The 115343-nt window shown below is 65.7% G+C and carries 98 protein-coding genes and 1 pseudogene (2 of these 99 running past the window's edge); 48 read left to right on the top strand and 51 right to left on the bottom strand.

Going from position 1 to position 115343, the window contains the following annotated elements:
• A protein-coding gene (locus B3349_RS11040) for a M20 aminoacylase family protein (RefSeq protein WP_291588621.1) crosses the window boundary here: on the top strand, positions 1–510 show its end. 684 nt of this gene lie to the left of the window's left edge; only the last 510 of its 1194 coding nucleotides appear in the window; its start codon lies off the left edge, out of view; its stop codon occupies positions 508–510.
• A gap of 49 nt (positions 511–559) precedes the next feature.
• Positions 560–1501 carry a Bug family tripartite tricarboxylate transporter substrate binding protein gene (locus B3349_RS11035; RefSeq protein WP_291588620.1) on the top strand — a complete coding sequence of 314 codons (942 nt, stop codon included), beginning with the start codon at positions 560–562 and terminating at the stop codon, positions 1499–1501.
• 67 nt (positions 1502–1568) lie between these two features.
• Here the strand turns inward: B3349_RS11035 and B3349_RS11030 are convergent, their stop codons facing one another.
• Positions 1569–3893: a putative bifunctional diguanylate cyclase/phosphodiesterase gene (locus tag B3349_RS11030; RefSeq protein WP_291588619.1), complete on the bottom strand. Its 2325-nt coding sequence runs from the start codon at positions 3891–3893 to the stop codon at positions 1569–1571.
• A 108-nt stretch (positions 3894–4001) separates the two neighbouring features.
• Complete coding sequence (ylqF, locus tag B3349_RS11025; protein WP_291588618.1) at positions 4002–4940, bottom strand: ribosome biogenesis GTPase YlqF; 939 nt, start codon at positions 4938–4940, stop codon at positions 4002–4004.
• An 83-nt stretch (positions 4941–5023) separates the two neighbouring features.
• Here ylqF and B3349_RS11020 point away from each other — a divergent pair, with 83 nt between their 5' ends.
• Complete coding sequence (locus B3349_RS11020; protein WP_291588617.1) at positions 5024–5254, top strand: SPW repeat protein; 231 nt, start codon at positions 5024–5026, stop codon at positions 5252–5254.
• Between the two features lie 122 nt (positions 5255–5376).
• On the opposite strand, the gene B3349_RS11015 is transcribed toward B3349_RS11020, so the two are convergent.
• The 3 genes from B3349_RS11015 to B3349_RS11005 form a co-directional block, all read right to left on the bottom strand.
• Positions 5377–7029: a methyl-accepting chemotaxis protein gene (locus tag B3349_RS11015; protein WP_291588616.1), complete on the bottom strand. Its 1653-nt coding sequence runs from the start codon at positions 7027–7029 to the stop codon at positions 5377–5379.
• A 171-nt stretch (positions 7030–7200) separates the two neighbouring features.
• Positions 7201–8733, bottom strand: coding sequence for a glutamate--cysteine ligase (gshA, locus tag B3349_RS11010; protein WP_291588615.1), 1533 nt, complete (start codon positions 8731–8733; stop codon positions 7201–7203).
• A 164-nt stretch (positions 8734–8897) separates the two neighbouring features.
• Complete coding sequence (locus B3349_RS11005) at positions 8898–9821, bottom strand: SDR family NAD(P)-dependent oxidoreductase (protein ID WP_291588614.1); 924 nt, start codon at positions 9819–9821, stop codon at positions 8898–8900.
• Positions 9822–10311: 490 nt separating this feature from the next.
• Between B3349_RS11005 and B3349_RS11000 the strand changes: the two genes are divergently transcribed.
• From B3349_RS11000 to tolA, 9 genes are all read left to right on the top strand, one after another.
• Positions 10312–10608, top strand: coding sequence for a 2Fe-2S iron-sulfur cluster-binding protein (locus B3349_RS11000; protein WP_066539487.1), 297 nt, complete (start codon positions 10312–10314; stop codon positions 10606–10608).
• A 198-nt stretch (positions 10609–10806) separates the two neighbouring features.
• Positions 10807–11928, top strand: coding sequence for a bifunctional 3,4-dihydroxy-2-butanone-4-phosphate synthase/GTP cyclohydrolase II (gene ribBA, locus B3349_RS10995; protein WP_291588613.1), 1122 nt, complete (start codon positions 10807–10809; stop codon positions 11926–11928).
• 6 nt (positions 11929–11934) lie between these two features.
• Positions 11935–12399: a 6,7-dimethyl-8-ribityllumazine synthase gene (gene ribH / locus B3349_RS10990; protein ID WP_218334277.1), complete on the top strand. Its 465-nt coding sequence runs from the start codon at positions 11935–11937 to the stop codon at positions 12397–12399.
• 3 nt (positions 12400–12402) lie between these two features.
• Entirely contained in the window at positions 12403–13011 is a 609-nt protein-coding gene (gene nusB, locus B3349_RS10985; protein WP_291588612.1) for a transcription antitermination factor NusB, read from the top strand.
• A gap of 81 nt (positions 13012–13092) precedes the next feature.
• A complete protein-coding gene (locus B3349_RS10980; RefSeq protein WP_291588611.1) occupies positions 13093–14289 on the top strand; it encodes a pyridoxal phosphate-dependent aminotransferase in 1197 nt (398 codons plus the stop codon).
• Between the two features lie 8 nt (positions 14290–14297).
• Positions 14298–14717, top strand: a complete 420-nt coding sequence (locus B3349_RS10975) for a YbgC/FadM family acyl-CoA thioesterase (protein WP_218334275.1) — start codon at positions 14298–14300, stop codon at positions 14715–14717.
• Complete coding sequence (tolQ, locus tag B3349_RS10970; RefSeq protein ID WP_218334274.1) at positions 14714–15418, top strand: protein TolQ; 705 nt, start codon at positions 14714–14716, stop codon at positions 15416–15418. Before B3349_RS10975 ends, tolQ begins: the two co-directional genes overlap by 4 nt.
• Positions 15419–15431: 13 nt before the next feature.
• The gene (locus B3349_RS10965; protein ID WP_291588610.1) at positions 15432–15863 is read left to right on the top strand and encodes an ExbD/TolR family protein; all 432 of its coding nucleotides are present in this window, start codon (positions 15432–15434) and stop codon (positions 15861–15863) included.
• Between the two features lie 63 nt (positions 15864–15926).
• On the top strand, positions 15927–17081 hold the full coding sequence (tolA, locus tag B3349_RS10960; protein WP_291588609.1) for a cell envelope integrity protein TolA: 1155 nt from the start codon (positions 15927–15929) through the stop codon (positions 17079–17081).
• A 133-nt stretch (positions 17082–17214) separates the two neighbouring features.
• On the opposite strand, the gene B3349_RS10955 is transcribed toward tolA, so the two are convergent.
• Entirely contained in the window at positions 17215–17979 is a 765-nt protein-coding gene (locus B3349_RS10955) for a sulfite exporter TauE/SafE family protein (protein ID WP_291588608.1), read from the bottom strand.
• A 217-nt stretch (positions 17980–18196) separates the two neighbouring features.
• On the opposite strand from B3349_RS10955, the gene B3349_RS10950 reads away from it, so the two are divergent.
• From B3349_RS10950 to B3349_RS10940, 3 genes are all read left to right on the top strand, one after another.
• The gene (locus tag B3349_RS10950) at positions 18197–19090 is read left to right on the top strand and encodes a LysR family transcriptional regulator (RefSeq protein WP_291588667.1); all 894 of its coding nucleotides are present in this window, start codon (positions 18197–18199) and stop codon (positions 19088–19090) included.
• Positions 19091–19311: 221 nt separating this feature from the next.
• The gene (gene trhP / locus B3349_RS10945) at positions 19312–20694 is read left to right on the top strand and encodes a prephenate-dependent tRNA uridine(34) hydroxylase TrhP (RefSeq protein ID WP_280011818.1); all 1383 of its coding nucleotides are present in this window, start codon (positions 19312–19314) and stop codon (positions 20692–20694) included.
• 154 nt (positions 20695–20848) lie between these two features.
• Complete coding sequence (locus B3349_RS10940; protein WP_291588607.1) at positions 20849–21721, top strand: plasmid replication/partition related protein; 873 nt, start codon at positions 20849–20851, stop codon at positions 21719–21721.
• Between the two features lie 151 nt (positions 21722–21872).
• Here the strand turns inward: B3349_RS10940 and B3349_RS10935 are convergent, their stop codons facing one another.
• The 5 genes from B3349_RS10935 to B3349_RS10915 all read right to left on the bottom strand — a co-directional run bounded on the left by B3349_RS10935 (position 21873) and on the right by B3349_RS10915 (position 37054).
• Entirely contained in the window at positions 21873–23996 is a 2124-nt protein-coding gene (locus B3349_RS10935) for a site-2 protease family protein (RefSeq protein WP_291588606.1), read from the bottom strand.
• On the bottom strand, positions 23993–25372 hold the full coding sequence (locus B3349_RS10930; protein ID WP_291588605.1) for an efflux RND transporter periplasmic adaptor subunit: 1380 nt from the start codon (positions 25370–25372) through the stop codon (positions 23993–23995). Before B3349_RS10930 ends, B3349_RS10935 begins: the two co-directional genes overlap by 4 nt.
• 238 nt (positions 25373–25610) lie before the next feature.
• Entirely contained in the window at positions 25611–34460 is an 8850-nt protein-coding gene (locus B3349_RS10925) for a DUF4347 domain-containing protein (protein ID WP_291588604.1), read from the bottom strand.
• Between the two features lie 240 nt (positions 34461–34700).
• Positions 34701–35522, bottom strand: a complete 822-nt coding sequence (locus B3349_RS10920) for an efflux RND transporter periplasmic adaptor subunit (RefSeq protein ID WP_291588603.1) — start codon at positions 35520–35522, stop codon at positions 34701–34703.
• On the bottom strand, positions 35519–37054 hold the full coding sequence (locus tag B3349_RS10915; RefSeq protein WP_291588602.1) for a TolC family protein: 1536 nt from the start codon (positions 37052–37054) through the stop codon (positions 35519–35521). The genes B3349_RS10920 and B3349_RS10915 overlap by 4 nt, the downstream gene beginning before the upstream one ends.
• Positions 37055–37420: 366 nt before the next feature.
• On the opposite strand from B3349_RS10915, the gene B3349_RS10910 reads away from it, so the two are divergent.
• Entirely contained in the window at positions 37421–38527 is a 1107-nt protein-coding gene (locus tag B3349_RS10910; protein ID WP_291588601.1) for an NADH:flavin oxidoreductase/NADH oxidase, read from the top strand.
• 70 nt (positions 38528–38597) lie between these two features.
• Here B3349_RS10910 and B3349_RS10905 read toward each other — a convergent pair whose 3' ends face one another.
• The 4 genes from B3349_RS10905 to B3349_RS10890 all read right to left on the bottom strand — a co-directional run bounded on the left by B3349_RS10905 (position 38598) and on the right by B3349_RS10890 (position 43669).
• Positions 38598–39731: a CaiB/BaiF CoA transferase family protein gene (locus B3349_RS10905; RefSeq protein WP_291588600.1), complete on the bottom strand. Its 1134-nt coding sequence runs from the start codon at positions 39729–39731 to the stop codon at positions 38598–38600.
• 31 nt (positions 39732–39762) lie between these two features.
• Positions 39763–40728 (bottom strand): Bug family tripartite tricarboxylate transporter substrate binding protein, encoded by a 966-nt coding sequence (locus B3349_RS10900; RefSeq protein WP_291588666.1) that lies wholly within the window; start codon positions 40726–40728, stop codon positions 39763–39765.
• A 171-nt stretch (positions 40729–40899) separates the two neighbouring features.
• Positions 40900–41874 carry a tripartite tricarboxylate transporter substrate binding protein gene (locus B3349_RS10895; protein ID WP_291588599.1) on the bottom strand — a complete coding sequence of 325 codons (975 nt, stop codon included), beginning with the start codon at positions 41872–41874 and terminating at the stop codon, positions 40900–40902.
• Between the two features lie 100 nt (positions 41875–41974).
• Entirely contained in the window at positions 41975–43669 is a 1695-nt protein-coding gene (locus tag B3349_RS10890) for an acyl-CoA dehydrogenase family protein (RefSeq protein ID WP_291588598.1), read from the bottom strand.
• A 175-nt stretch (positions 43670–43844) separates the two neighbouring features.
• On the opposite strand from B3349_RS10890, the gene B3349_RS10885 reads away from it, so the two are divergent.
• Both B3349_RS10885 and B3349_RS10880 read left to right on the top strand, forming a co-directional pair.
• Positions 43845–44768, top strand: a complete 924-nt coding sequence (locus B3349_RS10885) for a LysR family transcriptional regulator (RefSeq protein ID WP_291588597.1) — start codon at positions 43845–43847, stop codon at positions 44766–44768.
• Positions 44769–44913: 145 nt separating this feature from the next.
• Entirely contained in the window at positions 44914–45258 is a 345-nt protein-coding gene (locus tag B3349_RS10880; protein ID WP_291588596.1) for a VOC family protein, read from the top strand.
• A gap of 176 nt (positions 45259–45434) precedes the next feature.
• Here B3349_RS10880 and gcvA read toward each other — a convergent pair whose 3' ends face one another.
• The gene (gene gcvA / locus B3349_RS10875) at positions 45435–46322 is read right to left on the bottom strand and encodes a transcriptional regulator GcvA (protein WP_291588595.1); all 888 of its coding nucleotides are present in this window, start codon (positions 46320–46322) and stop codon (positions 45435–45437) included.
• A gap of 132 nt (positions 46323–46454) precedes the next feature.
• Between gcvA and B3349_RS10870 the strand changes: the two genes are divergently transcribed.
• Complete coding sequence (locus B3349_RS10870; protein WP_291588594.1) at positions 46455–47390, top strand: DMT family transporter; 936 nt, start codon at positions 46455–46457, stop codon at positions 47388–47390.
• Positions 47391–47553: 163 nt separating this feature from the next.
• The gene (locus tag B3349_RS10865) at positions 47554–48993 is read left to right on the top strand and encodes an aminotransferase-like domain-containing protein (protein ID WP_291588665.1); all 1440 of its coding nucleotides are present in this window, start codon (positions 47554–47556) and stop codon (positions 48991–48993) included.
• A gap of 221 nt (positions 48994–49214) precedes the next feature.
• Here the strand turns inward: B3349_RS10865 and ccoG are convergent, their stop codons facing one another.
• Positions 49215–50693, bottom strand: coding sequence for a cytochrome c oxidase accessory protein CcoG (ccoG, locus tag B3349_RS10860; protein ID WP_291588593.1), 1479 nt, complete (start codon positions 50691–50693; stop codon positions 49215–49217).
• Between the two features lie 331 nt (positions 50694–51024).
• On the opposite strand from ccoG, the gene B3349_RS10855 reads away from it, so the two are divergent.
• Positions 51025–51624 (top strand): DUF5610 domain-containing protein, encoded by a 600-nt coding sequence (locus tag B3349_RS10855; RefSeq protein ID WP_291588592.1) that lies wholly within the window; start codon positions 51025–51027, stop codon positions 51622–51624.
• Positions 51625–51855: 231 nt separating this feature from the next.
• On the opposite strand, the gene B3349_RS10850 is transcribed toward B3349_RS10855, so the two are convergent.
• Positions 51856–52983 carry a cupin domain-containing protein gene (locus tag B3349_RS10850; protein WP_066539066.1) on the bottom strand — a complete coding sequence of 376 codons (1128 nt, stop codon included), beginning with the start codon at positions 52981–52983 and terminating at the stop codon, positions 51856–51858.
• 305 nt (positions 52984–53288) lie between these two features.
• Between B3349_RS10850 and B3349_RS10845 the strand changes: the two genes are divergently transcribed.
• Positions 53289–53813 carry an FKBP-type peptidyl-prolyl cis-trans isomerase gene (locus B3349_RS10845; RefSeq protein ID WP_066539497.1) on the top strand — a complete coding sequence of 175 codons (525 nt, stop codon included), beginning with the start codon at positions 53289–53291 and terminating at the stop codon, positions 53811–53813.
• A 108-nt stretch (positions 53814–53921) separates the two neighbouring features.
• Here the strand turns inward: B3349_RS10845 and B3349_RS10840 are convergent, their stop codons facing one another.
• Both B3349_RS10840 and B3349_RS10835 read right to left on the bottom strand, forming a co-directional pair.
• Positions 53922–55346 carry a ferredoxin reductase family protein gene (locus B3349_RS10840; RefSeq protein ID WP_291588591.1) on the bottom strand — a complete coding sequence of 475 codons (1425 nt, stop codon included), beginning with the start codon at positions 55344–55346 and terminating at the stop codon, positions 53922–53924.
• 73 nt (positions 55347–55419) lie between these two features.
• The gene (locus B3349_RS10835) at positions 55420–55776 is read right to left on the bottom strand and encodes a PepSY domain-containing protein (RefSeq protein WP_349682186.1); all 357 of its coding nucleotides are present in this window, start codon (positions 55774–55776) and stop codon (positions 55420–55422) included.
• Between the two features lie 153 nt (positions 55777–55929).
• On the opposite strand from B3349_RS10835, the gene B3349_RS10830 reads away from it, so the two are divergent.
• From B3349_RS10830 to B3349_RS10820, 3 genes are read left to right on the top strand one after another with little or no spacing between them, the layout of a single operon-like run.
• Positions 55930–56298 (top strand): PepSY domain-containing protein, encoded by a 369-nt coding sequence (locus tag B3349_RS10830; protein ID WP_291588590.1) that lies wholly within the window; start codon positions 55930–55932, stop codon positions 56296–56298.
• On the top strand, positions 56298–56975 hold the full coding sequence (locus tag B3349_RS10825) for a response regulator transcription factor (protein ID WP_291588589.1): 678 nt from the start codon (positions 56298–56300) through the stop codon (positions 56973–56975). Before B3349_RS10830 ends, B3349_RS10825 begins: the two co-directional genes overlap by 1 nt.
• A complete protein-coding gene (locus B3349_RS10820; protein ID WP_291588588.1) occupies positions 56972–58411 on the top strand; it encodes a sensor histidine kinase in 1440 nt (479 codons plus the stop codon). The genes B3349_RS10825 and B3349_RS10820 overlap by 4 nt, the downstream gene beginning before the upstream one ends.
• A gap of 216 nt (positions 58412–58627) precedes the next feature.
• Here B3349_RS10820 and B3349_RS10815 read toward each other — a convergent pair whose 3' ends face one another.
• Entirely contained in the window at positions 58628–59209 is a 582-nt protein-coding gene (locus B3349_RS10815; RefSeq protein ID WP_291588587.1) for an outer membrane lipoprotein, read from the bottom strand.
• Positions 59210–59693: 484 nt separating this feature from the next.
• Here B3349_RS10815 and B3349_RS10810 point away from each other — a divergent pair, with 484 nt between their 5' ends.
• Positions 59694–60365, top strand: coding sequence for a DsbA family oxidoreductase (locus B3349_RS10810; RefSeq protein WP_291588586.1), 672 nt, complete (start codon positions 59694–59696; stop codon positions 60363–60365).
• A 72-nt stretch (positions 60366–60437) separates the two neighbouring features.
• Here B3349_RS10810 and dut read toward each other — a convergent pair whose 3' ends face one another.
• The 3 genes from dut to coaBC all read right to left on the bottom strand — a co-directional run bounded on the left by dut (position 60438) and on the right by coaBC (position 62793).
• Positions 60438–60887, bottom strand: coding sequence for a dUTP diphosphatase (gene dut / locus B3349_RS10805; protein WP_066539080.1), 450 nt, complete (start codon positions 60885–60887; stop codon positions 60438–60440).
• A gap of 128 nt (positions 60888–61015) precedes the next feature.
• On the bottom strand, positions 61016–61522 hold the full coding sequence (locus B3349_RS10800; protein ID WP_291588585.1) for a hypothetical protein: 507 nt from the start codon (positions 61520–61522) through the stop codon (positions 61016–61018).
• Positions 61523–61566: 44 nt separating this feature from the next.
• Entirely contained in the window at positions 61567–62793 is a 1227-nt protein-coding gene (gene coaBC, locus B3349_RS10795; protein WP_291588584.1) for a bifunctional phosphopantothenoylcysteine decarboxylase/phosphopantothenate--cysteine ligase CoaBC, read from the bottom strand.
• Positions 62794–62898: 105 nt separating this feature from the next.
• Between coaBC and pyrG the strand changes: the two genes are divergently transcribed.
• From pyrG to B3349_RS10770, 5 genes are all read left to right on the top strand, one after another.
• Positions 62899–64557, top strand: coding sequence for a CTP synthase (gene pyrG / locus B3349_RS10790; RefSeq protein ID WP_291588583.1), 1659 nt, complete (start codon positions 62899–62901; stop codon positions 64555–64557).
• Positions 64558–64593: 36 nt separating this feature from the next.
• A complete protein-coding gene (gene kdsA / locus B3349_RS10785) occupies positions 64594–65451 on the top strand; it encodes a 3-deoxy-8-phosphooctulonate synthase (protein WP_283339510.1) in 858 nt (285 codons plus the stop codon).
• A 172-nt stretch (positions 65452–65623) separates the two neighbouring features.
• A complete protein-coding gene (gene eno, locus B3349_RS10780) occupies positions 65624–66910 on the top strand; it encodes a phosphopyruvate hydratase (protein ID WP_066539088.1) in 1287 nt (428 codons plus the stop codon).
• Positions 66911–66950: 40 nt separating this feature from the next.
• Positions 66951–67229 (top strand): FtsB family cell division protein, encoded by a 279-nt coding sequence (locus B3349_RS10775; RefSeq protein WP_291588582.1) that lies wholly within the window; start codon positions 66951–66953, stop codon positions 67227–67229.
• Positions 67230–67465: 236 nt separating this feature from the next.
• A complete protein-coding gene (locus B3349_RS10770; protein ID WP_291588581.1) occupies positions 67466–68038 on the top strand; it encodes a hypothetical protein in 573 nt (190 codons plus the stop codon).
• 230 nt (positions 68039–68268) lie between these two features.
• Here B3349_RS10770 and hslO read toward each other — a convergent pair whose 3' ends face one another.
• The gene (hslO, locus tag B3349_RS10765) at positions 68269–69264 is read right to left on the bottom strand and encodes an Hsp33 family molecular chaperone HslO (protein WP_291588580.1); all 996 of its coding nucleotides are present in this window, start codon (positions 69262–69264) and stop codon (positions 68269–68271) included.
• A 31-nt stretch (positions 69265–69295) separates the two neighbouring features.
• The gene (locus tag B3349_RS10760) at positions 69296–69823 is read right to left on the bottom strand and encodes a gamma carbonic anhydrase family protein (RefSeq protein WP_066539098.1); all 528 of its coding nucleotides are present in this window, start codon (positions 69821–69823) and stop codon (positions 69296–69298) included.
• Between the two features lie 47 nt (positions 69824–69870).
• On the opposite strand from B3349_RS10760, the gene B3349_RS10755 reads away from it, so the two are divergent.
• Together B3349_RS10755 and B3349_RS10750 are read left to right on the top strand one after the other, a co-directional pair.
• Positions 69871–70680 carry a ferritin-like domain-containing protein gene (locus B3349_RS10755; protein ID WP_291588579.1) on the top strand — a complete coding sequence of 270 codons (810 nt, stop codon included), beginning with the start codon at positions 69871–69873 and terminating at the stop codon, positions 70678–70680.
• 87 nt (positions 70681–70767) lie between these two features.
• A complete protein-coding gene (locus tag B3349_RS10750; protein WP_291588578.1) occupies positions 70768–72033 on the top strand; it encodes an EAL and HDOD domain-containing protein in 1266 nt (421 codons plus the stop codon).
• Between the two features lie 224 nt (positions 72034–72257).
• Here the strand turns inward: B3349_RS10750 and B3349_RS10745 are convergent, their stop codons facing one another.
• The 3 genes from B3349_RS10745 to B3349_RS10735 all read right to left on the bottom strand — a co-directional run bounded on the left by B3349_RS10745 (position 72258) and on the right by B3349_RS10735 (position 75593).
• Positions 72258–73238, bottom strand: a complete 981-nt coding sequence (locus B3349_RS10745) for a Bug family tripartite tricarboxylate transporter substrate binding protein (RefSeq protein ID WP_291588577.1) — start codon at positions 73236–73238, stop codon at positions 72258–72260.
• Positions 73239–73353: 115 nt separating this feature from the next.
• Positions 73354–74310 carry a site-specific tyrosine recombinase XerD gene (gene xerD, locus B3349_RS10740; protein WP_414646879.1) on the bottom strand — a complete coding sequence of 319 codons (957 nt, stop codon included), beginning with the start codon at positions 74308–74310 and terminating at the stop codon, positions 73354–73356.
• A 47-nt stretch (positions 74311–74357) separates the two neighbouring features.
• A complete protein-coding gene (locus tag B3349_RS10735; RefSeq protein WP_291588576.1) occupies positions 74358–75593 on the bottom strand; it encodes a CaiB/BaiF CoA transferase family protein in 1236 nt (411 codons plus the stop codon).
• A gap of 430 nt (positions 75594–76023) precedes the next feature.
• Between B3349_RS10735 and B3349_RS10730 the strand changes: the two genes are divergently transcribed.
• The 3 genes and pseudogenes from B3349_RS10730 to B3349_RS10720 all read left to right on the top strand — a co-directional run bounded on the left by B3349_RS10730 (position 76024) and on the right by B3349_RS10720 (position 77133).
• Positions 76024–76329: a winged helix-turn-helix transcriptional regulator gene (locus tag B3349_RS10730; RefSeq protein WP_066539105.1), complete on the top strand. Its 306-nt coding sequence runs from the start codon at positions 76024–76026 to the stop codon at positions 76327–76329.
• A gap of 111 nt (positions 76330–76440) precedes the next feature.
• Positions 76441–76788: pseudogene (locus tag B3349_RS10725) on the top strand (FKBP-type peptidyl-prolyl cis-trans isomerase); the annotation flags it as partial.
• Positions 76780–77133: an FKBP-type peptidyl-prolyl cis-trans isomerase gene (locus tag B3349_RS10720; protein WP_225608792.1), complete on the top strand. Its 354-nt coding sequence runs from the start codon at positions 76780–76782 to the stop codon at positions 77131–77133. The pseudogene B3349_RS10725 and the gene B3349_RS10720, both read left to right, overlap by 9 nt.
• Positions 77134–77214: 81 nt before the next feature.
• Here the strand turns inward: B3349_RS10720 and B3349_RS10715 are convergent, their stop codons facing one another.
• The 4 genes from B3349_RS10715 to ppsA all read right to left on the bottom strand — a co-directional run bounded on the left by B3349_RS10715 (position 77215) and on the right by ppsA (position 82718).
• A complete protein-coding gene (locus B3349_RS10715) occupies positions 77215–77706 on the bottom strand; it encodes a hypothetical protein (protein ID WP_291588575.1) in 492 nt (163 codons plus the stop codon).
• Positions 77707–77888: 182 nt separating this feature from the next.
• Complete coding sequence (locus B3349_RS10710) at positions 77889–79997, bottom strand: VC_2705 family sodium/solute symporter (protein ID WP_066539504.1); 2109 nt, start codon at positions 79995–79997, stop codon at positions 77889–77891.
• Complete coding sequence (locus B3349_RS10705) at positions 79981–80304, bottom strand: DUF4212 domain-containing protein (protein WP_066539111.1); 324 nt, start codon at positions 80302–80304, stop codon at positions 79981–79983. Before B3349_RS10705 ends, B3349_RS10710 begins: the two co-directional genes overlap by 17 nt.
• Positions 80305–80327: 23 nt before the next feature.
• Positions 80328–82718 (bottom strand): phosphoenolpyruvate synthase, encoded by a 2391-nt coding sequence (ppsA, locus tag B3349_RS10700; RefSeq protein WP_291588574.1) that lies wholly within the window; start codon positions 82716–82718, stop codon positions 80328–80330.
• Between the two features lie 217 nt (positions 82719–82935).
• Here ppsA and ppsR point away from each other — a divergent pair, with 217 nt between their 5' ends.
• Positions 82936–83760, top strand: coding sequence for a phosphoenolpyruvate synthetase regulatory kinase/phosphorylase PpsR (ppsR, locus tag B3349_RS10695; protein WP_066539119.1), 825 nt, complete (start codon positions 82936–82938; stop codon positions 83758–83760).
• Position 83761: 1 nt separating this feature from the next.
• On the opposite strand, the gene B3349_RS10690 is transcribed toward ppsR, so the two are convergent.
• The gene (locus B3349_RS10690; RefSeq protein WP_291588573.1) at positions 83762–84718 is read right to left on the bottom strand and encodes a LysR family transcriptional regulator; all 957 of its coding nucleotides are present in this window, start codon (positions 84716–84718) and stop codon (positions 83762–83764) included.
• A 159-nt stretch (positions 84719–84877) separates the two neighbouring features.
• Between B3349_RS10690 and B3349_RS10685 the strand changes: the two genes are divergently transcribed.
• Complete coding sequence (locus B3349_RS10685) at positions 84878–85144, top strand: DUF2798 domain-containing protein (RefSeq protein WP_291588572.1); 267 nt, start codon at positions 84878–84880, stop codon at positions 85142–85144.
• Between the two features lie 257 nt (positions 85145–85401).
• Here B3349_RS10685 and B3349_RS10680 read toward each other — a convergent pair whose 3' ends face one another.
• The 9 genes from B3349_RS10680 to ahpC all read right to left on the bottom strand — a co-directional run bounded on the left by B3349_RS10680 (position 85402) and on the right by ahpC (position 95780).
• Complete coding sequence (locus B3349_RS10680; protein WP_291588571.1) at positions 85402–86313, bottom strand: heme ABC transporter ATP-binding protein; 912 nt, start codon at positions 86311–86313, stop codon at positions 85402–85404.
• Positions 86310–87413 carry a FecCD family ABC transporter permease gene (locus B3349_RS10675; protein ID WP_414646878.1) on the bottom strand — a complete coding sequence of 368 codons (1104 nt, stop codon included), beginning with the start codon at positions 87411–87413 and terminating at the stop codon, positions 86310–86312. The genes B3349_RS10680 and B3349_RS10675 overlap by 4 nt, the downstream gene beginning before the upstream one ends.
• Before the next feature lie 12 nt (positions 87414–87425).
• A complete protein-coding gene (locus B3349_RS10670) occupies positions 87426–88322 on the bottom strand; it encodes a heme/hemin ABC transporter substrate-binding protein (protein WP_414646877.1) in 897 nt (298 codons plus the stop codon).
• A complete protein-coding gene (locus tag B3349_RS10665; RefSeq protein WP_291588570.1) occupies positions 88322–89422 on the bottom strand; it encodes a hemin-degrading factor in 1101 nt (366 codons plus the stop codon). Before B3349_RS10665 ends, B3349_RS10670 begins: the two co-directional genes overlap by 1 nt.
• Complete coding sequence (locus B3349_RS10660; RefSeq protein WP_218332674.1) at positions 89419–89850, bottom strand: hypothetical protein; 432 nt, start codon at positions 89848–89850, stop codon at positions 89419–89421. Before B3349_RS10660 ends, B3349_RS10665 begins: the two co-directional genes overlap by 4 nt.
• Positions 89851–89922: 72 nt before the next feature.
• A complete protein-coding gene (locus B3349_RS10655) occupies positions 89923–92121 on the bottom strand; it encodes a TonB-dependent hemoglobin/transferrin/lactoferrin family receptor (protein ID WP_291588569.1) in 2199 nt (732 codons plus the stop codon).
• 310 nt (positions 92122–92431) lie between these two features.
• Positions 92432–93313, bottom strand: a complete 882-nt coding sequence (locus tag B3349_RS10650; RefSeq protein WP_291588568.1) for an alpha/beta hydrolase — start codon at positions 93311–93313, stop codon at positions 92432–92434.
• A 248-nt stretch (positions 93314–93561) separates the two neighbouring features.
• On the bottom strand, positions 93562–95118 hold the full coding sequence (gene ahpF, locus B3349_RS10645) for an alkyl hydroperoxide reductase subunit F (protein WP_066539130.1): 1557 nt from the start codon (positions 95116–95118) through the stop codon (positions 93562–93564).
• Between the two features lie 98 nt (positions 95119–95216).
• The gene (gene ahpC, locus B3349_RS10640) at positions 95217–95780 is read right to left on the bottom strand and encodes an alkyl hydroperoxide reductase subunit C (RefSeq protein WP_066539131.1); all 564 of its coding nucleotides are present in this window, start codon (positions 95778–95780) and stop codon (positions 95217–95219) included.
• A 286-nt stretch (positions 95781–96066) separates the two neighbouring features.
• On the opposite strand from ahpC, the gene bfr reads away from it, so the two are divergent.
• Entirely contained in the window at positions 96067–96543 is a 477-nt protein-coding gene (gene bfr / locus B3349_RS10635; RefSeq protein WP_291588567.1) for a bacterioferritin, read from the top strand.
• Positions 96544–96606: 63 nt separating this feature from the next.
• On the opposite strand, the gene B3349_RS10630 is transcribed toward bfr, so the two are convergent.
• On the bottom strand, positions 96607–98349 hold the full coding sequence (locus tag B3349_RS10630; RefSeq protein ID WP_291588566.1) for a thiamine pyrophosphate-binding protein: 1743 nt from the start codon (positions 98347–98349) through the stop codon (positions 96607–96609).
• Between the two features lie 364 nt (positions 98350–98713).
• On the opposite strand from B3349_RS10630, the gene B3349_RS10625 reads away from it, so the two are divergent.
• Positions 98714–99088: a hypothetical protein gene (locus B3349_RS10625; RefSeq protein WP_291588565.1), complete on the top strand. Its 375-nt coding sequence runs from the start codon at positions 98714–98716 to the stop codon at positions 99086–99088.
• Positions 99089–99126: 38 nt separating this feature from the next.
• Here B3349_RS10625 and B3349_RS10620 read toward each other — a convergent pair whose 3' ends face one another.
• The 3 genes from B3349_RS10620 to B3349_RS10610 all read right to left on the bottom strand — a co-directional run bounded on the left by B3349_RS10620 (position 99127) and on the right by B3349_RS10610 (position 104235).
• Entirely contained in the window at positions 99127–100092 is a 966-nt protein-coding gene (locus B3349_RS10620) for an alpha-E domain-containing protein (protein ID WP_291588564.1), read from the bottom strand.
• Positions 100093–100138: 46 nt separating this feature from the next.
• The gene (locus B3349_RS10615; RefSeq protein WP_291588563.1) at positions 100139–101665 is read right to left on the bottom strand and encodes a circularly permuted type 2 ATP-grasp protein; all 1527 of its coding nucleotides are present in this window, start codon (positions 101663–101665) and stop codon (positions 100139–100141) included.
• Positions 101666–101772: 107 nt separating this feature from the next.
• The gene (locus B3349_RS10610) at positions 101773–104235 is read right to left on the bottom strand and encodes a DNA internalization-related competence protein ComEC/Rec2 (RefSeq protein WP_414646876.1); all 2463 of its coding nucleotides are present in this window, start codon (positions 104233–104235) and stop codon (positions 101773–101775) included.
• A gap of 120 nt (positions 104236–104355) precedes the next feature.
• Here B3349_RS10610 and B3349_RS10605 point away from each other — a divergent pair, with 120 nt between their 5' ends.
• Positions 104356–104814 carry a RidA family protein gene (locus tag B3349_RS10605; protein ID WP_066539147.1) on the top strand — a complete coding sequence of 153 codons (459 nt, stop codon included), beginning with the start codon at positions 104356–104358 and terminating at the stop codon, positions 104812–104814.
• Positions 104815–105004: 190 nt separating this feature from the next.
• On the opposite strand, the gene B3349_RS10600 is transcribed toward B3349_RS10605, so the two are convergent.
• Positions 105005–106633 (bottom strand): methyl-accepting chemotaxis protein, encoded by a 1629-nt coding sequence (locus B3349_RS10600; protein WP_291588561.1) that lies wholly within the window; start codon positions 106631–106633, stop codon positions 105005–105007.
• Between the two features lie 578 nt (positions 106634–107211).
• Entirely contained in the window at positions 107212–108930 is a 1719-nt protein-coding gene (locus tag B3349_RS10595) for a methyl-accepting chemotaxis protein (RefSeq protein WP_291588560.1), read from the bottom strand.
• 117 nt (positions 108931–109047) lie between these two features.
• Between B3349_RS10595 and B3349_RS10590 the strand changes: the two genes are divergently transcribed.
• The 4 genes from B3349_RS10590 (at position 109048) to trhA (ending at position 111205) form a co-directional block, all read left to right on the top strand.
• The gene (locus tag B3349_RS10590) at positions 109048–109311 is read left to right on the top strand and encodes a hypothetical protein (protein ID WP_291588559.1); all 264 of its coding nucleotides are present in this window, start codon (positions 109048–109050) and stop codon (positions 109309–109311) included.
• A gap of 261 nt (positions 109312–109572) precedes the next feature.
• Positions 109573–109743 carry a hypothetical protein gene (locus B3349_RS10585; RefSeq protein WP_172591865.1) on the top strand — a complete coding sequence of 57 codons (171 nt, stop codon included), beginning with the start codon at positions 109573–109575 and terminating at the stop codon, positions 109741–109743.
• 279 nt (positions 109744–110022) lie between these two features.
• Entirely contained in the window at positions 110023–110415 is a 393-nt protein-coding gene (locus B3349_RS10580) for a nuclear transport factor 2 family protein (protein ID WP_291588558.1), read from the top strand.
• Between the two features lie 154 nt (positions 110416–110569).
• The gene (gene trhA / locus B3349_RS10575; protein WP_291588557.1) at positions 110570–111205 is read left to right on the top strand and encodes a PAQR family membrane homeostasis protein TrhA; all 636 of its coding nucleotides are present in this window, start codon (positions 110570–110572) and stop codon (positions 111203–111205) included.
• 127 nt (positions 111206–111332) lie between these two features.
• On the opposite strand, the gene B3349_RS10570 is transcribed toward trhA, so the two are convergent.
• Positions 111333–111722 (bottom strand): COG4315 family predicted lipoprotein, encoded by a 390-nt coding sequence (locus B3349_RS10570; protein ID WP_066539152.1) that lies wholly within the window; start codon positions 111720–111722, stop codon positions 111333–111335.
• Between the two features lie 506 nt (positions 111723–112228).
• On the opposite strand from B3349_RS10570, the gene B3349_RS10565 reads away from it, so the two are divergent.
• Both B3349_RS10565 and B3349_RS10560 read left to right on the top strand, forming a co-directional pair.
• Positions 112229–112588: a hypothetical protein gene (locus tag B3349_RS10565; RefSeq protein WP_291588556.1), complete on the top strand. Its 360-nt coding sequence runs from the start codon at positions 112229–112231 to the stop codon at positions 112586–112588.
• A 317-nt stretch (positions 112589–112905) separates the two neighbouring features.
• Positions 112906–113583: a YiaD family glycine zipper/OmpA-like lipoprotein gene (locus B3349_RS10560; RefSeq protein ID WP_066539154.1), complete on the top strand. Its 678-nt coding sequence runs from the start codon at positions 112906–112908 to the stop codon at positions 113581–113583.
• Positions 113584–113673: 90 nt separating this feature from the next.
• Here the strand turns inward: B3349_RS10560 and B3349_RS10555 are convergent, their stop codons facing one another.
• Positions 113674–114618, bottom strand: a complete 945-nt coding sequence (locus tag B3349_RS10555) for a LysR family transcriptional regulator (protein WP_291588555.1) — start codon at positions 114616–114618, stop codon at positions 113674–113676.
• 195 nt (positions 114619–114813) lie between these two features.
• Between B3349_RS10555 and B3349_RS10550 the strand changes: the two genes are divergently transcribed.
• On the top strand, positions 114814–115343 hold the beginning of the coding sequence (locus B3349_RS10550; RefSeq protein WP_291588554.1) for an NAD(P)-dependent alcohol dehydrogenase. It continues 532 nt past the right edge of the window; 530 of the gene's 1062 nt are visible here — the first part of the coding sequence; the start codon lies at positions 114814–114816; its stop codon lies beyond the right edge, outside the window.

Below are 115343 nucleotides of genomic sequence, written 5' to 3'. Positions count from 1 at the left end.
GGCGTGGACCCCATCGACAGCGCAGTGCTGACCATCGGCAAGATCGACGGCGGCACGGTCGAGAACATCATCCCGGATGAATGCTGCATCTACGGCACGGTGCGTACGCTGAGCAAAGAGACGCAGGATTACATGACCGAGGGCCTCAAGCGCATCTCCCAGCATGTGGCCGAAGCCCATCTGTGTGAAGCTACCTACATCCACAAGCCCGGCTACCCCAACACCACCAACAGCGAGCGCGAAGCCCGCTTCATGGGCGAGGTGATGCAGGAGATGGTGGGCAACACCAACGCCTTCCCCGACATCGCTCCCGCCATGACGGCCGAGGATTTCGGCTTCATGCTGGAAGAAATCCCTGGTGCCTATGGTTGGATCGGCAACGGCAAGGGCGGCCAGCCCGGCGTGGGGCTGCACAATCCAGGCTATGACTTCAACGACGACAACATCGAACTCGGCGCCCGTTTCTGGGACCGACTCGCTCGCCGCTGGTTCACCCAGCCCCGCGACTGAACGGGCAGGCCCCTCGCGGCGCCAGCTGCTGGCAGCCGCCCTGGGCGGCATGGCCGTCGGCAGCGGGCTGCCGGCCTGGGCTGCGCAGTCCGGCTGGCCCCACCACCCGGTGCGCGTGATCGTGCCTTACCCGGCCGGCGGTGTGAACGACGTGATTGCCCGCCAGTTCGGCGAGCGCATGGCCACTACGCTGGGCCAGTCCTTCGTTGTTGAAAACCGTGGCGGCGCGGGCGGCACCATCGGCATTGCCGAAATGGCCCGCAGCGCCGGCGACGGCTACACCTTTGCCTTTGGCGCCATCAGCCCGCTGACGCTGAACCCGCACATCATGAAAGTGGGCTATGACCCGCTGCGCGACATCGCGCCCGTGGCCTCGGTCATGTACGCCCCGGTCTATGTGCTGGCCACCACGGCCTTCAAGGGCAATGACTTTGCGGCCGTGCTGGACGCCGCCAAACACCACCCGAAGGGCGTGAGCGTGGCCACATCCGGCTACGGCACGCTGGCCCATATCATGGTGGAGCAGCTGCGCCGCAAATCCGGCGCCAACCTGGTGCATGTGCCCTACAAGGGCGGCTCCCAGTTGATCACCGATGCCGCCGGCGCCCAGTTCGACCTGCTGCTGGCCAACCCCTACGCCCCCATCAACGCCCTGATTGCCGAGGGCAAGCTGCGCGTGCTGGCCGTGACGGGTCCGCGCCGCATGCCGGCGCTGGCACAGATCCCCACCTTGGGCGAGCTGGGTTTCACCGCCGCCAACCTGACTTCCACCTTTGGCTTCTATGCCCCGGCCAGCACCCCCGCAGACATTCAGCAGCGCTTCCATGCCGAAGTGAACCGCCTGCTGCAATCTGCCGAGATGCAGGAACGCCTGCGCAAGCTGGACAACATGGCCTACCCCATGAGCCAGCAGGCCTTTGCCGCCCTGGTGCGCCAGGACTATGTGGCCAATGCCAAGGTGATCAGCGAAGCCGGCATCCAGGCGCAGTAAGCCTGCGCGACCGCCACCATGACCGCGGCAGTGCGGCGCCAGCACCTGCACGACCACACCGCAACCATCACGCCTCCGTACCGGTGTCCGTGACCGGCGGCTGCAGCTGCTGCTGCACGTAGCGCGCCACCCAGGCCTGCCAGGGTATGGGTTGGTCATGCAGAAAACCCTGACACAGGATCTTCGGCTCCCAGGCATGCAGCAGCGCGGCCTGTGCCGGGGTCTCCACCCCTTCAGCCACCACCCGCAAACCAAAGCGGTGGGCCACCCACAAGATGGCCTCCACCAGCGCTTCGGTCTGCTGGCTCCGGTTCATGTCCCGTACAAAGCTCTGGTCGATCTTGAGTTCCTGGATCGGCAGGCGCTTCAGATAGGCCATGGACGAATAGCCGGTGCCAAAATCATCCAGCGCAAACTGGATGCCCATTTCGCGTAGCTGCAGCATCCGGTGCGCAGCCTCATCGAAATCCCCCAGCACCAGGCCTTCCGTCACCTCCAGCGTCAGCCGGGAAGGGTCGGCCTCCGTGAAAGCCAGCAGCGCCTGCAGCTTGGCCACGAAATCGGTCTGCAGAAACTGCCGCGCACTGACATTCACCGACAGCTGCAAACGCCTTTCCACCAGTTCCGGTCGCACCAACAGACGGCAGGCCTCCTCCAGCATCCAGTCGCCCAGCAACACGATCAGGTCGGACTCTTCCGCCACAGGGATGAAGGCCCCCGGGCTCAGCAGGCCCCGCTCCGGGTTTTCCCAGCGCACCAGCGCCTCGACCCCCATCGCCACCCCTTCCGCGTTGTACTGGCCTTGCAGGAACAGGCGCAGCTCGCCCTCGCCAACCGCACGGCGCAGGCCTTTTTCAATGCGGTAGCGGCGGCTGGCATTCTCGGCCATCACCTCCTGGAAGATCACCGCATGCCCGGGCCCACGGCTCTTGGCCTCATGCAGCGCGGTATTGGCACGGCGCAGGGCTTCAATCTCCGAATCGTTGGGCAGCTCCGGAAACACGCACATGCCGATGCAGCAGGTCACACGCACGCCATCGTGCAAGCCGTCCAGCCACAGCGGGTCGGCTGACAGTGCCTCCAGCAGCCGCTGCGCAAAAGCCTTGGTCAGTAGTTCCGCATTGCTGACATCGACCGCCAGGTTCTCCAGCACGATGGCGAACTCGTCGCCCGAGTTGCGCACCAGCACCCCGTTAGCGGGCACCAGCCCGCTGAGGCAGGCGGCAACGGCACGCAGCAGCTGGTCCCCCTGCACCGGGCCATGCACATCATTGAAGTTGGTGAAACGGTCCACATCCAGCACCAGCAGCCCGTGGCGCGGGCAGGGGCTGATGTCGCAGCGCCTGCCCTTGCTGTGCTCCTTGAGTTCCATCAGCAGCTTGAGAAAGGCAAAGCGATTGGGCAGGCCGGTGATGCGGTCGTAGTGCGACAGCTGGTGTATGGTGGCCTCGGCCTTGACCCGGTCGGTGATGTCCTGCTTGAGCTCCACGTAGTGCGTGGGCACACCGGATGCATCACGCAATGGCGCCACGCGCACATCCTCCACCACCACCCGCCCATCCTTGCGGCGGTTGCGCAAATCCCCTTGCCAGGTCTGCCCCTTCGCCAGTTGCTCCAGTGCCTGCAGACGCAGCGCTTCGTCCATGCCTGTGGTGGACACCTCTCCCGTGGGGCGCCCCAGCACTTCCTGCAGCGTATAGCCGGAGCGCTGCAGAAACGCCTGGTTGGCATACACCACATGCGTCTGCATATCAGTGATCACAATGCTGGCCGGGCATTGCTCCACCGCCAGGGACAGCTTGCGCAGCTCATGTTCGCTGGCACGCAGCTGTTCTTGCGCGGCTTCCGCCGTAGCGGCACGGCTCATGAAATGCTGGCGCGCCAGCAAGGTGGCGACCACCGTCAGCACCAGCATGCCACAGATGTAGATCACGGAGGTCCAGGTCGTGGCCAGCCCCGGCATCAGCCCCCACCACGCTGCCAGCTTGAACCCCATGATCGCGCCCAGCGACGCCGCCAGCAGCCACAGCGCAGGCTTTTTCCCCAGCACCCAGCCACAGAACAGCAAGATGATGGGAAGACCCAGCTGGTTGTGGCTGCGCGCCCCTCCGGTGGCCAGGGCCGCCAGCACGATCACCCCCCACAGCCCCCAGACCAGCACACAGGCGGCGCCACGCCAGTGCCCCTTGCGCTCCAGCGCCCAGGTGGCGATGCCAATGGAGCAGGCAATGGCATTGGCCAGCAGGCGCCACTGCCAGCCGGGCGTAGCTTCCAGCCAGTAGGCCGCCGCCAGCACGACCGATTGCACGGCCACATAGATGCCTCCCAATCGCACCAGACTGCGACTGAAAGTCTCATCCTGCGGAGAAAGCGAACGCTGCAGCGCTGGCATGAAGGCCCGTCATGAAGGTGATGGTGTGGCGCATGATAGCGTCAGCACTCACTCATGGTGACAAGCTTCGGGGTCATTGTCCATGCCGGCAATGCCCCCGGCACCGTGTCAGCGCCGTGCCGCCTTGCGCTGCTTTTTCTTGGCTTCGGCCAGTGCCTGGCGCTGCTGCTCGGCCGCTTCGCCCGCGGCCACCCATTGCGCAAACTCCGCCGGGGTTTCCAGCGTGATGCGACCCAGGATGTGGGTACGGAAGTCGGTGATCACCAGCTCGGCCGCCTTCTGCGTGTTCACGCGCCCGCCGCTCATCACGGCGCCACGTTTGCGGCCAATGGCCTCCAGCAGCTCATCGTCGTGGGCGGCCGCAATCTTCTGCGCCCCCCAGCCCAGCTTGTAGCGGTCTTCCAGGTTCTGGGCGTAGTGCTTTTGCAGATACAGCAGCAGCTCCAGCGCCACCAGCTCTTCGTCGTAGGCATTGCGCCCCACCGACCCGGCAGCCGCCAGATTGAAGCCGCTTTGCTCGACGATGATCCGCGGCCACAGCATGCCGGGCGTGTCCCACAGGTAGAAGTCATCGTCCAGCACAATGCGCTGCTCGTCCTTGGTCACACCGGCTTCGTCGGCGGCCTTGGCCTGGCGCTTGTTGCTCATGGAATTGATCAGCGTGGACTTGCCCACATTCGGCACGCCGCAAATCAGCACGCGCAGCGGCTTGGCCAGACCACCCCGGTTGGGCGCCAGCTCGCGGCAAGCCTGCGCCAGGCGCCGGGCGGGAGCAGCTTCTTCCGCATCCATGGGGATGGCCCGGGTCTCGGGCTGGGCGTTGTACCACTCCAGCCAGGCCTGGGTCTGCACCGGATCGGCCACATCCTGCTTGTTGAGCAGCTTGACGCGGGGTTTGTGGCCCGTCAGTTCCTGCAGCAGCGGATTGAAGCTGGAGCCTGGCAAACGCGCATCCAGCACTTCGATCACCACATCGATTTCTTTGATGCGCTCGGCAATCAGCTTGCGCGTCAGGTTCATGTGACCGGGAAACCACTGGATGGCCATGGAGTGTCTTTCTACGGGAATGTCAGGTGTCTTCGGGGGCGCAAGGATAATCGCAACCCTGTTCTCCCGTCATCTACTGCGCCATGGCCCTTTTCTCTCCCTCCCGCAAACCCACTGCCAATGACACCCTGGTCAAAGGGGTGATCCTGGCCCTGATCGGACTGGTGCTGTTGATCGCACCCCATTTCATGGGCGCCACGCCGCTGCGCGACATGTTTGCCCAGGCCCAGGTGGTGGGCTGGTTCGCCCTGGTGCTGGGCCTGGCCTTCATGGGCAAGGAAGGTCTGCACCGCCTGCGCCAGCGGCGCGGCTGACGGATTCGGCTTTCGGGCTACCGAAACGGTCGGTGCGCATCCAGCGCACCCCGCCACGGCGCCAGTCCCTGGCTCCCCAGGCACCGCACCCGACTGAGTGGGGCCCCCCGGCCACTGCGCGCTCAGGACGCCAGCAACACCGGCTGCTGTGCAGCAGCCACGGCAGCCCCAGGCAAGGCCCGCGGCTCCAGGCGGAACACCCCCACTTCGCGCACCAGTTGCCCCACTTCCTGCTGCATGGCATCGGTGGCCTGGCTGCAGGCCTGCACCATGGCCGCGTTCTGGCGCGTCATGCCATCGAGCTCCAGCACCGCACTGTGGATGTGGGCAATGCCGTCGCGCTGGGCGGTGGATGCCTGGGCCATCTCGGCAATCAGCTGCCCGACTTGGGCCACATCGCCCACAATGCCCTGCATGCGCCCGCCGGCCTGGCGCGCCAGCAGCACGCCGCCATCCACCTGGCGCAGCGAATCACCGATCAGCGCCTTGATCTGCTTGGCCGCTTCCGCGCTGCGCTGGGCCAGCGCGCGCACCTCGGTGGCCACCACGGCAAAACCCCGGCCCTGGCTGCCGGCGCGCGCCGCCTCCACCGCGGCATTGAGCGCCAGGATATTGGTCTGGAAAGCGATGCCATCGATCACGCCGGTGATGGCCGCAATCTCGCGGCTGCGCTCGGCAATGCCCTGCATGCTGTCCACCACATCGCGCACCGCCTCCCCCCCTTGCCGGGCCGAAGCGGCGGCGGCGGCGGCCAGGCGGTCAGCCTGCAAGGCGGTTTCAGCGGTCTGCATCAGGGTCAGCGTGACTTCCTCGATGCGCTCCACACTGCGGTGCAGGTGGTCGGCCGTCTGGGCCGTGCGCTCGGCCAGCTCACCATTGCCGGCGGCAATCTGGCCCGAAGCCTCGGTCACCGCCTCCACACCGTCGTGCACCTGTGCCACCACCGTCTGCAACTGGCGCGCCATGCGGCCCAGATCCTGCAGCAACACCCCCACTTCGTCGGTGCGCTGGCTGTCCACGCGCACGCGCAAATCCCCCTGCGCTATGGTGCGGGCCACGGCCACCGCTTCGTGCAACGGGCGGGTCAGCGAGCGCACCAGCGCCCCCGAGACCAGCACGCCCAGCACCAGCAGGCTGCCGTAGATGGCCACGGCCCACCACAGCGCTGCCTGGCGCTGGCGGGCACCGGCTTCCAGCACCTCGCCGCGGTGGGTTTCCTGCAGGGCGATCAGGCGCTCGAACACCGCGATCTGTGCCTTGGCGGCCGGCAGCAATGCCTGGTCCACCAGCTTCTGTACTTCCCAGGCCTGTCCCAGATCGCGCGCCTTGAACGCTGCGTCATAGTGCGTCAGCAACTGGGTCTGGCCGGCCTGGGCTTCGTCCATCAGCGCGCGGTCCTCGCCATCGCTGACCCGCTGGGCCATGGCTTCGCGCGCCTGTTCAGCCGCCTTCCACAAGGTGCGGGCCTTGTCGTTGGCACTGGCGATCAGCGCCTCTTCCGCGGACTGCACCCCGGCCAGCGCCACTTCCAGCGCCTGGTTGGTCAGGGCCTGCCAGCGCACGGCCCAGAGCATGCGCTGTTCGCTGTCGGCCGTGGCCTGGGCCACTTCCTGGTTCACACGCTGCAACTGCCACAGCAGGGCAACGGCAACCAGTGCACTGGACAGCAGCAATCCCAGGAACACCATGCCGATCTTGCGTGCGACCGACAGATTCTGGAGGTGCGCCCAAATGGAGCGGCGGGGCGGATGCAAACGCAATGTGGCAGTGGACATGGCTGGCGGGAGTCACCCTGTGCCACCCACCGGGGCGGCTTCTATCCGGCAATGTAGTGACAGCGTGTTACAAACGCATGTCATGCGCCCACGCTGCCGTCATCGCAGATTCATCCAGACGGCTTAGGCGCCCCGGATCGTCCCCTGGCTGCGCGTGCTGCCGCGCCGGACTCAGCCCAGCTGCTGGGGCGCCATGTAGTTCTGGCGCCAGTCCTCGAAACTGCCCACGCTGGCCGCCTCGATGGCCTGCTGGGCCTGCACCGATTCGGCCGCCCAGGCCGCAAACTGCTCCTCATCCGCCGCACTCCAGGGACGGTGCAGCAACTGGTCGCGCGCCCATTGGGAGCGGGCTAGGCCAAAGGCGTTGAAGTTGTTGCCGTAGTGCTGTGCCATATCGGCCAGCACGCGGGCGGACGGCGTGAGGCTGCTGTCCTGCACACGTGCCAGTGCCAGCTCCAGGGCTTCGGTGTAGCCCTGCGTGCCATGCACCTTGTCCAGCGCCTGGGCGATGGGCCGGCAGGCCTGCAGCACCTCGTCGGCCCAGGCCGTCATCTCCACCTCCCGGCCGGCACGCACCAGGCGTAGGCCGGGCTCACGGCCGCGCTCGGCGGTCAGGTGCTGGTTGTGCTTGAGGTCCGCAATTTCCAGGGGCGAATCCGGCGGACTGTCGCTGAGCAGGCAGTGCAGCAGGAACACGTCCAGCATCCGCATGGTGCTGGCGTGGATGCCCACATCCTCGTAGGGATCGATGTCCATCAAACGCACTTCCACATACTCCACGCCGCGCTCGCGCAGCGCATGCAGCGGACGCTCTCCGCTCTTCACGGTGCGCTTGGGGCGGATGGTGCCGTAGAACTCGTTCTCGATCTGCAGCAGGCTGGTGCCCAACTGGTTGTAGTCGCCCCCCGGGTTGCGCACGCCCACCAGCTGGTAGGCGGGGTACGGCCGGGTCAGCGCGTCGTACAGCGAGTTGGCATAGCCTTCCAGGCCGTTGTAGCTGACGCTGATGCTGGACTGGGCATCGCTCTGGTAGCCCAGGCGCCCCATGCGCAACGAAGTGGCATAAGGCAGGTAGAACGCCCTGCCCTCGCTGCCCATGGGCTGCAGCTGGTGCGAGCGGCCTTCGACAAAGCAGGGGGACAGCGCCGGCGATGCCCCGTAGAGGTACAGCAGCACAAACGCGTGGCGGCGGAAATTGCGGATCAGCGCAAAGTATTCGTCACTGGACACCCCTGGCAACGACCAGTTGTAGTGGATGCCCGAGATGGTCTGCATGCGGCGGCCATAGCGGTGGCCCAGGCCCATGCGGTAGACGCTTTTGGAGCGCCCGACATGCGAGCTGCCATAGCGTCCCAGCGGAATGGTTTCATCGATGGGCAGCCCACTGGGCATGCTGGAGGCCCACATCAGCTCGCCGTCGCATTGGGCGTCCAGCGTGCGGTGCACAAACTGGTGCACGCGCTGCAACTCCTGCACGCACTCCTCCACCCCCAGGCGGGCACCGGTGATCAGCTCCAGCTGCGATTCGCTGAAGTCCGTGGTGATGTGAGGGTGGGTCAGTGCCGAACCCAGCGCGGCAGGGTGCGGCGTCAGTGCCAGCCCCCCGTTGGACAGCGCACGCAAGCCTTCTTTCTCAATGCCACGGCGGATTCCCGCCAGGCGTTGGGCATCGGGAAGCGGGGAGAAGGCTGCGGTATGGTTCATGCTGGCTGGTGTCGGTGCACAGTACTGCGGGGCCCGAACTTAGCATGCCGGGCCATGGGTCGCCGATGATAGGCAAATGTAACCAGCGGCGTGGCCCCTCCGGTTTTAACCACACCCGGACTGTGCCGGGCCGAGCCGCTGGCACCGCCCGGCGCGGCTTGTGCTTAGGCCAGCGCCTGGGCCTGCAAGGCCTTGCCCACCTCCAGACGGCTTTGCGCCTGACCGCTTTGCGGCACCTGCTCCTGCGTGCGGTCCAGCACCTGGGGCAAGGCTTGGGCCAACTGCTCGGGCACGGTCTCGCCCTGCCCCAGGTGCACGCCCTGGGTCAAGGTGATGTGGGCCGCCTCGAACGATCCCGCACCGGCACACAGAATGGTGCGCGTGGGCGCCGATGCGTGCGCCAGCACCAACATGGCTGGCACCACCGATTCGGGGGTGAGCGCCTGCGATGCCTCTTCCCCCAGCAGACCTTCGGTCATGCGCGTGGCCGCCGTGGGCGCCAGCGCATTGACATGGATGCCGTATTTGGCACCTTCGATGGCCAGGGTCTGCATCAGCCCCACCTGGGCCAGCTTGGCCGCACCATAGTTGCTCTGGCCGAAATTGCCATACAGCCCGGAGGACGAGGTCGTCATCACGATGCGGCCATAGTTCTGTGCCTGCATCTGGGCCCACACGGCCTTGCAGCAGTTGGCCGCGCCCATCAGGTGGACTTCGATCACCAGGCGGAAATCGCTCATGTCCATCTTGGCAAAGCTCTTGTCGCGCAGGATGCCGGCGTTGTTGACCAGAATGTCCACCCGCCCCCAGGCATCCACCGCCTGTTGCACCATGGCCTGCACGGCGTCGAAATCGGTCACCGAAGCGCCATTGGCCAGCGCTTCGCCACCGGCGGCACGGATTTCATTGACCACGGCCTGGGCCGCGCCGACCGAGCCACCGCTGCCATCCAGCGCGCCGCCCAGGTCGTTGACCAGCACCTTGGCACCGCGTCGCGCCAGTGCCAGCGCATGCTGACGGCCCAGGCCGCCCCCGGCGCCGGTCACGATGGCCACGCGGCCCTGAAAGTCCAGTTCATCTGCTTGCATGGTGTTTGTCTCCTGTTGGATCTGCGTGCTTTTTGCCACCCGCTGCGGGTGTCTACGCCGCGCACTCTACGCGGCGGCGGGCAGCGCCGCAGTAGCCCAAGCGACTGTGCGCCCCCGCGCGCAGCCACCGCAGACTCCAGCGCCGATTTATCCCCATCTCTGCGGCAAAGGCCTGTGGATAAGCATGGGACACTGTTACAACAAAATCCCAAGTCATTGATTTTGAAAGATTTTATTTTTATGCCTATTTTTTAGGCAGCGCACTGTCTGACAAAGTTGTCACCAACCGCGTTGGAAAACTGTGTGGACAACTTTCGCAACCGCGGATTCCTGGACGCTAAGTGCTTGATTTTTCACACTTCCATTTGCTGCGCCCATTTTTTAGGCATACACGGGTTAACACCAGGTCAAATCCCGCCCACCTCCCACCGAATCCAGGCTCGGCCACAATGCAGGGTTTGCGCCATGGAGCGCTCCTTTTTTTGCTGTCATGTCTTCCGAATTCGCTCCACCCTTTTTCATCGCCCGCCTCAGTCCCAGCGACCAGCAGTGCGATGCCTGGGCCGACCAGTCCCTGCTCGACTCCATGGAGCAAGGTGGGCTGGATTGGCCCAGCTCCTGCCGCAACGGCACCTGCCGCACCTGCATCGGCCAGCTGGTGTCCGGCAGCGTGCATTACGCCGTGGAATGGCCCGGCCTGAGCGCCGAGGAAAAAGCCGAAGGCTGCGTGCTGCCCTGCGTGGCCATTCCGGATGGCGATGTGGTGCTGCAGGACCCCTCCCGCTAAACCTTCTGCGGCGCACAGCTGCTGCGCTGCACTAGAATGGCAGGATTCCGAGGCGGGCACCATCCGGCGCCCTCTCTCGTACGGTAGTGGCCGTGCGCATTGCGTTCTTTGGGGGTGTCCTTGGGCACCATGTGTCAGTGCCCTGGACGCCATACGCCTTCTGTTGCCACAGCACCAGGCCCCAAGGAAACAGCTCTCATGAATACCCCCCTGAACCCCGTCGCCATCTCGCCGGTGGAAGAGATCGTTGCCGACATGCGCGCAGGCCGCATGGTCATCCTGGTGGATGAGGAAGACCGCGAAAACGAAGGCGACCTGGTGCTGGCCTCCGACCACGTCACCCCCGAAGCCATCAACTTCATGGCCCGGTTCGGCCGGGGCCTGATCTGCCTGACGCTCACCCGCGAACGCTGCGAATACCTGAAGCTGCCGCCCATGGCCGCACGCAATGGCACGGTCTACAGCACCGCCTTCACCGTCTCCATTGAAGCCGCCGAAGGCGTGACCACCGGCATTTCCGCCGCCGACCGCGCCCGTACCGTGCAGACGGCTGTGGCCAAGAACGCCGTGCCCACCGACCTGGTGCAACCGGGCCACATCTTCCCGCTGCAGGCCGTGGACGGCGGCGTGCTGATCCGCGCCGGCCACACGGAAGCCGGTTGCGACCTGGCCGGCATGGCAGGCTGCGCCCCCTCGGCCGTGATCTGCGAGATCATGAAGGACGACGGCACCATGGCCCGCCTGCCCGATCTGCAGCTGTTTGCCGCGGAACACGGTCTGAAGATTGGCACCATTGCCGACCTGATCCAGTACCGCAGCCGCACCGAATCGCTGCTGGAAAAAGTGGGCAGCCGTGTCATCCAGACGCCCTACGGCGAATTCACCTGCCACGCCTTCCGCGACAAACCCAGCCACGCCGTGCACCTGGCCCTGGTCAAGGGCAGCTGGAGCGAAGCCGACGAAGTTCCCGTGCGTGTGCATGAGCCGCTGTCCGTGCTGGATGCACTGGAAGTCAACCGCTCCATGCACTCCTGGGGTCTGGACACCAGCCTGCAGTATCTGGACAGGCAAGGCCAGGGCGTGGCCGTGCTGCTGAACTGCGGCGAAAGCGCCGCCCAGCTGCTGGAGCAGTTCGACGGCAAGGCCCGCTCGGCCCAGGCGCCCGAACGCGGCCGCATGGACCTGCGCACCTACGGCGTGGGCGCGCAGATCCTGCGCGAATGCGGCGTGCACAAAATGAAGCTGCTGGGCCAGCCCCGCCGCATGCCCAGCATGGCCGGCTACGGCCTGGAAATCACCGGATACATCACCAAGGAATAAAGCGACATGCTGCACGCTGAAAAAGGCAATGCCTCCGCACTGAACGGCCAAGGTCTGCGCATTGGCATCGTCCAGGCCCGCTGGAACGAAAGCATCACCAACACCCTGGCCCAGGCCTGCACCCAGACCCTGCTGGAAGCCGGTGTGGCCGCCGACGCCATTGACCATGTGCTGGTACCCGGTGCGCTGGAAGTGCCCGTGGCGCTGCAGGCCCTGGCGGAACGCGGCGGCTATGACGCCCTGGTGGCCCTGGGCTGCATCATCCGCGGCGAAACCTACCACTTTGAGCTGGTGGCCAATGAATCCGGCGCCGGCGTGACCCGCCTGAGCCTGGACTACCGTCTTCCGATTGCCAACGCGATCATCACCACCGAGAACCTGGAGCAGGCCATCGCCCGCCAGACCGAAAAAGGCGCCGATGCCGCCCGCGTGGCCATCGAAATGGCCTGTCTGCTCCGCACCCTGAAATAAGCCATGAGCGACGACACCCAATCCACATCGGCCAAAAGCCGCCCCCCCCGCCAGCCCCGCAAGGGCGTGACCAGCACCGGCGTGCGCAAGGCGGCCTCCAAGTCCACCCGCAGCCGCTCGCGTGAATTCGCGCTGCAGGCGCTGTACCAGCACATCGTGGGGGGCAACGATGCCACGTCTATCGATATGTTCACGCGCGATCTGGCAGGCTTTCACAAGTGCGACACTGCCCACTACGACGCGCTGCTGCACGGCTGCATCGAAACCGCTGCCGATCTGGATGCGCTGATCGCTCCCAAGCTGGACCGCCGCATGGAAGATATCTCGCCCATCGAACATGCCTGCATGTGGATTGGCGTCTATGAATTCCTGCACTGCCCCGATGTGCCCTGGCGCGTGGTGCTCAACGAGAGCATCGAGCTGGCCAAGGAATTTGGCGGCACCGACGGCCACAAGTACGTGAACGGTGTTCTCCACGCCCTGGCCCCCACGCTGCGCCCCACCGAAGTGGCTGCCGACAAGGGGCAGAACGGCGCCGGCAAGCCGGAACAGGCCCCCAAGGCCGAAGCCGAGCCCGCAGCCGACCAGCCCGGCCAGGACAGCCAGGCCTGATCTCCTGCCAGGCAGCCTTCCCACCGGAACGCTGCCTTTTTTCTTTTTTGTTCTGCGGCACAGCCGCCCCTTGAAAAGCCCATGCAGTTTTCCACCCGCGCGCAACGCATTGAACCGTTTTACGTGATGGAGGTGGCCAAGGCCGCCCAGGCGCTGGCCCGAGAAGTGGCCCACACCGACCAGCCGGTGATCTTTCTGAACATTGGCGAGCCCGACTTCACAGCACCGGCACTGGTGCAAGAAGCGGCCGCCCGCGCCATCGGCAGCGGCGCCACGCAATACACCAACGCGCTGGGCCTGGAGCCGCTGCGCGAAGCCATCAGCGGCTGGTATGCCAGCCGCTTCGGTGTGGAGGTCCCAGCCCGCCGCATCGTGGTCACCGCCGGCGCCAGCGCCGCGCTGCAACTGGCCTGCCTGGCACTGATCGAAGCCGGCGATGAAATCCTGATGCCGGACCCCAGCTACCCCTGCAACCGCCACTTCGTCAGCGCGGCCGAAGGCTCGGCCAAACTGATTCCTTCGGGCGCAGCAGAACGTTTCCAGCTCAGCGCAGCCCAGGTGCAGGCCCATTGGGGTGACAAGACACGCGGCGTGCTGCTGGCATCGCCCTCCAATCCCACGGGCACATCCATTGACCCGGCCGAACTGCGCCGCATCCATGAGGTGGTGAAGTCCAAGGGCGGCATCACCATCGTCGACGAGATCTACCTGGGTCTGTCGTATGACGACGCCTTCGGCCAGACCGCCCTGGCCATAGACGACGACATCATCAGCATCAACAGCTTCAGCAAATACTTCAACATGACCGGCTGGCGCCTGGGCTGGATGGTGGTGCCCGAGGCCATGGTTCCGGTGGTGGAGCGCCTGGCACAGAACCTGTTCATCTGCGCCTCCACCATCTCGCAGCACGCCGCCTTGGCCTGCTTTGCGCCCGAAAGCATTGCCGAGTTCGAACGCCGCCGCGCCGAATTCAAGGCCCGCCGCGACTACTTCCTGCCCCAGCTCAACCGCCTGGGCCTGTCCGTGCCGGTCATGCCCGACGGCGCGTTCTACGCCTGGGCCGACTGCTCCCAGGTGGCACACAAGCTGGGCGTGGCGCCGGGTGCCAACTGCAGCTGGGACTTTGCCCATGCCTTGCTGCAGCAAGCCCATATTGCCGCCACCCCGGGCCGTGACTTCGGCACGGCCGACACCGCACGTCACATCCGCTTTTCCACGGCCAATTCCATGGCCCAGCTGCAGGAAGCCGTGGCCCGCATGGAACGCCTGCTGGCCTGAGCATCCCCATGACGGCTTTTCGCTTTCCCCTGCGCATCTACTGGGAAGACACCGATGCCCGCGGCACGGTCTACCCTTCCCGGATGCTGCATTTCTTCGAGCGCGGCCGCACCGAATGGCTGCGCGCGCTGGGTATCGAACAGCAAAAGCTGCGGGAACAAACCGGCGGCTTCTTTGTCGTAACCCATGCTGCGGTGGACTATGTCGCCCCGGCACGGCTGGACGATCAGCTCTGGGTCACCGCCCGGCTGCAATCGGCAGGCCGCGCCTCCATCACCATTGCCCAACAGGCTTTGTTACAACACACCATGTCATCCGATGGCCAGCCTCAGCTGTTAAGTGAAGGCACCATCCGTATTGGCTGGGTGGATGCGGCCAGCATGCGCCCTGCCCGTATTCCTGCCAGCATCCTGGAACAACTCTCATGAACAACCAAGACATGTCCATCCTCCACCTGGTGCTGCAAGCCAGCTGGGTGGTCCAACTCGTCATGCTGATTCTGGTGGCCGCCTCGGTCGCCAGCTGGGCCATGATCTTCCGCAAGATGCAGACGCTCAACAAGGTGCGCGCGCAGAACGACAGCTTCGAGCAGGACTTCTGGTCCGGCACCAGCCTGAACGATCTGTACATCAGCGCCATGAAAAACGCCAAGAGCGGCGGCCCGATGGAACGCGTCTTCGCCAGCGGCATGCGCGAATACCAGAAACTGCGCGAACGCCGCATCACCAGCGCCGACACGCTGATGGACGGTACCCGCCGCGCCATGCGCGCCAGCTTCCAGCGGGAGATGGACGAGGTCGAATCCGGCCTGCCCTTCCTCGGTACCGTGGGCTCCGTGGCCCCCTACGTCGGCCTGTTCGGCACGGTCTGGGGCGTGATGCACGCCTTCACCGGTTTTGCCAACATGGAGCAGATCACGCTGGCCACCGTGGCCCCCGGCATTGCCGAAGCCCTGGTCGCCACCGCCATGGGCCTGTTTGCCGCCATCCCCGCCGTGACCGCCTACAACCGCTACGCCCACAAGATTGACCGCGTTGCCAGCCAGCAGGAAACCTTCATCGAAGAGTTTTCCAACATCCTGCAACGCAATGTGAGCGGCGTGGGCCAGAGCACGGCGTCGGGCCACTGATCGGAGCCGCCCCATGCCCGCAGTCAGCTCCCGCGGCAAAGGCCGCCGCACCGTCAATGAAATCAATATGGTGCCGTTCATCGACGTGATGTTGGTGCTGCTGATCATCTTCATGGTCACGGCCCCCATGCTCACGCCGGGCGCCATCAACGTGCCCAGCGCCGGCAAGTCCACCAAGCCCCCGGTTCAGAACGTGGCCCACGTGCTGATCGACAAGGATGGCTCCGTACGCCTGAAAACCCCGAATGGCGAACAGACCGTCACGCTGCAGGAACTGGGCCTGGCGGCCTCCAGCTGGCAATCCGGCCAGCCCGAGGACAGCGCCATCATGATCCAGGCAGACAAAGCCCTGCCCTACGAAACCGTGGTCAACGCCATGGGCGAGCTCCAGAAAGCCGGCGTCAAGCGCGTGGCCCTGGGCGTCAAGTCCGCCGCCGGCAAGTGACCTTCGGGCCGGCAGCGGCTTTTGACCCGCCGGCCCGCAACTATTAGCACCGCACCCGATTCCATGTCATCCCGCTACGAAAACGACCCCTTTGCCCCACCCCGCCGCAGCAAGTACCTGCGCGCCTGGCTGATGGCACTGGCGGCGCACATCCTGCTGATCGTGGCGCTCGTCTGGAACGTGCGCCCGCCCAAAGCGGTGGGCGAAGCCGCTGTGGAAGCCGAGCTGTGGTCGGAAATGCCCACGGCAGCAGCCCCGCGCGCGCCCACGCCCCCCCCGGAACCCGAACCGGAGCCGGAACCCGTCAAGCCCCCGCCCCCACCGGAGCCCGAGCCCGTGGTGGTGCCGCCCAAGCCCACGCCGCAACAGCTGCAAGCCGAACAGCAGGCCCATGAGGCCGAGCTGGCGCTGGAGAAAAAGCGCCAGCAGGAGCTGAAGGACAAGCGCGAGCTGGAAGAACGCCAGGCCAAGGACAAGGCCGAGAAGGCGGAAAAAGCCCGCCTGCAAAAGGAAAAAGAGAAGAAGGAACAGGCCGAGGAAGAGCGCAAGGAACGCCTGGAAAAGGAAAAAGCGGACAAGGCCGAAAAGGACAAGCAGAAGAAAGAGCAGGAAAAGAAGGACCGCCTGGAAAAAGAGAAGGCAGACAAGGCCGAGAAGGACAAGCTGCAAAAGGAAAAAGAGAAAAAGGACAAGGCCGAAAAAGAGAAGGCCGACAAGGAAAAGGCCGAGAAGAAGGCCGCCGACGACAAGCGCAAGAAGGAACAGGCGGCCAAGGACGCCAAGGATGCCGCCGCCGCAGAAAAGATGCGCCAGGAAAACATCGCTCGCATGGCCGGTCTGGCCGGCTCGGGCGGCAGTGGTTCGGCCGAACGCAGCAGCGGCCCCAACGCTGGCAAGGGCGGTGGCAACGGTTCCGGCGCAGGCACCGGTGCCGGTGGCGGCCATGGCCCGTCGGCCGGCTATGGCGCCAAGGTCGCGGCCAAGGTCAAGCCCAACATCGTCTACCCGGATGCGATCAGCGGCAACCCGCGTGCCGAAGTCGAGGTGCGCACCGCGCCCGGCGGCGACATCATCAGCGCCCGACTGATCAAGTCCAGCGGCAACAAGGCCTGGGACGACGCCGTGGTGCGCGCCGTGCAAAAGACCGATTCGCTGCCCAAGGACGTGGACGGCAAGGTGCCGCCCACCCTGGTGATCGGATTCCGTCCGCAAGACTGAGCACGCACACGGCCACGCCGCAGCAGCGCACGCCAGAAGGGCTTGAAGGTGTTTCCACCTTCAAGCCCTTTGCTTTTGCCCACCCGCAGGAAAACCATGCTGTGCGACGGCACAGCGGTTGTGCTGCTGGCGGCTAATTGAACAGCATGTAAGCCCCCAACGCCAGCAAGCTGCCCATCAGCACCCGCTTGAAAGCGGTGGCCGAAAGACGCGATCGCAACCGCTCCCCCGCAGCCATGCCCAGCAACGCGGGCAACAGCATCGCGGCCGAAGCCCACAGCGCCACCCCATCCAGCGGGCCGCTGCCACCGGCCAGGCCACTCAGCCCGACTCCCAGGGCCAGGGTAGAAACCGTAAAACTCAGCCCCATGGCCTGCATCAGGGCCTGGCGCGGCAGCTGCAGTGCCTGCAGATAGGCCACCGCCGGCACCACAAACACACCGGTCAGCGCCGTGATGCCTCCGGTTACCAAACCGACCACGGCCCCCAGCCATCCTTGGTGGCCCGGCGACAGCGTGACCGCCCGCCCCCACAGGCCCCACAGCGCATACAGCGCGAGGGCAGCGCCCAGCAACTGGCGGGCACCGGCCGCCTGGCCCAGCGGCCCCCACCACCACACTCCGCCCAGCGTGCCCACCACCACACCCAGCTGCATGGGCCACAGCCGATGCAGCACCGGCCCCAGCGATGCCGCAGGCCGCATCTGCAGCACATTGGTCACCAGCGAAGGCAGCAGCAGCCAGGCGGCGGCCTGCCCTGTCGGCATGAACAAGGCCAGCAGCGCCATGGACACCGTGGGCAGGCCCAGGCCCACCACGCCCTTGACCAGGCCGGCCAGCGCAAACACCAGCACAGCCCCCAGCAACAGCCCTGGCTGGGCCAGCAGATCGGCGGTCATGCGCCCACCTCCTGTACCACCATGGCTGCCATGGCGGCTCCAGCAGCCTTCGTTTCAAACTGAACCTTTTGCATCACAACATGTCCTAACCAAACACTTTTCCTGCGCCATTCTTCTGCGCCTACACTGACACCACAATGCGGAAGTGCTACAGCCAGACTCAGGCCCACCCTGAGCCTTGCACCGACCCTCTTCGTCCATGCCCACCTTGCCATCCATGCGCTTTGACCTCACCGATCTGCAACTGTTTGTCCACATCCTGGACAGCGGCACGCTCACGGCGGCAGCGGGCCTGTCGCACATGACGCTGGCCTCGGCCAGCGAGCGCGTGCGCGGCATGGAAGCCCAGCTGGGCGCGCCGCTGCTCGAGCGCGGCGCACGCGGGGTGCGCCCCACGGCTGCCGGCCATACCCTGGGACAGCACGCGCGCCAGGTGCTGCAGCAAATGGAGCATCTGCGCGGTGATCTGGCGGACTTCGGCAACGGTCTGGCCGGCCAGGCGCGGGTGCGCGGCAACACCTCGGCCGTGGCCGAGCACCTGCCGCAGGCCGTGGCCGGCTTTCTGCAAGCCCAGCCGCGCGTGGCGCTGGAGCTGCAGGAATGCCGCAGCGAAGCCGTGCTGGACGGCCTGCGCCAGGGCCTGTGCGACATCGGCATTGCCAGCGATGCGGTGGACACCAGCGGCATACAGGCCGAGCCCTGGCGCCCCGATCCGCTGGTGGCGGTGCTGCCGGTGGAACACCCGCTGGCGCGCCGCATGTCGCTGCGGCTTACCGAGCTGCTGACCCAGGACTGGATTGGCCTGCCCCGTGGCTCTGCCCTGCAGGCCCTGGTGCAGCACCAGGCCACGCAGCTGGGCCAGCCGCTGCGCTGGCGCGTGCAGCTGCAGCAGTTCGACAGCATCTGCCAACTGGTCGGCCAGGGCGCCGGCGTGGCCGTGCTGCCGGCTTCCGCCGCACGCCGCCATGCGGGCCGCAGCGGCGCGCGGGCGATTGCGCTGCAGGACCCCTGGGCCCAACGCCAACTGCTGCTGTGCACCCGACCCGGCGTGCCGTTGCCGACACATGCCCAGCTGCTGCTGGAACACCTGCAGCAGCACAGCATCCGCTGACCCCACGACCCTCCTGCACCGGCCTTCACAGACAGGGCAGTACACACCCGCAGCAGGCAAGTCCTTGCTTGCCCGCCCTGGCTCCTGCCTGCACCGGATTGGTGTGCCGAAGACCGCGGAAGCTGGCGTTGGAAGCAGGTGTAACAGCCCCTGAAGCCCCTGCGGGCACCCTGCCCGCCCTGACACACGGGAGGGCGGATTGCAGGACAATACGCCCCATCATGACCCTCAAAGCCCCCGAACTCCTGTTGCCCGCCGGCTCGCTCGACAAAATGCGCGCCGCCTATGACTTTGGCGCCGATGCCGTGTACGCCGGCCAGCCGCGCTACAGTCTGCGCGCCCGCAACAACGAGTTCCGCATGGAACAGATCGCCCAGGGCATCCAGGAAGCGCACGCACGCGGTAAGAAATTCTTCCTGACCAGCAACGTGATTGCGCACAACGACAAGATCCGCACCTATCTGCGCGACATCGAGCCCATCATCGCCATGAAGCCCGACGCGCTGATCATGGCCGACCCGGGCCTGATCATGATGGTCAAGGAGAAGTGGCCCGAGGCGGTGATCCACCTGTCCGTGCAGGCCAACACCACCAACTACGCCACCGTCAAGTTCTGGCAGAAGATGGGCGTGGAGCGCATCATCCTCTCGCGCGAGCTGTCCCTGGACGAGATCGAAAAGATCCGCCAGGAGTGCCCGGACATGGAGATCGAAGTCTTTGTGCACGGCGCGCTGTGCATTGCCTACTCGGGCCGTTGCCTGCTGAGCGGCTACTTCAACCGTCGCGACCCCAATCAGGGCACCTGCACCAACGCCTGCCGCTGGGACTACAAGACGCACGATGCCCAGGTCGACCCCAACACCGGTGAAGCCCTGGCCCAGGCCATGGACAAGGGCTTCAACTTCGAAGACGCCAAGAACGACGCCGACAACCAGTTCACCAGCACCTGCGGGGACGGCAACCGCCACCCCAAGGCCGACGCCATCTACCTGCTGGAAGAAAAAGGCCGTCCCGGCGAAATGATGCCCATCATGGAAGATGAGCATGGCACCTACATCATGAACTCCAAGGACCTGCGCGCCGTGGAGCATGTGGAGCGACTGACCAAGATCGGTGTCGATTCGCTGAAGATCGAAGGCCGCACCAAGAGCCTGTACTACGTGGCCCGTACCGCACAGACCTACCGCCGCGCCATCGACGACGCCGTGGCCGGCCGCCCCTTCAACCCGCACCTGATCACCGAGCTGGAAAGCCTGGCCAACCGCGGCTACACCGGCGGCCTGCTGGAACGCCGCCCCGCCAACGACTACCAGAATTACGAAACCGGCACCTCGGTGCTGCAGCGCAGCCACTTTGTGGGCCAGGTGCGCGATTACGTGAATGGCATGGTCGAGATTGAAACCATGAACCGTTTTGCCGTGGGCGATACCATTGAGGTCGTGCACCCCACAGGCAACCGCCGCGTCCAGCTGACCCAGATGTTCAATCTGGAAGGCGAGCCGGTGCAGGTGGCCCAGGGCAACCCCATCCGTGTGCGCGTGCCGATGGAAGGCCCGTGGGAAGGTGCACTGATCGCCCGCTTGCTGCACCCCGAGCAAGCATAAGACCACGGCTTCTTGTGCCCAGGCACGGAGAACTTCAGCACGACTGAGCGCTGAAGCCCGCGCTCCCTGCGCGCAAGCAGCCCCTGATTCTGCAAGGCCCCTCGGGGCCTTTGCCTCTTTTTGCCCCTGATTGCCTGAAGACAAGGAACGACAAGTGAATCCAGAAGAAATCCAGGTTCTGCCCGAACTCAAGGCCTATATCGACCCCCTGACCCCCGACGAACACGAATCGCTGGAGCGCAGCATCCTCGACGAAGGCTGCCGCGACGCGCTGGTGCTGTGGGGCAATATCCTGGTGGACGGCCACAACCGCTTTGGCATCTGCCAGAAGCACGGCCTGCCGTTCAAGACCATCCAGAACGAGCGCTTCCAGAACATGGAAGACATCCACCTGTGGATGATCGACCAGCACCTGGGCCGCCGCAGCGTTTCGGACTTCCAGCGCGGCGTGCTGGCCCTGCGCAAACGCGAAATCATCGCCGAACGCCGCGCTGCGGCCGCTGCGGCCGTGAATGCCGCCAAGGCCCAGGCCGGAGAATCCACCGCAGAAGCACCCTGGGAAGGTGATACCGACCCGGTGGTCGCACAGACGCTGGCCAAGATGCCCAAGGTACCCGACCAGGCCCTGGACACCCGTGAAGCCCTGGCCCGCGCTGCCCGCCTGTCGGCCGGCCAGGTCAAGATGATCGAAACCATCCAGGAAAAAGCCGCCCCCGAAGTGGTGGCCGCCGTGCGCGCCGGGGAGTTGACGCTGAACGCGGCGGCCGTGGTCGCCACCCTGCCGATGGAAGAGCAACAGGCTGTGGCCGCCGAAGGCGCCGACGGCCTGAAGCAGGCCGCCAAGCGCGTGCGCGACGCCAAGAAAAAGCCCAAGGCCGAAAAGCCGGAAGCCGAAGAAGGTGCCGAAGCCGCTCCGCAGGCATCGGCCGAAGAACTGCAGGCCCGCGTGGCCGAGCTGGAAGCCGAGAACGAGCGCCTGAAGCTCCAGGTCAAGACCCTTCAGGAACTGCTGGCCGAACAGGCCTGAGCATTGTGGAACGCTGCATACAGCATTCTGGCGTTCCAGCATGCTGTTGCGGTCTACGGCCTGCAACAGGCAGGAAGGCAGCAAGCCCTGGACCCTCAGGTCCGCAGGTCTTCGGCAGGCGCGCCACGGCACACCGTGGCCCTGCCCTGCGCTAGAACCCCGCTTCGCGCCAGAACACGCTGGCAGCCGTGCGCACAAACTGCGCCCCAGGGGCCTCCCAGGCCCCCCGGATGCTGACCCGGCCACGCCAGCGGTGCTGGGCCGCCCAGGCGGGCATGGCGTCCGTGTTCACCACATCCAGCACCACCCGGTAGATCGGCTGCTCGGGGTACAGCACCCCTTGCTGGCTGCGCACCGCCACATTGCCGCCCGCCTGTGCGGCCAGCGCCCCTTCGTTCAGGCTGCGGCTGGCGTCCTGGTCAATGCTGCGCACGCGCACCGGCAGCGCGGTGCCTCCGGCGCCTTCGGTGATGAACAGGCCGCTGTCGCCCGGCCGGATCCTGTGCAGCTCCTGCTCCGCCACATAACTCACCACCTCCAGCTTCTGCAGGTCCACCACACGGCCCAGCAGCTCCCTGCGGGCCACCCATTCGCCGGCCTGCAGGTCCGGATCCACATCGCGCAGCACGCCGCTGCCGCCCGGCTGCAGCTGGTAGCGCGCGGCATCGGTGTCCAAGGCCGCCCGCTGTGCCACCGCCTCGGCCTGGCGGTCCTGCCACACCTGCCAATCGCGGCGCAGCTCCCCGTCCATGCCGGCGGCCGCAGACTGCTGCACCACCTGTTGCAAACGCGCCTGGTTCTGCTGTGCTGCGGCCTGCAAGGCGGGTGAACTCAGCGCGAACACGGTTGTATCGGCCGCCACCGCACTGCCTTCTGCCAAGGGTGCCTGCGCCAGTTGCGCCGCTTCGGGCGCATGCAGCTGCCATTGGGCACTGGACTGCAGCATGCCGCTGCTGAGCACCGGCACCGGCCAGGGCACCACCAACAGCACCAGCAGGCCCACGGCCAGCGCCGCACTCCAGCGCGCACGGCGGCTGTGCGCAATCTGCACCTTGCGCTCACGCCAGGCTTTCACTTCCGACCACACCGGTTTGGCAACGAACCACACAATTTCCACCGCAAACAACAAAATCCCGACCGCCTTGATGAAGAAGTGATACACCAGGGCCGCAATTCCCAGAAACAGGACCAGACGGTATATCCAGGTGGCCCAGGCAAAGGCAATCAGCATGCGCTGGCGCGTGGGGCCAAAGTGCTCGGGCGGCGCCTCGCCCAGCGCAAACAACCGCTCGCGCAGATGCCAGCGTGCCAGGGCAAAGGCACGGCTGTGCAAATTGGGCATCTGCAGATAGTCCGACAGCAGGAAATAGCCGTCAAAGCGCATGAAGGGGCTGGCATTGATCAGTACCGTGCTCACCCAGGTGGTGGTGGCCAGCAGAAACGCCATCGCCTTGGGCCAACCATCGGGCAGCCACAGCCAGGCCAGCAAGGCCCACACGGCAATCACCAGCTCGGTGGTGATGCCCGCGGCCGCCACCTTCAGCCGCTGGTCGCGGCGCGTCAGCTTCCAGACCTCGTTGGTGTCGGTATAGGCCACAGGCCACAGCACCAGAAACGCCACGCCCATGGTGGGCACCCGGCAGCCATAGCGCCTGGCGGTGATGCCATGGCCCAGCTCATGCAGGCACTTCACCCCCAGCAGGGTGACGCCGTAGGCAAGCAACCCCTGCAGACTCCACATGTCCACCAGGGTGGCGCAGAACACCTCCCAGGAGCGCGCCACACCCCACAACCCCCACAGGAAGGCGGCCAGCGTCAACCACCAGAAGCCGGGCCGGAACAGAAAATCCAGCCGGGGCGCCCAGCGCGCCAGCCAACGGTCCGGGCGCAGCAGCGGTACCCGGAAGAACAGGTAGTTGTGCAGCAGCCATTGCGACCAGCCGCCACGGCGACTTTGCCATTTTTCGGCCAGCGCAGGCGCGCCATGGGGCGCCGGCTGCAGCAGCTCGTTGCCCAGCAGAAACTGCTGCAACACCTGCACGTCCGCCGCAGTCACCTGCAACGTGGTGTGCGCTGCAATATCGCGCGCCATGGCCTGGGGATCGGCCATGTCCCAGCGGCGCAGCACTTCAAAACTGGCCCAGTCCAGCTGAAAGAACAGATTGCGCACCGGGTCATGCAGGGTCCAGCTGGGCTGGCCGTCGGGCAAGACCGGTCCGGGCAGCAGATCCAGCTCCTCACGCAAAGGCAGCCAGGGGGCTGGTGCACCAATCACAGGGCCACCCACTGGCGGATGCTGGCCCAGGGCTTGCGCACCATCCAATAGGCCAGGCTGACCCGTTCTCCTTGCAGCTTGGCCGTGCCTTTGAGGCCGATGCGTTGCGTACCCGCTTTCACCAGCTGCGCACGCACACGGTAGGCATACTGGCCGTCCGGGCGGGCCACGGCGTCATAGGCCACATAACGCACCTGCGCCTGCACGGCCGCCAGCGGGTCGGCCGCCAGGTACAGCTGCACCGGGGCACCGGGCTGCAGCGCAATGGCATCTCCAATCGGCAGCCAGGCTTCCACCTCCACCGCATCGGGCTGGGCAATGCGCATCACGCGCTCGCCGGTCTGCACCGGCTTGCCCATCCATTCCGACGGGGCATCGAACAGCACCATGCCATCGTGCGGCGCCAGCACCTGGGCGCGCTGACGCTGCTCGGTCAGAAACGCCTGTTCGGCGCGGCGCTCGCCAATCTTGCCGGCCAAGGCTGCCAGCTGGGATTTGGAGCGCACATCGCCCAGCGCCAGCTGGGCAAACTGGCGGTACTCCGCCTCGGCCGTCTGCAGGGCCTGCTCCGACACTTCCAGCCGGCTGGCAAGCTGCGCCTCGTCCAGGCTGAACAGCAGCTGGCCCTGCTTCACCATCTCGTTGGGCTGCACATGGATCTGCTCCACCACCCCATCCATGGGTGCGCGCAGCACGGCCGGCTGCGCCGCCACCAGCTCGCCCGGCGCCAGCACGGTCAGGTGCACAGGCCACACTGCCAATGCGGCCACTGCCGCCACGGCCCACACCGCAGGCCGTCGCCACCAGGCCGCTTGCGCCTGCTGCTGGCGCAGGCGCGCCCACCACTGCCGTGGCGATACCATGCGCCGGCGCTGCAAGGCCTGCCAGGCATGGCCCCACATGCTGCCCCATTCGCCCAGCACCGGCAGGCGGTCTGCGGGAAACGGCTCCGCTCCCGCCAGCAGCAAGCCGGCAGATACCCCTTCGCCCTGCGCGGCGCCCGGGGTGGCGAGCGACACGGGCAGCCACACCGCATGGGCGGGCCACCACTGCGACCACTGCGCCGCCAGATCGGGGGGCACATCGGACGCGGTGAAAGCACCAAGCTTGGGGTGGTGCTGCGCCAGGTGGCGGCACAGCTGCGCCGCCCACTGGGCATAGGGCGCATTGGCATCTGGCTGCACCACCCCGGACAAGGTGTGCACACCGTCCTCCTGGGTCCACCAGACGGCCTGGCGGTAAGGCAGCAGCAGGCGGGTGTCATTGACCAGCAGAAACGCCAGCTCCTGCACCGTCTTTGCCTGCCGGGCACGGTGGCCCAGCTCCAGCAGCAGCACCGCAGGGTGCACGCTGCCCGTCGTCATCGGGGCATTCACTGCGACATCCTCGCTCTGTCCTCGTTGCTTGCTTTTTGCCGGATCGGCCTGGGCGTTTGCAGTTCTTTTTTCACCATCACATTGTCCACGTAGCACGGTGATGCCGATTCCGGCGCAATCAACACCTGAATGCGAGACCTGCCGCGCGCTCACCCACCGGCAACGGTCCCACCGGGTACATATTGCCGGTCGTGATCGAGGGGATGCAGCACGCCATCCCCACACCCACCAGGCCTCATCACAGATGCAGGCGCTGGGCCGCCATCTGGCCGGCACGCAACTGGGCATGCCGTTGCAATTGCTCCGCCATGCCCGTGCGGGCCGCAGGACCGGCATCACCCGCCTTGATCTTGATGGTGGTGCTCACCGCGTGGCCCTGGCTGTCGCGCGCCGTCAGGCGCAGCGTCAGCTCCCCCTGGAATCCCGGCGGCATGGTCCCGCTGACCTGGCCCGTGCGCGCATCAAACTTCAGCCAGGCAGGCAGCGGCCGGCCATCGGCCTGCGTCATCGCAAACTGCACGCTGGCCAGCGGATCGCTGTGGCCGAACATGGTGGGCGGCACCTTCCAGTCCACCTGGCGGCCGGTATCGGCCACCACCGCATCCACCGGGTGCAGCAGCACCAGGCGATCGGCGCCAGCCCCCGAACCCGCGTCTGTGCCCAGCGGTGCGGATGCGCCGGGCACCTCACCACTGCGGGAGGGGGCAAAGCCCAGGAAGCCCAGCGAAAGCTCGCTGCGGTCCGTCGCCACATCGGCGTTGAAGAACGGTGAAGTGGCCAATGCGCCCGATGAAGCGCCATCGTTCCCCAAAAATGCGCCGCTGGTGCGGGGTGCCACAGGCTCTGTAGCCACAGAACCGAAGGGCACCGCCCCTGCCGAAGGCAAGGCAATTTCCCAGACTCCGGCATTGCCAAAAATGCCTGCCACCGGCCATTCCACGGTGGGTGGCACCACCAGCGGGGCCACGTCCACGGTCAGCGCTGCCACTTCGGAGCGATTGCCCACCGCATTGGTCTGCCGCACCTGCAGCAGGTACTGGCCGGGGCTGGCGATGGCCACCACATTGCCTTGACCGGTTTGCCAGGTCTGGCCCGCGTCCAGGGAATACTCCCACTGTGCGCCGGCTTCCAGCGCATCCACGCGCACCGTGGCGTTGCCCGCTGCGTTGCTCTCGACCTCCAGCACAGGCTGCGCAGGCAACACGGTGTCGATGGCATAGCTGTCGGACAGGCTGTCGCTGGCGGCCGCATTGCCCGCCAGATCGGTGTAGCCGGTGTGATTCAGCACCACCTGCAGATGGGACTGCACCTTACCCGCCGCAGGCGTCAGGGTGGCGGTCCAGGTGATGCCCCCATCGGTACTGACCAGATCGCTCAGCGTCCCATCGGTCACCGTGAAATCGCCCACATCCAGACCGGTGACCGCTTCGCTGAAGCGGATAGTCAACTGCGCCGTCTCCTGCGCGTTCAACGTGGTCCTGTCCAGCGACAGGCTGGCCGTCGGCGCCACGTTGTCCACCAGCACGCCGGAGGTGCTGCCCACCCCGTTCAGTGCCGGATTCAGGTCATTGCCGGCAAGGTCGGTCAGTTGCTCGCCGCGCAGGTCCAGGCTGCTGACAGCAATGCCATTGGCGTCGTTGTCGCCGGGCTGCACCACGTACTGGAACACCAGCGTGTCGCTGCCGCTGCCGGAGATATAGGTGGCGTAACGGGTCACGCCGCCCACATCCAGCGCCAGGCGCGGCGCCAGGCTGCCGATCTGCACGGCTTCGCTGGCGTTGACGGTAAAGGTCAGCACGTCGCCGGCTTTGTAGCTGCCACCAGCCGGAACACTCACCGAACTGACGACTGGGACCACCGCATCAATCCGTATTTGGCTGGTGTCGCCCACACTATTGAGGGCGATATTGGCATCGTTGCCGATGCTGTCGCGCAGGGTCGCACCATGGAGTTGGAGGCTACTGCCAAGAGTGATGCCATTTGTGTCCAGCTGGCCATTGGCAACAGTCAGCCGGAACACGAGAGCATTGGACCCAGCACCAGACAGGTAGGTGGCATACGCAGTGGCGCCATTGTCCAGGGTCACTTCGATGCGTGGTGTGCCACCCGCCGCATCCAGGTGCACCACTTCATCCAGGTGCACGGTGAAGTCCAGGTTCTGTCCGGCAAGATAAGTACCATGGCTTGGCACATCAACGCTGGTCACACTGGGGGCGACCCGGTCGATGCTATAGGCGGCTCCAGTCAAACCACCGCTGATGACATTGCCTGCACCGTCTACGATCCCGGTGCCGCTGTTGTTCAGGTCAAGGCGCAGGCTGCCGGTGCCGGTCAGGCCGCCGACCACCACCGTGTAGGTACGTCCGTCTACTGCGGTAACGCTGCTGATGCTGCCCGCGGCGCTGCCGCCGAAGAACAGATTGAAGTCGCTGGCGTCGACGCCGCTGACATCCTCGCTGAAGGTCACGGTGAAGCTGACAGAACCGCTGTTGCTCGGGTTGGCATCGACGCGCACGATAGTGGCTGCACTTGGTGCAGTTGTGTCGACTACGACGCCAGCGGTCCCCCCCATTCCATTGAGAGTCAGGTTCAGGCCATTACCAGCTAGGTCGGTGAGCGGCTCACCACGCAGGTCGATACCGTTGACCTCAATGCCGTTGCCGTCGTTGTGACCGGCCAGCACGGTGTACTGGAACACCAGCGCATTGCTACCGCTGCCGGACACATAGGTGGCGTACCGGGTCACCCCGCCCACATCCAGCACTAGCCGTGGCGGCAATCCGCCAATCTGCAGTGCTTCGCTGGCATTGACCGTAAAGGTCAGTACGTCGCCGGCCTTGTAGTTGCCGTCGAGCGGCGTGGTGACGCTGGTCACGGTAGGCACCACACCGTCGACGTTGACGTGGGCAGTGCTGGCGACGCCGTTCAAGGTCACCACGGTATCGTTGCCGGCGGTGTCGCGGATGCTCCCGCCATTGAGCTGCACCGTGCTGCCCAGGATCACGCCGTTGCTGTCCAGCTGGCCGCTGGCGACGATCAGACGGAACACCAGGGCGCTGCCGCCGGAGCCGGAAACGTACTCGGCGTAAACCGTACCGCCGGTGTCCAGGGTCACGGCGATGCGCGGTACGCCGCCGGTGGTATCGACCAACATGTTTTCGCTGAAGTTGACCGTAAAGTCTAGATTCTGTCCAACGATGTAAGTGCCATCGAACGGTACGCTGACGCTAGCCACCACCGGCACCACGCCGTCGACCACGACATTGCTGCGCCCGCCCAGGGAATCGGCGCCGCCCACGGTTGGCAGGGTCAGCACCGCCAGGTCGCTGGTGTTGTTGGTGATCAACGCGCCGTTCATTTGCAGCGCGGAGGTACTCTGGAAGTCCAGGTCGGCACTGATATCGCCGGCCTGCACGGTGTACTTGAAGACCAGGGTGTTGGTGCCGGTACCGCTCACATACACGGCATTGCGATCCACCAGGCCGGTTTCCAGGAGCAAGGTCGGCGAACCACTGCTGAGGTCGACGTTGACCACCTGATCCCAGGTCATGCTGATAAGTACTTCGTCACCGATCATTACGGTGCGGTCCAGGCCCTGGGCCGAGACGTTAGTGACCTTCGGGTTCACCGGCACGACGGTGATTGAGAGGATGTCGACATCGGTCTTCGCCCCGCCGGTACCGGAGTTGCCGTTGTCGCTGGTCTCGATGGTGATGCTGGCAGCGCCGAGGTAGTTGTTCGACGGCCTGAAGGTGAGGGTCTGCAACGCGGCGTTGATGTTGGTCCGGTTGCCCTCGAAGGTCATGGCGACACCGGTGTTGCTGACCATGTTGATGCCACTGAGGCTGCCCAGGCTGAGCAAGCCATTGGTGGCGGTCAAGGTCACGGTCATCAGGCCGTTGCCGGAATCCACATCGCTGATGGAGATGGCGTTGCCATTGGCGGTGTTGAAGGCATGGTCAAGGTTCTGCGAGGCCGTCTGCGCGGCCGGCAGGTTATTGACCGGCACATCGTTCACCGCAGTGACGTTGAGGGTCACGGTCTTGGTGTCGGTCTGCTCGCCACCGCTGCCGTTGAAGCCCTTGTCGTTGATCTTCACCGTCAGGATCACGCTGGCGGTGGCGTCCTGGGCGGTCTTGAAGGTGAGGCCGTTGGCCGCGATGAAGAAGTTGATATCGGCCAGGCTGCCGGTCAGGGTCAGCTCGCCGGTACCGGAGCCGCCCACGGTGACACCCATGCCGGTGGTGGCGCTCAAGGTGCCGCTCGGCACCGAGAAGGTTGCGGTCACGCTGTTGATGCCGGCATCGATGTCGGTGAAGCTGATGCCGGTGATCACGCTGGACACGTCTTCGGTCACGGTGATGGACAGCGGTACGGTGGCCACCGGCGCATCGTTCACCGCCTGGACCTGTAGGGTCATGGTGGTGGTGGCGTCGGATACGCTCGTGGTGTTGACGTTGATGGTCAGGGTGACGTTGCTGGTGGCGTTGGCCGCCGTGGTGAAGGTCACGCGGCTTTCGGAGATGAAGGTATTGATGTCGGTCAGGGTGCCGGTCAGGACCAGCGCCGTGGGCGTACCGCTCACGGTCACGCCGCTGGAGCTGGTAGCGCTGAGGGTGCCGCTGCCGACCGACAGGGTGACGGTACCGGTGTTCGAATCGACATCGCTGAAGCTGATCACGTTGATCGGCGTCACCACGTCTTCGCTGACCGGGAAGGTTACCGGCGCGGTGATGGTCGGCGAATCGTTCACCGCACTGATGGTGATGTCACGGGTGACCGCGATGGAGGACAGACCGCCACCGTCGGTAACCTGAAACTGTATGGTACGGCTGGTGGTGTTCGGGCTGTCCGAGGAGTTGCCGTAGGTCACGGCGCGCATTGCGGCCTGGAACTCCGCGGTGGTCGCCGTGTTGCCAGCCGACGTCAGGGTCAGAATGCCGGTGCCTGCGCTCCAACTGCCGACGATATTGCCCATGCTCAGGCCGTCGTTAACAAAGGCCAGGCTGTCCTGGGCACTGTAATAGGTCAGTAGGCGCACCGTGGCGCTAGTCGGGTTAGGACCATCGGGGTCGGACAGCGTCACGCCCGGATCCACCACCACCGGGTTGGAGGTCACGTTATTGCCTTCGTTCCAGGACGCTGCAGTGCCTGTCAACGTCACCACCGGGAGGTCGTTGATGGCAGTGACCACCACGGCGGCCGTGTCAGTCTGAGTGGAATAGGCCGTTGTACTGCCGGACGTGCTGGTATTAGTCTTGGTGCCCTGGAGACCGAGAGTGCTATTGGTCTGGTCCCAGGCCTTGTAGCTGATGGTCGCGGTTTCACCGTGGATGCCATCCGGCACGAAGCGCAGTCGGTCGGCTGGACGCAGGAGCAGCGCGCTACTATCGGAGACGGCGCCAACATCATTCCAGGTGGTGCCGTTGTTAGTGCTGTACTGCCATTTGCCGTAGGTCGCGGTCAGGCCAGTGATCGCCATGCCTCTTGGCGCGCCGGTGTCGAGATCGGCGACGCCTCCGAGCAGCGTGCTGACGGCGTCACCGCTGTTGCTGGTGGAGCCATCAGTCAGGCCTGTCAGGGTCGGGTTGACCGGGATCATCACCGGCGCGTCGTTGACCGAGCTGACTATCAATGTGGCCATGGCGTTGCCAACGGAGTAAGCGGTGGAGCCACCGTTGGTGGTGGTGTCACCAGTGCTGCGAGAGCCGTTGACCGACGCCATGCCGCTGGTGCAATCCCAAGCGCGGAAGGTAAAGCTGACGTTCTCGCCGTTGGCACCGTCCGGAACGTAGCGCACCTGGGTGTCCGCCGTAAGCAACAGGGCTTTGCTGGCCGAGACGGTGCCGAAGTCGGTCCAGGTCACGCCATCGGTGGAATACTGCCAAGTGCCGCGACCCACGGTGCCGGTGACGGCAATCCCGGAAGCAGCGCCCGCGTCGGCGTCCGAGGAGGTGGTGCTAGCCAGCACCGTGGAGACGGAGAGAGCGGCACTAGTGGTGTCTTCGTTGGTGGTGGGGATCGCGTAGGGACCGCCGCTCAAGGTCGGCGCGTCGTTGACCGCGACCAGGGTGACGATGCTGGCCAGGTTCGGCGAGATGGTGTTCAGGCCGCCGTTGGCGGTGCCGCCGCTGTCGCGCACATTGGTCAGGGTGACGGTGCGCGAGGTCCCGCTTGGTGCATTGCTTTCGTTGCGATAGGTGATGTTGTTGACAATGGTCTGCGCGGTCGCTGTGGACAGCCCTGCGTGCGCCAGAGTCAGGGTCGCGGTGCCGGAGCTGACCGAGACCGAGACGTTCATGCCATTGTTAGAGGTGATGAGGTTGGTGCCGTTGGTAAGGGTCACCTCGGAGCCATCGATCACCAGCTTTTCCGAGGCGCCGTTGACCAGGTTGGTGACGTTGACAGTCATCAGGATGATGCTCTGCCCGGCTTCCACGTTGTTGATGCTGGTACCGCTGAACACTGCCACGGCCGAACCGTCCTCGGTGAAGGTCGGGTTGGTGCCGGTGGTGCTAACCACGGGTGCATCGTTCACTGCAAGGACATTGACAGTGACCGCTGCCGAGGCGCTGCTGGTGCCGGTCCCGTCGGTCACCGTGACGCTCAGGGTGCGCGCGCCGGTATTCGGCGAGATGGTGTTGCTGTTGCTGTTGCTGTATTGCAGGCTCTGCACCAGCGCGCTGACCGCAGCGGCATCGGCAGAGGCATTAAGCGTGATCACCAGGGCGCTGCCGCCGCTGCCGCCGGTGAAGGCGCCGATCAGGACGCCGCCGTACAGCACGTCACTGCCGGACACGGAGATCTGCCCGGCGGCCATGCCGAGGCTGAGAATTGACAGCACGTCTTCGCTGGTCACGGCACCGCCGGTGACCGAAACGCGCACGCTACCGCCGTTGAAGTTGGCAGAGTCGGCATCGGTGACTGCGGCGTTGTTGCTCTGGTCGATGAGGACGCCGCCGCTCTTTTCGGTGTAGTTGACCGCGTCGCCGTTGAGATTGGCAATTACCGGCGGCGCCTGGTTGGCTACGGTGAAGTTCAGCGTAGTGTTGCCGTTGATGCCCTGGTACACGATGCCTGCGCTGTCGACGAAGGTCCGCGAGTCTATGCGTACCGCATAGGCGACGCCGTTGACTAGGGTGATCGATGGATCTATGGTCCAGGTGGTACCAGAGCCAGTGATCTGGCCACCGTTGACCGAGATGGTCTCGACGATCTGGTTGTCCGAGGTGCGGACAATGTAGATGTTGCCGACGCCCTTGCTTACCGCTTCGCTGAACGTCAGCACGATGTTGGCGCCCGGGCTGACACCGGTGGCGTTATCACCAGGTGTAGAGCTGATCAGAGCAGGCGGGCGATCGCTCTGCAGGTAGAGATTGCCCGAACTGCCATTGGTGGCGGAGATAATATCCTGATCGCCGTCGCCGTCGAAGTCGCCGACCCGGTAGCTGGTGCCGGTATGGTCGACCAGGGTCAAGCCGGCGAAGGGCGACGCGCTCTGGGGCAGGATGGTGAAGGTGCCATCGCCATTGCTGCGGGCGTACTGAAACGCGCTGCCGTTAGTACCTGTCTGGTAGAGGATGTCGGCATCGCCGTCGCCATCGAAGTCCCCCACCAGCATGCGGCCGTTGGCGGCTGGTTGCGGAAAGGTGCTGGTGGACTGGCTGCTGAAGGTGGCTCCGTCGTTGCGCAGGTAGGTACCGGTACCGTTGTTGACTGCGGCGAGGATGTCGAGGTCGCCGTCGCCATCGAAGTCGGCCACGTAGTAGTTGTTGCCGCCATGGTCAGGCAACGTCAGGCCGGCGAACGGCGAACTGCCGAAACTCAGGTTGGTGAAGGTGCCGTCGCCGTTGCTGCGGGCATAGGCCCAGGCGCTGCCGTTGGTGCCGGTCTGATAGAGGATGTCGCTGTCGCCGTCACCATCGAAGTCGGCGACGACCATGCGCGATCCAACCGTTGGCGCGGGGAAATTCGCACTGGACTGGCTGGAGAGAGTCCCGCCATCGTTGCGGAAATACTGTCCGGAGCTGCCGTTGACCCCGACCAGGATGTCTACGTCACCGTCGCCGTCAAAGTCGCCGACGAAATAGTTGGTCCCCGTGATATCGGGCAGGCTCAGACCGGCGAACGGCGAGCTGGCGAAACTCAGGTTGGTGAAGGTGCCGTCCCCGTTGCTGCGGGCATAGGCGAAGGCAGTGCCGTTGCCACCGGTCTGGTAGAGGATGTCGGTATCGCCGTCGCCGTCGAAGTCGCCGACGACGGTACGCCCAGCGTTGCCGATGCTCGTTCCCAGCGGAACGCTGCCGGTGGTCCAGGAGCTGGCCAGGACGCCATCGTAGCCCGCCACCACCTGGGCGGATGTCTCGATCTGCCCGCTGCTGCGCTCCAGGCTCCAGTTGCCGCCCAAGGCAGCAGCGCCAGTATCGTCTGCCGATGCAGCCACATCGGCGCCGGTGATGACCGCCAGCTGGTCCAGAAACGCCTGGCCCTTGTCGCCCTGGCCCACATCGCAGCCGTACAGCATCAGGTCGCCATCGGCCTTCAGCGCCGCACCAATGCCCTGCAAGGCAGCGCTGTGTTCGCCCAGGTTGGCACTGCTGAGCCACACATTGCCCATCTGTACCGTGCCGTCCGCGCCGTGGGACAGCAGGTGGATGGCGTCCAGCCCATTGCGCCCCTGCAGATAGTCCGCCATCTGCTGCAGGCCGTCCTTGCCGGCGTCCAGAATCACCACTTCGGCGCTGCTGGACAGGCCTGCCAGCAATTCAGCCAGGTTGGGCACCTGGCTGTCCACAAACACCACTTCCTGGCGTTGGCTGGTGGCAGGAGCCGCCTCGGCCATCAGCGCATGGCGCAGCGCGCTGGCCGTGTCTGCCCCCGCGTCGCTGCCCGTGGCTCCGTCCGCCACCGCATGGGCGGCGTCGGCCGCACCCGCACCGTCGAACATGAAGCGCTGCTCCAGCGCCAGGGGGCGCATGGCGCTGCCTGCCCCTGCGGGGGCGGTGTTCTGCACCGCGGATGCAGATGTCTTGGAAGCGGCAGCAGCTTGCGCCAGGCGGCGCCAGAAGGGGCGGTTGTGGGCGGTCATCGAATCATCCTTCCTTTGGCCTGGGCGGCCCTTTCACGGGCACACGGACGGCACTTGCAGGGACACTGGCACGGAATACGGGGTGGCCAGGCCTGCTGTACACCGATCGCTTCGGTTGCAGCAGGCCTGGCCCGGATCTTTGGGAGGCAAACTACCTGTGCGCTTGCAGCGGGACTTTCCGCAAGCAACAACCTGGACATCCATACGCTCTGGGCACAGGCAGCTCCTCCAACGGTGGGGTTATTTTTGCTCTGACGGTGCCAACAGCACCTGCCCGCTCATGCCGGCAATCAGCTCGGGGAACTTGCCGTGGATGGCGGCGTTGACCTTGATCGACTGGCTCACCGGGTCCACCCGCGCCGCCAGGCGCTGCACCTTGGCCGGGTAGGTCTTGCCGGTTTCGTCAATCCGCACCTCGAAGGCCGTGCCCTGGTGCAGCCAGCTCAGCCAGCGCGAGGGCACCAGAAACTCCAGCTCCAGCACGCTGTCGTCGATGATCTCCAGCAGCGGCTGCCCCGCCTGGGCGTACTGCTGCTCGCGGATCTTCTGCTCGGCAATGCGCCCGGCATACGGCGCGCTGATCTGGCATTTGCCCAGCACGCTGCGGTTGGCCGCCAGCTCGGCACGCGCCTTGTTCCATTCGGCCTGCGAGGTGTCCAGCTCGATCTTGCCCACCGAGTTCAGCTCGGCCAGGCGCTGGTTGGCACGCCAGGTCTTCTCGGTCGCGTCCACGCCCGCCTGGGCCTTGTTCAGCTGCGCCTGCTGCAGGCTGCAGTCAAACTGCACCAGCAGCTGGCCCTGGCGGAAGCTGCCGCCTTCGGCCACCGGCAGGCGCTGCACCTTGGCACCGATTTCGGCACCCAGGGTGGTGTAGCGGCGTGGCGCCAGCTGGGCGCGGATGTCGCGCTGCTCCAGCGCACTGGTGACCGGGCTGGCACTGTGCGCGGGCACAGCTGGCTTCTTGGCGCCCGGCGCTGGCGCGGTTTGCGCCGATGCCGCCAACGCCAGCACCATGGGGGCTGCGGCACACAGGCCCGCCCGCATCATTGCCGTGAACCTCATTGCACCTGCCCCGCTTCCCAGCGTTGCAGGGCCTGGCCGACGGCACTGGTCAGCTCGGGCAGCGGCAGGCGGTCAGAGCCTTCGATCACCGGCTCCAGCCCCAGCGTGGCCTGCAGGCGCGAGCCTGCCGACTGCAGCGCCGCCTGTGCCTGGTAGCGCCGCAGCGTGGACAGGATGGACGCGGTCTGCTGCGCCACACTCTCCTGGCGGGTCTGCTTGTCCACCTTGACCTGGTTGTCCACATGCTCGGCCAAGCGCTGGTCCACCGCCGCAATCGCGTCGGCACGTTCGTACTGGTGGGCCGCGTTGGCAAACTGCAGGCGGGCGATGTGCAGCTGGCTGAGCACGGCCATCTGCGTGGCCATGCGTTTCTGGTCGGCCAGCGCCACACCGGCATCGGCCAGGCGCTTTTGCGCCGGCACCGACAACAGGCCCAGCAGGTTGAACGAGATCTGCAGCCCGGCTTCGCGCCAGCTGTCGTTGATCAGATAGCTGTCGGTGCTGTGGTTGGCGGCGTAGTTGAAGGACAGGCCGGGGAACATGCGCAGCATCACGCGCTTGGTTTCTTCGCGGGCAATGCGGGCACCGTACTGGCTTTCACGCAGGTCGGGGTTGCGCACCAGGGCCAGGGCTTCCATGTCTTCCACCGGACGCTGCAACCAGGTGGACGATGTGCCTTGTGCAGGCTCCGCCACCCGCCAGGCCGTGGCCGCCTGGCCGGGTGCCATGCCCATCAGCGCCGCCAGCTCCAGGCGGGCGGGCGAGAGTTCCTGCTCGATCACTTCCAGCAGGCGCAGGTTCTCCAGCAACTGGCGCTGGTAGCGCAGCGGCTCCACCGGGGAGCGGAGTTTTTCGGCTTCGACCTTGCGCACATCGGTCAGGGCCAGATCGGCCGACTGGGTGGCGCTGCGCAGCGGCGCCTGCAGGGCCTGGTGGGCGGCCACGCGCCAGTAGGCGGTGCGCACTTCCTGCACCAGGTTGTGCAGGGCCTTGCGGCGGCGTTCTTCGGCAATCAGCGCGCGGTCGGCGTTCTGGCGTGCGGCGTAGTAGCTTTGGCCGAAGTCCAGCAGGCTCCAGGAAAAGCCCAGCGAGTACAGGGCCGCTTCGCGGTCCGTGGAGATATAGGGATTGGCCAGCGAGGGGCGGCCGGTGACCGAATCCTGGCTGCGGGTGATCAGCTCCTGGTCGCGGTAGCGGTAGCCTGCCGAGGCCACCAGCTTGGGCAGCATGTCGAACTGCGACACCTGGAACGTGCCCTGGGCCACGGCCTCTTCCATGGCGCGCAGACGCTGCACGGCGTTGTACTTGATGGCACGGGCAATCGCCTCTTCCAGCGTGACGGTGGCGGGCAGCGGTGCCACATCCTGCGCCAGTTGCTGGCGGTCGGCCTGCACCTGGGTGCGCAACTCCTCATCGGTCAGCGGCTGGGCGTTGAAACTGGCGCAACCGGTCAGCACGGCGCCGGTACCCAGAACCAGGGCGGTACGGCGCGCCAAAGGCAGCCAGGAAAAGGAGAAGGAGTGGTCTTGCATGGATGGTGGCTGGTGGATAAGAGATCGAAACACCGAAGCAGCCACTGGCAGGAGGCGGGCACAGACGGCCCACGGCACACCCTACACAGACCGCATTTCTCCTCGATTGAAGGCTCCCTCAGCGGCTGATAATTTTGTAAATATTTGTCATGGTAACGACGGGCGGTGTCGCAATCAATCACTGAATCTAGGTATATCGATTTTCTTAATTGAATTTTTATTTCATAAATCAGTCATAAATTCCCATTCATTTCATACCTGCAATCACCACACCCGTGCCGCGACCTGTCGTGCAACGGACGCGCGACATCTCCTGTCTGTGTCATGCTGCAGTGCACTGTTGTTGATACACATCCCCCTCTTTTCATGTCTGCCCTGTTCTCCCCCATCGCCTTCGGCCCGTTGCAGCTGGCCAACCGCATCGTCATTCCCCCCATGTGCATGTATTCCGCGCAGGACGGGCTGGCCAACGACTTCCATGTGATGCACTACGGCAACCTGTCCCAGTCGGGCGCGGGCCTGCTGGTGCTGGAGGCCACGGCAGTGGAGGCACGCGGGCGCATCAGCGCCCATGACCTGGGGCTGTGGAGCGATGCCCACACCGAAGCGCTGCGCCCGGTGGTACAGCACCTGCGCCGTTTCAGCCCCATGCCGGTGTGCATCCAGCTGGCCCATGCCGGACGCAAGGCCAGCTGCCGCCGCCCCTGGGAAGGCGGTGGAGCACTGCCGGCGGACGATGCCCAGGCCTGGCCCACGGTCAGCGCCAGCGCGCTGCCTTTTGCACCCACCGATCCCGAACCCCAGGCCGCATCGCTGCAGGACATTGCCGAGATCACCCAGGCCTTTGTGGATGCCGCGCTGCGCGCCCGGCAACTGGGGCTGGACGCCATCGAGATCCATGCCGCCCACGGTTATCTGCTGCACCAGTTCCTGTCGCCGCTGTCCAACCAGCGCACCGACCAGTACGGAGGCAGCCTGGGCAACCGCATGCGCCTGACGCTGGAAGTGTTCGAGGCCGTGCGCACCGCCGTGGATGCGGCCATGGCCGTGGGCGTACGCATCAGCGCCACCGACTGGATGGAGCCGGCCGGCTGGGACCTTGCGCAAAGCCAGCACCTGGCCCAGGAACTGGCCGCACGTAGCTGCGATTTTCTGCATGTCTCCAGTGCCGCGCTGCACCCGGACCAGAAGATTCCGGTGGGCCCCGGTTACCAGGTTCCGCTGGCCGAAGCGCTGAAGGACCGGCTGGAAGGCCGCATGCCGGTGATTGCCGTGGGCCTGATCACCGACCCGCAGCAGGCCGAAAGCATTGTGCAGACCGGCCAGGCCGACGCCGTAGGAATTGCCCGCGCCATGCTCTACCAGCCGCGCTGGCCCTGGGAGGCCGCGCGCCAGCTGGGCGCCAGCGTACATGCAGCGCCGCAGTACCTGCGCTGCCAGCCGCATGGCGCCAAAGAACTGTTCCAAGCATAGTGACTGAACTTGAATGGCTCATCAAAAAGGAGTCCTTCGACTCCTTTGGGTTTGCCATGGCGGCACTGCGTCACACCACAAAGTCCTCTCCGGGCGTGAGCGGAGCCAGCCGATAAGTTGCCGGGGTGCGGCTGAGCTTGACCGGCGCGCCAATCCCCCGGTAGCCCGGCAGGTCCACCACCATCCCGCGGTGCAGCGTGTGCGGATGCTGCAAAGCCGCATCCACCGACTGCACGGGCGCTGCCGGCACGCCAATGGCCATCAGGTCCGTGGCCAGTTGCTCGCCCTCGAAGGCGGCCAACTGCTGCTCCAGCAGCGGCTTGAGCACGGCGCGGTGCACCGAGCGCTGGCCCGCCGTGGCAAAGCGCGGGTCTTCGGCCAGTTGCGCGCAGCCGATGTGGCCGCACAGCAGACCGAACTGGCGGTCATTGCCCACCGCAAAGAACACCGGGATGGAACCTGTCTGCAGCGTGTCGTAGGGGTAGATATTGGGGTGGGCATTGCCGGTGCGCTGGGGCGGCTTGCCATCCATGAACCAGTTGGCGCCATGCGGGTGCAGCAGCGAGATGCCGCTGTCATACAGCGCCGCATCCACCAGCTGGCCCAGGCCGCTGCGCTGGCGTTCCTGCAGCGCCAGCAGCACGCCGATGACCGCATTCATGCCGGTGACCATGTCCACCACGGGCAGTCCCACGCGCAGCGGCTCGCCGCCCTGCTCGCCGTTGACGCTCATGATGCCGCTCATGGCCTGGATGGCCGCGTCATAGCCCGGCCAGGCGCCCAGCGGGCCATCGGCGCCGAAGCCGCTGACCCGGCACCAGATCAAGCCCGGAAAGCGCGCTTGCACTTGTTCCCAGCCAATGCCCCATTTCTCCATGGTGCCGATCTTGAAGTTCTCCACCACCACATCGGCCTGGGCCATCAGCTCCAGCACGCGGGCCTGGCCGGCGGGCTGGCTCAGGTCCAGGCACTGGGTGCGTTTGTTGCGGTTCAGCCCCCGGTAGTACGAAGCCACACTGTCCTGGAACGGCGGTCCCCAGGCACGGGTGTCGTCGCCCTGGGGCGGCTCCACCTTCAGCACATCGGCGCCGTGGTCTCCCAGTATCTGGCCGCACAGCGGCCCGCCCAGGATGCGGGAGAGGTCGAGCACGCGCAGGCCTTGCAGGGCGCCAGCCCCCATGCCCGTTGCAGTGGTTGCGTTCATAGCGTCTTTCACAGGTCGTCGGTGGTACGCATCAGTCCAGCTTGGCACCCGAGGCATCGACCACGGTTTTCCACTTGCCGACCTCTTCGCTGATGAAGCTGCCCAGCGCCTGGGGGCTGTGGTCGGATGCTGGCTCCAGTCCTTGCGCGGCAAACACCGAGCGCACCTTGTCGCTGGCCAGTGCCTTGCGGAAGGCCTGGTTCAGCGTGGCAATGCGATCGGCCGGGGTGCCCTTGGGTGCCACCACGCCAAAGAACACGCTCACGTCGTAGCCGGGCAGACCTTGCTCGGCAATCGTGGGAATCTGCGGCATGGCCTGCGAGCGCTTGTCCGTGGTCACGCCAATGGCCTTGAGCTTGCCGCTCTGGATGTAGGGCATGGCCGTGAGGATGTCGGTGAACGTCATGTGCACCTGCCCGGCCAGCAGGTCGTTGAGCGCGGGGCCTGTGCCCTTGTAAGGCACATGCTGCAACTGGGTACCAGCCTTCTGGTTGAACAACACGCCGGCCAGGTGCGAGGACGCGCCATTGCCCGACGAGGCGTAGTTCAGGCTGGCCGGCTTGGCCTTGTCCTGCGCAATCAGCTGCTGCACGGTGCTGGCCTGGAGCTTGGGGTTCACTACCAGGATGTTGGGCAGGTGGCCCACACGGATGATGGGGGCAAAGCTGGTGGCCGGGTCGTAGCTGATCTTGGTGTAGAGGCTTTGGTTGATGGCCAGCGGGCCCGAGGTGCCGAACATGATGGTGTAGCCATCGGGCTTGGCGCGGGCCACCATGTCCGCGCCAATGTTGCCACCTGCACCGGCCTTGTTCTCCACGATCACGCTCTGGCCCAGGGCCTCGGTCAGCGCCACGGCCAGCGTGCGTGCCATGGCATCGGTGGGGCCGCCCGGCGGGAACGGCACCACAAAGTTCACGGGTTTGGAGGGAAAGGTCTCGGCCTGCGCGGCCAGCGGTGCGGCCACCAGCAAGGTGGCGGCCGTCAGCCCGCACAGCATGCGCACGGGGTGCTGCCATGGAATGGGGTTCATAGTGGTGTCTCCTGTCATGACCGCCGCAGCCTGGTGTGGGCGGGGCAGTCTTTTGCTATTAAATTGAAAGCGCATCATGCCCCTGTAAAGGGCTTGCACGGCTTGCTTGGCGGTTCTTTCGCTGCCGGGCGCCGTGTCTTACAGCAGGCCTTGGTCCCGCAGCCAGGCCACCCGCTGCTTTTCGCGGGCAAAGGCTTCCTGTGCGTAGCGCTGGTACTGCGCGGGGTCCTTGTAGTTGGGCTGCTGGTTGAGCAGCTCCATGGCCTTCATGCCCGCCGGCGACAGCAAGGCCTTCTGGAACACCGCTGTCAGCTGGGCCACGCGCGCTGCGTCCATGCCCTTGGGACCGGCCACGCCGTAAGGGGAGTCGATGAAGTGGTCCAGCCCCGACTCCTTGAGCGTGGGCAGCGTGGGAAAGCGCGGCACACGCTGCGCCGTCAGCATCACCAGATAGCGCATCTTGTGGGCATCGATGTACGGCACGGCCACCCCCGACAGCGGCGCCGCGTCGATGTGGCCACCCAGAATGGCGGTGGCCACATCGGCATCGCCCTTGTAGGTCACCACATTGGCCTTCACGCCCGCCGCTGCCAGCGCCTCTTCCATCACGATGCGTGGGGTGCCCATGGCGCCGGTGGCGCCAATGTTGAGGACGCCGGGGCGCTTCCTGGCATCGGCCACCAGATCGGCCCAGGTCTTCCACGGTGCATCCTGGCGCACGGCCAGACCAAAGCTGTAGTCCGACAGCAGCGCGATGTAGCTGAAGCTGGTGGTGGGATCGAACGGCACTTTGTTGATGTAAGGCTCGCGGTAGACCGATGCCGGCAGCACGCCCAGCGTGTAGCCATCGGCGGCCGCGCGGGTCAGCGCAGCGGCGGCGGTCACACCGTTGGCACCGGGGCGGCTGTCCAGCACGATGGGCTGTCCCAGGATCTTGCCGACCTCTTCGGCCACCACCCGCAGGTGCTGGTCGGTGGGACCGCCCGGGGCATAGGGCAGGATCAGCGTGATCGGTTTGTTCGGAAAGCCCGTGCCACTGGACTGTGCCCGGCTGGCGGCCCAAGGGGCGGCAGCCAGCAGGCCCAGCCCCTGTACAAAGTGGCGCTTGTTCATGGTGTTGTCTCCAGGAGGATGGCCCCTGCCCCTGTATCGGGGCTTGCGGGGAAAGATGTCCGGAGCAGCCGGCATGGCCGCTGCCCGGCGCCGGTGCGGCTTACTGCAGCCAGTCGGCGGGGATGCCGCCGTCTTGCAGTGGATCGCGCGGCAGCACACGGTGCAGCAGCACCAGCTGGGCCCAGCGCATGCGCTCGCTGCTGTGCGTGCGCGAGGCTTCCCAGGCCATGGCGATGGCCGAGAAGCAGTGGTAGAGGCCCGAGGCGGCCTGGCGCGCCAGGCGCTCGCCGGCGGCATCGGCATCCACAGCCGATTGGGCAAAGGCTGCAGCCCGCTCCAGCGCACTGCGCAATGCAGTGAGGAAGGCTGGGGCAGCATGGGTCTGCGCCAGCAGCTGTGCGGCATGGGCCTGCAGCACCGGGAGCGAGCCTTCGCGGCGGATGGCGCGTAGCACATCCAGCGCGACGATGTTGCTGGTGCCTTCCCAGATGCTGCCCAGGTGGGCGTCGCGCACCAGGCGCGGGTCGCTCCACTCTTCGATGTAGCCGCAGCCACCGCGCACTTCCATGGCGTCCCCGGTGACCTTGCGGGCATCGCGGCAGGCGCGGAACTTGATCAGCGGCGTCAGGATGCGCAGCAGCGCGTAGCCGCCCTCTTCCCCGGCGTCCGAGCGCTGCAGCGCCTGGGCGGTTTGCAGCACCATGGTGCGGGACTGTTCGGAGTAGATGCGCAGCTTGTCGAGCTGGCGCTGCATCAGCGGCATGTCCTGCAAGGCCTTGCCAAAGGCATGGCGCTCGCTGGCAATGAACTCGGCCTCGGCCACGGCGCGGCGCATCATGCCGGCTGCGCGCACCCCGTTGGACAGGCGCGAGTTGTTGACCATATCGGCCATCTGCACAAAGCCCCGGCCTTGCTCGCCCACCAAATAGGCCACGGCACCTTCCATGTGGATCTCGCCGCTGGCCATGGAGCGCGTGCCCAGCTTTTCCTTCAGGCGGATGATGCGGTAGTGGTTGGTGCTGCCATCGTCCAACTGGCGCGGCAGCAGGAACAGCGAGATGCCCTTCATGCCGGCCGGCCCGCCATCGACCCGCGCCAGCACCATGGCAAACGCCGCGTCGGGGTTGGAGCAGAACCACTTGTCGCCCACCAGGCGCCAGCTGCCATCGGCCTGCGGATAGGCCATGGTCTGGGTGTTGGCGATGTCGGAGCCGGCAGCCTGCTCGGTCATGAACATGGCGCCCTGGGCCATGTCATCAAAGTCGGTGGCGGTGAGCTGGCTCCAGTATTTCTCGACCAGCTCCGGCGCACCGAACTTGCGCAGCGTGCGCGCCAGCGAATCGGTCATGGACAGCGGGCAGCACAGGCCAAACTCGGCCTGCACCAACAGATAGGTCAGCGCGTACTTTGCCAGCGGGGGCAGCTTGCCTTCCCAGCCCAGCACGCCGGTGCGGTGCGACATGGTGGCCAGCGCGAATTCGCCATAGGCCACGCGCTCCATCTCCACATAGGCCGGGTGCTTGACGATGCGCTGCGCATCCTGACCGGTGCGGGTGCGGTGCTCCAGCGTGGGCGGGTTCTTGTCGGCAATCAGCGCTAGCTCGTCCAGACGACCACCGGCCAAATGGCCCATGCGGGTCAGATAGGGCTGCAGGTGGGCGTACACATCGGCCGGCAGGTACTGCTGCAGCAACGGGGCCCATTGCGTGTCGGTGGTGTAGAGGTTGCTGCCCGCACGGTCGGGTACTGGGTGGGCGGAATCGCTGGGACGGGAGACTTCCAATGGGGCACGCATGTTCATGCTCTCTCCTTCAACAAGGCGGGCGAGGTGGATCTGACTTGGGTCAAATTCTGGGAACATGCTCCATTCATGTCGAATATTATTGAAATATTCATCCATATCTAAATCGAATAGATAAACCACCCTGTACATTGCTGCATAGCAGCATCTTCTCCACCAAAGGCTCCCCATGGAACTGCGCCAACTGCAGTACTTCACCGTACTGGCCGAAGAGCTGCACTTCAGCCGCGCCGCGCAGCGGCTGCACATCTCCCAGCCGCCGCTGAGCGTGGCCATCAAGCAGCTGGAGGCCCAGCTGGACGCCCAGCTGTTCGAGCGCAGCAGCAAGGAGGTGCGCCTGACCCCGGCCGGCACCCACCTGCTGGCCCAGGCCCGCGACATTCTGGAACGCGCACGGCGTGCGGCCCTGGACACGCGGGCCGTGGCCCATGGCATGGCCGGCTGCCTGCGGCTGGGGTTTGTGGGCTCCAGCATGTACCGTGGCCTGCCCGAGGCGCTGGCCCAGTTGCAGCTGCAGCACCCCCAGGTGCGGGTGGACCTGCACGAGCTCAACAGTGCCGAGCAGGTCAGCGCCCTGCAGCAAGGCAAGCTGGACCTGGCCCTGCTGCACACCATGGTGGTGCCCGATGGCCTGCGCGCCCGCACACTGCTGCGCGAGCCCTTCATGGCCTGCCTGCCCACCCACCACGCCCTGGCGCGGCAAGCACGCGTGGCCGTGTCCGATCTGGCCCAGGAGCGCATGGTGCTGTTTGCCGAGTCGGTCTCCCCCGAGTATTTCCGCAGCATCCGCACCCTGTGCCAGCGCGCCGGCTTTGACCCGGAGCTGCGCCATGAGGTGCGCCACTGGCTGTCGGTGCTGTCGCTGGTCAGCGGCGGCCAAGGGGTGTCGATCGTGCCCGCCTGCCTGCAGCGCGTGGGCATGCCGGGGCTGGCCTTTCGCCCGCTGCGCCAGAGTGCAGCCCACTCCGAGCTGCAGGCCATATGGCGCCCCGTGCCCGCCCACCCGCTGATCGACACCCTGCTGCAACTGCTGCAAGAACGCATTGCCGCCGTGGCGGCCGCCGATGCCGCACCGCCCCCCGCCAGCGACTGATCGACCCCATTGGCGCGATACCCCTTGGCGCAGTGCAGCCGCAGCGTGCACCGCCGCGCGCAGCTTTGCACAATGGTTGGCAGCGGATGCCATGCCCTGCCAGGGCCTGGCACCCATTCCCGCCACCGCAACAGGAGGTACGACCATGCAACACAACGCCGTGGGTTGGTTTGAGATCTATGTGCAGGACATGCCGCGCGCCCGGCGGTTTTACGAGCAGCTGCTGGGCCGGCCACTGGAGTCGCTGACGCCCCCGGGCGGCGCCGATTCGGACCTGGAGATGTGGGCTTTCCCCATGGAAAAGGAAGGCATGGGCGCCAGCGGCGCACTGGTGAAGATGCCCGACTACCTGTCCGGCCCCGGCGGCACCCTGGTCTACTTTGTCTGCGATGACTGCGCCGAGCAGGTTCGCCGTGCCGATGCCCATGGAGGGCAGATCATCAAGGAGAAATTCTCCATCGCTCCCTATGGCTTTATTGCCATGGTGTAGGACAGCGAAGGCAATCTGATCGGCCTGCATTCCATGCAATGACACCGCAGGGCAGGCATGCAGGTGCACGGCCTGCCCCATCGTTGCAGCGGTGTGGATGCCATGCATCCGTACCGCATTGCACCTGTGCCACGGCACAGGCGGCGGCAAAACCGGCTGCGCCACGGTGGCTGGGTTCAGCCATCCACCGTGCGCGCCAATGCGGCCTGGGCCAGCAGCCAATCGTGAAAACGGCGTGCAGCCGGCTGGGCCAGCGTGGGCTCCCGGAACACCAGGTAATAGGCCAGGGGCGTCACCAGCGGCGGCACCTGCAGGGCCAGCAGGCGGCCCTGCTCCAGTTCATTCACCACCATGGAGCGGCGCGCCAGGGCCACGCCCCGCCCGGCCAGCGCGGCTTCGATGGCGGCATTGGAATCCACAAACACAATGCCTTGCGAGGTATCCAACTGGGGACGCCCGGCCGCCCGCGCCCACAGCTGCCAGTCGTCGCGCTGGCCATCGTGCAGCAGCCCGGCTGCGGTGATATCGGCAGCCTGTGCGGTGGGCCGGTGGGCCACCCACAAGGGGCTACAGACCGGCTGCAGGTCGTCGTCCAGCAGCCGCCGGGCCTGCAGGCCGGCGTAACGCCCCAGGCCGTGGCGCACGGCAAAGTGCACGCCCTCGGCCGCCAGGTCCACCAGACGTGCCGTGGTGCTGACATGCACATCCACCTCCGGGGAGGACTGCAGAAAGTCCTGCAGCCGGGGCACCAGCCATTGCGCGGCAAACACCGGTGTGCAACTGACCAACAACACCTGGCGCTGGTGGCGCAGCTGGGCGGTGGCACGCTGCAGTGCCGCCAAGGCTTCCTGGCAGCCGGCCAGCAGCACGCGCCCGGCGTCCGTCAGCACCAGACCGCGTGCCTGACGTTCAAACAGGCGTTGCCCCACAAAATCCTCCAGCTTGCGCAGCTGCTGCGAGATGGCACCAGGCGTGACATGCAGCTCCTCGGCCGCGCGCGCGGCGCTGCCGTGGCGGGCCGTGGCTTCAAAACTGCGGACAGTGGACAGCGGAGGCAGGTGCATGGTGAAGATTTAGTTTGGCTAAACAATCCAGTAGAAAAAATCGCTGGTACAGCCCGCACTCTGGGCACAGAATGCAGACCGCACTGACGCTTTGTCTTTAGTTGTACTGAATTTTTCCCTGAAACACCAGACATGCCCCTGCCCAGCCTGATCCGCCTGCTGCTGCTCGCCGCCCTGTGGGGCGGCAGCTACCTGTCCATGCGCATTGCGGTGCCGGTGCTGGGCGCCCTGCCCACGGCCGGCGGACGCGTGCTGCTGGGGGCGCTGGGCCTGGGCCTGCTGGTGCTGCTGCAGCGCGTGCCGCTGCGCTTTGACGGCAAGGGCCGCGCCGCACTGGCACTGGGCGTGGTCAATTCCGGCGTTCCGTTTGCGATGTACGCGCTGGCTGCCCAGGTGCTGCCGGCCGGTTACAGCGCCATATTGAACGCACTGACCCCGCTGATGGGCGTGCTGCTGGGCACCGTGTTCTTTGGCGAACGCATCACCGTCCACAAGCTGGCCGGCGTCTGCGTGGGCCTGGCCGGTGTGGCCGTGCTGGTACGCACCGGCCCGCTGCCGGTGGATGCCGCGGCACTGTGGGGCGTGGCCGCCTGCCTGGTGGCCACGCTGTGTTATGGCCTGGCCGGCTACCTGACCCAGCGCTGGATTGGCCAGCGCGGCGGACTGGACAGCCGCCTGGTGGCCCTGGGCAGCCAGTGCGCCGCCGTGCTGCTGCTGGTGCCGCTGGCCGCCGGTTCGCTGTGGCTGCACCCGGTGCCGCTGGCCAGCGTGACGCCCACCGTGGCCATTGCCCTGCTGGCCCTGGGCTTGCTGTGCACGGCCTGGGCCTATGTGCTGTATTTCCGCCTGATTGCCGATGTGGGCGCGCTCAAGGCGCTGACCGTCACGTTCCTGATACCTTTGTTCGGCGTGCTGTGGGGCTGGCTGCTGCTGGGCGAGACCGTTGGATGGGCCCACGCCGCCGGCGGTGCGCTGATTGCACTGGCACTGTGGCTGGTGCTGCGCCCGGCCCCCAAGCCCACCCCGGCGGGTCCTGCTGTTGCTGCCGCCCAAGCGGCCAAACCCTGAGCGGTCGCAACGACCGAGGCTCGGCCTTCCGTTACAGTTTGCACCATGGGCTGCCACGGCAGCCTGCACCGCGTCTGTCGCGCCGTGCCCTCGCCCCAGCCCTGCGCTCGCTCCACCCTCCACTGTTCCCGTGCCCCCTGCCACCTCTGCCCCCGCTGCGTCCCTGAACCGCTACCAGTTGCTGGCAGCGGACATCGAGGCGTCGATCCGCGCCGGGGTGCTGCAGCCGGGCGACCGCCTGCCTTCGGTGCGCCAGGCCTGCGCCAGCCGCCAGGTCAGCCCGTCCACGGTGTTCCAGGCGTACTACCTGCTGGAAGCACGTGGCCTGATCCGGGCGCGTGAACGTTCCGGCTACTTTGTGGCCCATGGCGGAGGCATGGCCCCGCCAGAGCCCGAATCGCTGTCGCGCCCCGACAGTGCCTCGGTCCAGGTGGATGTCACCGAACGCATTTTTTCCGTGCTGCAGGCCAGCCTGCAGCAGGGCACGGTCCCCCTGGGCAGCGCCTTTCCGGGCCCGCAGTGGTTTGCCCTGCCCAAGCTGGCCCAGGCCCTGGCCGCCAGCGCCAGGCAGGCGACCGCCCAGCGCACGGCACTGGATGACCTGACCCCCGGGCACAGCGGCCTGCGCCGCCAGATTGCGCGCCGCTACCTGGCCGACGGCATGCCGTTGGCCATGGACGATCTGGTCATCACCAATGGCGCACTGGAGGCGCTGAACCTGTGCCTGGCCGCCGTCACCCGCCCCGGCGGCGCCGTGGTGGTGGAGTCCCCCTGTTTCTACGGTGCGCTGCAGGCGCTGGAACGCCTGGGTCTGCAGGCCATCGAGGTGCCCACCCACCCGCGCGACGGCGTGGATCTGCAGGCGCTGGAAGCAGCCCTCCTCCAGCACCGTCCCCAGGCCGTGTGGTTGATGACCAGTTTCCAGAACCCTCTGGGCAGCCTGATGCCACCGGCACGTAAGCAGGCACTGGTGGAACTGGTCACCCGCCTGCAGGTACCGCTGATCGAGGACGATGTCTACGGCGAGCTGTACTTTGCCCCGCACCGGCCGCTACCCGCCAAGGCGTTCGACCGCGAAGGCTGGGTGCTGCACTGCAGCTCGTTTTCCAAATGCCTGGCGCCGGGCTGGCGCATCGGCTGGACGGCGGCCGGGCGCTTTACCCAGGCCGTGGCACGGCAAAAGCTGACCACCTCCATCGCCACCAATGGCCCGGCCCAGGCGGCGCTGGCCCAGTACCTGGAAGGGGTAGGCTACGACAAGCACCTGCGCCACCTGCGCCACGCCCTGGCGGTGCAGCGTGACCGCATGGCCGAGGCCATTGCCCGCCACTTCCCTTCCGGCACGCGCGCCACGCGGCCCGAAGGCGGCTACTTTCTGTGGCTGGAGCTGCCTACCGGTTGCGACGCCTGGGCGCTGTACCAGCGCGCACTGCAGCACGGCATCAGCCTGGCGCCCGGCCCGCTGTTCAGCCCCAGCCCGGCGTTTGCCCACTGCCTGCGGCTGAACTACGGCATGACCTGGGATGCGGCCACCGAGACAGCACTGGCCCAACTGGGCCGCTGGTGCACGGCCATGGCGGACGGCAGCCCACAGGCTTCCTGAACCACCACGGCCCAGGCACGCCAGCACGCTCGACTGGCAACAGCAACAGCAACAGCGACAGCGACAGCGACATGGCCAGGAGCTAGGGGCCGGCCATCCAGACAGAAAAAAGGCGGTCTGCTTGGGGCAGACCGCCTGAAATGGCAGCACACCTGTGCCGCCAGCAACAACCGCAGAGCGGTCAAACAACTGTCAATCCATTCAGTTCATCCAATGCGTCTTCACCGGGGCACCAGGAACGTGGTCTTGGCAGCCACGTGCAGCGCCGCATCGCCTTCGGCCTGCACATGGATGGTCACCGGGTGCGATCCGGCCTCAGCAGCCCCATAGGGAGCCTGCAGGCGCACCACCACCCAGCGGTCTTGTGCGCCTTCCAGCCACACCTCGGGATCGGATGCCACATGCACGCCGCCCAGCCCGCTGGCGCTCAGACGCAGACGCTGTGGCTGCTCGGTCGCGTTGGCAATCTGCACGCGGTAAATATTCTCGATCTGGCCGCCAGACACGATGCGCGAGAGCGTGCCCCGGTCGCGCACCACGTCCACCTGCAGCGGCGTGCGCAGCGAAAGGCTCACCACCATGGCCACGGTGATACCCACCAGCCCAGCCGCATACAGCAGCACGCGCGGGCGGGCAATGCGACGCCAGGTCTGGGCCAGGCTCCAGCGCCCGGCCAGGGCGTTCTGCGTGCTCAGGCGGATCAGGCCACGGGTGTAGTGCATCTTGTCCATCACACCGTTGCAGGCGTCGATGCACAGGCCGCAGCCTATGCACTCGTACTGCAGGCCGTCACGGATGTCGATGCCTGCCGGGCACACCTGCACGCACAGGGCACAGTCAATGCAGTCGCCCAGGCCCTGGGCGCGGCGGTCCGCTCCCTTGGCGCGCGGGCTGCGGCCTTTCTCGCCTTCGCCCCGGCCGCTGTCGTAGCTGACCACCAGGGTGTCGCGGTCCATCATGGCGCTCTGGAAGCGTGCATAGGGGCACATGTATTTGCAGACCTGTTCGCGCAGAAAACCGGCATTGCCATAGGTGGCAGTGGCGTAGAACAGGGTCCAGAACATTTGCCAGGGACCGGTGAAGCTGGCCAGGTCCACCACCAGGGCGCGGATGGGCACAAAGTAGCCGACGAAGGTAACCCCCGTCCACAGCGCCACCAGCAGCCACAGCCCGTGCTTGGCGCCGCGCTTGGCGATTTTTTCGGCAGTCCAGCCGCTGCCGTCCAGCCGCAGGCGGGCGCTGCGGTCACCTTCGGTGCGCCGCTCAATCCACATGAACAGCTCGGTATACACCGTCTGCGGGCAGCTGAAGCCGCACCACAACCGCCCGGCCACGGCGGTGAACAGGAACAGCGCCAGCGCGCTGATGATCAGCAGCACCGCCAGGTAGATGAAATCCTGAGGCACCAGCAGCCAGCCGAAGATGTAAAAGCGCCGCTGCTCCAGATCAAACAGCAGTGCCTGGCGGCCATGGATCTGCAGCCAGGGCACACCGTAGAAGAACAGCTGCGTCAGCCACACCAGCGCCCAGCGCCAGGCGGCAAAGCGCCCGGCGATGGAGCGCGGCTGGATCTTCTGGCGCTTTTCGTAAAAGGAACGGCCGGCCTCGGGTGGCTCGGCATGGATGGGAATGGTCTTGCGCGCAGTGCCCGTGCCAGCGGCTGCGGGCACGGTGGGGGCGGAGTCGTGAAGCGGGTTCATGTGTGCGTGGGGGCGGCGCGGCAGTGCATCTGCCATGTGTTGGCGCCGACTATGCGGCGGCGCCCCGTGCTTGCACAGCATCAGTTTTCAGGCAAAAAGACCGTATCAGATGCGCATTTGATCTACGTCACCAGATCAGTTCTTCAAAAACTGAGCAGCCTGCGCCCATGCAACGGAGGTTTGGCATGCATTGGCCGCTGCAATGCATGCCGTATGTACATGGATTGCTATGTTTTTTCAAAACACGCAAACATCGCTCAAGTCCTCAAAAAAGCCGCCGAAATAGACGCAACGTCGCAGCACACCCGCAAGCGACCACGAGGAGAAGACCATGGTTGCCACCACCGGCGTTTCCGCCACCAGCACCCCGAGCAGCGCACTGGAAGATGCCCAGCGCACGGCCGCCACCAGCCGCGAAGGCCAGCGTGCGCAGCAGAATGCGCAAATCCTGCAGGCCTCGATGGATGTCTCCATCTCTGCCGGCAATCACAGCCTGACGCTGCTGTACCGTGCTGCGGTGGACAAGCTCAACGAGGTGCTGGCCCCCGAGCTGGGACCAGACGCCATCGCCCAGGCGCAGCAGCAGGACCAGAGCAGCGAGGCGGTGGCCGGCCGCATCGTGTCGCTCTCGACCGCGATGTTCGAGCGCTATGCCGCCAAATACCCGGACAAGGACCCCGAAACCCTGTTGCAGGACTTTGTGGCCACCATCCGCAGCGGCTTTGAGCAAGGCTATGGCGAGGCCACCGACATCCTGCAAGGCCTGGGCGTCTGGGGCGAGACCGACAGCCCCGTGCGCAGCGCCATCGAGCGCACCTACAGCTTGGTGCAACAGGGCTTTGATGACTTCCTGCAGCAAAAGCTGGCCGCACTGAAGGCGCCGCAGGACGGCAGCGCCACACCGGCGGGCACGGAAGCGGCGACGGCCTGATTCACCTGGCACCTGTTCCGCTCCGAAGCGCGTGACCTGGCAACAAAAAAGGCTCCCGAGGGAGCCTTTCTTTCCATCACCAGCTGCACTGCCTTGCCGTGAAGTACAGGACATTCCCCCCATCCACGACATCCTGGCCGCCGGGATAGCTTGCGCATCCGCAGGCCTCACCCCTGCGCACCCCGCACGCTCCACACCACCAGGGTGTACCGAGCGGTGCGGGGGCCGTGTTCACGCCGGTACGCTCTGCGCCCAGCCGGCATCGACCCAGCTGGACAGCAGCTCCAGCGCATCGTCGCTGAACTGCTGCACCTCGCGCACCGACAGGCGGCGGTTATCGGCCAGTTGCTGCATCAGCTTGGCATCCTTGCCACCGGCGAGGTAGCTTTCGCCGTTGATGAAGATGTGCTTGGCGTCGTACAGCATGCGGGTGCGGCGGTTCAGTTCCACGCCTTCGATCATGCCGAAGTCCTCGGCCGGCTCGAACCACACGCCCGGTTTGGGGTCGCTCATGTACTCCCCCAGGGCGCGTTCCAGCGCCAGCGGCTCGGCCAGGGCTTTTTTCAGCGCTTCCCGGGCAAAGTCGTACAGGTCGGCGGGAATCTCGCCGGGCTTGGCCACGGCGGGCTGCTTGGGGTCCTTGTAGACCACGTCCTTGGGCGCTTCGTCCGGGGCATCGGACATGCGCAGAAAGAGTTCGCGCGCCATCTCGTCCTGCTTGGGCGAGCGGAACCCCACCGAATACGTCATGCACTCGCCTTCGGCAATGCCGTCGTGCGCCCACTTCGGCGGCAGGTACAGCATGTCGCCGGGCTCCAGCACCCATTCCTCTTCGGGCTCGAAGTTGGTCAGGATCTTCAGCGGCACGCCTTCCTGCAGCGTGAAGTCCTTCTGGCGGCCGATGCGCCAGCGGCGCTTGCCATGGGCCTGCAGCAGGAACACGTCGTAGTTGTCGAAATGCGGGCCCACGCCGCCCTGGTCGGTGGCAAAGCTGATCATCAGATCGTCCATGCGCGCATCGGGCACAAAGCGGAATTGCTGCAGCAGCTGGTGCGCCGCTTCGTTGTGCAGGTCCACGCCTTGCACCAGCGCCGTCCAGCCGGGCTTGGCCAGCGACGGCAGCTTGCGCCGAGGGAAAGGGCCATGCGACAGCTTCCACTGGCCTTCACCCAGTTGCTCTATCAGACGCGCCTCCACGCCCTCTTCACCGGCCAGCGCCAGCAACTGCGCACGGTTGAGCAGCGGCTTGAAGCCGGGGATCGCCTGGCGAATCAGCAGCGGCTTCTTGTGCCAGTAGGTGCGCATGAATTTCTCGGGCGAGATGCCGCCGAGCAGCTGGAGCGGGGATTGGATGTCCATGGCGATGCAGATAGCGGCGCCACCAGGGGCCGCATCGGTAGAAAAAGGGAAGGTGTTTGCGGGCCGCGCGCAGCATGCGCAGGCGGTCCACCGTGGGGCGCATTGTCCCATGGGCCCCGATGCCAGGCTTTGCTGCGGCGCAAAACCGCGCGCATGGCGCTGCCGCACCGACCCGGCATGGGGCCATGCCCCAGCGGCAGCCACACGCCCTCGCAGGAAAGCCGCTGGCCGGTACAATTTCTGCCTTCCCGCGCTGGGCCGGCCCCTGTGGCCCGGCCTGCGCCCCTTGCCAAGAAAGCTTCGATATGGAAATCACCGAACAATGCGTGGTCGCGCTGACCTGGGTGCTCAAAGACACCTTGGGCGATGAGCTGGATGTGCTGGACGAGCCGGTGGAATTTCTGCTGGGTGGCGACGACCTGCTCAAGCGCATCGAAGAAGCCCTGCAAGGCCACCAGGTGGGTGCCACGCTGGACCTGCACCTGGAGCCCGAAGACGCGTTTGGCGACTACATCGACAAACTGATCTTCCTGGAGCCGCGCACCCTGTTCCCCGCCGAACTGGAAGAAGGCATGACCTTTGAAGGCAGCGCCCTGCCCGAAGGCTGCAACCCCACGGCCCCCAAGGACGCGCTCTACACCGTGACCGACATTTACCCCGAGCATGTGGTGCTGGACGGCAACCACCCGCTGGCCGGTATTGCGCTGCGCATCCATCTGAAAGTGGAAGCCGTGCGCGAAGCCACGGAAGAGGAAATCGGCCGCGGCAGCGCCGGCACCGGCTTTTTCCGCGTGCAGCCCCAGGCGCCAGGCAACGACCTGCTGCACTGAGACCGGCCTGCGCCCCTCTCCCTGCAAAAAGGCAGCCTGCGGGCTGCCTTTTTGTTGGATGGCACAGGACGCAAAGCAAGCACTCTTTACCGAGCGCCGGGGCCCGGACTACCGCATCCTGAATGCCTCGCGGTGCAGCCGCCAGCGCCCGCCCTGGGCCCGCACCGCCTGGGCGCCTTGCTCCAAGGCATCGCCCAGGCTTTGGGGGCCGCAGACCCACAGGTCCAGCTGCGCCCCATGGCGTTCCAGATCCTGGGGGCGCAGCCACTGGCCCTGGGCGGCGTCGTGCACGCTCAGGCCCACCGGCGGACAGGCTTCAGCACACAGGGTCTGGACACGGAGCAGCAGTCCATCGCTTGCGGCATCGCGGGTGCAGTAGTGCAGATGGGCAGCAGACAGGCTGTCGCCCTGGACCTCGGCACAGGGCGTGGCGCCCGGCTGCCGCGCCTCCAGCCACGCCAGAAACGGGGTGATGCCCACGCCTGCGGCCACCCAGATTTGCACGGGGCCGGCCTGGCCTCCGGGCTGCGGCGCATGGCCATCGAACCGCCCATACGGTCCTTCGATCTGCATGGCCTGCCCAGCGTGCAGCGTGCGGTGCAACTGGGCGGTGTAGTCTCCCAGCGGCTTGATCACCAGCCGCAACAACGTCCGCCCATCGGCCGTCTGCCCGCATGCCCCCGGCGCACTGGCCACAGTGAAAGGGTGGGCCCCTTCCCACGCATCCCAGCGCACAAAGACAAATTGCCCGGCGCGGTGCCCTGGCCAATGGGCAGGCAGTGCACACAGCACCTCCAGCGGATCCTGTGCTGGCCGCGCCCCCAGCAGTTGCACCGCATGCACCTGCGCCGCATAGCGGCGGGCTCCTCCGATCCGGCCAGCCAGCGCCCACAGCGCGGCCGCACTGCCCAGCACCATCAGCGCCCCCATCAGCCACCCCACGGGCTGCTGCCAGTACGCCTGCGGCAGCAGCACCAGGCTGTGAACGACCAGCGCCACATACAACACCGGCATCACGCGGTGCAGCCAGCGCCAGGGTTGGTAGGGCAGCAGGCGACGCCACAACGTGAGCACCACCAGCAGCAGCAAGGCGTAAAAGGCCCATTGACCCAGGTCCTTGGCCCAGCTGCGTCCATCGGCCAGCCAGGGCAGCATGGCGTCGCGCGCAGGGCGTCCGGCCGTGCCCCAGGCTGCCTTGATCCAGGCGCTCGATTCCTTGGTACCCCAGTGCAGCAACGCGGCCACGGCGGCCGTGGTGCCCAGCCATTTGTGCAAGCGGTACACCTGGTCCATGCCACCCACGGGGCGCTCCATCCACGGCTGGCGCAATGCCAGCCACATGGCCAGCGAGAGCATGCCCATGCCCCACACCCCGGTCAGCAACAACAGATCCCGCCGCAACAGCCAGACCCATTGCACACCCTCGCCGTTCGCACCCGCCACCAGCCCCTGGCCTTGCTCAGCCCACAGTGCCAGCATCCAGGCCCCGGTCAACACCGCCGCCCAGGCAGCCCATATGCCGCGTACACGCATACCACGTCCTTTTTATGATCTACACCCTCGGTTCGGCGGGCGGGAGCCACAGCCCCCGCGCGCGCTCAGTCGCTCAGTGCTTGATGCGGCTGCGCAGCACGGCGCCCGTCTGCCCATCCACCTCCAGCTTCACACGCGCGCCTTGGGCGTTGAGACCTTTGACGTCGTAGTGGTAGTCGTCCCATTCGATTTCGCGCAGATCGCGGTAGCCCGCAGCCTCCAGGCGGTCATAGACCTGGCGGATAGTTAGAACCGGGATGGGGCCTGCGGGTGCTGCAGCAGTTGACTGCCCGGCGGCACCCGTCGGTGTGGCCGCAGGAGCGCCTTGCGCCAGGGCCGTGCCACCCAGCACGGCGGCCAGCGCCAGGGCCGATACGGGTACCGCCGCCTTGCGCAGCAGGGACAGAGAAGAACGGGTGATAGCCATCATGTGCAAACTCCTGAAAGAAGAAACTGCCAGCACCGTGCTGGCATGGCTGCAGTGTTTTCCAGCGCCCGTGAACCAAAGCTGAAGGCGCTGTTCATCTGCGGTTCATTGGCATTTCGGTATAAGGAAAGGCCTTGCCGTTCTGGAACCCCTGCCATGCCACTGCCCCGTCCCCGTTTTCACCTGCCCCGCTGGCGCGCGCTGCCTGTGCTGGGTGCGGCCGCATGTGTGGCGGTGCTGTGGGGGGCCATCGCTTTGCAGGCGCCCTCCGCACGGTCGGATGAAAGCGACCACGAACTGGCCCGCCAGGCGCTGCAGCAAGGCAAGGTGCTGCCGCTGCGCACCGTTCTGGACCAGGTGGAACGCGAGTACAAGGGCCAGGTCATCAAGGTGGAGTTCGAGCACGACGATGGCCGCTTCCTTTACGAACTGCGCGTGCTGCAGGCCGACGGCCGGGTGCTCAAGGTCAAGATCAACGCCGTGAACGGCAAGGTACTGAGCGTGCGCCAGAAAGGACGTGACTGATGCGCATCCTGGTGGTGGAAGACGAACCCACTTTGCAGACCCAGTTGCGCGACGCCATTGCCGCTGCCGGCCACACCGTGGAAACCGCCGCCGACGGCAGCACCGCCCAGTACCTGGGCCAGGAAGAGGCATTTGATGCGGTGGTTCTGGACCTGGGCCTGCCCGTGGTGGATGGACTGACCGTGCTACGCCACTGGCGCGCCGGTGGGCGCAGCATGCCGGTGCTGATCCTGACCGCACGCAGTGCCTGGCATGAAAAGGTGATGGGCATGGACGCCGGGGCCGACGATTACCTGGCCAAGCCCTTCCACATGGAAGAGCTGCTGGCCCGCCTGCGCGCCCTGCTGCGTCGGCTTTCGCCCCACAGCAGCGCCCAATGGCAATGCGGCAGCATCCTGCTGGACACGCGCCAGGCCACCGTGGCCGTGGATGGGCTGCCGCTGGTGCTGACCAGCCACGAGTTCAAGATCCTGGCGTTGCTGATGCAGCGCGTGGGCGAAGTGCTCTCGCGCACCGAGCTGTCCGAACACCTGTACCCGCAGGACAGCGAGCGCGACTCCAACACCATCGAAGTCTTTGTGGGCCGGCTGCGCAAGAAACTGCCCGCAGGCAGCATCGAAACTGTGCGCGGCCTGGGCTACCGCCTGGTGCCCGCCTCGGCAGAAAGCCTGTCATGAATGCCGCACACACCGCGCTGCGCTGGTTGCAGCACGGATCGCTGCGCCTGCGGCTGCTGCTGGGCACATTGGTATGGCTGGTGCTGGCCGTGGCCGTGGCCGGCTGGGGGCTGCGCGGCCTGTTCCAGGAGCATGTGCACCAGCAGTTGCAGGACCAGTTGGTGCGACAGCTCAACCAGCTCAGCGCCGCCGTCAACATGCAGGAGCGTGAAGTGCGCGTCACCGCCATGACGGGCGATGTGCGCCTGGACACCCCGCTGTCCGGGCTGTACTGGCAGGTCGACAGCTGGGTGCCCAGTGAGGGCCAGTTCCACACGGTGGCACGCTCACGCTCGCTGTGGGACCAGGCTCTGCCACTGCCGGCCGACCCTGGCTTTCCCGGCACCCGCCGTCTGGGCCATGCCGTGCTGGGCCTGCAGGATACACAAGGCCATGCCCTGCTGGCCGTCAGCCGCCCGCTGCAGCTGCCCGATGCCGATGCCCCTTTGCTGCGACTGACCGTGGCGGCCGACCAGGCCCTGCTGGCCGAGCCGCTGCAGCGCTTCACCACCATGCTGCTGGCCGCGCTGGGGCTGCTGGCCGTGGGGCTGCTGCTGGCCGTGGCCGTGCAGCTGCACCTGGCACTGCGCCCGCTGCAACGCCTGCGCCAGCAACTGGCATCCGTGCGGGCCGGCCAGACGGCGCAGCTGCAAGGCCCGGTGCCGCATGAGCTGCAACCCCTGGTCGCCGAATTCAACCATGTGCTTGCCGCCAATGCCGACATCGTGCAGCGCGCCCGCACACAGGCCGGCAATCTGGCCCATGCCGTGCACACCCCGCTGAACATTCTGGGCAACGCCGCCGCGCACGATGCCACCCCGCTGGGCCAGCTGGTGCGTGAACAGGTCAGCTCGGCCACCCGCCAGGTGGACCACCATTTGGCCCGCGCACGCGCGGCCACGGCCATCCGCGCTACCGGCCTGCGCACCCCGGTGCTGGAGCCGCTGCAGGCGCTGCTGCGCACCATGCGGCGCCTGCATGCCGGCCGGGAGGTGCACTTCCATCTGGCAAGCGATGTGCAGCAACTGGAGCCACTCGCCTTTCGGGGGGAGGAGCAGGACTTTTTTGAAATGCTGGGCAACCTGCTGGACAACGCCGGCAAGTGGGCGAGCAGCCGGGTGGAACTGTCGGTGCAGGCCCTGCCAGGGCCCCCGGACCAAGGCGGGCAGCTGTGCCTGCTGGTGGACGATGACGGGCCCGGCATTCCGGACCCGGACCAGCGCAACCGCATCTTCGGGCGCGGCGAGCGGCTGGATGAACAGCGCCCCGGCACCGGCCTGGGGCTGGATATCGTGCGTGAGCTGGCCCACACCTATGGCGGAAGCATCGAGGCCTACCCCTCGCCGCTGGGAGGCCTCCAGCTGTGCCTGTGCCTGCCCGCAGCGCCAGCGGCCTGAGACGCCCGGCCGCGGCAGACCCGCTCCGCGTTTTTCGCTCCCGGCCCCTGCCATGGTCCTGCGCATTACACGGATGCACTGACGCGCAGGCCCCGCAGTACCCTCTGCCCAAAGGCACTCGCACCGGGGGCAACGCCTGTCCCCCTCCGCGCGCACCGCGCTTATGAAAAAAGGGCCCGCAGGCCCTTTGAAACCATGCTGCTGCAGCGCAGTGGTTCAGCGGTAGATCTGGTTGCCATCCACACGCACATGGTCGCCGGGACGGAAGCCCGGGGCATTCTGGTAGTCAAACGCCCGCACGCTGCCGTCGGGCAGCTGCACGCTGACGCGGTAGATGTCGCGCACACTGCCGCCGCCCATATTGTTCTGCACGGCATTGCCTGCCAGTGCGCCGCCCACCACGCCGGCGATGGTGGCCAGGTCCTTGCCACGGCCGCCGCCCACCTGGTGGCCCAGTACACCACCCAGCACACCGCCGACGATGGCACCACCGGCGCCAATGCCGCTGCCGTCCTGCACGCGCACGGTTTCCACATTCAGCACCCGCCCCTGCTGGACGTACTGGCCTTGTTGGTTGTACTGGCCTTGCTGGTTGTAGCCGCCGCCATACGTGTTGCCATATGTGCTGCCATAGTTGCCGCTTTGCACCGGGTAGCTGGTGACCGGCTGGTTGTAGCCGCCCTGGCTGGCGTAGCCACCTTGGTTATAGCCGCCCTGGGGGTAGGCCGCGCAGGCTGTCAGTGCGGCGGCCACAGCGGCTGCCATGGCCAGACGGCCCCAGCGTGAAATGGTGTGCATGCAATTTCTCCTCGTCTGCAAAGCGGCAGGGCCATGGCGATGTGCACGGCCTGCACAGGTGGCGCGCCGTGCGCGCCTTACTGGTTCAACGCCCCAGTGCCGCAGGGAGACGACCGCTTTCACACTTGCTCACAAACTTCCCTCCCGCCCCCGTACCGGCTGCGGCCTTGCAAACGAGCCCCATGCAGCCCTAAGCTGTCGCAATGGTGTGCATGGTGCGGAGCTGTTTGTCATCGCTGCCGCATTGCCGCTTGCATGTATTTTTGGGGATTGGTAACTGCACCCGTCCAATGGCGGGCGCTGGTGAGAGCGCTTGATTTTCACGGCGTACACGCCGCTGCCGTTGGCCTGGATAGCGCTGCCTGCGCATAGGTGTTTGGGTTGCACGCCTACGGGCGCATGGCCAGAACGCCCTTACAAATTCGCTATGAGGTTTACCGATCAGATAGCCAGACATCCGCAGCGTGCACCCACAGGAGCAGCTATGCCCGCCACCGTCCGCATTGATATGGTCAGCGACACCACCTGCCCCTGGTGCGCCATTGCCCTGTTCAATCTGCTCCACGCGCTGCGCAGCCTGGAAGGCGAGATCCAGGCGAAGCTGCACCTGCAACCGCTGGAGCTGCACCCCAGCGTGAAAGCCGCCGGGGAAATCCGCGCCCAGTACCTGCAGCAGCACCAGCGCCCTGCCCGCGCCGCCCTGCAGCCCTGCTGGGCCGACATCCGTCTGCACGGCCTGGCGATCCACCTGGACATGGGCCCGCAGGAGCCCCGCATGCTCTACAACACGCTGGACGCCCACCGGCTGCTGCAATGGGCCGACAACCAGGGGCAGGACCACCAGCTGGTGCTGGCGCAGCAGCTGGTGCACGGCTACTTCGGACAGGGGGCGAATATTGCCGACCATCAGGTGCTGGCCGATGCCGCCGTGGCCGCAGGCCTGAGCCGCGAGGCTGCACTGGCCTATCTGGCGGCGGGCGACGACATCCAGGCCGTGCGCGAAGCCCAGTCTTTCTACCGGGGAATGGGCATACAGACCGTCCCCACCTTCATTTTCAACCACCGCCAGCTGCTGCGCGGCAACCAGGCGCCCGAGGCCTTTGTCCGTGCGTTGCGCTATATCGCAGCCGCCGGCGCCCCGCCGTCCATGGTCTGATCTACGTGATCTGCAGCCCTTCAAAAACAAAGCCCGGCAACGCCGGGCTTTGTTTCAGGACGCCCTGGGCGCTTACTGCTTGCCTGTGGAGCCGTAGCCGCCTTCGCCACGCTCACTGGTATCGGCAAATTCTTCCACCAGGTTGAATTGCGCCTGCGCCACCGGCACGATCACCAGTTGGGCCAGACGGTCCATGGGCTGCAGCGTGAAGGCGGTGGAGGAACGGTTCCAGGCGCTGACCATCAGTTGGCCCTGGTAGTCGCTGTCGATCAGTCCCACCAGATTGCCCAGCACGATGCCGTGCTTGTGGCCCATGCCCGAACGCGGCAGGATCATGGCGGCATAGCCGGGGTCTTTCAGGTAAATGGCCATGCCGGTGGGCACCAGCTGCCATTGGCCGGGCTCCAGCGTCAGCGGCGCATCCAGGCAGGCGCGCAGGTCCAGTCCGGCACTGCCGGGCGTGGCGTAGGCAGGCATGTTCTCGCGCAGGCGCGCATCCAGGATCTTCAGGTCAACATTCATGGGGAAACTCACAGCGGGCTGCAGGCGCCGATGGCGCCATGGGAAGGGGCCGGGCTCTGCCGCCGGTCAGACAACAAAGGCTGCATTGTGCCGTGCCGCCAGGCCCGGCATGGCATTTCTGAAATCGATCAGTCCTTGGCGGCAGACCGGATGCCCTTGCGCACTGCGCTGATGATGCCGAACAGCAGCAGCAGCGCCCCCAGACCCGGCACAACCATGCCCAGGATAGCCAGGAACACCAGAAACACGATGCGCCCGGGCGTGATGCGGAACCAGGATGCAGCAGCCGGCTTGTCCTGGGCCTGCTGCTGCGCGGCGCGACGGGCGGCCTGCTCCGCTTCCTGCTGCTTGCGTGGATTGCGGGCCTTGCGCTGCTGCGCTTTTTGCGCCACAGGCTGGCCTGCGCGCTGGGCTTCCTGTGCCTGCTGCACGGCAGCCTGCGCCTTTTCACGCACCCGCGCCAGCGCCGATGCTGGCTGCGCGCCAGGGGTGGCCGTCGCATCGGTGAAATCGCTGCGGCTGCTGGTATTCAGTCCATGGAAGGCACTGCGGTACAGCGGGCTGGCACGCAAAAGGGTATCGACATAGCGCACATAGTCGCCGCCGCGCGGGCCGTCATAGTTGGAGGTGGACATGGGCAAAAAATGGGGGAAACAGGTCAACAGGGGGCTGTGCGCGTTCAGCGCGCCGGTGCAGCAGCCAGGCGGCGCGCCAGCTCCTGCACCAGTTGCACACCCAGCTCGGTCTTGGGCGCGCGCGGCAACTCGCGGTGGCCTTGGGCATCCACCAGCAGCAAGGCGTTATCGTCCTGACCGAAGGTGGCCGGTCCGATGTTACCCACCAGCAAGGGGACATCCTTGCGCAGGCGCTTGGCCATGGCGTGCTGCAGCAGATCGTGGCTTTCGGCCGCAAAGCCCACACAGTACAAGGCACCGCTGCGGGCTCTGGCGGATTGGGCCACGGTGGCAAGGATGTCGGGGTTCTCCACAAAAGCCAGCGCCGGCACGTCGCCCGAACCGTCTTTCTTGATCTTCTGGTCGGCCATATTGGCTGGACGCCAGTCCGCCACGGCCGCCGTGGCGATGAACACATCCGCAGGCCCGACCTGGGACTGCACGGCCGCCAGCATCTGCTGGGCCGACTGCACATTGATGCGCTGCACCCCGCGCGGCGTGGGCAGATGCACCGGACCGGCGACCAGGGTCACGTCCGCCCCGGCTGCCTGGGCTGCTGCCGCAATCGCAAAACCCATCTTGCCGCTGGACAGGTTGGTGATGCCTCGCACCGGGTCGATGGCTTCAAACGTGGGGCCGGCCGTGATCAACAACTTTTTTCCGCGCAGCACCTTGGGGGCAAAAAAGGCCTGGAGGTCTTCCAGCAGTTCTTCGGGCTCCAGCATGCGACCATCGCCCGTCTCGCCGCAGGCCTGATCGCCCACCCCCACACCCAGCACCAGAGCGCCGTCGGCCGCCACCTGGCTCAGATTGCGCTGCGTGGCCGGGTGGGCCCACATTTCGCGGTTCATGGCCGGCGCCAGCAGCAGCGGAATGCGGTCGATGGGACGGGCCAGGCACATCAGGCTCAGCAGCTCGTCGGCGCGGCCCTGGGCCAGCTTGGCGATGAAATCTGCGCTGCAGGGCGCGATGACGATAGCATCGGCCTCGCGGCTGAGGTTGATGTGCGGCATGTTGTTGGGCTCGCGGGCATCCCATTGCGAGCCGTACACCGTGCGCCCGGACAAGGCCTGCATGGTCACCGGGGTGATGAAATGCTCGGCCGCCTCCGTCATCACCACCTGCACGGTGGCGCCTGCCTTGGTCAGCAGACGGCACAGATGGGCCGATTTGTAACAAGCCACGCCTCCAGAGAGGCCCAGCACCACATGTTTGCCAGCAAGCGCGTTCATGGCGGCGAATGTAGCAGACGCTTGCCCCTGCATTTCCGTGTCGGCAAGCGGTGGGAACCCGCTCGCACCTATAATTCATCTTTACCACCACCAAAAAAAGAAGAGATGACCAAATTCGTCTTCGTCACAGGCGGTGTGGTGTCTTCCCTGGGCAAGGGAATCGCCTCAGCCTCCCTTGCTGCGATCCTGGAATCGCGCGGTCTCAAAGTCACCCTCATCAAGCTGGACCCGTACATCAACGTGGACCCCGGCACCATGTCGCCCTTCCAGCACGGCGAAGTGTTTGTGACGGATGACGGCGCTGAAACCGACCTGGACCTCGGCCACTACGAGCGCTTCATCGAGACCCGTATGAAGCAGACCAACAACTTCACCACGGGCCGGATCTACCAGTCCGTGCTGGAGAAGGAACGCCGCGGCGACTACCTGGGCAAGACCGTGCAGGTCATCCCCCATGTCACCAACGAAATCCAGGAATACGTCAAGCGCGGCGCCGGCATCGGCACCGACGACGCAGTGGATGTGGCCATCTGTGAAATCGGTGGCACCGTGGGCGACATCGAGTCCCTGCCCTTCCTGGAAGCCGTGCGCCAGCTGGCGCTGAAGCTGGGTCCCAACAACTCGGCCTTCGTCCACCTGACCTACCTGCCCTATATCGCCACGGCCGGTGAGCTCAAGACCAAGCCCACCCAGCACACGGTGCAGAAGCTGCGCGAAATCGGTATCCAGCCCGACGCCCTGTTGTGCCGCGCCCAGTACCAAGTGCCGGAAGAGGAAAAGGCCAAGATCTCGCTGTTCACCAACGTGCCCGAGTGGGGCGTGATCTCCATGTGGGACGTGGACACCATCTACAAGGTGCCGCGCATGCTGCACGAACAGGGCCTGGACGGTCTGATCTGCGACAAGCTGCGCCTGAACACCCCGCCCACCACGCTCAAGCGCTGGGACGACCTGGTCTACGAAACCGAGCACCCGCAAGGCGAAGTGAATGTGGCCATGGTGGGCAAGTATGTGGAGCTGTCCGACGCCTACAAGTCGGTCAACGAAGCACTCAAGCACGCCGGCATGCAGAACCATGTGCGCGTGAAGATCACCCACGTAGACTCGGAAACCATCACCGACGCCAACGCCAAGCAGGAGCTGTCCAAGTACGACGCCATCCTGGTGCCCGGCGGCTTCGGTTCGCGCGGCGTGGAAGGCAAGATCTCCACCGCCCAGTTCGCCCGTGTGAACAAGGTGCCTTACCTGGGCATATGCCTGGGCATGCAAGTGGCCACCATCGAGTACGCACGCCATGTGGCGGGCCTGGAAGGCGCCAACTCGACCGAGTTCGATCCCCAGACGCCCAACCCCGTGATCGCCCTGATCACCGAGTGGAAGGACGAGGACGGCACGATCAAGACGCGCGACGAGAACTCCGACCTGGGCGGCACCATGCGCCTGGGCGCCCAGTCCTCCGATGTGCAGAAAGACACGCTGGCCCACAGCATCTACGGCGATGTGGTCACCGAACGCCACCGCCATCGCTATGAAGCCAACACCCAGTACCTGGATCAGCTGCGTGCAGCGGGTCTGGTGATCTCGGCCCTGACCCAGCGCGAACAGCTGACAGAAATCGTCGAGCTGCCGGCGGCCGTGCACCCCTGGTACATCGGCGTGCAGTTTCACCCCGAGTTCAAGTCCACCCCCTGGGATGGCCACCCGCTGTTCAATGCCTTCATCAAGGCAGCCGTCGACAGCAAGCAAAAGGGCAAGAAGGCCTGAGCGGCCGACTTACCGGATACGAAAAGGAAACCCGCCATGAAACTCTGCGGCTTCGACATTGGCCTGGACCAACGCTTTTTTCTGATCGCCGGACCCTGCGTGGTCGAGTCCGAGCAGTTGCAGATGGACGTGGCGGGTCAGCTCAAGGAAATCACCTCCTCCCTGGGCATCCATTTCCTGTTCAAGAGCAGCTTTGACAAGGCCAACCGCTCCTCGGGCACCAGCTTTCGCGGCCCGGGCATGGAAAAAGGCCTGGAAATCCTGGCCAAGGTGAAGAAGGAAATCGGCGTGCCGGTACTGACCGACGTGCACACCGTGGAAGAAGTGCCACATGTGGCGTCCGTCGTGGACATGCTGCAGACGCCCGCCTTCCTGTGCCGCCAGACCGACTTCATCCGCGCCGTGGCCCAATCGGGCAAGCCGGTCAATATCAAGAAGGGCCAGTTCCTGGCCCCGCACGATATGAAGAACGTTATCGACAAGGCCCGTGCCGCCGCCAAGGAAGCAGGCCTGCCCGAAGACAGCTTCACCGCCTGCGAACGCGGCGCCAGCTTTGGCTATAACAATCTGGTCAGCGACATGCGCTCTCTGGCCATCATGCGCGAGACCAATGCCCCCGTGGTGTTCGACGCCACGCACAGCGTGCAGCTGCCTGGCGGCAACGGCACCAGCAGCGGCGGCATGCGCGAGATGGTGCCTGTGCTGTCCCGTGCGGCCGTGGCCGTGGGTGTGGCCGGTCTCTTCATGGAAACCCACCCCGACCCCTGCAACGCCCTGTCGGACGGTCCCAACGCAGTGCCGCTCAAGCATATGAAGGCGCTGCTGGAAACCCTGGTGGCCTTGGACGATGTGACCAAGCGCAACGGTTTCCTGGAAAACGCCTTCGAAGCCTGAAGCAGCGCGTACCATGCACGCCATCCGGTAACGACACCCAAGCACGCCCCGCACGGCGTGCTTTTTCGTATCCAAAACACAGCAGTCTGTGCGTACCCGGACTGCTGTGTTGGCGGAGAATTCCGCCAAGTCCTCTGGGACACGAATTTGTAAAAACCTTCAAAGGAAGACCATGAGTGCAATCGTTGACATCGTAGGACGCGAAGTCCTGGACAGCCGCGGCAACCCCACCGTCGAATGCGACGTGCTGCTGGAATCCGGCGTGATGGGCCGCGCTGCGGTGCCGAGCGGCGCCTCCACCGGCTCGCGCGAAGCCATCGAACTGCGTGACGGCGACAAGAGCCGTTACCTGGGCAAGGGCGTGCTGAAGGCCGTGGAGCACATCAACACCGAAATCTCCGAGGCCGTGCTGGGCCTGGATGCTTCCGAACAGGCCTTCCTGGACAAGACCCTGATCGACCTGGACGGCACCGACAACAAGAGCCGCCTGGGCGCCAACGCCATGCTGGCGGTGTCCATGGCTGTGGCCCGCGCTGCCGCGGAAGAAGCCGGCCTGCCCCTGTACCGCTATTTCGGCGGCATGGGCGGCACGCAGCTGCCCGTGCCCATGATGAACGTGATCAACGGTGGTGCCCACGCCAACAACAGCCTGGACCTGCAAGAGTTCATGATCATCCCCGTGGGTGCGCCGACCTTCCGCGAAGCCGTGCGCTGGGGCGCCGAGGTCTTCCATGCGCTGAAGGCCATCATCCACCACAAGGGCATGTCCACGGCCGTGGGCGACGAAGGCGGTTTCGCGCCTTCCGTGGAAAACCACGAAGCGGCGATCCAGCTGATCATCGAAGCCATCGAGAATGCCGGCTACAAGCCCGGTGAACAGATCGCCCTGGGTCTGGACTGCGCAGCCTCCGAGTTCTACAAGGACGGCATGTACGTGCTGGCCGGCGAAGGCAATATGACGCTGACCTCCACCCAGTGGACCGACATGCTGGCGGGCTGGTGCGACAAGTACCCCATCGTCTCCATCGAAGACGGCATGCACGAAGGCGACTGGGATGGCTGGAAGATCCTGACCGAGCGTCTGGGCAAGAAGGTGCAGCTGGTGGGTGACGACCTGTTCGTGACCAACACCAAGATCCTGAAGGAAGGCATTGAAAAGCACATTGCCAATTCCATCCTGATCAAGATCAACCAGATCGGCACCCTGACCGAAACCTTCGCCGCCATCGAAATGGCCAAGCGTGCCGGTTACACCGCCGTGATCTCGCACCGCTCGGGCGAAACCGAAGACAGCACCATCGCTGACATCGCTGTCGGCCTGAATGCAGGTCAAATCAAGACCGGTTCCATGAGCCGTTCCGACCGTATCGCCAAGTACAACCAGCTGCTGCGTATCGAAGAAGACCTGGGCGATGTGGCCGAATACCCTGGCCGCGCTGCTTTCTACAATCTGCGCTGATCCGCAGCCCTTTCACTGAGTCGAGCGCCTTTCCCGCACCATGGTTCACCGCATTGTCACGCTGGTACTGCTGGCCATCCTGGCCATCGTCCACGCCCAGCTCTGGCTGGGCAGCTACAGCATGGACCATGTGCAGGAGATGCGCACCCAGATCGCGCAGATCAAGGCCGCCAACGAAGTGGCCCGGCTGGAGAACAACCGGCTGACCTCGGAAGTGTCGGACCTGCGCGAGGGCAAGGACATGGTGGAAGAGAAAGCCCGCAGCGAACTGGGCATGGTCAAACCCAACGAGATCTACGTACAGATCACCAAGCCCTGATCGCCGCAGGCGCGCACGGTCTCTGCGTGCTCCTTTCTGTAACGGCCTCTTGCGAGGCCGTTATCGTTTCTGCTCAGCGGTAACGAACGCACCAACATCTCTGTTTTCCATCAGACCCATGCCGTGCGGCGCAGCGCCTCCCACAGCTTCGACCTCTACACTGCATCCACCAATCACCCACCGGCAAAATCAGGTCCTGCCGCCCTCCCGGAAAACGCCTTTACACCACCCGCTCGATGCCCCCGTCTCCTGCCCCCCTCCCCCTGTCCACCGTGGCCGGCACGGCCAGCAGCCAGCCGCAGGCGCTGTGGCTACGTATGGTGCAGGCAGAAGCCGCAGCCATCGGGAGCACGCCATGCCCGCCCGACGGCGGTGTGCCATCGCGCGCTCCTGTGGATGCCCACCTGCTGGCGCATTGGACGGCACAGGTCCAGCGGCCCATGCCCACCGGCCAGGTGTTCTGGCTGCCGACACCGGCATCGGCGTGCGCGGCGGAACGCGCACTGGAACAGGCCTGCCGCCAGCAGCTGATGCGGGATGCAATGGATGGCACCACCTGCCTGCGGGTGCTCTACGGCGCCCCGGCACAGCAGCAGCGCGCACTGCTGGAATGTCTGCAGGCCTTGCCTACCCAGCAGACCGAAGCAGCCTCCCTGCACCGCGGTCCCGACGCGGCCAGCGCGCTGCAGCACGGCCATGCGCCCTATCTGCGTTGCAGGGAATGCGTGGACCCCGCCAGCGAGCAGCGCTTGTTCTCACGCCTGCTGGGTGACAACCAGAACCCTGGGAACGACACAGGACAGCCCTGAGCCCCGCCTGTGTGCCGCACCCGCACAGCAAATTCTATAAATAAAGCATCGCTGCCTGCGCCCATGGGCCACTGCCGCTGCAAGCCGCCACTGGCAGCACTGCAGCAGCACAAAGTGCCCGCTTGGCCCATACCCCACCCACAGCACGCACAAGAAAAAAGCCTTGCAAGCAAGGCTTTTTTCCGAGCGGGATCACCCGGCAGGACCGAGTCTGCCCGCAGGCAAGGCGCTTATTGCACCGCGTTGGAAGCCGGCGGCTGCGCCGCCGCATCGGCAAACAGCTGGGCCGCGTCCACCGCGTCAAAGTGGTATTGCTGGCCGCAGTAGTCGCAGCCCACTTCCACATTGCCGCGTTCGGCGACGATGCTGTCCACCTCGTCCTGACCCAAGGTCCGCAGCATGTTCTGCACGCGTTCGCGGCTGCAGGTGCAGGCAAAACGGGGGCCGGTTTCCTCGTCCTGCTGGGGGACAAAACGCAGCAGCTTTTCTTCCCAGAACAGCCGGTGCAGGATGGTGTCCACATCCAGCGTCAACAGCTCATCGCGCGTCAGGCTTGCCGCCAGATGGGCGATGCGGTTGTAGTCCTCGTTGAAACCGTTGCGGTCATCACCCTGGTCGGCACTTTCGGTGGCGCCGGCCAGGTTGGCCTCGCCCTTGACGGGCATGCGCTGGATCATCAGGCCGGCGGCCACTTCCTCGTTGGCCGCAAGCACGATGGTGGTATCGAGCTGCTCGGACTGCAGCATGTAGAACTGCAGCGCCTCCGACAGGCGGGCGAACTTCTTGCCATCCACATCCTGCAGCGGCACCACGCCCTGGTAGGGCTGCTGCCCAGGGCGACGGTCCTTGGGATCCAGGGTGATGGCGCAGCGGCCGCTGCCATGCGCATTTACCAGCTCGGCCAAGGTGGCGTCCGCCGGCACATCACCTTGTACATTGGCGGTGGCACGCAGCGTCAGGTCGGAATTCACATCCGCCACGACCAGCTTGACCGGGCCGTCCCCCATCACCTGCAGCACCAGCGCGCCATTGAACTTGATGTTCGATTGCATCAGCACGCCGGCCGCCGCCATTTCCCCCAGCAGCTCTCGCACCGGAGCGGCATAGGCCCCGGTTTCGGTGTTGCTGGCGCGGCGGCGCAGGATTTCCTGCCAGGCATCGGTGAGGCGCACGATCATGCCGCGCACCGGCTGGCCGTCAAAAAGGAATTTGTGCAGTTCAGACACGCTGTCTCATTTCTCAAAAAACGCCCGGCGTTTATCCGCCGAGCTTGCGCAGGCCTTTGTGAAAGCGCTGCGCGTTCAGTACATAGTGGCGTGCGCTTTGGCGCAGGCCTTCGATCTGTTCCGGGCTCAGCTGGCGCACCACCTTGGCGGGGCTGCCCAGAATCATGGAGCCATCGGGGAATTCCTTGCCTTCGGTGACCAGTGAGCCGGCCCCCACCAGGCAGTTCTTGCCGATTTTCGCCCCATTGAGCACCACGGCGCCGATGCCGATCAGCGATTCATCGCCAATCGTGCAGCCATGCAGCATCACCTGGTGGCCCACGGTGACATGCTGGCCGATGGTCAGCGGCGAGCCAAAATCGGCATGCAGCACGCTGGCGTCCTGGATATTGCTTCCCGCCCCGATGGTGATGCGGTCCGTGTCACCACGGACCACCGTTCCGAACCATATGCTGGCGTCTTCGCCCAATTCAACCTGGCCCATCACCTGGGCACTGTCGGCAACCCAGGCTGAAGGGGAAATCACCGGCGCCACGCCGTCCAACTCGTAAATTGCCATGGGGGACTGTCTCCGTTGGTTTTAGTGCGAAACCTAAAATTGTAAATATGGAGCTTCGCCACCGTGCATTGGAGGTCTTGCGCCTCACCGACCCTGAAGAAAAAGCGCTTGCTGTGCTTGACCTGCATGCACAGCAAGCTCACTATTCCATAGCAGCCGATATCCAGCTGCCGTCCGTGGACCCGGCCAGCCTGCCGGGCCGCCCCGAACGCCCGCTGCTGCGCCACCACACCGAAGTGGCGCGCCGCTCCCCGGCCACGCCCGAAGGGCGGGCCATCTTGATTCACGCCATCGCCCATATCGAATTCAACGCCATCAACCTGGCGCTGGACGCCATGTGGCGTTTTGCCGGCATGCCGTCCGACTACTACCGCGACTGGCTGCGCGTGGCCGCCGAGGAAGGCAAACACTTTCTGCTGCTGCGCGACCACCTGCGCCAGCACCACGGCCAGGACTACGGCGACCACCCTGCCCACCAGGGCATGTGGACCATGTGCGAGAAAACCTCGGACGACGTCACCGCCCGCATGGCTCTGGTGCCCCGCACGCTGGAAGCGCGCGGGCTGGACGCCACCCCGCAGATCCAGAACAAGCTGCGCAACACCCACGCCCCCGATGCCCTGGCGGCAGTGGCCATTCTGGACATCATCCTGCACGAAGAAGTGGGTCATGTCGCCATCGGCAACCACTGGTACCGCTGGTTGTGCGACAAACAGGGGCTGGATCCCGAAGCGCTGTACCACGAACTCACGGTACGCTACGAAGCCCCGCGCCTGCGGCCGCCGTTCAACACCAGCGCCCGCAAGCAGGCCGGCTTCACCGAAACCGAGCTGCTGTGGCTCCAGCAAATTGCTTGACCATGGACATCGACAAGCGCCGCCTGCCTGCGGCATGATCGCAGCCGCCTGCTGCACGTACTTCTGCCCTGCCACCATTCAAGCCCCATGTCACTGTCCACTTTGACTTCTGCCCCTCCTCCCACTGCGCAAGCAGCGCTCCCTGGCGCCATGATTGCGCGGCAGGCCATCGTGGACCAACAGGGCGAAGTCGTGGGCTACGAACTGTTCTGCCGCTCCCGTGCCCCCGCCAGTCTGGGCGTGGCCAACGATGTCAGCCTGATCTTTGCGGCCATGTCCCATGCCAGCGGTGACGATCCTGCTGTCACCAAACCCATTTTCGTGAAGTGCTCGCACGAAAGCATGGCCAGCGGCCAGCTGGAGCTGGTCAGCTCCGACAAGGTGGTGCTGGAGGTGGAGATGCTGGGCCATGTGGCCAGCAGCGAGGTGCTGGCCCGCCTGCCCATTCTGCAAGCGCTGCGCAACCGGGGCTTTCAGCTGGCGTTTGGCCACAAGGTGCTGGAATCGGCCTATGCCGCCTGGCTGCCACTGGCCGACTACATCAAGCTGGACCTGGGCGTGCTGCGTCCGGAACAGCTCGCCGTGCTGGTGGGCTATGCCCAGCGCCACACCAAGGCCCAGATCATTGCCGAGAAAGTGGAAAGTGCCCAGCACTACCACCTGCTGCAGGACATGGGCATCCGCCTGTTCCAGGGCTACTGGTTTGCCCGCCCCGCACTGGTGGAAGCCCGCCTGCTGGCACCGGCCCAGGCCAGCATCATCCAGCTGATCAACCTGCTGCGCCAGCAGGCGCACCCGGAAGCCATCGAGGCCGTGCTGAAGAAAGACGCCGGCCTGGCCTTCAATCTGATGCGGCTGATCAACTCGGCCGGGCTGGGCATGGCACGTGAGATCACTTCCTTCCGCCAGGCCGTCCTGATTCTGGGGCTGAAAAAGATGTTCCGCTGGGCCGCGCTGTTGCTGACGGCCTCCAAGTTCGGCAACCTGCCCTCGTCGGTGGGCCAGACCGCCGTGGTGCGCGGGCGCCTGATGGAGCTGCTGGCCCTGGAACTGCTGAGCGAGGACGAGGCCGACCAGGCCTTTGTGGTGGGCGTGTTCTCGCTGCTGGACGTGATGCTGAACATTCCCATGCAGGCCACGCTCAACCTGGTGAATGTGCCCGATGCCGTGGGAGCGGCCCTGCTGCGCAACGAAGGCGTTCTGGGCGAATTGCTGGAGCTGACGCGTGCCTGCGAGGATTGCAGCCCGCTGCTGCACGACCGCTCCACCACCTTGTCGCGGCTGAGCGATCCGCAGATCAATCTGGCGCACCTGCAGGCGCTGGCATGGACGGACAATCTGTCCACGACCTGAATCCAGCGTTCCCCATGGGGGGTGCAAGGTCCGCCCTGCATCCGTCGCTACGCACGGCGGCCGGCAACGACCGGTCCCGTTCACCAGCTCAGCGCCCGCCCCGTGCTGAAGCAGCTGCACGGAAAGCCGCTCATGCTCATACACGCTGTGGATGACGCACACGGCCATGAAAAAAGCACTGCCAGGCAGTGCTTTTTCGAGGGAGAAACGAACAATCGCTTCGCTTACTGCAGCGTGATGCTGGCGGCCTTGATGATCTTGGCGTTCTCCACCGATTCCGCTGCGATCTGCTTGGCAAAAGCCGCAGCCGTGCCGCCGGTCGGCACGTTGTCGCTGGCCTTCAGGCGCTGCTGGATATCGGGCTCGGCCAGCGCCTTGTTGATTTCGGCGTTCAGGCGGTCAAGCACCGTCTTGGGGGTGCCGGCCGGGGCAAAGATGCCGAACAGCGAGGTGCTGTTGGCCGCGGGATAACCCAACTCGGCCAGGGTAGGCACCTTGGGCAGCGAATCCAGGCGCTTGGGCGCACCCACAGCCAGCGGCGTCAAGCTGCCGCTCTTGATGTGGGGCATTACCGTGGGGCTGGCATTGGTGGACAGGATCTCGTACTGACCGCCCAGGCCGTCATTCATCTGCTGGCCGCCGCCCTTGTAGGGCACGTGGGTAATGTCCACCTTGGCCTGGTGGCGCACCTGCTCCAGCACGATATGGCCCAGCGATGCCAGACCGGCCGTGGCCCAGCGCACCACACCCGGGTCCTTGCGCGACTGCTCCATCAGCGCGGCAAAGCTGGCTGCCTTGTTGGCCTTGGTGCCCAGAATCAGAATGGGCGAGTACATGACACTGGCCACAGGCGCGATGTCCTTGAGCGGATCGAAGGCCATCTTGCCCAGGTGGGGGCTCAGCGCCAGCGGGCTGATGGACGAAAAGCCCAGGGTGTAACCATCGGCCGGCGACTTGGCCACCTGATCCAGACCGATCGCACCGCCGGCGCCGGCCTTGTTCTCGATCACCACGGTCTGGCCCAGCTGGGCAGACAGCTTGTCGCCCAGTGCGCGCGCCACGTTGTCGCTCACGCCGCCAGCGGGGTAGGACACCACCATGCGGATGGGCTTGGTCGGCCAGGCTTCAGCGGCCACAGACAAGGCAGGTACGGTGGCTGTGAGCACAGCCGCAGCCAGCAGACCACGGCGCAGGGAATCAGTCATGGAAACTCCGGATTGCAAAAACCTTGCAATTTTCTTTCAAACTGTAAAACCGCTTATGCGGGTTTAGTAATTCTTCAAGCCACGGCAGGGGGCACCGGCCGGTACCGCCCGGCGCTCACCCCCGCGGGTGGTGCGTGGCATGCAACTGCCGCAGGCGCTCGCGCGCCACATGGGTGTAGATGGTGGTGGTGGAAATATCCGCATGGCCCAGCAGCATCTGCACCACGCGCAGGTCTGCGCCGTGGTTGAGCAAATGGGTGGCAAAGGCATGGCGCAGCGTGTGCGGCGACAGCGGCGCCATGATGCCGGCGATGGCCGCATACTTTTTCACCAGCGTCCAGAACATCACCCGCGTCATGCCGCTGCCGCGCCGGGTGACAAACACCGCATCGCTGTGCTGACCGGCCAGCAGCTCGGCACGCCCCTGCGCCAGGTACTGCTCCAGCCAATGCTGGGCCTCCTGGCCAAACGGCACCAGCCGTTCCTTGCTGCCCTTGCCCATCACCCGCAGCACACCGGCCCTCAGGTCGATGTGGAACAGCGGCAGGCCCACCAACTCGCTCACCCGCAGGCCGCAGGCATACAGCAGCTCCAGCATGGCCCGGTCGCGCAAGCCCAGCGGGTTGCCCAGGTCCGGAGCCTGCAGCAGGCGCTCCACCTGTTCGGCCGTCAGGGTGTGTGGCACTCGCTGCGGCTGCTTGGCCGGCTGCAGGCGTACCACCGGGTCCTGGTGGATGCGCGCTTCACGCAACGCCCACTGGAAATAGCGGCGCAACACGCTCAGGCAGCGGTTGGCCGAAGTGGCCTTGCTGCGCAGATCCAGACGGTGCGCCAGATAGGCCTGCAGGTGTTCTTCGGCGGAAGCATCCAGGGACACCCCGGGAAAAGCCTGCTGCAGCCAGCGCAGGTACTGCGTCAAATCCCGGCGGTACGCCTGCAGGCTGTTGTCTGCCAGGCCATCTTCCAGCCACAGTGCTTCGACAAAGGCATCCACCGCGGCCTGGCTGGCGGCATCCAGGCCGTCGCCACCCGCATTGCCGGTGTCTGCTTGCGCTGTTCTCGCTTCCGTCATGGGCCGTTCACTCCTGGAACGCCATTGTGCAGCCGCCCCGGCGCCACTCAGGCGACGGCACCGGTGGATTGCAGCTGCGCAATCTCGTCCGCCCCATACCCCAGCCCCTGCAGCAGCACCGCCGTGTGTTCCCCCACGGCAGGCGGGCTGCAGCGCACCGGCAGGCGCTGGCCGTCCATGCGCAGCGGCAGCAGCGTGGTGCGTACCGTATGACCGGCGCGTTCGCCGTCGGTCAGCACCACGTCCGCCAGGCAGCCCGTGGCATTCAGGTGCGGGTCGTCGAACAGTTGTTCCGGCCGGGAGATCGGAGCGAACGGCAACTGGTGCTGCTCGAAGATGGCCGCCAATGCGGCCGCCGTATGCTGGGCCAGCCGCTCGCGCAGCACCGGCATCATCGTGGAGCGGGCGCGCACGCGGTCATTGTTGGCCTGCAGCTGCGGATCGTTCTTCAGATCGGCATAGCCCATGGCATCGCAGAAGGTGCGCCACTGGGCATCGCTGACGGCGGCCAGAAAGATCTGCTCCCCATCCTGGGCGGTGAACACGTCGTACATGGCCCAGGACGAAATGCGGTCCGGCATGGGGGCCGCCGCCTGTCCCGTCACAGCGTACTGCATCATGTGCTGACCGACCAGAAAGACATTGTTCTCGAACAGGGCGGAGTCGATCTCCTGGCCCTTGCCCGTCTGGGCGCGCTGCATCAGCGCTGCCATGGCACCAATGGCACCGAACATGCCGCCCATGATGTCGTTCACGCTGGTGCCAGCACGCAGCGGGTCGCCCGGGCGGCCCGTCATATAGGCCAGACCGCCCATCATCTGCACCACCTCGTCCAGCGCCGTGCGATGCTCGTAGGGCCCCGGCAGAAAGCCGGTGTGGTTCACATAGATCAGTCCCGGATTCAGCTGGCTCAGCGTGGCGTAGTCCAGCCCGTACTTCTTCATTACCCCGGGTTTGAAGTTCTGCAGCACCACATCGGCCGATGCCGCCAGCCGGATGGCCGCCTGCAGGCCTTCGGCACTGCGCAGGTCAATGGCAATGCTCTTCTTGTTGCGGTTGAACATGGGGAAAAAGCCCGCCCCAGCACCCAGCAGATGGCGCGTGCGGTCGCCTTCCACCGGCTCCACCTTGATCACCTCCGCCCCCAGGTCGGCCAGCACCATGCCGCACGAGGGCCCCATCACCATGTGGGAAAACTCCACCACGCGCAGGCCTTGCAAAGGCAGGGGCCGGTCGGCAGCCGCCGCAGCGGTGTCCAGCGAAATATCAGAAGAAGAAGCCATGAAGTACCAGCCAAAATCCACAAAACGGGCGCGCCACCGACCGAAGGCAGGTCCGTCGCGCCTGCGGCCCACACCCCCATGCCCACGGACTCTGGGAGCACGCCCGCAACCAGTGCCCCATTGTAGGAAGCGCCTGCAGCAGCCGGCCCCGGCATTTGGGAAGCCGCCGCATCCCCAAACGCGCGCACCCTGCAAGGGCACTGGAGCGCACCCGCGTGTCCGACAAACACCCGACGTCTCCAGCGGACGTGGCCCGGCTGCAACACTTGCGGCATTTTTGAGCCATTTCTGACCCGTTTGCCTGATTGCTCTACGTATAGAGCTACCAAACTTGTAGCAGAATGCGATCCACGCTATATTCATTCCGACTTGGTACGGGAAAGCCGCTGCCCCAGTCCTCCATCAACGACATGCGCAAGGAGAAGCGTCTATGAGCTCCAAGGAAAACGCCGCCATCAACCAGCTGTTCGAAAAGCTGGAATGCCGTTATGCACTCCGCGTGCTGTGGGCTTTGCGCGACGGACACCCACAGACCTTCCGCTTGCTGCAGGACAGCGTGGGGGGCATCACCCCGAACACGCTGAACACCCGCATCAAGGAGCTGCGCGAATGTGGTCTGCTGGAGCACGGCAGCGACGGTTACACCGTCACCACCCAGGGCCATGACCTGCTCAAGCGCCTCAGCGATGTGCAGGCTTTTGCCACACGCTGGGCAGCCGCGCGCGCCAAGAAGTAAGCTGTCGCACCTTTCGCATCTGGCGCACCGAAAGTGCGTACAGGTATGCATCAGGCCCGGGGCATGCCCTGCAGGCCTGATTTCTTTATTGACGATCTCCAAGGACACCCCATGGCCCTGACCACCACCGCCTCCGGCCTGCAGTATGAAGACACCGTTGTGGGCGAAGGCGCCGAAGCCATCAGCGGCGCTGACGTCAAGGTGCACTACACCGGCTGGCTCTACAACAACGGCGAACAAGGCGCCAAGTTCGACTCCAGCAAGGACCGCCGCGAGCCGTTCGAGTTCTCCCTGGACGAAGGCATGGTCATCCGCGGCTGGGATGAAGGCGTGCAAGGCATGAAGGTGGGCGGCAAGCGCACCCTGATCATCCCCGCAGAACTCGGCTACGGCGAGCGCGGCGCCGGCGGCGTGATCCCTCCCAATGCCACCCTGAAGTTCGACGTGGAGCTGCTGTCCACCAAGGCCGCACCGGTGCTCCAGATCGAAGACACCGTCGTGGGTGACGGTGCCGAAGCCACACGCGGCAAGCGCGTAACGGTGCACTACACCGGCTGGCTCTACAACAATGGCGAACAAGGCGCCAAGTTCGACTCCAGCCTGGACCGCAACGACCCCTTCGTCTTCCAGCTGGGTGCCGGCATGGTCATCAAGGGCTGGGACAAGGGCGTGCAAGGCATGAAGGTGGGCGGCAAGCGCACCCTGATCATCCCCTCGGAAATGGGCTATGGCGCCCGTGGCGCGGGTGGCGTGATCCCTCCCCATGCCACGCTGCGCTTCGAAGTGGAACTGCTGGCAGTCTGACTCGCCCGGCCCGGATCGCTCCAGGCGGTCCAGACAAGAAAAGGCGCCTTTGGGCGCCTTTTTTGCATCCTGTAACCCAAGCTACCACGACGCACGCGAGGGCGGCACAACCTTCTCCTGCACATCGCCAAACAGCACCAGCTCCAGCACTGCGGCCCGCGCGGACCCCACGGCATCGCGGATCCGTGGCACCAGCGACGCCAGCTGCTGGTAGTCGGTGGCAGACTCAATGGCCAACAGCAGACGCAAGCCCCGCAGCCCCAGCCCCGTGGTCAGCTGCCGCGCCCAGCGGTAGCCTTCCACATACCGCGCATGCTCCAGCGCCAGGCTGGCCGTGCGCTCATCCATGGCGGAGGCCGCCGTTTCCTGCTGCGTCCCGGCCCGCAACCACCCCAGCTCCAGCAAGGTGCGCACATCTTCGGACGTCGCGCCCAGACCGGCCGTGGCACTCAATACCTGGCCCATGCTGCGCTGCCCGTCACACAGCATGAAGACGGTGTGCATGCTGGGCGTGAACAGGGCGTCCTGTACGGCCAGGGCCTGCCGGCCGGTTGAAGTGGGAACCAAGATCATGCTGCCCTCCTGGGATGGTGCCCATGAAACCAAGCCCTTGCGGCATCCGCTACGGGATGCGCAGTGACTGGCATGCAGCTTCCCACGCCCGACCCCTTTCGCAAAGGGGCAATGCAGCAGGTGTTGCGGCACATCAAATCCCGCGTGCAGGCAGTTCCAACCACCGGCGCACCCGCGCCGTCTCACAAGGGTCCGTAGGGGCGTGGTACAGGTGCACGGGTACGCGTCAGCCAACTCACACCCCATGCCAGCAGCAGCCCGGCCGGCACGCCGAACACCCCGGCCGAGACGGGCTGGATGCCGAACCACAGCCCATCAGCCAGCAGCACATGGGGCAGCCACGCCTTCACCAGCGACGCGTGCGAAAGCATGTAGTACAGCGCCACCACCAGCCCGCCCAGCATGCCTGCCAAGGCGCCCTGGCGGGTGGTGCCGCGCCAGAAAATGCCCAGCACCATCACCGGTACAAAAGCCGAGGCCGCCAGCGAGAACGAGGCCGTCACCATGGGCAGAATGTCCGAAGAACGCCGGCCGGCCACAAACGCTGCCGCCAGCGCCACCGCCAGCAGCGCGAACTTGGACAGGATCACCCGCTGCTCCGGCACCATGCGCCGCGGCCGGGCATGGAAATACAAGTCCCGCACCAGCGCATTGCTGATGGCCAGCAGCAAACCGTCGGCCGTGGACAGCGCCGCCGCCAGCCCCCCGGCGGCCACCAGCCCCGACACCACGAAAGGCAGTCCCGCAATCTCCGGCGTGGCCAGCATGATCAGATCAGCACCCAGACGGATTTCGCCAAACTGCACGCGGCCATCGCCATTCATGTCTTCCACCGACAGCAGCGATGCATCCACCCGTGCCCATTGCCCCATCCAGGCCGGCAATTCATCGAACCGCACGCCCACCAGATTGTTCATCACCTCGTACTTCACCAGCGCCGCCAGCGCCGGTGCCGTCAGGTACAGCAGACCGATGAAGAACAGGGTCCATGCCACCGAGGTGCGTGCCCCCGACACCGACGGCGCCGTGTAGTAGCGGGTCAGCAGATGCGGCAGGCCGGCCGTGCCCACCATCAGGCAGAACATCAGGGCCAGAAAGTTGATGCGTGCATCCTGGTATTCCGCCTGCTGCGCCGGTGTGCCGTCCGGGTCGCCGGTGAACGGCTGGCTGTGCCGCGGCAGGCCGCCCAGCGGCTTGGCGCGTTCCAGGTTCTCCGCCACCTCCCGCGTCCAGCGCTCCCGGGCCTGATCCGCATCGCGCGGCAAGGCGGCGTACTCGCGGCTGGCCATCACGATGTCGCTCAACTCCCCGCGCTCGGCCCGCAGAATGCGCAGGCGTTCCGCCAGCTGCGCGCGCTCCAGGTCCAGCGACTGGGGCAGCGCCGCCAGCTTGCGCTGCAGCAACTCGGCACGGCGCAGGTAGGCATCCTGCACCTCCTGCTCGGCCGACGATTCCAGCAACTGCTCTTCCAGCACCGCAATCTTGCCCAGCTGCGCACCGTAGGCCACGGCCGCCACCGGGTTGCCCAGCTGTTTGTAGGCCAGCCAGGACACCGGAATCAGAAAGGCCAGCAGGATCACCACATACTGCGCCACCTGGGTCCAGGTGATGGCCCGCATGCCCCCCAGGAAGGAGCACAGCAGCACCCCGCCCAGGCCCAGCATGATGCCGATCTCGAACTGCACCCCCGTCAGCCGCGACGCAATCAGGCCCACACCATAGATCTGCGCCACCACATAGGTGAAGGAGCAGACCACCGTGGCCAGCGCCGCCAGAATGCGCGGCCAGCGCCCGCCAAAACGCACCTGGAAGAAGTCCGGCACCGTGTACAGCCGCATGGCGCGCAGATGGGGGGCAATCAGCATGGCCACTAGGCAAAAGCCGCCCGTCCAGCCCAGCAGATAGGCCAGGCCGCCGGGTTGCCCCGGGGTCCCGCCAAAGCCCTGCAGGTACAGCGCACCCGACAGGCTGATGAAGGAGGCGGCACTCATCCAGTCGGCCGCAGCCGCCATGCCGTTGTACATGGGCGGAATGCGCCGCCCGGCCACGTAATAGTCTTCCGGGTTGCTGGTGCGGGCGTAGACGCCGATGCCCGCATACACCATCACCGTGGTGAACAGGAAGATGGGGCCGATCCAGTGCCGTGCCAGGCCCTGCTCTTCGGCCCAGACCATGGTGCCCAGAAATGCCAGCACCCCCAGCACATACAGCGCCAGCATGCGGTGCAGGCGCCAAAGATAGCTGGAGGGGATGGTGGTGGAAGCGAAATCGGAATTACTGGGGCCGGCCATGGCGTGCCGCCTGGGCGCGGCGGCGCGCAGCGTCATTGCGTTCAAACTGATCCATGGCGACACAGTAAACGAGCACCAGGACAATGAACATCAGGACTGCCCCTTGGGCGGCCATCCAATACCCCAGCGGCCAGCCTTCGGCCCAGGCCTGCAGCTCGCGCGCGTAAAAGCAGGCCCCAAACGACACCACCACCCAGACCGCCAGCAACAATGCCTTGAGCCACAGGTGGTGGATATCGTGCAGGTCGGGGGCAAACGTGCCCCCGCCGGCGACCGGTGCTTCATGCGGAAGATCGTCCCGATTCACAAAGCACCTGTGCTGTGCAAGCTTCAGCTTGCCAGACGCTGCCAGGTTGCCACCACGCTGTCAGGGTTCAGCGAGATGGAGGCAATGCCCTGGTCCGCCAGCCACTTGGCGAAGTCGGGGTGATCCGAAGGGCCCTGGCCGCAGATGCCCACGTACTTGTTCTGTGCCAGGCAGGCCTGGATGGCGCGCTCCAGCATCTTCTTGACGGCGGGGTCACGCTCGTCGAAGTCGGCAGCCAGCAGTTCCAGACCGGAGTCGCGGTCCAGACCCAGGGTCAGCTGGGTCAGGTCGTTGGAGCCGATCGAGAAGCCGTCGAAGTATTCCAGGAACTCGTCGGCCAGGATGGCGTTCGAGGGCACTTCACACATCATGATCAGCTGCAGGCCGTTCTCGCCGCGCTTCAGGCCGTTTTCCGCCAGCAGCTCGGTCACGCGCTTGGCCTGGCCCAGCGTGCGCACGAAGGGGATCATGACCTTGACATTGGTCAGACCCATGTCTTCACGCACACGGCGCAGGGCTTCGCATTCCATGCGGAAGGCTTCACCGAAATCGGCCGAGATGTAGCGCGCAGCACCGCGGAAGCCCAGCATGGGGTTCTCTTCCTCGGGTTCGTAGCGGCTGCCACCGATCAGCTTGCGGTACTCGTTGGACTTGAAGTCCGACATGCGCACGATCACGGGCTTGGGGTAGAAAGCCGCAGCGATCGTGGCCACGCCTTCGGCCACCTTGTCCACATAGAAGGCACGGGGCGATGCATGGCCACGGGCCACGGATTCCACGGCCTTCTTCAGGTCGGAGTCCACCGCGGGGTAGTCCAGGATGGCCTTGGGGTGCACACCGATGTTGTTGTTGATGATGAATTCCAGGCGGGCCAGACCCACGCCTTCGTTGGGCAGCTGGGCAAAGTCGAAGGCCAGCTGGGGGTTGCCCACGTTCATCATGATCTTGGTCTTGATCTCGGGCATGGCGCCACGGGTGACTTCGGTCACTTCCGTCTCGATCAGGCCGTCATAGATCTTGCCGGTATCGCCTTCGGCGCAGGACACGGTCACCAGGGTGCCGTTCTTCAGCAACTCGGTGGCGTCACCGCAGCCCACCACGGCAGGGATACCCAGTTCACGCGCAATGATGGCGGCGTGGCAGGTACGGCCACCGCGGTTGGTGACGATGGCGGCGGCCTTCTTCATCACCGGCTCCCAGTTGGGGTCGGTCATGTCGGTCACCAGCACGTCGCCGGCCTGCACCTGGTCCATCTGCGAGATGTCGGACACCAGACGCACCGGGCCGGTACCGATCTTCTGACCGATGGCGCGGCCTTCGGCCAGCACCGTGCCGGTACCCTTGAGCTTGTAGCGCAGTTCGGCCTGGCCCTTGGCCTGGCTCTTCACGGTCTCGGGACGGGCCTGCAGGATGTAGAGCTTGCCGTCGGTACCGTCCTTGCCCCACTCGATGTCCATGGGACGGCCGTAGTGCTGTTCGATCACCAGCGCGTACTTGGCCAGTTCCTGCACGTCGGCGTCGGTCAGCGAGTAGCGGTTGCGCAGCTCGGTGGCCACATCGGTGGTCTTGACCAGCTTGCCGGAAGCGGCCTTCTCTTCGGCGGAAGAGAACACCATCTGGATCAGCTTGGAGCCCAGATTGCGGCGGATCAGCGCGTTCTTGCCGGCCTGGAGCATGGGCTTGTGCACATAGAACTCGTCGGGGTTCACGGCGCCTTGCACCACGGTTTCGCCCAGGCCATAGCTGGAAGTGATGAACACCACTTCTTCAAAGCCGGATTCGGTGTCGATGGTGAACATCACACCGGCAGCGCCCAGGTCGGAGCGCACCATGCGTTGCACGCCGGCGGACAGGGCCACCACGTCGTGGGCAAAGCCCTTGTGCACGCGATAGGAAATGGCGCGGTCGTTGTACAGCGACGCGAACACTTCCTTCATCTTGTGCAGCACGTCTTCGATGCCCATCACGTTCAGGAAGGTTTCCTGCTGACCGGCAAACGAAGCATCGGGCAGGTCTTCTGCCGTGGCAGAGGAGCGCACGGCGAACGAAGCGGCTTCGTTGCCGCCTTGCAGCGTGATGAAGGCCGCGCGGATGGCGGCTTCCAGATCGGCCGGGAAGGGCTGGTTCTCGACCAGAGCGCGGATTTCGGCACCCACGGCGGCCAGGGCGCGGACATCGTCCACATCCAGAGCGGCCAGCTTGGCGGAAATCTTGTCGGCCAGGCCTTCATAGGCCAGGAAGTTGCGGAAGGCGTGGGCCGTGGTGGCGAAGCCGGTGGGCACGCGCACGCCCTGGGGCAGCTGGGAAATCATCTCGCCCAGCGAGGCGTTCTTGCCGCCGACGACTTCAACGTCGTCCATACGCAGGTTTTCGAACGGAATGACCAGAGCGGTCGCCTCAAAACGTTCAGACATGGGAAGCTCCAAAGTTAAAAACCGGCTCAGCCCAGGCCCTGCTTTTCAGGCCTGCAGCCATCCCCCCACATCTGGCAGAACACACTTGGGTGTTCTGGATGTTGGCGTTCTGCTTGTGTGGGGATGAAATTGGGAATAATGGGCGCCATTGTAGGCCTGCCACGCAAAGTCCACGGCAATGGCGGGCTGTTCATTTTTTGACCACTGTTAGCTGCCCATGCATACGCGCACCATTTTTGTCGTCTCGGACGGCACCGGCATCACGGCCGAAACCTTTGGCTCGGCCTTGATGACGCAGTTCAACGTCAAGCCGCGCCTGGTGCGCATTCCGTTTGTGGATACGGCGGACAAGGCCCACCAGGCCGTCCGTCAGATCAACCACACCGCCGAGATCGAGGGCAAGAAGCCCATCGTCTTCACCACCGTGGTCCACCCCGAGGTGCAACAGGTCATCCAGAGCAGTTGCAAAGGCATGCTGCTGGACATGTTCGGCACCTTTGTCCAGCCGCTGGAAGACGAACTGGGCGAGAAGTCCATGCACCGCGTGGGCCGCTTCTCGGACGTGAGCCACAGCAAGGAATACTTTGACCGCATGGAGGCCATCAACTACACGCTGGCCCACGATGACGGCCAGAGCAACCGTGACCTGGCCGGCGCCGATGTGATCCTGGTGGGCGTGAGCCGCTCCGGCAAGACCCCGACCAGCCTGTATCTGGCCATGCAGTTCGGCCTAAAGGTGGGCAACTACCCGCTGATCCCCGAAGACTTCGACCGCCGCCAGCTGCCCCCGGCACTGGAACCCCAGCGCAAGAAGCTGTTCGGTCTGACCATTGATCCGGGCCGCCTGTCGTCTATCCGCAACGAACGCCGTCCGGACTCGAAATACGCCAGCCTCGAAAACTGCCGCCATGAAGTGGCCGAAGCCGAAGCCATGATGCGCCGCAGCGGCATCAAGTGGCTGTCCACCACCACCAAGTCGATCGAGGAGATCGCCACCACCATCCTGCAGGAAGTGCTGCCCGAGCGCCTGGGCCACTACTGATCTACTGATCCGGCGCCGGCGGCAACTGCAGCTGGGGAAGCCGCGGCAGGGCTTCGAGCAGATAGTCCACCAGCGCCCGAACCTTGGCCGGCACATACTGCCGGTCGCGAAAGCAGGCGAAAAAGTCCAGCGGCTCCTCCTCGAACTGCAGGCCGGAGTCCCCGGCCCGGGCTTCGGGCATGGGAATATGCACCAGCCGGCCCTGGCGCACCTGCTCATGCACCAGAAAGAAGCCGGCCCAGGTGATGCCGGCGCCGGCCTCCGCCATCGCCACCAGCACATCGATGTCATTGGCGACGGCCGCAATGTGCAGCGGCGGATCGGCGCGCTGGCCACCATTGCTGAAAGGCCAGCGCATCAGCCGCCCATCCGCCTCCCGCCGGTACAGCAGGCAGCGGTGCTGCAGCAAATCCTCCGCCGTGCGCGGCACGCCGTGGGCTTGCAGATAGGCCGGTGCGGCATACAGCCTGCGCGGCACAGCCACCAGATGCCGCACCGCCATGCCCGGCTCCAGCACATCGCGGTAGCGCAAGCTGACGTCCACATCCTCTTTGAGCACATCCACCTGCCGGTCCACATTCAGCAGCTCCAGCGCCAGCTTGGGATGGCGCGCGGCAAAGGCCGGCAGCAGCGGCGCCAGTACATGGCGGCCAAAGGCGGCCATGCAGGCAATGCGCAGCCGGCCCTGCAACTCACCGTGCAGCAGCGACAGATCGGACTGGGCTTTTTCCAGCTCGCCCAGCACCGGCGCCACACGCGCCAGGTAGCGCTCTCCGGCTTCGGTCAACGCAATCTGCCGGGTGGTGCGGGTCAACAGCCGCACGCCCAGCTCGCGCTCCAGCCGCGCAATGTTCTGGCTGGCTGCGGCCGGTGTCATGCCCAGCTGGCGCGCAGCCGAGGCGATGGAGCCCCCTTCCAGCGCTTTGACAAAGGTTTCGATGGCGCGCAGATTCGGCATTTCCGATAAACGATGGTTTTTTTGATTCGTAAATTTAGCTTACGAGTCTAGCAAGCTGGCCGCATCTACCGCCACATGCCCGCGCTGCGTACAGTCCCCCTTCGCCCATCACGCCGTGGTGGTGGACCTCTCCCCTTACCGATGGCATTTCCAACTTTGATGACCCCTCCACCCTCATCCCCCACCGCACGCACCCGCCGCAAGCTCCCCCGCCCCTACGCCCCGGTGGTGTTTGCCTTTTACATGTCGGCCATCATGGCCATGCTGATGTGCGCGGCCATCGTCGGCATCAACAGCGGCCTGAGCGACGGCTATGTGCAACGCGTGCTCGGCGCCTATGTGTTTGCCATGCCCATCGCCTTTGGCTGCGTGCTGCTGGTGCGCCCGCTGGTGGTCCGCCTGGTGGCGGCCACCGTCGAGCTGTAAACCGCTGTAAACCGCCGCTGGCATCAGCTCTGCCGTTGTTCTGCCTTTGGTATCTACCCAGGCCCATCGGCAGGTCCTGGGAGGCAGTTCTGACTCAACACCTCGATCTTCGGCAGGCTCGGCCCATGGTCACCTGACCTTGCCAGGAAGGTGCCCGGGAGCGCACTGCCTGGTGCCCCTGCCGGCAGTCACTCCTGCTTCTGGATCTACCCAATCTCAGCCACAAGTCTTGAGCGACCTTTTCGCTGTCCATTTCCTCACACAGCGCCTCGTGCCACCGGCACATCCATCCCCGGCAACTGGGCGCAATGCGCTCCGGCCATGAACTGCGGCGTGCCGTCGCGCGCAGTCTGCATCTCGCCGTGAATGCGCCAGACACGGGCGATGGTCGGCAGCGTCAGCACGGCATGCACCGGCCCCAGCAGCGCCGCCTCGCCCTGACCGGGCAGCAGCAGCACCTCGTCGGCATAGCGCAGCGCCAGATTCAGGTCGTGCAGCACCACGATCACGCCCAGGCCATCGCGGCTGGAGCGCTCGCGCACCAGGGCCATCGCGTGGTGCTGGTGCTGCAGGTCCAGCGCAGCCGTGGGTTCATCCAGCAGCAGCCAGCGGCTGCCGGACACGCCCGGGGCCTCCGGCTGGATCTGCGCCAGCGCCCGCGCCAGCTGCACCCGGGCACGCTCTCCGCCTGACAGCGAGGCCAGCGCGCGCTGCGCCAGGCCCGCCACGCCGGTGGCCTGCATGCAGTGCTGCACGATGGCCGCCTCGTCCGGCGCCGGGTGCTGGCGGTGGGGATAACGCCCCATTTCCACCACCTCCTGCACGGTGAAGGCAAACGCCAGCTGCGTGTCCTGGTGCATCACCGCCATGCGCCGCGCGCGCTGGGCAGCGGGCAGCTGGGCCAATGGCGCACCATCCCACAGCACCTGCCCCTGGCGCGGCGGATGCGTACCACACAGCGCCGACAGCAAGGTGGACTTGCCTGCGCCGTTTGGCCCAAGGATGGCCGTCACCCGCCCGGGCTGCAGCTGCGCGTCCACCCGGGCCAGCAACGGTCCGTGGCGGTATGCGGTCAGCCGTATGTCCTGGCAGCGCAGACTGCCGTCCGCAGGATGGGAGGCGTCCATGCCCTGCACCGGTCTGTCTTCCCCGGTCGTCACCACTGTCACAGCCCGCTCCTGAATTGCCGCAGCATCCACAAAAACAGCGGCACGCCGATGAATGCCGTCAGCACGCCCAGCGGCATCTCCGCCGGCTGCACCACGGTACGTGCCAGCGCATCCGCCCCCACCACCAGCGCCGCGCCCAGCAGGGCCGAGCACGGCAGGACCACCCGGTGATCCGGCCCGGCAATCAGGCGCACGCCGTGCGGCGCCACCAGACCGATGAAGCCGATGATGCCGGTGGCCGATGTCACAGCCCCCACGGCCAGTGCGGTAACCACCACGATCCAGCGCTTGCAGCGCTCCACCGGCACGCCCAGCAGCTGGGCCTGTGCCTCGCCCAGGGCCAGCGCATTCAGCGGCCGCGCCAGCCGCAACGCGGCAGCGTTGCACACCAGCACCACACTGCCCACCAGCAGCACGGTCGACCAGCGCGACTGGCCCAGGCTGCCCATCAGCCACAGCTGCAGATTGCGCAGCTGTTCGTCGCTGGACACGTAGCTCAGATACCCCAGCCCGGCACCCGCCAGCGCATTCACGGCAATACCGGCCAGCAGCATCAGCCCCACGCGCGTACCGCCCTGGGTCTGGGCCAGCAGGTAGATCAGCACCGTCACGCCCATGCCGCCCGCAAACGCCGCCAGCGCCAGCGCCCAGCTGCCCAGACCGACCTGCAGGCCCGGCAGCCAGGCCTGGCCCAGCACAATCGTGAAAGCCGCCGCCAGCGCGGCACCGCTGCTCACGCCGATCAGGCCGGGATCCGCCAGCGGATTGCGAAACAAGCCCTGCATCAAGGCGCCCGCCAGGCCCAGACCAGCCCCGGCCACCACCCCCAACAGCAAGCGCGGCAGTCGGATGTGCAGAAACACCAGCTCCTGCGCACCAGCCCCTTGCTGGCCGCCCTGCCCCGCCACCCACTGGCCCAGCACCTGCAGCAGCTGCGTCGGCGCAATGGCGTAGGCCCCTTGTGCACTGGCCCACAGCAACACCAGCACCGCCAGCAGCGCCATGGTGCCCAGGGCCGCAACCGGCGCCAGCCGCCCGTTGGACAGCCGCCAGGGCCGGCGCCAGGCACTGCCACGGCGCGGCGCCGGCACAGCGCTCATCTGCACCGCCATTTACACCACCCGCTGCATCTGTTCATGCAGCTGGCGCACTGCCGACGGCAGGCGTGGGCCAAAGCCCAGCAGATGGTTGGCTTCCATGGCCACCAGCGCGCGCCGGCCATAGGCCGGCGTCAGTGCCAGCTCGGGGCGCTTCCAGAAGGCGTCGGTCCCGCCCATGGCCTCCAGGCCCTGCGTGGTGGTCACGATCAGTTGGGGCGCCACGGACGCCATGGCTTCGGCCGTCAGCGAACGGTAGCCTTTGAAAGCCTGCACCGCATTCACAGCGCCCGCCATGGTCAGCAGCGCATGGGCAGCGGTGCCGCTGCCCGCCACCTGGGGCGTGCCACTGTGCGCCAGAATGAACAGCGCCCGCGGCTTGCTGCGGGCCCGGGCCACGTCGGCCTGCACCGCCTGCCACTGCTGCTGCAGCTGCTGGGCCAGGGCCTCCGCCTCGGCCTGCTTGCCGGTGGCGCGGCCAGCCATGCGCAGCTTGGCCGTGACTTCGGCCCAGTCGTGCGTGGCCTGCACGGTCTCCACCTGCACGCCGGCAGCGCGCAGCTGGTCCAGCACGATGGCCGGGCCGGCTTCGCCCGCACCGATCACGGCATCAGGCCGCAGAGACAGCACGCCCTCGGCCGACAACTGGCGCAGATAGCCCACCTTGGGCGTGCGCGTGGCGGCTTCAGGATAGAGACTGGTGGTGTCGGTGGCCACCAGCATGTTTTCGGCGCCCAGGGCATACACCGCCTCGGTGACGGCGCCCCCCAGGCTGATGATGCGCCGCGGCGCACCGACAGCAGCCCCTCCTTTTTGCGCTGCCGGCTGTCCCCAGCTGGCAGACCCCGTCCAGCCCATGGCGGCGACCACCGCCAGCCGCTGCAGTGCGGCTCTGCGTGCATACCCGCTCATCACAAACGCTCCAGCGTTTCCGCCAGGTCGCGCCAGGCGGTCAGCTCAGGCTGCCCCGGCTTGCGTACCCCGAAGAACATGGCCACCACCTCGCCGGTGTCGTCGAACACCTCCACCGACGTCACCACGCCGTCGCTCGTGGGCTTGCGCACCAGCCAGGCACTGACCACGCGGTCGGTACGCACATGCAGATTGAAGCCGGCATCCAGCACATTGATCCACTGGGCCGCACCGGGTGTGGCCAGGGGCTTGATGTTGTTCACCGGGCCGGAATGGATCTGGATACAGCCTTTGCTGCCCGCAAACACCATGATGGGCGTGGATGCGGCGGCCGCACGCTGCAGCAGCTCGGTGACCACGCCGGTGGTCAGGGGCTCGCAGAATTCACCTTGCGTCAGGCGAAAGCTCTGCTGGCGTTCGCTGCCGAATTTCTTGAGCATGCCGAAGAACTCGTGCGTGTCCTGCATGCCGGCCCAGGCCGTGCGCAGGCCCGTCACGTCGATGCTGCTGTCGGGCGCCACCGCCGGCCGTGCGGCACGCGGCTGGAACGTGCGCTGCGCACCCGCGTCGGCAAAACGTGCCACCAGGGTGTTCCAGGCATCCAGGTCGGTGGCGGGCCGCGCATAGACCTTGTGCACCGCCACGCCCGTGCTGTCGAAAAACTGCAGGCTGTGGGCCAGCGTGCCGCCACGACCGGGTTCGGTGACCGCATAGCCGGCATGCCAGTGCATGAAGAACAGGCGCAGGTCGATGTCGGGGTTGACGCACAGGCCGATAGGGCCTTCCTGCGTCAGATTGCGGTAGATGCCGTCCTTTTCATGCACCACGGTTTCGTTGCGCGTCAGCGCCATCACCGGGCCGCAGGCCTCCAGCACCTGCAGGATGACCAGCCATTGGCCGCCGACCAGCGGCATGGCTTGCAGCGGCCGGTCATGGGCACCGGTGTGGGCCTGCACCACCGCGCCTTCGCTCAGGCCCAGGGCCTCGGCAGCATCCTTGGCACGCAGGCCGGCAGCGCGCTGGGTCGCAAAGCCTTCACGCACCGTGGCGGGATCGGTCAGGGAAGAGGCATTCAGGTGTTCCATCGTGGCGGTATTCATTGCAAAGTCTCCAAAGGGGCGTGCCACAGCACGTCCGGGGTCTGGGTGGGGCTGGCGGCAGCGGGCATGTGCATGGCGGCAGCGGCCGCTGCGTCGGCCTGGCTGCGCAGGTCGCTGCGCATTTCGTTGAGGTGGGCTTCGGCGTAATGGGCTGCAGCCGCCGTCCAGCGGGTGCGCAAGCGCAGCAGCAGCGCCTGCATGTCGCAGGACAGCTGCGGCCCCTGCATGCTGTGCACCAGGGCACTGAGCTGGTCGGCGACCTTGGCAGCAATGGGTCCCTTGTGCGCCGGGCAGCAGCCATGGGCGAAGCCGGTCATCAGGGCCAGCGTGGCGGCCAGCACCGCTTCCTGTTCGGAAAGCAGGTATTCCTCATCCTGGTTGGCGCTGGCGGTCTCGGGGTGCGAATGCGAGTGGGCGTTGTGCGACATGCTGGCTCCAGTGGTGCTTCGTCAAAAAAGCCTGGGCCAGTGCAGCAAGCGCTGGCCCAGGCGGTTGTGGTTTTAGAAGTCGGCGACCAGCGAGACACGCACATTGCGGCCCGGCTGGCTGTAGGCGTCGATGGCGGCGCGCTCGGTGGCCGTGGTCACGCCGCGCACATCCGACCAGTTCCAGTACTTGCGGTCTGTCAGGTTGAACAGGCCCAGGTTCAGGCGCAGGCCTTTGCGCAGTTCCACCTGTGTGGTCAGATCCAGCACGGTGAAGGACGGCGTCATGAACAGCGCGCTGCTGCTGGTGGACACATCGCTTTGCTTCTTGGCGGCATGGTGTGTGGCTGCCAGCTCCCAGTTCCAGTGCGCAGCCTTCTGGCCCACGCCCAGCTTGACCTGCCACGGCGAGATGCTTTCCAGGCCCTGGCCATCGGCGCCCGTGCCCTTGGTGTAGCCGTAGCCACCGCGCAGGTTCCAGACACCGCCCCAGGACTGGCCCAGCTCCGCCTTGGCCTTGAGCTCAATCCCCTTGATCGTTGCCCGGGCCTGGTTACGCGACTGCTGCAAGGTGACCACCGGGAAGGTGCCGACAGAGCCCGCATTGGCATAGCGCTCGATGAAATTGCGGTACTTGCCGTAGAAGGCCGCAGCCTCCCACTGGAAGGCGCCTTCCGCATCGCGTATGCCCAGGTCGAAGTTGTTGCTGGTCTCCGCCTTCAGATTCGGGTTGGGCAGGATGTAGTAACCGTAGAACGGGGTGATGTTGCCAAAGAAGTTGTTCAGCTCGCCCGCCGTGGGAGCGCGAAAGCCACGTGCGTAGTTGGCGAACAGCTGCACGCCCCCGCCCATGCGCATCTGACCGCCCAGCTGCGGCAGCCAGGCATCAAAGCGTTTGGACACGGCCGTGGCGCCCGAGGCGCCCATGCTGATGCTGCCGGCATCGGCATCCACGTCCACCGATTCGTAACGCAGGCCGGGCTTGAGGGCGAAGCGGCCCAGCTCGATGCTGTCCTGCACAAAAGCACCCCAGCGTGTGGTGGTGGTGTCCGGGCCCTTGGGCACGGCCGTGGTCACGCCCCGGTCGGTGGACAGGCTCTGGGTTTCGTTGTCCAGGCGGTTCACGTCCAGACCGTAGTGCAACGCATGGCGGCCCAGTTGCTTGCGCGCCTGCAGACCGGCCTGCAGCATGCGTTCGTCATAGCTGTGGTCGCGCACGCGCAGGCCCTGGGTGGTGGTATCCACATCCAGCTTCTGGGTGGAACTGCTGTCCTGCCAAGCCAGATAGCCGGTCAACAGATCGGCCGCTGCCGCATTCAGGCGGAAGTCGGACTTGAGCGAGATGCGGTTGCGCGTGCTCTCGTTGTCGTCGGTGTGGCTCTTGGTCGTGCCGTTGGCAAAGTCATGCAGGTTGTTGACATGCGTGGTCTGGCTGCGGCGCTCAACAGTGAGCATATGGGTCTGGTCGGCGTTGGGCTGGTAGACCAGCTTGGCCAGCACCGAGTTGCGGCGGCTGTCCTCGGGATTGGCCCGGGTGCGCTTGAGGCCTGTGCCCCCCACGCGGCCCATGGTTTCGGTTTCGTCGCTCCAGTCCCCGTTGAGCGCGAACAACCACTGCAGCTGGTCCGATGCCTTGCCCGCCACCACGGCGCCGGCGGTCAGCCCCCGGTTTTCGCTGCGCCAGCCCAGCAGCGCCCGGCCAGCCAATGTCTTGCCGTCCAGCAGCAGATCCGAGGGCGACAGCGTGCGCAGATTGACCGCACCGGCAATGCCACCGGCCGGCATGGACACGGGCGATACCCCCTTGTGCACTTCGATGGACGAAAGGGTCAGCGGATCCACATAGTCGCGGCCAAAGCTGTGGCTGTTCATGAAGCTGTCGGACTCGGGCTGGGGAATGCCGTCCACCAGCATCTGCACGCGGTTGCCGCCCAGGCCGCGAATCTCGAAGCCGGTATTGCCTTCGCGGCCTGTGGTGCCCGAAATGCCGGTCCCGCGCGCCGGCTGGCGCGGCACTTCCACGTTCACCATGTCACGGGTGGCATCCCGGATGTCCAGCACCTGCTGGCGCTCCATCTCTGCGCGGTTCAGCAGCTCGGTGGCATACGGCGTCTGGGCCGGGTCCAGCGCATCCGCCTGCTGGGCCGGAGCGGCCACGGTGGTTTCGGGCAATGCCGCCGTGGGCGCATCGGCGGCCATGGCAGATCCGCCCCACACACAGGCCAACACGGCCGCTTGGGCCACCGGACGCATTCCTGCCCACAGCTGGGTCATAGCTTGTTCTCTCTTCCTGAAGTTCTGGTACTGCACCAAAGGGTTTGGGGCTGGCGAACCTGGGCCGAGAGTTCAGCAAAGCGAACGGCTTGGGGTGGCTGGCAATCTTTCGATTATATGAGAACAATTCTCATTAACATTCTATATACCAACAGTGTGTGTGTTTTCTGCACCAGCGGCGCCGTGGGGTTGGCGCACAGTGCGCCGGAAGGTCATGCCTGCGGCCAGACCCCAACTCGCGCGCGGACCCCTGCCTGTGCCACGGCGCTGCAGGGACGCCTGGGCGGTTGCACTGCCCCTGGCCGGGCTCTCAGGGTTGTGGCTGGCGCATCCATTGCGTGATGCGCTGCACGGCCATGTGCTCCATGCCGATGAAGCCATGCCAGTGCAAGGCATGGCACACGCCGCCCGTGGGGTGCGCGCCGCCATCGACCAATTGCAGCTGTTTGACCGGCGCCTGGGTGAAGCGCGCCAGCACCCCCGGCATGGCGCTGGGCGTGCACAGGGGACAGGCATCCCTGGCATGCTGCACCAGCAGCACCGGCACACGGATGGCCGCCAGATCCAGGCTGGGTAGCGCGCCCGGCTCCGCCGGGGCCACGATGCTGGACGTCAGCACCACGCCGGCCAGCCCTGCATCCGGCATGCGGCTGGCAGCGGCCGCCACCGATGTCGTGCCCCGGCTGGTGCCCACCAGCCACACCGGCAGGCTGCTGTGGGCGCGCACGGCCTGCAGCACCTGGCGGATGTCCTGCAGATGCTCTGCGCCTATGCGGTCCCGGGGCGCCAGCTCCTGCCCATTCGCACGGCCGAAGATGGCCACGTTCAGGCCCTGCTCCCGGAATTCGTCTGCCGAGCGCACCAAAAAATTGTTGCTGCTGGGCCGGTTCTGCTCCAGCTTGCCAAAACCGCCCACGCCCCCCGGAAACAGCAGCACCGTGGCCCAGGCATTCGGTGCCGCTTCCCAGTACACGGTGGTGCGCACACCGTCACGGGTGGGCAGCGACCAGACGGTCCCGGATGCGGGTGCAGTCAGTGCTGCAGCCGGTGCCGCAGTGACGGCCGTTGCGGCAGGCGACCGCTCCGCCTCTGCGGCGTGTGCCTGGGTCAATGCCGCCCCCAAGGCCATCCCGGCCCACACCACCGCACGCGCCCACAGGCCCGCTGCACTTTCACGTTTCGACTTGCGCATGGCCGACTCCTGCATTGCACAAGGGCCGCCCCCTGCTGCACGGCCAGCATAGCCTGCAGCATCACCGCAAGGCAATCTGCGCGGCAGCGCCCAGGCAGCTGCGGGCGCCAGAAAGGCCAAAGGACTGCCGAAGCAGTCCTTTGGTGGGCAATCGCAGCAACGCGGCCGCCCTGGCAGTAGCTACTGTGGGTGCCTGCTGTGGGTGCAGGCTGCAGCGGCAGGCCCGGCCGTCTCCCCAGGCCCCGCCATCAATGGCGGATCAGGTGATCAAAAGCCGACAGCGCAGCCGTGGCACCGGCACCAGCGGCAATGATGATCTGCTTGTAGGGCACGTTGGTGCAGTCACCGGCTGCCAGCACGCCCGGCACATTGGTCTCGCCCTTGGCATTGATCTCGATCTCGCCAAAGCGCGTCAGGTTCACCGTGCCCTTGAGCCAGTCGGTGTTGGGCAGCAGGCCGATCTGCACAAAAATGCCTTCCAGCGCCACCGACTTGATCTCGTCGGTGGTGCGGTCCTTGTAAGTGATGCCGGTGACTTTCTTGCCATCGCCGTTCACTTCGGTGGTCTGGGCGTTCAGGATCACCGTCACGTTGGGCAGCGAAGCCAGCTTTTTTTGCAGCACGGCATCGGCCTTCAGTTCGGCGGCGAACTCCAGCACGGTGACACTCTTGACGATGCCAGCCAGGTCGATGGCCGCTTCCACGCCGGAGTTGCCCCCGCCAATCACGGCCACATCCTTGCCCTTGAACAGCGGGCCATCGCAGTGGGGGCAGAACGTCACGCCCTTGGTGCGGTACTGTTCTTCCCCCGGCACGTTCATATTGCGCCAGCGGGCACCGGTGGACAGGATCACGGTCTTGGCCTTCAGGCTGGCACCGGATTCGGTCTGCACCTCGATCAGGCCTCCTTCGGTGGCTGCTGGAATCAGCTTGGCCGCACGCTGCTGGCTCATGATGTCCACTTCGTAGTCACGGATGTGGGCTTCCAGCGCTGCCGCCAGCTTGGGGCCGTCGGTCTTGCTCACCGAGATGAAGTTCTCGATGTCCACCGTGTCCAGCACCTGGCCGCCCACGCGCTCGGCAGCGATGCCGGTGCGAATGCCCTTGCGGGCAGCGTAGATGGCAGCCGCTGCGCCGGCAGGGCCTGCGCCCACCACCAGCACGTCGAACGCATCCTTGGCAGAAATCTGGGCCGCCGCACGGGCCACCGCGCCGGTGTCCACCTTGGCAACGATCTCTGCCAGCTCCATGCGGCCCTGACCAAAGCGTTCACCGTTGACAAACACGGTGGGCACACCCATCACTTCACGTTCCTTGACCTCGTCCTGGAACAGGCCACCGTCGATGGCGGTGTGCGTGATCTGGGGGTTCAGCGCCGACATCAGGTTCAGCGCCTGCACCACGTCCGGGCAGTTGTGGCAGGACAGCGAGTAATAGGTCTCGAAGTGCAGCGGCACATTGATGGCCTTGATCTGCTCCAGCAGATCCGCCGATTCCTTGGAGGGATGGCCCCCCACGTGCAGCAGGGCCAGCACGAAGGACGTGAATTCATGGCCCAGGGGCACGCCGGCAAAGCGCACACCGGTTTCCACGCCGGGGTTGTTGATGGCAAACGAAGGCTTGCGCACCGCCAGATCGTTGTTTTCGACCACGGTGATCTTGTCGCTCAGCGCCACCAGATCGGCCAACAGAGACTTGACTTCACCGGCGGCCTTGCTGTCATCCAGGGTTGCGACGATCTCGAGCGGCTTTTGCAAGCGCTCCAGATAGGCCTTGAGTTGGGTTTTGAGGTTGGCGTCCAGCATATTAGTCAAATCCTATTAATTATTTATTTCGATAGTCTGCGTTTGCTTGGTGGAAAAAAAGCCCGGTCAGGCCCGGGCTTTTTTCTGCGGGCAAAGGCTTAGATCTTGCCGACCAGGTCCAGGGAAGGAGCCAGGGTGGCTTCGCCTTCCTTCCACTTGGCGGGGCAGACTTCACCGGGGTGGGCCGCCACGTACTGGGCAGCCTTGACCTTGCGCAGCAGGTCTTCGGCGTCGCGGCCGATGCCTTCGGCAGTGATTTCCATGGCCTGGATCACGCCTTGGGGGTCAATGATGAAGGTGGCACGGTCTGCCAGGCCTTCGCCTTCACGCAGGCAGTCGAAGTTCTGGCTGATTTGCCAAGTGGGGTCGCCCAGCATGGTGTACTGGATCTTGGCGATGGTGTCCGACGTGTCGTGCCATGCCTTGTGCACGAAGTGGGTGTCGGTGGAGACCGAATAGACTTCCACGCCCAGCTTCTGCAGTTCAGCGTAGTGGTCGGCCACATCACCCAGTTCGGTGGGGCACACGAAGGTGAAGTCGGCGGGGTAGAAGAAGAACACGGCCCACTTGCCCAGGACGTCCTTTTCGGTCACTTCGATGAACTTGCCGCCCTTGTAGGCTTGTGCGGTGAAGGGTTTGATCTTGCTGTTGAGCACGGACATTGTGTTGTTTCCTTTCAGTGAATCGGAGGTACTGCTTTAACTAAGCACTGGGTCAAGTGTAGGACAAGCATGCGATAAATTCAATCGATTGACTTGATCGAATTGATTGAATACAACTATCAATCACTACCGTATTGATAGCCGTCTGTGGAGTGCTGCGCGGACACCGAATGCAAACGCGATTCAGCATCAAACGCAGCCCATCCCCATTATTGGGGGCAAAGATGTCAAGAGCATTGTCATGCAGGACAATCGCCCCACAACAGCGACCGGAAGGAGCCCCCACATGCAAGGCGACACACAAGTCATTGCCTGCCTGCAGGCACAACTCAAAAACGAACTCACCGCCATCAACCAGTACTTCGTGCACTACCGCATGTTCAAGCACTGGGGTTTCGACAAGCTGGCCAAGGTGGAATACAAGGAATCCATCAGCGAGATGAAGCACGCCGATGTGCTGATGGACCGCATCTTCATGCTGGACGGCCTGCCCAACCTGCAGGACCTGGGCAAGCTGCAGATCGGTGAAGATGTGCCCGAGGCCCTGACCTGCGACCTGCGCCTGGAGCAGGCCGCCCAGCAGACCATCAAGGAAGGCATTGCCGCCTGCGAAAGCGTGCAGGACTATGTCTCGCGCGATCTGCTGCAAGAGATTCTGGAAGACACCGAGGAGCACATCGACTTCCTCGAAACCCAGCTGGATCTGATTGAAAAGGTGGGCGTCCAGAACTATCTGCAGTCGCAGATGGGCGAAGCCGACTGAACGTGCGGCTTTCCATGCAAAACGGGCCCTGCGGGGCCCGTTTTGCATGCGCCGCCGAACGGCTCAGCCATGCGCCTTCTGGTTGTGCAGCGCGTTCTCCCGGATGGTGGACAAGGTGGCGCGGGTGGTGATGACTTCCGGGCTGAGCGGAATCTCGATCAGCGTGCCCGTGGGCGCCGCCAGCGCGCGCTGCAGCGCGGCTTCGAAGTCGGCGGTACGTTCCACCCGCTCGGCCGCATAGCCATAAGCCCGGGCCAGCGCACAGAAGTCCGGATTGCCCTGGCCCAGCGTGGAGCCGCTGACATGGCCGGGATACTCGCGCTCCTGGTGCATGCGGATGGTGCCGTAGATGCCATTGTTCAGCAGCACGATGATGCTTTTTCCGCCATGCTGCAGTGCCGTCGCCAGCTCCTGGCCATTCATCAGGAAGTCGCCGTCCCCCGCGATGGTGAACGCCGTGCGCCCGGTGATCAGATTGGCCGCAATCCCGGCCGGCACGCCATAGCCCATGGCGCCGCTGGTCGGGGCCAGCTGGGTCTTGTGGCCCTTGCTCCAGCCGTGAAAGCGGAAATAGCGGTGCACCCAGCTGGCAAAGTTGCCCGCACCGTTGGTGATGGCGGTGTCCTGTGGCAGCAGGCGCTGCAGCGTGGCAATGATGGCCGGCATGTCGATGGCGCCGTCCTTGGCCACATCCAGCCCCACCAGCGGCTGGGGCTGCAGATTGGCTTCGTAGTCGGCATGGGCTGCCGCCGTCCAGGCGGCCCAGGGCACACTGGCCGGGGCTTCCAGTGCCGCCAGCGCCCGCGCTGCCGCAGGCATGGTGGCGCACAGCGGCAGATCGGCGCGGAAGACACGGCCCAGTTCCTCGGCACTGGGGTGGATGTGCACCAGTTGCTGCGCAGGACGCGGCGACTGCAGCAGGGTGTAGCCGCTGGTCGTCATCTCGCCCAGGCGCGCACCGATGGTGATCAACAGATCCGCCTGCTTGATGCGCTGCGCCAGTGCCGGGTTGATGGCAATGCCCACATCGCCGGCGTACAGCGGGTGGTGGTTGTCGAAAGTGTCCTGGAAACGGAAGGCATTGCCCACCGGCAACTGCCAGCGCTCCGCAAAGCCCTGCAGGTCTTGCGCAGCCTGCGGCGTCCAGCCCGGTCCGCCAGCGATCACAAACGGTTGTTTGGCCTTCAGCAGCAGCGCACGCAATTCCTCGGCGCCCTGCGTGCCGATGTCCTGGTGAACCGCGGGGGCGGCGGGCAGGGCCTCGCCAGAGACCACCTGGGTCAGCATGTCTTCGGGCAGCACCAGCACCACAGGACCGGGGCGGCCTTGCAGGGCCGTGGTGAAAGCACGGGCGATGTATTCGGGAATGCGGCGGGCATCGTCGATGCGCTCCACCCGCTTGGCCATGCCGCGCGTGCCAGGACCGAAAAAGGTGCCGAAATCCACTTCCTGAAAGGCTTCGCGGTCGCGCATATCACTGCCCACGTCACCAATCAGCACCACCATGGGTGTTGAATCCTGGAACGCCGTGTGGATGCCGATGGAGGCGTTCGTCGCCCCCGGCCCACGCGTGACCATCAGCACCCCGGGCTTGCCGGTGAGCTTGCCGTAGGCATCCGCCATGAACGAGGCTCCGCCCTCCTGGCGGCAGGTGATGAAACGGATACGGTCGCGGTGGACGTGCAGGCCATCGAGCACATCCAGATAACTTTCACCGGGCACGCCAAAGGCCATGTCCACGCCCTGGGCGATCAGGCATTCGACGATCAGGTGGCCTGCACTGCGTGGTGGGGTGGTGGAAGGCATGGCTTGTCTCTTTCTGTGTCAGGGGAGAAAACGGGAGGGCAGTCGGCGGGGTGCCGCACCCCGCACGGGGCTGCGCCAGCGGCCCCGTGATTATGCGAAGGATGGGAGACCAAACAGATGGTGGAACCCGCAGCACACCCCGCTTGCCTGTCGCACAGCCGACAAGACCGATGCGCCGCCGCGGGCCGGCAAGTGCGGCCTTGCACCCGCCCTGCACCCTATTTGCACCTGCCATTCACGCCGCCAGCACGTCGGTACACACTGCGCCACCCCGGTTTCGTCGCAAGGCGCTGTGCCGGGCTGGCGCCCAGCGCGACAGTGCAGGCATGCGGCAACGTCGCCGTGTTTTTACAGGAGCCCTGCCATGTCGCAGTACACCCCGTCCCTTCCGAATATGCCTCTCTTGCAACTGCGCACCGCCTTGCTGTGCGTCGCCATGGCCGGCGGCATTGCCAGCAGCAGCCTGGCGCAGGAGCGCAGCGAACCAACGGTGGTGGCCGCAACCGCTGCCAGCCACCCCATGCCCGCCGCGCCTGCGGTGCAACCGGGTCGCACCCGTGCCGAGGTGATTGCGGAGCTGGAATGCGCCCGCGCCTCGGGCGAGCTGGAAGCCATGGTCTTGCGCTCCTACGGCCAGCCCACACCATCGCTGCGCCCCGAGGCCTGTGCCCCCGGCGCAGCCGCCCGCACCACCGCCAGCCCGCACACTTTGCACCAGACACCGCAACCAGGCTACTGAGCACGCATGGCCGCTGCACGCGGACACCGCGCCACCGTTCACACCAGCTCGGGCGCCAGGAAGTCGCGGCTGATCTGCCCGCCCAGCAGGTTGACCCGGTCCAGGAACTGGGTCAGGTAGGCGTGCAGACCGGTGTCCAGAATTTCCGTGATGCGCCCATACTGCAGCTGGGCCAGCAACAGGCCGGCACTGCGCAGGCTCTCACTCATCTCCTGGTGCCCCACCTGGCGCAGGTTGTCCATCAGCTCGTGCATGCTGGCATGCAGCGAACGCGGCATGTCGCGCCGCAGAATCAGCAGCTCGGCCACGCGCTCGGGCGTGATCACATCGCGGTAGACCTTGCGGTACACCTCGAAGGCCGAGACGCTGCGCAGCACTGCGCTCCAGTGGTAGAAGTCGAACTGCTGCTGCCCCACCTGGCGCAGATCGGTACCGTGGTAGTCGTTCTCGATGGCGTGGAACTTCACATCCAGCAGGCGTGCCGTGTTGTCGGCCCGTTCCAGGAACGTGCCCAGCCGCACGAAGTGGAAGGACTCGTCCTGCAGCATGGTGCCCAGGGACACGCCCCGCGACAGGTGGGAGCGGTATTTGACCCATTCAAAGAACTGCATCGGGTCGCGCTCGAACCAGCCATCCTGCAGCTGGCGGTTCAGCTCCAGCCAGGTCTGGTTCTGGGTTTCCCATACTTCGGACGTCAGGGCGCCACGCACTGCCCGCGCGTTCTCGCGTGCGGCCCGCAGGCAGGAGTAGATCGATGAGGGATTGTTCTCATCGCGCACCATGAAGTGCAGCACGCCCTCTCGCGTGACCTGGGTGTGGCGCCGGTCGTAGGCGGGAATCAGTTCACTGATGGACAGCACCCCCATCCAGTCCTTGCGTGCCATCTCGGCAGGCTGGGGCAGCATGGATGTGTCATAGCTGACGTTCAGCATGCGGGCGGTGTTTTCTGCCCGCTCGGTGTAGCGGGACATCCAGAACAGGTGGTCGGCGGTACGGCTCAGCATGGGAAACCTTTCAAGATCGTCATGGCAGGAATGCAAGCGGTGTTCATCACCAGCCCCCTCCCATGCTCTGCACCATGCCGCCCAGCTCCTGCACCAGCTCCGGTGAAGGCTGGCCCTGGGCCTGTTCGTTCAGCACCCAGGTGTCCTTGGTCCCGCCCCCCTGCGAAGAATTGACCACCAGCGAGCCGTCCTTCAGCGCCACGCGCGTCAGGCCGCCGGCCGCCATGCGCACGCTCTCGCCGCTCAGCACAAAGGGCCGCAGATCGATGTGGCGCGGCGCAATGCCGGCGTCCACCATGGTCGGGCAGCTCGACAGGCTGAGCGTGGGCTGAGCGATATAGCCAGCCGGGTTGGCCAGCAGCGCACGGCGGAAGTCCTCGATCTCGGTCCGTGTGGCGGCAGGGCCGATCAGCATGCCGTAGCCGCCGGCACCATGCACCTCCTTGACCACCAGCTCGTGCAGATGCGCCAGCACGTATTTCAGATCATCCTGCTTGCGGCACAGCCAGGTGGGCACGTTGGAGAGAATCGGTTCTTCGCCCAGGTAGAAGCGGATCATCTCCGGCACATAGGGGTAGACCGATTTGTCGTCGGCGACCCCGGTGCCCACCGCATTGCAGATGGTCACATTGCCAGCGCGGTAGGCGTCCATCAGCCCGGCGCAGCCCAGGGTGGAATTGGGGCGGAACACCAGCGGGTCCAGGAAGTCGTCGTCCACGCGGCGGTAGATCACATCCACACGCTGCAGGCCCCGGGTGGTGCGCATGTAGACCACCTTGTCCTTGACCACCAGGTCCGGCCCTTCGACCAGCTCCACCCCCATTTGCTGCGCCAGGAAGGCGTGCTCAAAGTAGGCACTGTTGTACATCCCCGGCGTCAGCACCACCACCGTGGCCGAGTCGGATGCGGCCCGTGCCGGGGCGCTGGCGCGCAGCGTGTCCAGCAGCATGTCGGGGTAATGCGCCACCGGCTGCACCGCATGCCGGGTGAACAGGTCGGGGAACAACCGCATCATCATCTTGCGGTTTTCCAGCATGTACGACACGCCCGATGGCACGCGCAGATTGTCCTCCAGCACGAAGTACTCGCCTTCTCCCCGGGCATTGCGGGCGCGCACGATATCGATGCCGGCGATGTGCGCATAAATGTCGCGCGGCACGTCCACACCCACCATCTCGGGCCGGTACTGTGCGTTGTTGGCGATCAGGTCCCTGGGCACGATGCCGGCCCGCAGAATGTCCTGGTCATGGTAGATGTCGGCAATGAAGCGGTTCAGTGCCGTGACCCGCTGCACCAGGCCTGCCTGCATGCGCGTCCACTCCGCGCCGGGGATGATGCGTGGGATCAGATCGAACGGAATCAATCGCTCAGTGCCTGCGCCGCTGGCGTCTTTCTCCCCATAGACCGCAAAGGTGATCCCCACGCGGCGGAAGATCATTTCTGCCTCTGCCGCGCGCGCCGCCATGGTCTGCGCCGGTTGCTGTGCCAGCCACTGCGCATAGGCTTTGTAGTGGTCTCGCACGTCACTGCCGTCAAACGGCAGCATGGTGTACATCTCGTCGTACTTCTGCATCGTGGGCCTCCTGGGGATTGCATAGCAAGTTGCGGGCCATAGCGATGCACTATGGGTATGACAGCCAGTTTAAGGGCTGCCACGCTCCACACCCTCCGGGCAAGCACTCACCGATCTGGTGCATGGCTCCAGTAACGTGGGTGCAGACTGCGCTCACAGGCCACTGTCTGCGCCTGCACACCATTCCAGTGCGCCGCGCCGCATTGGGGCGTGCTCTGCACCACCAGGTCCTGGGCGGCATAGCGCCGCAAAACGGGCTCGGCAGGGTGACCGAAACGGTTGCGGTAACCCGCCTGCACCACCACCGTGTGCGGCGCCACCGCCGCCAAAAACGCCGCACTCGACGAGGTGCGGCTGCCGTGGTGGGGCGCCAGCAGCACATCGGCCTGCAGGTTCTGACCGGAGCGCAGCAACGCCGCTTCCTGCGCCGCCTCGATATCGCCCGTCAGCAGCACGGCGGCGCCGTTGGCGGCCTGCACGCGCAGCACGCAACTGGCGGCATTGCCATTGCCCTGCACGCCAGCCGCAGGGTGCAGGACCTGCCACAGCACCCCGTCCCACTCCCACTGCTGACCGGCCACGCAGGGCTGCCAGGATCGCGACAGGCGCTGCGCCACCACGGCTGCCCCCGCCCCCACCAGCCGTGCCTGGGGCTGCTGGGCCAGCACGGCCTCGGCCCCGCCCACATGGTCGGCATCGCCGTGGCTGAGCACCAGCATGTCCAGCCGCTCCCCCAGGGCCTGCAGCAAGGGCTGCACCACCCGGGAGCCGGCATCTCCACCCGGCCAGGCCGGCCCGGCATCAAACAGCAGACTGTGGCGGGCCGTGCGCAGCAGCACCGCAGCCCCCTGGCCCACGTCCAGCGCCAGCATGTCTACCTCGCCATGGGCGGGCCTGGGTGCCTGCCACCACAGGGCAGGCCACAGCAGCGGCAAGGCCAGCACCTTCCACTGCCAGGGCAGAGGCAGCACCAGGCCCACACCGGCAGCGATGGCCGCTGCCGCCGCCCACCACGGCGCCTGCGCCCGGGCGAGACTGGCCCAGGGCCAGGCGGACAGCGCCTCCAGCACCACCGCCATGGCCTGTACACACCCGGCCGCAGCCTCCCACAAGGGGTGCCAGAGCACCCCCAGCAGCGACAGGGGCGTGACCACCAGGGTCACCCAGGGAATGGCCAGCAGATTGGCCAGGCCACCGACCAGCGAGACCTGCCCGAAGAACAGCAGCGACAGCGGACTGAGCGCCAGCACCACCACCATCTGTTCGCGCAGCAGCTGGTACAGCCGCTGTGCCCAGCCTTGCGGCTGCGACCCCGCAGTGCCCGACGCCAGCAGCACCCCCACGGCCACAAAGCTCAGCCAAAAGCCCGCCTGGCACAAGGCCCAGGGATCCCACAGCGCAATCACCGCCAGCACCACACTCCAGACCGCCCACCAGGGCCAGCGCCGGCCTGTGCTGTGCAGCAGGGCCACCACCACCAGCATGCCCACCGTGCGCTGTGCAGGCAGTCCGCCACCACTGAACAGTGCATAGGCTGCAGCCAGCCCCACGCCCCCCCACAGTGCAGCCAGCGGCGCGGGCCAGCGCAGGCACAGCCATGGGCTGCAGCGCCACAAGGCCCCCAGCAGGCGCATCGCCAGCCAGGCAAACATGGTGATGTGCAGGCCCGAAATGCTGACCAGGTGGGCCACACCGGTGCGGCGAAAAACCTCCCAGTCTGCGGTGTCGATGGAGCGCTGGTCGCCCGTGACCAGCGCCGTCACCACGCCAAAGGCACGCCGACGATCGTTCGCCGCATCCGGGTCGGCGGCTGCCGCGCCCGGGACGGCCCCCTGGGCCACGATGGCATCGCGCACCTGCTGGCGCAACGCTTCCACCGGGCGGTGGCCTTCGGCAAGGCCCAGCCGCCGGGGAGCGGTGTTTTTGGGGCCGTCGCGCACATAGCCGGTGGCACCAATGCCCTGGGACCACAGCCACAGCTCCCAGTCCCAGCCATGGGGGTTGCGCGCGCCATGCGGGGCTTTGAGGCGCAGGGTCCAGCGCCAGCGTTCGCCGGCCGAGACCGCAGGCCACGCCGGGGCCCCCGCTCCGCGTGGCGCATACCATGTGACTTCCAGCCGCTGCGGCAGCTCCACGGGCTGTCCATTGGCCCGCTGCGCCTGCTCCACCACCAGTTGCATCCGCAGACCTTGGGAGGTGCGTGCCGGCAGGGCGTCCACCACAGCAGTCACCTCCACATCCACGCCCTCCAAGGCAGGCGCAATGCGCTGGGCTTGCCGCCCCAGGGCCTGCCATCCCGTCAGTGCAAAGGACACCGCCGCAGCGCAGACCACAATCAGAACCAGCAGCCCCTGGTGCGTTCGCCGCGCGCCGGCGTGCGGACGCGCCCACATGGCCGCGCCCCCCAGCAGCACGGCTGCCACGCCCAGCACCGCATACCCCCAACCCGGCCACAGGGCAGGCTGCAGCAGTTGCAGCGCCACCCCCGCCGTGGCGGCCAGGGCCCAGATCGTGGGAGAAAGCCGTACTGCCGTGCACGCGGAGGCGAAAGACGGCTCCACTCTTGGCATACTGGCTGGCATGCGCGCGGTTGTCACCGACGGCCACGCACGCGCCGGAACCGCAGCACGCCCACGGGCGCCGCCGCGCCCTCCTCCCGCCCCGTTCTACCCACCATGCAAGGAACTCCCATGAGTGTCTACGACAAACTCCAAGCCCTGAACATCACCCTGCCCCCGCTGGCCGTCCCGGCCGCCGCCTATGTGCCATTCGTGCAGACGGGCAACCTGGTGTTTCTGAGCGGCCATATTGCCCGCAAGGATGGCAAGGTGTGGACCGGCCAGCTGGGCGGTGCCATCAGCACCGACGAAGGCAAGCTGGCCGCGCGCGCCGTGGCTGTGGACCTGCTGGGCACGCTGCAAGTGGCCTGCGGCGGCGATCTGAACCGCGTCACCCGCATCGTCAAGGTGATGAGCCTGGTGAATTCCACCGCCAGCTTCACCGAGCAGCACCTGGTGACCAACGGCTGCTCCGAGCTGTTGGCCGAAGTGTTTGGCGACAAGGGCTCGCACGCACGCAGCGCCTTTGGCGTGGCACAGGTTCCCATGGGTGCCTGCGTGGAGATCGATCTGGTCGCCGAGATCGCCTGACCCGCTCCGTCAGGCGCGCAGCACAGTGGCCTGGGTGCAGGCCGCCCTTGCCGCACACCGGAAACAAAAAAGCAGCCTCTGGGGCTGCTTTTTTGTTGGGCGCGGACCAACGCACCGTAAAGAGGCCTTTTGCTGTTTGGCCTGATGCCTGGCGTGGCAGTCGGTCACGCCAGCTTGCGGGCCCGGGAGGTCAGCCTTCCAGCTCCAGCATCGCTTGCGGCCGGCTGCCGATGCTGCGGGGCGCCGGCACCGGCCGCTGCAAGCCCAGAACCTGCTGCGCGCCGGGGACCTTGAAACGGCCCACCACGCTTTTCATGTTCTGCGATTGCTCGCTCAGGCTGTGCGAGGCGGCCGCACTTTCCTCCACCAGGGCCGCGTTCTGCTGTGTCATCTGGTCGAGCGAGCTCACGGCCTCGCTGACCTGGGCAATGCCATCGCGCTGCTCGGCGGCCACGGCGTTGATCTCGGCCATGGTCAGCGTCACGCGCTCGATGGACTGGACGATTTCCTGCATGGTGCCGCCCGCTTCATGCACCAGGCGCGCACCATCGGCCACCCGCTCGACCGAGGCCTGGATCAGTTGCTTGATTTCCTTGGCGGCATCCGCGCTGCGGCCGGCCAGAGACCGAACCTCGCTGGCCACCACCGCAAAGCCGCGTCCCTGCTCACCCGCGCGAGCGGCTTCTACCGCCGCGTTCAGCGCCAGGATGTTGGTCTGGAAGGCAATGCCATCAATCACGCCGATGATGTCGGCAATCTTCTGGCTGCTGGCATGGATGTCGTTCATGGTGCTGACCACCTGCCCCACCACAGCCCCGCCCCGCTGGGCCACGCCCGAGGCCTGTTCGGCCAGCTGGGTGGCCTGCTGGGCGTTGCCCGCCGTCTGCTGCAGCGTACTGGTGAGCTGGGCCATGGCGGAGGCCGCCTGCTGCAGGCGGCCCGAGGTTTCCTCGGTACGCTGCGACAGATCCTGGTTGCCCATGGCGATTTCGGCGCTGGCCTGGGCGATGTTGTCGGTGCCGTAGCGCACTTCCTGGATCATGCCCCCCAGCGCCTGGTTCATATTGCGCAGCGAGAGCAGCAACTGCCCGAACTCATCGCTGCGGTCGACCCCCACCTGGGTGCTCAGATCCCCCGCAGCAATGCGCTCGGCGATCTCGTTGGCCTGCACCAGCGGCCGGCGGATGCTGTTGATCAGCCAATGCGCGCCCAGCACGATGGCCACCACCAGCGCCAGCATGCCCACGCCGGCCCACAGGCCCATGCGTACACGGGTGTCTGCCATCTCGGTGCGCATGCGGGTGATGTGGGCGGTTTGCAGGTCGACAAAGGCCTGCAGGCCTTCGAGGTATTTGTCCACCACCGGTTTGTAGGTGGCCTGCACGATCTTCACACTTTCATCCGCGCTCCCGGCTTCCTTGAGCTTCATCACCTGCTGGCGCACCGCAATCATGTCGCTGCGCAGCTGGGCAATACGGGCCATCTGGGCCTTGTCGGCCTCGCTCAGATTGGCTTCTTCCAGGCTTTTCTGTACCTTGGTAATCTGCGCGCTGGTGGCCGCAATGGTGGGCGAGAACTCTTCGCCCACGCTGGGATCGGTACTGAGCACCACGGCCAGCGTGCGCACGGCGTTGGTCTTGGTCAATGCCGCCCAGTGCATGGCGTCCGCCACGCGCTGGGACAGGATGACTTCCTGGGCCTCCTGCTGCTTCTGGAAGCGGTAAGCGCCGGTGCCCACAAAGCCCGCCAGTCCCACCATGCCCGCCACGATACACAGCACACTGATCCACAGCTTGCGTGTGACGCTGATATTTTTCATGCACTCTCCATGCCTCGGTTGCAATGCGTGGATGCGGCCCTGCCACCGTTCGTCCGCCGAAATATCGGCGGTCGCCTGCACGATTGACAAGACTTACACCCAGACACAGTGGACGCCGAACCAGCCCGGCGACGAAATCTGGTTTTCCCTGATGACCTCCATTTCGCATCACTGATGATTACTATGAATTGACATTTCTCAATAGCCATTCACAACCGTTCGTTAACCGGAAACATCCCCAGGCACAGCGTCCCATGCTTTGCAGATAGGCACCGAGCCGTCGGCCATCAGCGATCGCTGTGCAAGCGCACGTCGGATGGTTGCGCCTCGCAGGAGCGTGGCACACCCGCGCCCCGCCGCGCATGCCGCACAACCGCCGCGCTGCGACCGCAGGTACCTGCCTATGGAACCAGCAGGGCAGCACTGCGCAGGATCGCTGCACCGCCGCAAAAAAATGGGGGAGCCGACAGCTCCCCCCAACGCTCGCCATGCCCAATGGACGGTTGCGCCCTCTTCCCTCAATCGACATGCAGCGTGCACCAGGGCCTCGGTGCACGCTGCGTACAGAGCCGCTGCTGCTAGGCCAGCTCCAGTGCACGTGTTGATTCGGTCTGCGGTCCTGCCGGTGCCAATGCGGGCGCCAATGCAGGGGAACGCAGCGCACGTTCTGCGCCCAGGCCGCCAGCCTGGACCTGTGCGGGTGCACCGGTATGTACCGTGGCGGCCACAGCGGCAGCCCTCGTGCGCTGCGGCACGCTGTCCGGCACCTGGAAGCGCTGCACCAGCTCGCGCAGGTGTTCCGACTGCTCACGCAGGCTGAAGGCGGCCGCCGCGCTTTCTTCCACCAGCGCGGCGTTCTGCTGCGTCATCTGGTCCAGTGCGCCCACGGCTTCGCTGACCTGGGCCACGCCGTCACGCTGCTCGGCGGCACTGGCGTTGATCTGCCCCATCACCTGGGTCACACGCTGCACGGACTGCACGATTTCCTGCATGGTGCCACCGGCTTCATGCACCAGGCGCGCACCATCGGCCACCCGCTCGACCGAGGCCTGGATCAGTTGTTTGATTTCCTTGGCGGCATCCGCGCTGCGGCCGGCAAGAGACCGAACCTCGCTGGCCACCACCGCAAAGCCGCGTCCCTGCTCACCCGCGCGAGCGGCTTCCACCGCCGCATTCAACGCCAGGATGTTGGTCTGGAAGGCAATGCCATCGATCACGCCGATGATGTCGGCAATCTTCTGGCTGCTGGCATGGATGTCGTTCATGGTGCTGACCACCTGGCCTACCACGGCCCCCCCGCGCTGGGCCACGCCCGACGCCTGGTCCGCCAGGCCTGCGGCCTGCTGGGCACTGGCCGCCGTCTGCTGCAAGGTGCTGGTCAGCTGCAGCATGGCACTGGCGGCCTGCTGCAGATGGCTGGAAGTGATTTCGGTGCGCTGTGACAGATCCTGGTTGCCGGTGGCGATTTCGGCGCTGGCCAGGGCAATGGCATCGCCGCTGGTGCTCACATCCTGGATCATGGCGCCCAGCGACCGGCTCATGGCCTGCAGTGACAGCAGCAACTGGCCAAACTCGTCGTGGCGCTGCACCGCCCACTGGCTGCGCAGATCGCCGGCCGCAATCTGCCCGGCCACGCCGTTGGCCTGTGCCAGCGCGCGGCGGATGCCGTTGATCAGCAGGTAGGCGCCAATCGACACGCCCAGCAACAGCACCACCATGTTCAGTGCCGAACTGCGCACCACCCCCTGGCGCGCGGCCCCCATTTCGGCACGCATGGCCTCCAGCCCCTGGGACTGGTGCTGCACAAAGCGCAGCAGGCCGGCCAGATAGGCATCCACCGACTGGCGGTAGCCGGTGCGCGCCAGGGCGCGGCTTTCCTCCTCCTGGCCGGCGGCCTTCTTCTGCAGCATCTGATCCCGCTGCGTCTGCATGGCCTGGCGCAAGGCCACCACGTTCTGCATCTGGCTGCGGTCATCCGCATCGCGGGCCGATGCCTCCAACGCCTGTTGCAAAGCGGAGATCTGCTGGCTGGTCGCTGCCATCTGCACGGAGAACTGCTCGGCATCCTGCGCATCGCGGCTGAACACCTGGGCCAGAGTCCGCACCGCATTCACCTGGGTCAGCGCATGCCACTGCGTGGCCTGCTCCAGGCGCAGCGACAGCAGGCGGTCCTGCTCGCCATGCTTTTTCTGGTGCTGGGCCGAGTTGTAGCCCGCCACCCCCACGATGATCACCGCCCCCACCACGATGCTGCCCACCCCCAGCCACAGCTTGTGGGTCACCCCGATGTGCTTCATAGCCCCTCCTCCCTCTTTTTATGATGCGGCGCACTAAAAAGCACGACCGTGCTGATACGAAGTGGACAACAAAGCGCACCGCGTTCGTATCGGTGTAAGCCCCAGGGAAGGTGGCGTGTGGCGCACACCACACGCCTGCAGCTGCATGGATCCCCTGCCATTCACAGGGCTTTGTCGCATTTCTTGCAGCATTTTCTGCAACTGCAGGGTGTCTGCTGCTGCGTCGCCTTTTCAGCTACGTTGCAGCGCCACATTTTTCTGCATTATGAAATTTTGATTCCGCATTCTGAAAAAACATTGGATTTATGCATTTTTACAGGCCAGAAAATCGTTTTGCATTACGAAAAACAAACGCAAATATTTGATTTAAAAGAAGAATAATTTTTTTATGGTGCCAAGAAAGAAATTGCTGCGACGCAAACAATAAGACCCATGCCAACCCTCTGAGGTTGCGGCGGATTCACCCTCCAGCGCAGCCCCTCAGGACCACAGCAACTACCTGCTGTGCCGCACCGCCAGCCAGCCAATTAGCACCACCGTGCTAATTAGCAAGTTGAGCAAGGGATGGTGTTTGACACCCATGTCTTAACCCGGCGCTCCGGCCTTTGACAGCCTGCGCCACCGTTACAGAAGGAGCATCCCATGCCCAACCGCCACGTGACCCTCGCCGCCGACACCACTTCCACCCACGAAGGCAGCTACCTCGGCCGCATCCTTTGCCCGCACTGCATGTGCACCCACACCATCGAAGCCGAAGGCGGCTGCAGCACCGAAGCCTGCGACGACTGCGGCAGCCCCAGCGAAAGCGAATAAGCTTTCCGTCCCGCTCTCCACCGGAGCGGCAGCAGCAGCGTCTTTTTTCTGTGTGCGGCGCTGCCGCTGGCGCTCCGGATCCTGGAGCGATCTCCCCTTCCGCCCCGAATGCCCGCCGTGGCCTTCGGGGCGATTGCTTTGGACAGCCTGCAATGGCTTGCATGGTCGGCCTGCGCCCGCTGCGCCGGTGAAACAGTCTTCACCGCCACGCGCCTAATCCTCCGCTCCAGCGGACCTAGCATGCATGCGCACCCCGGACACCATCACCAGGAGACCACCATGACCACAGCTGCCCCCCAGCAACCCATCCCCCACCCCGAAGAAGCCGCCGTGCGCCTGCCGCTGGAGCTGTACATGCGTGGACACGCCGAGGACTGCGCCGCACACATGCGCGCTGCCTTTCTGCCCAGCGCCCGCCTGGAAAGCGTGCGGGAAGGTCCGCTGACATCGTGGACGCTGGACGTCTACTGCCAGCGCTTCCAGAACACCCCGGCGGCGGACGAGGCCCTGCGCCGCCGCCGCATCGACTGGCTGGACATCACCGGCACCTCGGCCATGGCCAAGGTCACGCTGGAGCATGGCGCCGTCACCTTCACCGACTACTTCGTGCTGCTCAAGACCGAGGCCGGCTGGAAGATTGCCAACAAGGCCTTCCACGCCCAGCCGCAGTAAGTCCAACAGCCAGGCCACACCGCCCACCGCGCCTTCCATCCCCTGCCTGCGGTAGTGCCATTGCCCTGCCCTTAGGCTATGCCAACTGCAACGCACGGGCTGCGCGCACCATGGGAGCAGCGCAGCCTCCGCACGGCGAAAGGCATGGCAACGCATGTACTACGGCGAACGCTTCAATGCATGGACCCACCTGCTGGGCGCCTTGCTGGCGCTGGGTGGTGCGGTGTGGCTGATCGTGCGTGCCAGCCTGCACAGCGACGGCATGGGCATCACCAGCGTGGCCATTTATGGCGCCAGCCTGGTGCTCCTGTACGCCATCTCCACCTGCTACCACAGCGTGCGCGGCCGCGCCAAGCAGGTGATGCGCAAGCTGGACCACCTGAGCATCTACCTGCTGATTGCCGGCAGCTACACCCCGTTTTGCCTGATCAGCCTGCGCGGCGCCTGGGGCTGGTCGCTGTTTGGCGTGGTCTGGGGCATGGCCGTGGTGGGCATGCTCCAGGAGATCAAGCCGCGCAATGAAGCCCGGGTGCTGTCGCTGGTGCTGTATGCCCTGATGGGCTGGGTGGTGCTGGTCGCTGTCGGCCCACTGCTGAACGCACTGGGCACGGCCGGCTTCGTCTGCCTGCTGGCGGGCGGGCTGCTGTACACCGGCGGCATCGTGTTCTTCGCTCTGGACCAGCGGCTGCGCCACGCCCATGGCATCTGGCACCTGTTTGTGCTGGCAGGCAGCAGCCTGCACTATGCGGCGGTGTGGCTGTATGTGCTGCCGGCGCCCGCAGCGCGCTGATCCACGCCGACCCGCCGCTGGATCGAAAAACAGCGACCCAAGCACCCTCTGCAGCGCACCGCCCGGCGATGGCCGCAGTTCCATGGTTCTCAGCGACAGCGGCCAGCGCCGCTGTCATGGGCTCCGCTTACGGTCTGGCGACATGCCAGCTGTTGTTCAGGAAGCCGTCGCCCGTCTTGTCACCGGGCTTGGTGTCCTTGGCCCAGAAGTACAGAGGCCGCCCCTTGTAGGCCCACTGTTTGCTGCCATCGTCGCGCGTCACCACACTCCAGTCGCCAGTGGGTGCCGCATTGGCCTTGGCCATCAGGGGCGGCCAGTTGGTGGCGCAGGGTCCGTTGCAGACACTTTTTCCGCTGCCGGCAGTGTCTCTGTCGAACACATACAACGTCATCTGGTTCGGTCCCACCAGCATGCCATCGCGAATGGTGCTGGGCGAGTTGTCCTTGGCATGGGGGGCCATGGAACAGGCCGCCAGCAGCGCCGGTGCCAGAACAGTGAGGGAAATCATGCGGATCATGGTGTGGTCTCCTTGCTGTGAAATGGCGGCCTGCGGCCGGATAGACGGTAGCCAACGCAGCGCCCCGCCCGGCATGGGCAAAGCGGTACACCACCGCAGCGGCACAGGCTGCGACAGCGCTCGGGGCACATGGCCTGCACCCGCCGTGTCCATCACTCCGGCAGGGCAAGGCCATGCAGTCTCCCTCCATCGCGGCTACACGGTGTAACCGTTGGTGCGTTGTGTACGCTTTCTGTGGCGCCCTGGCCCCTACCCCGGCAGGGAACGGTGCCGACATCGCCCCGGTTTCACGGCCGCTGCGGGAGTGAATAGTGCGCCACCCGCCACACGCATGCGGTGCAGCCGCAGGCCAGCCACTTTTTTTGCACGGCGCGCAGAACTTCTGGCCGGCTGCGCCATCCCAGGACTGCTCCGTGGCAGCCGCATGGATTCAAAAACCATCCCACCAGACTTGATGCGCTCTGCACGGACAATGCATGCAACATTTTTGATAGCAGAACCTACCCATGAGCACCCACAGCTTTCAACTGCCCTTCTTCACCATCGGCGATCTGGATGGACTGAGCGGCGATGACACCACGCGCACCGCCCATATCGACATTCCCACCGACTGCCTGCCCGTGGCCGCCACCCTGCGTTCCGCCCGCCAATGGCTGGTGGAACACCACCCTGCCGTCGACATGGAGTGCGCCGCCGACCTGACGCTGCGCGGCTTTTTTTCCTTCCAGGGCCCGCAAGGCCAGGAAGGTCTGAACGTGGACAGCGCCCAGCTGGTCGCGATCGACGAAGGCTTTGTGGTGCGTGCCAGCCTGGACAATGGCGTGTGCGTGGAAACCGATGTACTGAGCCTGGACGGCCTGGTCTGACCCGCCTGCCACAGCTGTGGCACGTACTGCGCCCCACCGCACCACCGCACCACAGCTCCCGCCCGCTCCCGGCGGGCTTTTTTGCACCTGGGCCACAACGCGGTCACCGACCGACCGCAGGGCAGCGCCGCCCGTGTCTGCTGCCCACTCTCTGCCGCATGCGAAGACCTCGCAGCTTGTAATTTTTTCTATCAAAGCAAGCACTCCCATGCTCACGCATGCATAGCAGCTTGTGCATACGTGGTGCGCTTGAACAACGTTTCTGCATTTCAATTCCGGTACATTCGACGCAGCAACTGTTACTGACGGAGAAAACCTTGCGCGCACGCACTGCCTGGCTGCTGGCCCTGACCTCTTCTGCCCTTGCCCTGAGCGGGTGCAGCGCCCCTGCCCCCACGCCCACCACGCAGGCCCCCACCAACACCACGCGCAATACCGCAGTGGGGGCGGCCGTGGGCGCCGTGGCCGGCGCAGGCGTGGCCCATGCCACGGGCGGCAAAGCCGCTGTGGGTGCGGTCGCCGGTGCGGCCGTGGGCGGCACCGTGGCCTATCTGTGGTCCAGGAACATGGAGCGCCAGCGCCTGGAACTGGAACGCGCCACCAAGGGCACCGGCGTGAAGGTCAGCCGCACCGACGACAACCGGCTCAAGATGGTCTTTCCCGCCGACATCACCTTCAACAGCCACAGCGCCGAGCTGCAACCCCAGGCCCGCACCCTGCTCGGCCGCTTTGCCGACAGCCTCAAGCGCCACCCCACGACGCATGTGCTGATCGTGGGCCACGCCGACAGCAGCGGTGGCCCGCACATCAACGACCCGCTGTCCAAGGACCGCGCCAATGCGGCACGCAACTACATCTTCCAGCAGAAGGTGATGGGCCCGCGCATCCAGACCGAAGGCCGTGGCGCCCGTGAACCCGTGGCCAGCAACGACACACCGGCCGGCCGGGCCAAAAACCGCCGGGTGGAGGTGTTTGTGATGGAACAGCGCAGATAAACAACCGCCAGGGCAGCCCCTGCCCCAGGGCGCCCGCCGGCCTCCATGCCCCAACAGCCTCATCCGCACGCGCACCGGGCTGGTGCGGTATCAGCGTGCGGCGGCTTCCAGCTCCGCCCGGCCCAGCACAAAGGCCGGATTCTCGGTCAGCATCGCCAGCGCCATGTCGATGAACGCCCGCACACGGGCAGGCTGGGCGCTGCGGCTGCCCCAGTACAGATACAGGCTGTGCTGCTCCACCAGGTACGGCAGCAGCACCGGCACCAGGCGGCCGGACCGGATGAACGGCGCCGCCGTGACCCCCGTCAACTGGCCCAGCACCTGGCCGTCCAGCACGGCCTGCAACTCCAGTTCTTCGTCATTGGTGCTGAAAGCCGGCGTGAGTTCCTGGTAGACCACCGCGTCCCCTTCCCGCAACTGCCAGGGCATGGGACGGCCGGTATCGGTGCGCAAGAACACGCTGCAGCGGTGCCGCGCCAGCTCGGCCGGCGTGCGCGGCACGCCCTGCCGCTCCAGATAGGCCGGCGCCGCACAGACGATCAGCTGCAGCGCAAACAGCCGCCGCGCCACCACGCCTTCGGCCGTGGCCGGGCCGCCGCGAAAGCCCACATCCACCCGGTCCTCCACCCAGTTGCCCACATGGTCGTCCAGTTGCACCTCCAGCTGCACCGCGGGGTGGCGGGCACTGAATGCGGACAGCAGCGGCGCCACCACCGGGCGAAAGGTGGAACGCGGCCCCACCACCCGCAGCGGCCCGGCGATCTCGTCCTTGGCATGCTGCACGCCGGCCAGCGCCTGCTCCAGGCTGCGCACAGCCGGCTGCACCGTGGCCAGCAGCTGTCGTCCCTCGGCCGTCAGCGCCATGCTGCGTGTGGTGCGGTGGAACAGGCGCACACCCAGGTGTTTCTCCAGCTGGGCCAGCGCCTGGCTGGCCGCCTGGGCGCTGACGCCCTGCTGCTGTGCCGCCCGGCGCAGACTGCCCAGCTCGGCCGTGTGAAGAAAGGTGTGCAGCGCGCGCAGTTCATTGATGGGCATGGGCCATGGTAGGGGCAAACACCCGACAAATTCGCCTACTGACAACTTTCACTTGTAAATCCTTCAAGGCATTGATGGCTAGTGGCTTGTGAATGTGCTTTCTAGAATCTGCGCACAACGGCTGCCGCTGCCTTCCTCCTTTCCGCCTCTGCAGCGGCCAGCGCTTTCTTCCGACTTTTCCCACAGGACACCACCATGGTCATGCCCGTGCGCGGCTATGCCGCCCATTCCGCCACCTCTGCACTGGGGCTGTTCAGCTTTGTGCGCCGCGATCCACGCCCCAACGATGTGGCCATCGAGATCGAATTTGCCGGGGTCTGCCACTCCGACCTGCACACCGTGCGCGGTGACTGGGGCGTTCCACGCTACCCCGTGGTCCCCGGCCACGAAATCATTGGCCGCGTGACGGCCGTGGGCGCCGACGTGACGCGCTTTACCGTGGGCCAGCGCGTGGGCGTGGGCTGCATGGTCGACTCCTGCCAGCATTGCCCGGCCTGCGCCCAGGGGCTGGAGCAGTACTGCGAAAACGGCATGACCGGCACCTACAACGATGTGGACCGCCAGGACGGCACCGCCACCCAGGGGGGCTATTCGGAACGCATCGTGGTCTCCGAACAGTTTGTGGTGAACGTGCCCGAAAGCCTGGACCCTGCCGGCGCCGCCCCGCTGCTGTGCGCGGGCATCACCACCTGGTCGCCGCTGCGCCACTGGAAGGTGGGGCCCGG

The sequence above is a fragment of the Comamonas sp. UBA7528 genome, assembly GCF_002479375.1.
Taxonomy (GTDB): domain Bacteria; phylum Pseudomonadota; class Gammaproteobacteria; order Burkholderiales; family Burkholderiaceae_C; genus Comamonas.
The sequence above is the reverse complement of the archived record's forward strand: the minus strand, read 5'-3'. Positions and strand labels throughout refer to the sequence as shown.

Coding starts and splice junctions, on each gene's coding strand:
- B3349_RS11035 (WP_291588620.1), top strand. CDS start 560: ATGGCCGTCGGCAGCGGGCTGCCGGCCTGGGCTGCGCAGTCCGGCTGG.
- B3349_RS11030 (WP_291588619.1), bottom strand. CDS start 3,893: ATGCCAGCGCTGCAGCGTTCGCTTTCTCCGCAGGATGAGACTTTCAGT.
- ylqF (WP_291588618.1), bottom strand. CDS start 4,940: ATGGCCATCCAGTGGTTTCCCGGTCACATGAACCTGACGCGCAAGCTG.
- B3349_RS11020 (WP_291588617.1), top strand. CDS start 5,024: ATGGCCCTTTTCTCTCCCTCCCGCAAACCCACTGCCAATGACACCCTG.
- B3349_RS11015 (WP_291588616.1), bottom strand. CDS start 7,029: ATGTCCACTGCCACATTGCGTTTGCATCCGCCCCGCCGCTCCATTTGG.
- gshA (WP_291588615.1), bottom strand. CDS start 8,733: ATGAACCATACCGCAGCCTTCTCCCCGCTTCCCGATGCCCAACGCCTG.
- B3349_RS11005 (WP_291588614.1), bottom strand. CDS start 9,821: ATGCAAGCAGATGAACTGGACTTTCAGGGCCGCGTGGCCATCGTGACC.
- B3349_RS11000 (WP_066539487.1), top strand. CDS start 10,312: ATGTCTTCCGAATTCGCTCCACCCTTTTTCATCGCCCGCCTCAGTCCC.
- ribBA (WP_291588613.1), top strand. CDS start 10,807: ATGAATACCCCCCTGAACCCCGTCGCCATCTCGCCGGTGGAAGAGATC.
- ribH (WP_218334277.1), top strand. CDS start 11,935: ATGCTGCACGCTGAAAAAGGCAATGCCTCCGCACTGAACGGCCAAGGT.
- nusB (WP_291588612.1), top strand. CDS start 12,403: ATGAGCGACGACACCCAATCCACATCGGCCAAAAGCCGCCCCCCCCGC.
- B3349_RS10980 (WP_291588611.1), top strand. CDS start 13,093: ATGCAGTTTTCCACCCGCGCGCAACGCATTGAACCGTTTTACGTGATG.
- B3349_RS10975 (WP_218334275.1), top strand. CDS start 14,298: ATGACGGCTTTTCGCTTTCCCCTGCGCATCTACTGGGAAGACACCGAT.
- tolQ (WP_218334274.1), top strand. CDS start 14,714: ATGAACAACCAAGACATGTCCATCCTCCACCTGGTGCTGCAAGCCAGC.
- B3349_RS10965 (WP_291588610.1), top strand. CDS start 15,432: ATGCCCGCAGTCAGCTCCCGCGGCAAAGGCCGCCGCACCGTCAATGAA.
- tolA (WP_291588609.1), top strand. CDS start 15,927: ATGTCATCCCGCTACGAAAACGACCCCTTTGCCCCACCCCGCCGCAGC.
- B3349_RS10955 (WP_291588608.1), bottom strand. CDS start 17,979: ATGACCGCCGATCTGCTGGCCCAGCCAGGGCTGTTGCTGGGGGCTGTG.
- B3349_RS10950 (WP_291588667.1), top strand. CDS start 18,197: ATGCGCTTTGACCTCACCGATCTGCAACTGTTTGTCCACATCCTGGAC.
- trhP (WP_280011818.1), top strand. CDS start 19,312: ATGACCCTCAAAGCCCCCGAACTCCTGTTGCCCGCCGGCTCGCTCGAC.
- B3349_RS10925 (WP_291588604.1), bottom strand. CDS start 34,460: ATGACCGCCCACAACCGCCCCTTCTGGCGCCGCCTGGCGCAAGCTGCT.
- B3349_RS10920 (WP_291588603.1), bottom strand. CDS start 35,522: ATGAGGTTCACGGCAATGATGCGGGCGGGCCTGTGTGCCGCAGCCCCC.
- B3349_RS10915 (WP_291588602.1), bottom strand. CDS start 37,054: ATGCAAGACCACTCCTTCTCCTTTTCCTGGCTGCCTTTGGCGCGCCGT.
- B3349_RS10910 (WP_291588601.1), top strand. CDS start 37,421: ATGTCTGCCCTGTTCTCCCCCATCGCCTTCGGCCCGTTGCAGCTGGCC.
- B3349_RS10905 (WP_291588600.1), bottom strand. CDS start 39,731: ATGAACGCAACCACTGCAACGGGCATGGGGGCTGGCGCCCTGCAAGGC.
- B3349_RS10900 (WP_291588666.1), bottom strand. CDS start 40,728: ATGCTGTGCGGGCTGACGGCCGCCACCTTGCTGGTGGCCGCACCGCTG.
- B3349_RS10895 (WP_291588599.1), bottom strand. CDS start 41,874: ATGAACAAGCGCCACTTTGTACAGGGGCTGGGCCTGCTGGCTGCCGCC.
- B3349_RS10890 (WP_291588598.1), bottom strand. CDS start 43,669: ATGCGTGCCCCATTGGAAGTCTCCCGTCCCAGCGATTCCGCCCACCCA.
- B3349_RS10885 (WP_291588597.1), top strand. CDS start 43,845: ATGGAACTGCGCCAACTGCAGTACTTCACCGTACTGGCCGAAGAGCTG.
- B3349_RS10880 (WP_291588596.1), top strand. CDS start 44,914: ATGCAACACAACGCCGTGGGTTGGTTTGAGATCTATGTGCAGGACATG.
- gcvA (WP_291588595.1), bottom strand. CDS start 46,322: ATGCACCTGCCTCCGCTGTCCACTGTCCGCAGTTTTGAAGCCACGGCC.
- B3349_RS10870 (WP_291588594.1), top strand. CDS start 46,455: ATGCCCCTGCCCAGCCTGATCCGCCTGCTGCTGCTCGCCGCCCTGTGG.
- ccoG (WP_291588593.1), bottom strand. CDS start 50,693: ATGAACCCGCTTCACGACTCCGCCCCCACCGTGCCCGCAGCCGCTGGC.
- B3349_RS10855 (WP_291588592.1), top strand. CDS start 51,025: ATGGTTGCCACCACCGGCGTTTCCGCCACCAGCACCCCGAGCAGCGCA.
- B3349_RS10850 (WP_066539066.1), bottom strand. CDS start 52,983: ATGGACATCCAATCCCCGCTCCAGCTGCTCGGCGGCATCTCGCCCGAG.
- B3349_RS10845 (WP_066539497.1), top strand. CDS start 53,289: ATGGAAATCACCGAACAATGCGTGGTCGCGCTGACCTGGGTGCTCAAA.
- B3349_RS10840 (WP_291588591.1), bottom strand. CDS start 55,346: ATGCGTGTACGCGGCATATGGGCTGCCTGGGCGGCGGTGTTGACCGGG.
- B3349_RS10835 (WP_349682186.1), bottom strand. CDS start 55,776: ATGATGGCTATCACCCGTTCTTCTCTGTCCCTGCTGCGCAAGGCGGCG.
- B3349_RS10830 (WP_291588590.1), top strand. CDS start 55,930: ATGCCACTGCCCCGTCCCCGTTTTCACCTGCCCCGCTGGCGCGCGCTG.
- B3349_RS10825 (WP_291588589.1), top strand. CDS start 56,298: ATGCGCATCCTGGTGGTGGAAGACGAACCCACTTTGCAGACCCAGTTG.
- B3349_RS10820 (WP_291588588.1), top strand. CDS start 56,972: ATGAATGCCGCACACACCGCGCTGCGCTGGTTGCAGCACGGATCGCTG.
- B3349_RS10815 (WP_291588587.1), bottom strand. CDS start 59,209: ATGCACACCATTTCACGCTGGGGCCGTCTGGCCATGGCAGCCGCTGTG.
- B3349_RS10810 (WP_291588586.1), top strand. CDS start 59,694: ATGCCCGCCACCGTCCGCATTGATATGGTCAGCGACACCACCTGCCCC.
- dut (WP_066539080.1), bottom strand. CDS start 60,887: ATGAATGTTGACCTGAAGATCCTGGATGCGCGCCTGCGCGAGAACATG.
- B3349_RS10800 (WP_291588585.1), bottom strand. CDS start 61,522: ATGTCCACCTCCAACTATGACGGCCCGCGCGGCGGCGACTATGTGCGC.
- coaBC (WP_291588584.1), bottom strand. CDS start 62,793: ATGAACGCGCTTGCTGGCAAACATGTGGTGCTGGGCCTCTCTGGAGGC.
- pyrG (WP_291588583.1), top strand. CDS start 62,899: ATGACCAAATTCGTCTTCGTCACAGGCGGTGTGGTGTCTTCCCTGGGC.
- kdsA (WP_283339510.1), top strand. CDS start 64,594: ATGAAACTCTGCGGCTTCGACATTGGCCTGGACCAACGCTTTTTTCTG.
- eno (WP_066539088.1), top strand. CDS start 65,624: ATGAGTGCAATCGTTGACATCGTAGGACGCGAAGTCCTGGACAGCCGC.
- B3349_RS10775 (WP_291588582.1), top strand. CDS start 66,951: ATGGTTCACCGCATTGTCACGCTGGTACTGCTGGCCATCCTGGCCATC.
- B3349_RS10770 (WP_291588581.1), top strand. CDS start 67,466: ATGCCCCCGTCTCCTGCCCCCCTCCCCCTGTCCACCGTGGCCGGCACG.
- B3349_RS10760 (WP_066539098.1), bottom strand. CDS start 69,823: ATGGCAATTTACGAGTTGGACGGCGTGGCGCCGGTGATTTCCCCTTCA.
- B3349_RS10755 (WP_291588579.1), top strand. CDS start 69,871: ATGGAGCTTCGCCACCGTGCATTGGAGGTCTTGCGCCTCACCGACCCT.
- B3349_RS10750 (WP_291588578.1), top strand. CDS start 70,768: ATGTCACTGTCCACTTTGACTTCTGCCCCTCCTCCCACTGCGCAAGCA.
- B3349_RS10745 (WP_291588577.1), bottom strand. CDS start 73,238: ATGACTGATTCCCTGCGCCGTGGTCTGCTGGCTGCGGCTGTGCTCACA.
- xerD (WP_414646879.1), bottom strand. CDS start 74,310: ATGACGGAAGCGAGAACAGCGCAAGCAGACACCGGCAATGCGGGTGGC.
- B3349_RS10735 (WP_291588576.1), bottom strand. CDS start 75,593: ATGGCTTCTTCTTCTGATATTTCGCTGGACACCGCTGCGGCGGCTGCC.
- B3349_RS10730 (WP_066539105.1), top strand. CDS start 76,024: ATGAGCTCCAAGGAAAACGCCGCCATCAACCAGCTGTTCGAAAAGCTG.
- B3349_RS10715 (WP_291588575.1), bottom strand. CDS start 77,706: ATGATCTTGGTTCCCACTTCAACCGGCCGGCAGGCCCTGGCCGTACAG.
- B3349_RS10710 (WP_066539504.1), bottom strand. CDS start 79,997: ATGGCCGGCCCCAGTAATTCCGATTTCGCTTCCACCACCATCCCCTCC.
- ppsA (WP_291588574.1), bottom strand. CDS start 82,718: ATGTCTGAACGTTTTGAGGCGACCGCTCTGGTCATTCCGTTCGAAAAC.
- ppsR (WP_066539119.1), top strand. CDS start 82,936: ATGCATACGCGCACCATTTTTGTCGTCTCGGACGGCACCGGCATCACG.
- B3349_RS10690 (WP_291588573.1), bottom strand. CDS start 84,718: ATGCCGAATCTGCGCGCCATCGAAACCTTTGTCAAAGCGCTGGAAGGG.
- B3349_RS10685 (WP_291588572.1), top strand. CDS start 84,878: ATGACCCCTCCACCCTCATCCCCCACCGCACGCACCCGCCGCAAGCTC.
- B3349_RS10675 (WP_414646878.1), bottom strand. CDS start 87,413: ATGAGCGCTGTGCCGGCGCCGCGCCGTGGCAGTGCCTGGCGCCGGCCC.
- B3349_RS10670 (WP_414646877.1), bottom strand. CDS start 88,322: ATGAGCGGGTATGCACGCAGAGCCGCACTGCAGCGGCTGGCGGTGGTC.
- B3349_RS10665 (WP_291588570.1), bottom strand. CDS start 89,422: ATGAATACCGCCACGATGGAACACCTGAATGCCTCTTCCCTGACCGAT.
- B3349_RS10660 (WP_218332674.1), bottom strand. CDS start 89,850: ATGTCGCACAACGCCCACTCGCATTCGCACCCCGAGACCGCCAGCGCC.
- B3349_RS10655 (WP_291588569.1), bottom strand. CDS start 92,121: ATGACCCAGCTGTGGGCAGGAATGCGTCCGGTGGCCCAAGCGGCCGTG.
- B3349_RS10650 (WP_291588568.1), bottom strand. CDS start 93,313: ATGCGCAAGTCGAAACGTGAAAGTGCAGCGGGCCTGTGGGCGCGTGCG.
- ahpF (WP_066539130.1), bottom strand. CDS start 95,118: ATGCTGGACGCCAACCTCAAAACCCAACTCAAGGCCTATCTGGAGCGC.
- ahpC (WP_066539131.1), bottom strand. CDS start 95,780: ATGTCCGTGCTCAACAGCAAGATCAAACCCTTCACCGCACAAGCCTAC.
- bfr (WP_291588567.1), top strand. CDS start 96,067: ATGCAAGGCGACACACAAGTCATTGCCTGCCTGCAGGCACAACTCAAA.
- B3349_RS10630 (WP_291588566.1), bottom strand. CDS start 98,349: ATGCCTTCCACCACCCCACCACGCAGTGCAGGCCACCTGATCGTCGAA.
- B3349_RS10625 (WP_291588565.1), top strand. CDS start 98,714: ATGTCGCAGTACACCCCGTCCCTTCCGAATATGCCTCTCTTGCAACTG.
- B3349_RS10620 (WP_291588564.1), bottom strand. CDS start 100,092: ATGCTGAGCCGTACCGCCGACCACCTGTTCTGGATGTCCCGCTACACC.
- B3349_RS10615 (WP_291588563.1), bottom strand. CDS start 101,665: ATGCAGAAGTACGACGAGATGTACACCATGCTGCCGTTTGACGGCAGT.
- B3349_RS10610 (WP_414646876.1), bottom strand. CDS start 104,235: ATGCCAAGAGTGGAGCCGTCTTTCGCCTCCGCGTGCACGGCAGTACGG.
- B3349_RS10605 (WP_066539147.1), top strand. CDS start 104,356: ATGAGTGTCTACGACAAACTCCAAGCCCTGAACATCACCCTGCCCCCG.
- B3349_RS10600 (WP_291588561.1), bottom strand. CDS start 106,633: ATGAAAAATATCAGCGTCACACGCAAGCTGTGGATCAGTGTGCTGTGT.
- B3349_RS10595 (WP_291588560.1), bottom strand. CDS start 108,930: ATGAAGCACATCGGGGTGACCCACAAGCTGTGGCTGGGGGTGGGCAGC.
- B3349_RS10585 (WP_172591865.1), top strand. CDS start 109,573: ATGCCCAACCGCCACGTGACCCTCGCCGCCGACACCACTTCCACCCAC.
- B3349_RS10580 (WP_291588558.1), top strand. CDS start 110,023: ATGACCACAGCTGCCCCCCAGCAACCCATCCCCCACCCCGAAGAAGCC.
- trhA (WP_291588557.1), top strand. CDS start 110,570: ATGTACTACGGCGAACGCTTCAATGCATGGACCCACCTGCTGGGCGCC.
- B3349_RS10570 (WP_066539152.1), bottom strand. CDS start 111,722: ATGATCCGCATGATTTCCCTCACTGTTCTGGCACCGGCGCTGCTGGCG.
- B3349_RS10565 (WP_291588556.1), top strand. CDS start 112,229: ATGAGCACCCACAGCTTTCAACTGCCCTTCTTCACCATCGGCGATCTG.
- B3349_RS10555 (WP_291588555.1), bottom strand. CDS start 114,618: ATGCCCATCAATGAACTGCGCGCGCTGCACACCTTTCTTCACACGGCC.